The following is a 115,343-nucleotide window of genomic DNA, read 5'->3' as shown; positions in this document are numbered from 1 at the left end:
CCCTCGCGCGGCGGGATGCAGTTGGCGTTGCCGACCACCGGCTCGATGATCAGGCCGGCAATGTCGTCACCCTGCTGCGCGAACAGCGCAGTGGCCGCTTCGAAATCGTTGTAGGGCAGGGTCAGGGTCAGTTCGCTCAGCCCGGCCGGGACGCCCGGCGAGGTCGGCACGCCCAGGGTCAGCATGCCGCTGCCGGCCTTGACCAGGAACGAGTCGCCATGGCCGTGATAGCAGCCTTCGAACTTCACGATGCGGTTGCGGCCGGTCGCACCACGCGCCAGGCGGATCGCCGACAGCGTGGCCTCGGTGCCGGAGTTGACCATGCGCACCATCTCGCACGACGGCACCAGGCGGGTGATGGTCTCGGCCATGGTCACTTCGGCTGCGCACGGCGCGCCGAAGGACAGGCCGTTGTCGATCGCCTTCTTCACCGCCTGGCGCACGGCCGGGTGGTTGTGGCCGACGATCATCGGGCCCCAGGAACCGACGTAGTCGATGTAGCGGTTGCCGTCGACGTCGTACAGGTAGGCGCCGTCGGCGCGCTCGACGAAGAACGGTTCGCCACCGACCGATTTGAACGCGCGTACCGGCGAATTGACGCCGCCCGGCAGCAGTTGCTGGGCGCGGGAGAACAGGGCGTGGGACTGGTCGTGGTTCATGAGGCTTTCCTGGGCGTTACGCGAACTGGGCGAGGTAGGCGCGCTGGGTCGCGACCGGGTCTTCGGCGGCGAACACGCTGCTGACCACGGCGACCAGATCGGCGCCGGCGTCGATGATGGGACCGACATTGTCCGGCGTCAGGCCGCCGATCGCCACCCGCGGCACGCCCAGTGCGGCGCTTTGCCGCAGCAGGTCGGTATGCGCGCGGCTGCTGGTGACCTTGGTCGTGGTCGGGAAGAACGCGCCGAAGGCCACGTAGCTGGCGCCGGCGGCCACGGCCTTCTCTGCATTGGCAAGCTGGTCGTAGCAGGAGGCGCCGATGATGGCCTCGGCACCGAGCAGGGCGCGTGCGCTGGGGATGTCACCGTCGGTGCCGCCGAGGTGCACCCCCGCCGCGCCAACGGCTTTGGCCAGCGCCGGGTCGTCGTTGACGATCAGCGGCACGCCGTGTTCCGCGCACAGCGCCTGCAGGGCGGTGGCCTGCTCCCGCCGCAGCGCGTCACTGGCGGTCTTGTTGCGGTACTGCAGCCAGGTGGCGCCAGCGGCCAGCAGCGGCGCGGTACGGGCCAGCAGGCGTGCGGTATCGGGCTCGTCCGGGGTGATCAGGTAGACGCCGCGGGGCGCCGGGGAAGCAGAAGTCATCGATGGCTACCGGTGAGTGGACCGCGATGGGACAATGGCGGCCCGTGAATCCAGCCCTGATTATCCGATGAGCGATGCCACCCCCACCACCTTGCGCACCTGGATGTGCGTGGTCTGCGGCTTCCTGTACAACGAAGCGGAGGGCCTGCCGGAGGAGGGCATCGCGCCGGGGACGCGCTGGGAGGACATTCCGGAGACCTGGACCTGCCCGGACTGCGGGGTCACCAAGGCCGATTTCGAGATGGTCGAGGTCGATTGATGAGGGTAGGTGTGGACCGTTGGTCCACACACCGACACCCTCAATGCAGCCGCGGCATCGGTCCGCCGAGGTCGATCAGCTTCTCGCGCAGCCATTGCGCATCACTGGCTTCCGGGTTGCGCTTCAGGTACTGCCCCAGATCGTGGCGGGCACCGGCCAGGTACTCCAGTTGCAGGTAGGCCAGGCCGCGGTCACGCAGCGCATCGTCCTGCTCCGGGGCGAGCTTCAGCAGGCGGTCGGCACTGCGCGCGGCGCGGTCCCATTCGCCGGCCTCGGCATACACGCCGTGCAGGTTGCGCAGCATGCGCATCAGGATCGCGCGCGCCGGCGCCGGGTCCAGAATCTGCGCCAGCACCTGGTCGTCGGGCATCTGCCCGCCCAGGTGTGACTTGGCGCGTTCGCGCAGTTCGTCCACGTCCAGCGGGCGACCACCATTGAACGGGTCCATCACCAGCACGCCGTCGTCCACCGGCAGGCGCACCAGGAAGTGGCCGGGGAAGGACACGCCGTCGAGCGGAATGCCCAGCCGCCGCGCGACTTCCATCTGCACCAGCGCCAGCGAGATCGGGTTGCCCAGCCGGCGCTCGAATACCTGGTTGAGGTAGCTGTTGCGCGGGTCGTAATACTCGTCGTGGTCGCCGCTGTAGCCCAGCTCGTCGAACAGGTGGCGGTTGATCGCCGCCATCTTCAATGGACTGTTGTCGATGCTCTCCACTTCCGAGCGGAGGTGGTCGACATGGCTCTGGATCAGCGCATCGTAGGTCGACGGCTGCAGATCGGGGTATTCATCGCGCGCGATCAGCAGCGCGGTCGGCAACAGTGGCAGCGCCTCGTCTTCGAGGTCGGCCAGTGCATCCCAGTCGGGGAGTGTGATCCGGTCCTGCATGGCCACAGACTGGCGTCATTCGCAGGCCGTTTCAAGCGGTGCCGCGTGAAAAATGCAGGGGTCAGATCCCTTTCGCACGCGAAAGGGATCTGACCCCTGCAGGGTTGCCGGCCAGCGGCCGGCACTACTGCGGGTGCCGGGCGCGGCCCGGCCGTACCTTACTTTTCGATGCCCGGGCCGAATTTCAGCTCCGTGCCGTCCTTCAACTGCAGCTTCTCGGCCTGGCCGGCGTTGAGTTCCAGCACGTAGCGCGCCGGGCCACCGCTGGGGTAGGGCGGGCACATGTCGCCAGCCGAGCACGGCGGTACGTCGCGCTGCTGGCTGACCAGCCTGCGCTGGCTGTCGAAGTACAGGATGTCCAGCGCGATCCTGGTGTTCTTCATCCAGTACGCCTGCATTTCTTCGCGGTCGTGGATGAACAGCATGCCGTGGTCGGCCGCCATCTGGTCGCGGAACATCAGCCCGCGCGCGCGGGTTTCGTCATTGGTGGCCAGCTCCACCTGGTAGCGGGCGCCATCCAGTTCGACCCAATGGCGGGCCGCGTCGGTGGCACAGCCGGCCAGGGCCAGCAGCGGAAGCATCAGCAGCGAACGCAACAGCGACATCGTCAGGATCCTTCGGAAGGGTCAGAGCACGACCGGCGGCTCGCCGCCGACGATCACCACGTCGGCGCGACGGCGCGCGAACAGGCCCACGCAGACCACGCCCGGCAGTTGGTTGAGCTCGCGCTCCAGCTTTTCCGGATCGGTGATCTGCAGGTTGTGGATGTCCAGGATCTGGTTGCCATTGTCGGTGACCACGCCTTCGCGCCAGGTCGGCTGGCCGCCGGTCATGTCGCGGATCTGGCGGGCGACCAGGCTGCGCGCCATCGGGATCACTTCCACCGGCAGCGGGAACCTGCCCAGCACCGGCACCTGCTTGCTCGGGTCGACGATGCAGATGAAGCGCTCGCTGGCCTCGGCGATGATCTTCTCGCGGGTCAGTGCGGCGCCGCCGCCCTTGATCAGGCACTTGTTCGGATCGCACTCATCGGCGCCGTCCACGTACAGCGACAGGTTGCCGCTGTGGTTCAGCTCGATCACTTCGATGCCGTGCTGCTTCAGGCGCGCGGTGCTCTGCTCGGAGCTGGACACGGCGCCCTTGATGCGGTGCTGGATGCGGGCCAGGGCATCGATGAAATAGGCCACGGTGGAACCGGTGCCGACACCGACGATCATGCCGTCTTCGACGTATTCGATGGCTTTCTCGGCGGCCAGGCGCTTGGCTTCGGACATGGGAGAACTCTCAGGCAGGGAATCAGGATTTCTTTTCCAGCGACAGCAGCAGCTTCCACTGCGCGGCGGTCACCGGGAACACCGACAGGCGGTTGCCCTTGGCAACCAGCGGGAAGCCTTCGCCCAGTTCCTCGGCGTGCAGCTTGATCTCGTCCAGCGCGATCACCTGCTTCAGCTTGCGGTCGAAGGCCACGTCCACCAGCATCCAGCGCGGGTTCTCGCGCGTGCTCCTGGGGTCGTAGTAGTCGGATTTTGGATCGAACTGGGTGTCGTCCGGATAGGCGGTGCTGGCCACCGTGGCCAGGCCGACGATGCCCGGCACCTTGGTATTGGAGTGGTAGAACAGGATGCCGTCGCCCACCTGCATGCCATCGCGCATGAAGTTGCGCGCCTGGTAGTTGCGCACCCCGTTCCAGGGTTCGACCTTGACCTTGGCCAGGTCATCGATGGAGAAGGCGTCCGGTTCGGACTTCATCAGCCAGTAGCGCTTGCGGGCGGTCATGCGTTCACGGGGGCAGCGGAGGGGAACAGGGTGCCGTCTTCGGTGCAGATCGCATCCACCGGCACGTCCCACGACGCCACCGGCAAGGACTCGACCTGCTGCACCGCGAACGCAGCACCGACCAGCCAGGGCGGCGCCGGCCGGTCATGGCGGAAGGCGAAGCTGCGATCATACCAGCCGCCCCCCATGCCCAGCCGCCGGCACTGTGCGTCGAAGCCCACCAGCGGGGCCACCACCAGCGCCATCTGCGCCGGTTCCAGCGTATCGTCCAGCGCTACGTCCGGTTCGGGAATGCCGTAGCGGTTGCTGGTCAGCGCCTGTCCCGGCCGCCACGGCGCGAAGCGCAGCACGTCGCCGGCCAGCACCGGCAGGCAGTAGGTGAGGCCTTCGGGCAGTTGCAGCTGCCAGCGGTGCAGGGCGATTTCGCCATCCAGCGCCCAGTAGCCGGCCACGGCGCCTTCGCGTGGGGTGAACGGCAGGGCGAGCAGGGCATCGGCAAGGGATTCGGCGGCAGCGATGCGCTCACCGGCGGAAAGGTCGCGGCGGCGTTGCCGCAGGTCGTGGCGCAGGGCCTGGCGCGGGTCGGTCATGGCAGCGTGCGGCAAGGATCAGCCGCCATTGTGCCGGAAAGAACAAGGGCGACGCCCGAAGACGCCGCCCTTGCTGGAATATTGCATTCTCCGCAATGTCGATGCATGCGAAACGACCTTGAACCCGGGGGCTCAAGTGGGAACGCTGGAGAACCATCGGGCTTCCCGCTACAAGGCGGACCTGCACTCCCGGCGCTGTCGCGCTCCCGGTGTCGTTCTTAAGGGACAAGGCGAATGTTTGCACATGCCGTCGAGTACCGCAGAGAACGCGTGGCCATTATAGCCAGCGTGCAGGATCTGGATAGGCCGTTCGTCGGCAACAGTCCGTGCCAATTCAGATATGCGAAAAAGGGGACGGAGGGGATTAAGACGTTTCCGGCACGGATGGGGCGAATGCGCCTTAATCCCCTCCGTCCCCTTTTTCTAGGGGGTGCCGTCGATCGCGCGGTCGAGGCGCCTGTTCAGGTCGGCCAGCGTCTGCTGCAGGGCCACGGCCTGGCGGGCGTTCTCGTCGCGCAGCAGCTGCAGTTCGTGGGCCAGGTTCAGTGCGGCCAGCACGGCGACGCGGTCGACGGCGGCCATGCGGTTGCTGCCGCGGATTTCGCGCATGCGCGCATCGAGCAGGCGCGCGGCGGCCATCAGGCTGTCGCGTTCATCGCCGCCGACACCCACCGTGTATTCACGATCGAGGATGCGGACACTGACCGGTTCGGCGCTCATGTGTGCTGCTCCAGGGATTTGAGCCGGCTGATCATTGCTTCCACCCGCGAGCGTGCCTGCTCGTTCTTGGCCAGCAGCGTGGAACGCTCGGCCACCAGCTGTTCCTGCTGGTGGCGCAGGCTGCGGTTCTCCTCGGCCAGGCGCTGGTTGCGTTCGAGCAACGCTTCCACGCGGGCGGCGAAGTCCTGCAGCTGGGCAAGGGGATCGGCGGGTTCCATGCGGGCACGATAGGCAAGCCGGGCAAGGGCGGTCAAGCGTTGTCGCAGCAAGGCCTGGCGGCCGCAGAGAGGACGCCGCCGGGTTGCTACACTACGGGGTCTCACGGGCGCGCGCGTGCGCGCCCCGGGTTTCCTTCTCCGAACGAGCCGCACGATGACCGAACTTCCCTCCGTCGACGACGTTACCCGCGCCAGCCAGGAACTGGGCCTGGGCGCTACCGCTGCCGAGCTGCACGGTGCGCTGTGTGGCTGGCTGGCCGCCGGTGGCGCCCCCGGCAACGACTGGCCGGCACGGGTGCTGGCCGACGACAACCTGCCGCCGGTGGCCGCCGACAGCGTGCTGGGGCAGCTGCTGCAGGCGACCATCAAGCAGCTGGAAGACCGCGACTTCGCCTTCGAACTGCTGCTGACAGACGGCGACGACGTGTCCGCGCAGGCCGATGCCATGTTCAGCTGGACCCGCTCGTTCCTGGGTGGTTTCGGCCTGGGCAGCGGCGGCCGCCGCCCGACCTTGTCCGAAGAGGGTGAAGAAGCGCTGACCGACATGGCCAGCCTGGCACGCGCCTCCAGCGAGGATTTCGAAGCGGGTGGCGATGATGACGACGAAGCCCTGTCGGAGATCGAGGAGTTCATCCGCGTGGCGGTACTGCTGCTGCACGGTGACGTGGTGCTGGCCTCGCGCCATCGGCAGCGCCTGAACTGATGGACATCAAGCAGCGCACCGGCATCGCGGCCGGCGAATACAAGCGTCGGCGCCGCCAGCTGATGGACATGGCCGGCGAGGACGCGATCCTGGTGCTGCCGGCCGCGGCCGAGAAGGTGCGCAGCCTCGATACCCATTACCCGTTCCGCCAGGACTCGGACTTCCAGTACCTGAGCGGTTTCCCGGAGCCGGAGGCGGTATTGGTGCTGATCCCGGGCCGGCGCCACGGCGAGGCCATCCTGTTCTGCCGCGAACGTGATGCCGAGCGCGAAGCCTGGGACGGCAGCCGTGCCGGCCAGGAAGGCGCGGTGGCGCAGTACGGCATGGACGATGCGTACCCGATCGATGATCTGGACGACATCCTGCCGGGCCTGTTGGAAGGCCGTTCGCGCGTCTACTACCACTTCGGTCGCGACGCCGATTTCGACCTGAAGCTGATCGGCTGGGTCAACCGCGTGCGTTCGCAGGTGCGCCACGGCGCGCAGCCGCCGCATGAATTCCTTGAACTGGGTCATCTGCTGCACGAGCAGCGCCTGTTCAAGTCCGGCGCGGAAGTGGCGCTGATGCACCACGCTGCGCAGATCAGCGTGCGTGCACATCTGGCGGCGATGAAGGCTGCCAGGGCCGGCATCCACGAATACGAGCTGCAGGCCGAGCTGGAACGCGTGTTCCGCGCCAGCGATGCGGTGCCGGCGTATTGCAGCATCGTCGGTGCGGGCCGCAACGGTTGCATCCTGCATTACCGGGACAACAACGCGCGTTCGCGCGACGGCGAGCTGGTGCTGATCGACGCCGGTGCCGAGTACCGTGGCTACGCCAGCGACATCACCCGCACGTTCCCGGTGAATGGCCGCTTCAGCGCCGAGCAGCGTGCACTGCACGACCTGGTCGGCGATGCGCAGGCCGCCGCGCTGGCCCAGGCCAGGCCGGGCGTGCCGTACGAGGCCGGTCACCTGGCCGCGGTGCAGACCCTGACCGAGGGCCTGCTGCGGCTGGGCCTGCTGAAGGGGACGCTGGAAAAGAACCTGTCCGAAGGCCTGTACCAGCGTTTCTACCGGCACAAGACCGGGCACTGGATCGGGCTGGACGTGCACGATGTGGGCGATTACCGCCTGGCGGGCGATTCGCGGCTGCTGGAGCCGGGCATGGCATTCACCATCGAGCCGGGGCTGTACATCGGCGTGGACGATACGACGGTGGAACCGCGCTGGCGCGGCATCGGCATCCGTACCGAGGATGATGTGCTGATCACCGACGACGGTCATCGCGTGCTGACCGAAGGTCTGGCGCGCAGCGCCGACGAGATTGAAGCGGTGATGGCGGGGTAAGGGGTGTTCTGCAGGGCTTGCAGCCCTGCACCCGCAGAGGCAACAGCAAGAGCAACAGCAACAGCAACAGCAACAGCAACAGCAACAGCAACAGCAACAGCAACAGCGCGCATTCCGTGGGATGGCGGGGCACTGTGGGTGTGCGGGGACGCCGTGAACCCATCCATGGGGGCTTGGTCGCGGCATCCATGCCGCTCACACCCCGCAAACCCACAGTACCCCGCCTTCGACAGGTTCACGCGGCTGTTGGCAACTGCGGTTATTGGCACGCGCGGCTGTTGGTAGGTGTCGACCTTGGTCGACACGGAGCGAGCGCAGCGAGCGACCCGCTTCTGCTTTTCTTTCTTCTTTTTCCGTGGTTGGACGCAGCAGGAAACTGTCAAAGGACGGGCGGGGTGGGTTTGCAGGACCGTTGGCGCCATGGATGGCGCCATCGAGCCCCCATGGATGGGTTTACGGCGTGTCCTGCAAACCCACCCCGCCCGGCCAAGCGCGGCCTTTGATATCAGCGCCCAACCACGAGGGGCTCAGCCGTTCGCCGCCGCAAACGCCGGCCGCGTCAGGTTGTCCGCCTCGCCCTCGGTGCACAGCACTTCGTCTTCAATGCGGATGCCACCATACGGACGGAAGAAATCCACGCGGTCCCAGTTGATCGCATCACCATGGCCGGCGTCCTTCACTTCGTTCAACAGCATGTCGATGAAGTACAGGCCCGGTTCAATGGTCACCACCATGCCCGGTTCCAGTACGCGGGTCAGGCGCAGGTACGGGTGGCCCGCCGGGCGCTCGATGCGGCCGCCCTCGTCGCTGGCCGCGAAACCGGCCACGTCGTGCACCTGCAGGCCGATCAGGTGGCCGATGCCGTGCGGGAAGAACGCGGCGCTGACGCCGGTCTCCAGCGCGGTCTGCGGCGAGACCTTGATCACGCCGAAGTCCTTCAGCACGCCCATCAGCGAAAGATGTGCGTCCACGTGCAGCTGCCTGTAGTCGAAGCCCGGGCGCACCGCTGCGCACATCTGCTGCTGGGCGGCGTCGACGGCAGCAATCATCGCAGCGAATTCGTCGTGGCCCTGCGCGGCGTAGGTACGGGTGATGTCGCTGGCGTAGCCGTGCGCGCTGGCGCCTGCATCGATCAGGAAGCTGCGCAGCGGCTGCGGCGCCTTGCGGCCCAGCTCGGTGTAATGCAGCACGGCGGCATGTTCATTGAGCGCCACGATGTTGCCGTAGGGCAGCTCGTTGGCATCCTGGCCCACTGCCTGGCAGTACGCCATGTGGATGCTGAATTCGTCGGCGCCGTTGCGGAACGCGGCTTCGGCGGCGCGGTGGCCGCGCACGCCCAGCACCTGCGCCTGGCGCATCAGCGCGATCTCATACGGCGTCTTGCTGCCGCGGTGCCATTCCAGGTAGTTCACCACCGGTGCCGGGTTGTTCGGCACGTACCTGCCCAGCGCGCTCTGCGGCTCGCCGAGGATCGCGCAGCGCGACGGGTCGGCCGGCAGCAGGGCCAGCGCCTCTTCGGGCTTGCGGATGATGTGGATGTCGAAGTGCTCCACCCACCAGCCACTCGGTGCGTCCGGTACCACGTGCCAGTAATCGAAGGGCTGGTGGAAGATCACCGCCGGGCGCTTGCCCGGGGTGAACACGATCCAGCTGTTGGGCACCCGGGTCAGCGGCAGCCAGGCCTTGAACTGCGGATTGACCGCGTACGGGTAGTCGCGATCGTCGAACACCTGGTAGTGCAGGGTGCCGCTGGGCACGACCAGATGGTCGAAGCCGCCGCGGGCCAACGCCTGTTCGGCACGTCGGCACAGCACGGCCAGGTGGTCGGGGTACAGGGCGCCGGGGTCTTGCTGGATCATTGCGGTGGCTCGACACGGAAAACGGCCCTAGATTCTGCCGCATACCGGGAAAAACCGCTGTGCTGGAACCGGCACTCAGGCCGTCGAAACCGGTGCCTCGTCGCTGTCTTCGCCTATCCACTGGCGCAGCAGCTGCCGATGTTCGCGTGACAGGGTGAGGAAGCGGAAACCGGTCCAGCTCTGGCCGGGCACATGCGCCGGCTCGCTCCACAGCAGGTGCACGCCCACGTCAATGGCCTCGTGGCGGCCGTCACCGATCGGCAACGGGAAGCGGAACTGGTACAGCGCGTCCTCGCACAGCGGGGTGCTGGCCAGCATCAACATGCCAGTCTCGGAGACATTGCCGAGCCGGCCCACCACGCATTCGCGCATCTGGTCGGTGACCGGTACCAGGTCCGAGACCTGGCGACGCGGCGCGCGGCGGGTGTCCTGCGGCGGTTGCACGTTCAAACGGACGCCTCCCTGTAACGGCCGCCGGCCAGCGCACGCAGCGCACCGAGGCTGGCCTGCCATGCGCGATCGACCAGCCGCCCCTTGTCTTCGGTGACCAGCTGCGCGCGTCCGGCGCTGAGCTGCCGGGCCAGCGTATCAAGGTCGGTATCGGCGATCTTCTGCCCGCGCGGATTGACGAACAGGGCGTGGCCGGTCAGCAGGCTGTACCAGGACAGGCGCTGGCGGCGCAGGGTGCCGTCACCGTTGTCGATGTCGAACCAGCTGCCAAAGGGCAGGGTCACGAGCTGCTGGTAGGCCGCCTCTTCGGCGCTGCTGCGCGGCGTGCGCGGGGCGTCGGCGCTGCCGCTGGCAGCATGTTCGCCCAGTCGTGCACGTGCCTTCAGGCGCGCACTGAGCTCGGTGCGCGAGGTGCTTTCGTCCTCGCCTCCTGGCGTGGCCAGGCGGCGCGCAACGGCGGCGGCTTCCTCGGCGTGATAGCCGACCTGCACGAGCGCCGATTCCACCTCGTTGGCCAGCACTGCATCGGTGCCACCGTTGGCATCGACGGCCTGCGCGGTCACCGCGGCGATGCGCTCGGTCTGTAGCAGGCGTTCCTGCCACTGCGGCGAATCTTCGCCATGGCGCAGGCGGGTGAGGGTGAGTGCATCGGCCCAGGCCTGGCGCAGCAGGGTCTGCACGAAGCGCGGCGGCGCCTGTGTGTCGCAGCACTGGTCGATCTGCGCATTGGCCTGGCGACGCGCCAGTTCCAGCCGTTCCTTGCCACGCGCGGCCTCGACGTGGCGGCGCTCGGCCAGTTCGGCGCGATGGGCCGCCGCGCGCTGATGCTGCTGTACGTCTTCGTTGGCGGCGGCGAAGGCCTCGGGCGAGCGTGCATCCTGGCCGAGCAGACCCTGCACGCTCTGCGCCATGCGCTGCAGCAGCTGGGGGTCCACGTCATCGTCGCCCAGCCAGTTGGCGCCGACTTCGGCAATCTGGTTGAGCAGTTCGCGTGCAGGGTGTTCGTCGCGCACGAAGAAGCCGGGGTCGGCCATCGCCGCACGCGCCAGCGGTACCTGCAGGCGCGCCAGCAGGGCGGCCGGCACCGGGTCGGGGCGCTGCTGTTGCTGCACCTGCTGCATCAGCAGGCGCAGCAGGTCGAGGTTGTCGCGGTCGTGGCTGCCCAGCTGGGCCTGCGCGCCGTGCTCGCTGCGCAGCTGGGCGACCACCGCAGCCTGCAGGTCGGCGACGCCGGTGGCCGCGCTGGACTGGGCCTGCAGCCGCGCGAGGACCGCATCGACGGCCGCACTGGGCACGGCAGCGGTGTCCGCAGGAGGGGCAGTGGCATGGCGGGCCTGCTGCAGCAATTCATGCAGCGCACTGCCGGTGGACGTGGTCACGCCGGCGGTGGCTGCGCCCGGCGTACCCGCGTCGTTGAATGCGTCCTGCACCAGGTTCGACCAGGAACCGGCCGGAGCGGAGCCGTTCCAGCCGGTCAACGGCGCGGCGGAACGCTTGGCAGGCTGGGTCGTGCGGCCGCCGCCCACCGACTGGGTGATGATCCGCCGGGTGCTCGACGAGCGTGCCAGGTACGGGGTGTAGACCAGGCCCGGCAGCACGCCATGCTGGGCCAGCAGCGCATTGGCGCGGTCCAGCACATCGCCCAGGCGTTCCAGCACCTGCCGCTCGAAGCTGCGGTACAGCGCAAGCTGCACCTCCACGCCAAGGGCGTCCTGTTCGGCGATCCGGCGCACCATCGCGCACAGGGCCTGCGGTGCCAGTGGCAGGGTGTCGGCCTCGAACGCCGGCGCCGCCGCGAGCACGCCCAGGCGCTGTCCCAGCAGGTTCAACGTATTGGTTGAACGCAGGGTCTCGCGCCGGATCATTTCGGTCAGCAGCAGGTCGCGATCCACCTCGTGCTCATCGACCAGCGACAGGCCGAGCGCGCCCGGTAGCGGCGGCGGCGAAGCAGGGGCCGCAGCGGCGATGGACGGCTCGCGCAGGCCCGCCAGCGCTTCGGCCACGGCATCGAGCATGCGGTCGGCGAAATGGCCGGCGAAGGCGTGCAGCTGGCCACGCTGGGCCATCAGGTCCGCCTGCTGCATCGGATTGCGTGCACGGTCGGCGTCGTGCAGCAGCGTCTGCTCCAGCGCTTCGACGGTCAGGATCAGGGGCGCGGCCAGCGTTTGCCGGCACAGGCCGATCAACGCACCCAGCAGTTCACGCACCCGCGATGGCAGGTCGCTGGCGGCCAGGCGTGCTTTGTCGGCAGAGGTGATGGAAAAGACAGCTGACATCGGCGAGCGGTACCCGGATTCCCGCGGATCGATCCTGTGAATCTACCGTGTCGGCCGCAGTCGGCGCTACTTTAGGCTGAACGTGTCTCACGTTCATCGGGCAGGGCCGACGGATGAACGGTAGTGCCGGCCGCTGGCCGGCAGCGCTGTCTTTACCAGAGTGGCCAGCGGCCGGCACTACCCGGTATGGCGGAAGGCTTATTCCTCCAGGAACAGGCTCACCACATCGTTGGTGAACCGGCGGCCCAGCTCGGTCGGCTGCACATGACCCTCCGCCACCTCCAGCCAGCCGCGCTGGACGGCCTCGGCCAACGGAGCGTCCAGTACGCCGCGCGGCAGCCCGGTGCGCGACTCGAAATCGCGAAGGCCGAACCCTTCGTGCAGGCGCAGCAGGTTGAGCATGTACTCGAACGGCAGGCGCTCGGCTGCGATCACATCGTCACCCCCGAAAGAGGCCGGCGTGCCAGCGCTGTCCAGGTAGGCCTGCGGATGCTTCAGCTTCCAGCGGCGCAGCACGTGTTCTTCGGCGCCCGAGCTGATCTTGCCGTGCGCACCGGCACCGATGCCCAGGTAATCGCCGAAACGCCAGTAGTTCAGGTTGTGCGCGCTTTGCCGGCCGGGGCGCGCATAGGCGCTGACCTCGTACTGGCCGAAACCAGCCTGTGCCAGCAATGCCTGGCAGTGTTCCTGCATGTCCCAGGCGTTGTCTTCATCGGGAATGCCCTGCGGCGGCCGCGCGAAGAACACCGTGTTCGGTTCCAGGGTCAGCTGGTAGTGCGAGATGTGCGCCGGTTGCAGTGCAAATGCACGCTCCAGGTCGGCCTCGGCGCCGGCCAGGGTCTGTTCCGGCAGCGCATACATCAGGTCGATGTTGAAATTGTCGTAGCCCGCGTCCTGCGCCATCTTCACCGCGCGCTCGGCTTCGCCACCGTCGTGGATGCGGCCCAGGCGCTTGAGCATGGCGTCGTCGAAACTCTGGATGCCGAAGCTCAGGCGGTTCACGCCGGCCGCGCGGTAGCGGTCGAAACGGCCATGCTCGGCGGTGCCCGGGTTGGTTTCCAGGGTGATTTCGGCGTTGGGGGCAAAGCGCAGGCGCGCGCTGGCCTGCTGCAGGAAGCGGTCGATCGCTTCCGGCGGGAACAGGCTGGGCGTGCCGCCACCGAAGAACACGCTGTGCACCACCCGGCCCCAGACCAGCGGCAGGTCCTGGTCCAGGTCGCGCAGCAGTGCATCGATGTAGGCCTCGAACGGCAACTCGCCCTTGGCCTGGTGCGAATTGAAATCGCAGTACGGGCATTTGCGCACGCACCACGGCAGGTGCACGTACAGCGACAGCGGTGGCGGCACCAGCCGCGGTGCGCTGTCGTGGTCAGCGGAGCAGGCTTCGCCGGGCAGGTGGTTGCAGTGGTCGTGGGCGTGCGGCATGGGCTTCATCGGTAGTGCCGGCCGTTGGCCGGCTTCCCTGGTTCGATCAGGTCGGGCGTCAGTACAGCGTCGCCAGCTGTTGCTTGAGCTGCTGCAGGGCAACGGCACGGTGGCTGATGGCGTTCTTCAACGCCGGCTCCATTTCCGCGGCGGTCAGGCCGTGGGTGGTGTCCAGGAACACCGGGTTGTAGCCGAAACCATTCGTGCCACGCAGCTCACGGATGATCTGCCCTTCCCAGCGGCCTTCGCAGATCAGCGGCTGCGGGTCGGTGGCGTGGCGCAGCAGCACGATCACCGCATAGAAGCGGGCACTGCGCTGACCATCGGGAACACCGGCCATCGCGTCCAGCAGCTTGGCGTTGTTGGCAGCGGCGTTGGTCGGGTGGCCGGCATAGCGCGCGCTGTACAGGCCCGGTGCACCACCCAGGGCATCGACGATCAGGCCGGAATCATCGGCCAGCGCCGGCAGGCCGGTCGCTTCGCAGGCGGCGCGTGCCTTCAGCAGCGCGTTCTCGACGAAGGTCAGGCCGGTCTCTTCCACGTCGCCCAGGCCCAGCTCGGCGGCCGAGGTGATCTGCAGCGGCAGGTCGGCGAGGATCTCCTGCATCTCCACCAGCTTGCCGGCATTGTGGCTGGCCAGTACCAGTTTCTTCATTGACGGGGCTCCAACAGGTCCCAGGTGTTGCCATACAGGTCGCGGAATACCGCGACCGTTGCATAGGGTTCTTCGCGCGGTGCTTCCAGGAACTCGACGCCGGCGGCCAGCATCGCCGCGTGGTCGCGGTGGAAGTCGTCGGTGTTGAGGAAGAAGGCAACGCGGCCACCGGTCTGGTTGCCGATGCGGCTGCGCTGTTCCTCGTCGCTGGCACGGGCCAGCAGCAGGGCGGCGGCGCTGCCGTCGGTCGGGCCGACCACCACCCAGCGCTTGTGCCCCTGGTCGATGTCTTCGAGCAATGTGAAGCCGAGCTTGCCGGTGTACCAGGCAATGGCTTCGTCATAGTCGGCAACCACCAGGGTGGTCAGGGCGATGCGCCGGTTCATGCCGACAGCGCCGCCTGCTGCGCGGCCAGCAGCTCGGCCACGCCCTTCTCGGCCAGGCCCAGCAGCGCGTCCAGTTCATCGCGACGGAAGGCGTGGCCTTCGGCGGTGCCCTGCAGCTCGATGAAGCCGCCACCGTCGTTCATCACCACGTTCATGTCAGTGTCGCAGTCGCTGTCTTCGGCGTAGTCCAGGTCCAGCACCGGGGTGCCGCGGTACACGCCCACCGACACTGCTGCAACTGCGCCCAGGACCGGGTTGCGCTTGATGTCGCCACGCTTCATCAGCACGTTCACCGCATCGACCAGGGCCACATAGGCGCCGGTGATGGCGGCGGTGCGGGTGCCACCGTCGGCCTGCAGCACGTCGCAGTCGAGGGTGATGGTGCGTTCGCCCAGCGCATTGCGGTCCACGCAGGCACGCAGGCTGCGGCCGATCAGGCGCTGGATCTCCAGCGTGCGACCGCCCTGCTTGCCACGGGCCGCTTCGCGGTCGCTGCGGGTATGGGTGGCGCGCGGCAGCATGCCGTACTCGGCGGTGACCCAGCCTTCGCCCTTGCCGCGCAGGAAGCCCGGCACGCGGTTCTCGACGCTGGCGGTGCACAGCACGCGGGTTTCACCGAAGCACACCAGCACCGAACCTTCGGCGTGGCGGGTGAAGCCGCGTTGGATGACGACCGGGCGGAGCTGGTCGGGCTGGCGGCCGCTGGGGCGGGAGTCGGACATGGTGCGGGTTCCGTAATGGCGAGGGAGTACGCCGCCATGCCCGCGGCCTTCACGGGGCGGGCAAGGGGGCTCTGGTGAGGGCGCTAGGGTACCATTCCCCCTTTGCACGCACCGGACACATTCCATGATTCGAAGCATGACCGCCTATGCCGGCGGCGAGCGGGTCACCCCGTGGGGCACGCTGGGCTGCGAGCTGCGCTCGGTCAACCACCGCTTCCTGGAGGTCGGCACCCGCCTGCCCGAGGAACTGCGGGCGCTCGAACCGCAGCTGCGCGAGCGTATCGCCGCGCGCCTGAGCCGCGGCAAGCTGGATCTGGTGATGCGCCTGCGCGCGCCGGAGGCGGCTGCCAACCTGCAGGTGGACGAGGCCCTGCTGGGCCAGCTGGGCCGCCTGGCCCACCGCCTGACCTCCGATTTCCCGAACCTGCAGGTCAGCTTCACCGATCTGCTGCAGCTGCCGGGCGTGACCCGCGGCGAGGCCACGGATGCCGCCGCCCTGCAGGTCGAGGCGCTGGCCCTGCTGGACCAGGTGCTGGACGGCTTCGTCGAAGCGCGTGAGCGCGAAGGCGGCAAGCTGGCTGCGGCCATCAGCGAACGCGTGGACGGCATCGAACGCATCGCCACCGAAGTGCGCACCTTGATTCCGGCCATTCGCGACGGCCAGCGCGCCAAGCTGGCCGCCCGTCTGGCTGACCTGCCGCACCCGGTCGACCCGGGCCGTGCGGAGCAGGAGCTGGTCCTGTGGCTGCAGAAGCTGGACGTGGATGAAGAGCTGGACCGGCTCGGCAGCCATATCGTCGAGATCCGCCGCGTGCTCAAGCAGCGCGAGCCGGTCGGCCGCCGCCTGGACTTCCTGCTGCAGGAGTTCAACCGCGAAGCCAATACGCTGGGCTCGAAGTCGGTGGACAGCCGCACGTCCAATGCCGCGGTGGAGCTGAAGGTGCTGATCGACCAGATCCGCGAGCAGGTGCAGAACATCGAGTGATGTTGCGTGCAGCGATACAGCAGGGGCGCCTTCGGGCGCCCTTGTCGTTCCAGCGCATCAGCGCACGCTGACGCCCGGCGCCCCTTCACCCAATCGCCCGACCACGGCCGCCTGGCCGAACCCTGCGTCGTGGAAGCAGGCCAGCACCGCATTCACTGCCTCCGGGGCGCAGGACACCAACAGCCCGCCACTGGTCTGCGGATCGGTCAGCAGTGGCTGCCAGTGGCCGGCCAAGCGTTCGGCGAAGCGCACTTCGGCGCCATACGAGGCCCAGTTGCGGGCGGAGGCGCCGGTCACGCAGCCGCGCTGCAGCAGCTCCAGCGCCTGCGGCAGCAGCGGCACCTGTGCACTGTCCACTTCGGCAGCGACGCCGCTGGCGCGGCACACTTCCAGCAGGTGGCCGAGCAGGCCGAAGCCGGTGACGTCGGTCATCGCGTGCACGCCGTCCAGCGCGGCCAGCGGCACGCCCACGCTGTTCAGGCGGGTAGTCGACGCGATCATCTGCCGGTAGCCCTCTGCATCCAGCACTTCTTGCTTCAGCGCCGACGAGTACACGCCCACGCCCAACGGCTTGCCCAGCACCAGCACATCGCCGGCGCGGGCATCGGCATTGCGCTTGAGCCGCTGAGGATCGAGCACGCCGATCGCGGCCAGGCCGTAGATCGGTTCCACCGAATCGATGCTGTGGCCGCCGGCCACCACGATGCCGGCGTCGGCGCAGGCACGCTCGCCGCCCTGCAGGATGCCGCGGATGGTGTCCTGCGGCAGGGTGTTGATCGGCATGCCGACGATGGCCAGCGCGAACAGCGGCCGCGCGCCCATCGCGTACAGGTCCGACAACGCGTTGGTGGCGGCGATGCGGCCGAAGTCGAACGGGTCGTCGACAATGGGCATGAAGAAATCGGTGGTGGCGACGATTGCCTGGCGATCATCGAGGCGGTACACCGCGGCGTCGTCGCTGGTCTCGCGGCCCACCAGCAGTTCGGCCGGTGCGGGAAGTGCTGGAACGCCGCGCAGCAGTTCGCTCAGCACGCCCGGCGCGATCTTGCAGCCGCAGCCGCCGCCATGCGCGAGAGAGGTCAGTCGTCGCGTGGCATCGGCCGTGGATGGGGCGGGTGACTGCGCGTGCGTGGCCATGCCGACATCTCCTGCGGAAACACGAATGGCGGAAGGCAGCAGGAGTCGAACCTACCAGGGAACGATCGACGCCCCCTACTGGGTTTGAAGCCCAGCCGCATGCCCGGATGCGCATGCCTTCCGAAAGTACGGCGGTACCGGTGGGCTCAGTCGCGGGCTGCGTTCCACTGCAGGTCGCCGCGCGGCCGATGCTGGTCACCGACGCGTCGAGTGTAGCCAACGCGATTGAAGAACTCCAAGATCTGGATGCTGCGTTTGCGGCCCAGGCCGATGGCATCGCGGAAGGCCGCCGCATCCACCGCGCCGCTGGCCTGTGACAGCTGCGCGACCATCGCGGCGAGTTCCGCAATGCGCGCGGGTGCATAGAACAGGTCCGGCACCACCTGGAACAGTTCGCCACGTGCGGCGGCGCGGCGCAGGACGGCGCGGACATCGTCTTCGGTCAGTCCGAAGTCGGCGGCCAGAGTACGCACCCACGGCGGATCGAAGCCACCGGCGTGCAGTTGCGGCAGCACGCGTTCCAGCAGCAGGCGCTCGCGTTCCGGTGGCGCATGGTCATGGCCGGGCAGGCGCCACCAGGCGCCCACGCGTTGCACGCTGCCGTCGTCCAGCAGGTCCTGCAGCAGCGCATTCCAGAGCCCCGTCGCAAGCGCGGGCAGGGTGCTGCGTTGCAGGCGCCCGCTGTCGACACCGGGTTCGTCCGGGCGTCGCTCATGCCAGCTACGCAGCGATGTGATCACCTGCTCGTGCAGCACCTGCCAGTGCGAGGCAAGGATGACCACCGTGTCCTCGCGGGTGATGATGCGCTGTGCGTCTGCAGGAAGATCGATCCGGTCGGCCGCGCGCCGGCAGTAGCGTTGCAGCGCGGCCATGGCAATGCCGAAGGGCGCCTGCTGCAACAGCGGGCCGATTCCCGCACCTGTGGGCAGCTGCTCCAGTGCGCCCAGCCAGGCGAGCCGTGCCGGGCTGCGCCGGCGCCGCTGTGGCGGGTCCGGGTCGAGCACGACGCCACCGCCCAGCGTGTGGGTCGCGGCGGAATCGCGGGCGATGAAGCGATCACCACACATCGCACAGACCGGTGCATCGAACACCAGCTGCACCAACTGCCCATCACCTTGGTCACGGTCCTCCAGCAGCACCACATGGGCCTGCCGGTGCATCGTGCCCCAGTGGATGTGCAGGGGTGCCCAGTCGCGCAGTGGTGCTGCCCGTGCGGACAAGCGCAGGCGCACATCGACGCGGGTGGTGGCCAGCAGCGCGCGCGGGTCGGCAATCCAGTCGCCACGATGAATCTCGTCGCGGGCGATGGCGGCCAGGTTCAACGCGCAGCGCTGCCCGGCCATGGCGTGGTCACTGGCCTGGTTCTGCGCGTGGATGCTGCGCACGCGCACATCGGTGGCGGCGGGCATCAGTTGCAGGTGCTCGCCCACCGTGACGCCGCCGCCATGTACCGCGCCGGTCACCAATGTGCCGTGGCCGGCCAGCGAGAACACGCGGTCCACCGGCATGCGGAACAGCTCGCTGCGCAGCGCGGCCTGGCGCGCGTTGGCCTCGCCGGCGGCCCATGCGTGCAGGTGGGCGCGCAAGGCGTTGATGCCTGCGTCATCGGGGGACGTGCTGTTACAGGCGAACACGGGGGAACCCTGCAGCGGCGTTCCGGCCAGCAAAGCGGCAATCTCGATCTCGACCCGGGCGATGCGCGCGGCGTCCACGCGGTCGATCTTGGTCAGCGCCACCGCGCCGCGATCCACGCCCAGCAGCTGCAGGATCGCCAGATGCTCGCGGGTCTGCGGCATCACGCCGTCGTCGGCGGCGACGACCAGCAGGGTGACATCGATACCGGTGGCGCCGGCCACCATCGTGTGGACGAAGCGCTCATGACCCGGCACATCGACGAAACCCAGCGTTGCGGCGGGGCCCGTGCCGTTCGCGCTTTCCACCGGGACATAGGCATAGCCCAGTTCAATGGAGATGCCGCGCGTGCGTTCTTCCTGCAGGCGATCGGTTTCGATGCCGGTCAGTGCCCGCACCAGGCGCGTCTTGCCATGGTCGATATGCCCGGCGGTGCCGACGATCATGGTTGCAGCGTGCTCCATTGGGCGAGGAAGTCCGCTTCGTCGGCCGGTTCCAGGCAACGCAGGTCCAGCCACAATGCGTCCTCGCCGATGCGGCCCAGCACCGGTCGCGGCAGCTGGCGCAGGCGCTTGGCCAGGCGGTCCAGACCGCCACGTTGCGCAGTGGTGATGCGCAGGCCGGCACTGCCGAGCTGCGCCTGTGGCTGCGCACCACTGCCGATCTGGCTGTGCATCCGTGCCTGTTCAAGCATGTAGCCGGTCGGCAGCGCCGAGCGCAGCGGCGGCAGCAGGCGCTGGGCCTGCGCATCCATGTCCTGCTGCGGGCGCGAGAGCGTACGCAGTGTCGGCAGCCGTTGCGCCAGCAGCTCCGGCTCGCGGTACAGCGCCAGTACCGCCTCCAGCGCGGCCAGGCCCATCTTGTCCATGCGCAGCGCACGCTTGAGCGGGTTGCGGTTGATCCGCGCGATCAGGTCGGCGCGGCCGGCGATGATGCCGGCCTGCGGCCCACCCAGCAGCTTGTCGCCACTGAACGAGACCAGGTCGGCACCGGCCGCCAGTGTTTCCTGCACGGTCGGCTCGTGTGGCAGGCCGAAGGCCGCCAGGTCGCACAGGCTGCCGCTGCCCAGGTCCACCACCAACGGCAGGCCATGGTCGTGCGCGATCGCTGCCATCGCCGCGGTGTCGACCTTGGCGGTGAAGCCGGTGATCGCGTAGTTGCTGGCGTGCACCTCCATCAGCAGTGCGGTGCGCGCGCCGATGGCATGGGCGAAGTCGGCCGGGTGGGTGCGGTTGGTGGTGCCCACTTCCAGCAGCCGCGCGCCGGCACTGCGCATCACATCGGGAATGCGGAAGGCACCGCCGATTTCCACCAGTTCGCCGCGCGACACCACCACCTCGCGGCGGTTGGCCAGGCTGTTGAGCAGCAGCAGGACCGCCGCCGCATTGTTGTTGACCACGGTGGCGGCTTCGGCGCCGGTCAGCTCGCAGACCAGCGCCTGCACCCGTGCATCGCGGTCGCCGCGGCGGCCGCGGGTGATGTCGAATTCCAGGTCAACCGGTGCGGCCATCGCGCGGGTGACGGCCTGCACCGCGGACTCGGGCAGCAGGGCGCGACCCAGGTTGGTATGCAGCACGGTGCCGGTCAGGTTGAACATCGGCTGCAGGTTCAGCCGTGCATCGGCGATGAGTGCGGCATCGAGCGCCGCGACCAGTGCCGGGCCTTCAATGGCCTGATGCAACTGCTCGGCCGAGAGCTGCGTGGCACTGATGCGCTCACGCAGCGCCTGCAGATGTACGCGCAGCAACTGGGTGATGCGGCTGCGGCCGTGGCCCTCGATCAGTGTTGCCAAGGCAGGCAGGCGCAGCAACCGGTCCAGCGAGGGCAGCGCGGAAGCCGATGCCGGGGTGGGGGGCGTGGCTGTCATCGCCTCACTCGCCGTCGGATTGCCACAGCAGCGGATTCTGGCTGGCGCGTGCATAGCCTTCCTCGCCCAGCAGCAGGTCCAGCGCCAGCGTGCCAAGGTCATCAGCCACCGGTTCCAGCGACGGATCTTTTTCCAGATACAGGATCTTGCGGTAGCTGTGGCAGTGGTCGCAGGTTTCTGCACGTACCGCGCTCTCGCGCACCGCCTGGCCGGTATCGCCGTCGGCATCAGCCAGGGCGCGATAGGCGATGTCCTTGCCAGCGGCGCCACACTGGCTGCACTGCACGCGCACGTAGTGCCACTGGCAGGCGCACAACGAGCACGACAGGTAGCGGTAGGAGGCATAGGGCGGGCGGGCCTGCACCATGCTGGTCACCGGCAGGGTGCCGCACAGCGGGCACAGCCCTGGCGCATCGGCCAGCGGCTTCAGGTCGCTGGGGCGGAAGCTGGCCGCCAGTACTGCCCAATACACCTGCAACGCATTCATCACCAGCAGCGCAGCGACCGCGTCGACCGGGGGCGCGTCAGCGCGTTCCAGCACGGCGTGGGCCTGCGCATCCAGCCAGGTGTCGTCGGCGGCGGCGACGCGCAGCAATTCCTGCCGTGTTTCCGCCGGTAGCCCCGCTTCGTCGGCGCAGTGCCGGCACAGCGTGCGCAGCCAGTCGCGCCAGCGCCCGTCCAGATGAAGTGTGTTGGCGGGCCGCAACGGCATGCCGGCACTGGCGGCCGCGCTGGACTGCTGCGCGCGCGCGTGGTCCTGCAGCGCCTCGCGTTGCTGGGGTGTCAATTCCTCCAGCAGCGCCTGCTGTGCATCGGCCAATGCCGCCAGCAGCTGCAGGTAACCGCCGATGGCGCTGTGCGCGGCCAGGCTGCGCAGGCGCGCCGCGCGTGTGGCGAACAGCGACCCGGTATCAGGCAGGATGATGCGCGGCACGTCGCGCGAGGCGAACGTCTCGATCTCACCGGGTTCAAGGATGCGTTGCGCCATGCAGGGCCAGCCAGAAGAACCAGCCTCCATCCTCGCCGTTGTCAGCGCTGGCGTCCAGCGCACTGTAGGCCATTTGAAATGGTCGGGGTCAGATCCGTTTTCCACAGGAAAACGGATCTGACCCCATCGGTTGTTGCCGTGTTCATCGTGTCGACCAAGGTCGACACCTACCAAAAGCACCGGGGAACTGTCGAAGGCGCCTCTGCAGGTGCAGGGCCGCAGGCCCTGCCGTTACCCCTCTTCCCGACGTCCGCGCAGGATGTCCCGGAACCATTGCCGGTGATGCTTGTACGCCCACCCATAGGTCACCTTGCCCTGGGTCATCGCCCGCACCGAGCCCTTGATCCAGAGCGCCGCATAGATGTGCACCACGATCGCGCACACCAGCACCCAACCGAACAACGCATGGGCCAGCACCGAGAAGCGGATCAGCCCGATCGGGAAGAGATGGCTGAAGTATTGCCGCCAGATCACGAAGCCGGTCAGCAGCAGTGCCGACAGGCAACCAATGATCGCCCAGAACAGGAGCTTCTGGCCGGCATTGAAGCGGCCCACCGGCGGCAGCTTCTCATCCTCGTTGCGCAGTACATCGCGCATGCCGCGCATCCATGCGCGATCGTCGGCCGTCGGCAGATTGTCGCGCCACATGCGGAACGCCAGAAACGCAAAGCCGACCACCATGGCCAGCCCGATGAACGGATGCAGGATGCGCGTCCACGGGCCGCCACCGAACAGCTGGGTCAGCGGAAACAGCGCGGGATGGAACAGTGCCAGCCCGGACAGCGCCGTCAGCACGAAGCAGATCGCCACGATCCAGTGATTGATGCGGGTCGGCGCGCGGTAGCGGATGATCTGCCGCGGGTGCGGGGCGTACTTCATGGCCGCTGCTCCTCTTCGATCTTCCTCGCCTCGTGTTCGGCTTCCTCTTCTTCCTCGTCATTGACCGTGTTGCGGCCGATGCCGATGTAATGCAGGAAGCCGGCGAAGGCGGTGGCGGCGATCGCCAGCACGCCCAGCGGCTTGGCCACGCCCTTCCAGACTTCCACCATCGGGCTGATCCGCGGGTCCTTGGGCAGGTCGGCGTACAGCTCCGGCTTGTCCACATGCTGCAGCACGTACATCACGTGGGTGCCACCCACGCCCTGCGGGTCGTACAGGCCGGCGTTCCCGTAGCCGCGCGATTTCAGGTCTTCCACGCGGCCGGCCGCGTGCTCGGTCATCGCCTGCTTGCTGCCGAAGGTGATCGCCCCGGTCGGGCAGGTCTTCACGCAGGCCGGTTCCTGGCCCACCGCCACCCGGTCCGAACACAGCGTGCACTTGTAGGCCTTGTGGTCCTTCTTGGAAATGCGCGGCACGTCGAACGGGCAACCGGTCACGCAGTAGCCGCAGCCGATGCAGTTCTCTTCCTGGAAGTCGACGATGCCGTTGGCGTACTGGATGATCGCGCCCGGCGACGGGCAGGCCTTCAGGCAGCCCGGGTCGCTGCAGTGCATGCAGCCCTCCTTGCGGATCAGCCACTCCAGCTTGCCCTTCTCGTCCTCGTACTCGCGGAACTTCATCACCGTCCACGACTGGTCGCTCAGGTCGGGCGGGTTGTCATAGCTGCCAACGCAGCTGCCGACCTCGTCGCGCAGGTCGTTCCATTCCATGCAGGCGACCTGGCAGGCCTTGCAGCCGATGCATTTGCTCACATCGATCAGCTTGGCGACCTGGCCGGTGTGCGCACCGCGCGCTTCCGGCGAGGGCGTGGTGGTGGCCGAGCGGCGGATGATGTCCAGCGATTGCAGTGACATGGCGTGTCTCCTACACCTTCTCGACCTTGACCAGGATGCACTTCGATTCGGGCGTCTGCGAGTTGCCGTCACCGATGGCGTTGGTCAGCGTATTGGCGATGTATCCGGGCTTGGCCGCACCGAGGAAGCCCCAGTGGATCGGCACGCCCACCTGGTGCACGGTCCGGCCATCGATCTGCAGGGCCTTGATGCGCTTGGTCACCATCGCCACCGCTTCGATGTGGCCACGCTTGGAACTGACCCGCACGCGGCTGCCGTTGCTGATGCCCAGCTCGTCGGCCAAGGCCGCGCCGATCTCGACGAACTGCTCGGGCTGGATGATGGCGTTCAACTTGCCGTGCTTGGTCCAGAAGTGGAAGTGCTCGGTCAGGCGGTAGGTGGTGGCCACATGCGGGAACTCGTCCGGCGAACCGATCTGTGCGCGATCGCTGGCGAATACGCGGGCGGCCGGGTTGTTCAGCGTCAGTGCCTGGCCGGGGCTGAGCGGATTGCTGCGCAGTGGCGTGTCGAATGGCTCGTAGTGCTCCGGGAACGGCCCTTCGGCCATGCCGGCCTTGGCGAAGAAGCGGGCGATGCCTTCCGGGTTCATGATGAACGGGCCCATCCCGCCGGCGGGATCTTCGTCGGCCTTGAAGTCCGGTACGTCCACGCTGCCCCAGTTCTTGCCGTTCCAGGCCAGCAGCGTGCGGCGCGGGTCGAACGGCTGGCCGGCCACGTCGCACGACGCGCGGTTGTACATCACGCGGCGATTGGCCGGCCACGCCCAGGCCCAGCCCAGCGTGTTGCCGATGCCGGTGGGGTCGCTGTTGTCACGCCGCGCCATCATGTTGCCGGTCGGGCCCCAGGCACCGATGTAGATCCAGCAGCCCGACGCGGTGCTGCCATCGTCGCGCAGGTCGCCGAATGCGGCCAACTGCTCGCCGGCCTTGCGCACCAGCCTGGTCGGATCCTTCGGATCGAACACGTCGGCCAGCGCCTTGCCGTTGTATTCCATCGCCAGCTCTTCCGGCGTCGGCAGCTCCGGGTTGGAATACTTCCAGGCCAGGTCGCGCACCGGCTCCCACCACGCACCGCCGTCCTTCTCGTACATCGCCTTGATGCGATGGAACAGCTCGGACATGATCTCGATGTCGCTGCGCGCTTCACCCGGCGGATTGGCGCCCTTCCAGTGCCACTGCAGCCAGCGCGAGGAGTTCACCACCGCGCCGTTCTCCTCGGCGAAGGACGTGGTGGGCAGGCGGAATACTTCGGTCTGGATCGTGCTCGGGTCGACGTCGTTCAACGCGCCGTGGTTCTGCCAGAAGGCGATGGTCTCGGTTTCCAGCGGGTCCATGCTGACCATGAACTTCAGCTTGGAGAACGCGCTGATCAGCTTGCCCTTGTTAGGCGCCGAGGCCAGCGGGTTGAAACCCTGGCAGATGTAGCCGTGGATCTTGCCCTCGTTCATCAGCTCGTACGCCTGCAGCATGTCGTACGGCTTGTCGAGCTTTGGCAGGTAATCGAAGCACCAGTTGTTGTCGGCGGTGGCGGCATCGCCCCACCACGATTTCATCAGGCTGACGTGGAACTTCGGATAGTTCTGCCAGAACGACATCTGGTTGGCGCGCAGCGGCTTCTGCGTGCGCTTGGCGATGTAGGCGTCGTAGTCCTGCTCGTCCTGCCTCGGCAGCGTCAGGTAGCCGGGCAGCAGGTCGGACATCAGGCCGATGTCGGTCAGGCCCTGGATGTTGGAATGCCCGCGCAGCGCGTTCATGCCGCCACCGGCCACGCCGATGTTGCCCAGCAGCAGCTGCACCATGGTGCCGGCACGCACGTTCTGTGCGCCGATCGAGTGCTGCGTCCATCCCAGCGCGTACAGGATGGTCATCGCCTTGTCCTTGCCGGCGGTGGACGCGATCATGTCCCAGATCTGGCGGATGCTGTCGGCCGGCGTGCCGCAGATGCGCTCGACCATCTCCACGGTGTAGCGCGCGTAGTGTTGTTTCAGCAGGTTGTAGACGCAGCGCGGGTCCTTCAGCGTCGGGTCGCTGCGTACGTAGCCGTCGTCACCGTAGGCGTAGTCCCAGCTGGAACGGTCGTAGCTGCGCTTTTCTTCGTTGTAACCCGAATACAGGCCGTCCTTGAAGGCGAATTCGTCCTTCACCAGGAACGGCATGTCGGTGTAGTTCAGCACGTACTCGTGCTGGATGCGGTCCTCGGTCAGCAGGTAGTTGATCAGGCCGCCCAGGAACACGATATCGGTACCGGTGCGGATCGGCGCGTACACGTCGGCCACCGCGGCCGAGCGGTTGAAGCGCGGATCGACCACGATCAGCCGGGCCTTGTTGTGTGCCTTGGCCTCGGTCACCCATTTGAATCCGCACGGGTGTGCCTCGGCGGCATTGCCACCCATGATCAGGATCAGGTCGGCATTCTTGATGTCGACCCAGTGGTTCGTCATCGCACCACGGCCTAGCGTCGGGGCAAGACCTGCCACCGTCGGGCCGTGTCAGACACGTGCCTGGTTGTCGAATGCCAGCATGCCAAGGGAGCGGACGACCTTGTGGGTCAGCACCGCGGTTTCATTGCTGGTGGCCGAGGCCGCCAGCATGCCGGTGGTCAGCCAGCGGTTGACCGTCTGCCCGGCGTCGTTCTTCTGCACGAAGTTGGCATCGCGGTCTTCCTTCATCAGCCGCGCGATGCGGTCCAGCGCATCGTCCCAGCTCAGCCGCTTCCACTCGTTGGAGCCCGGTGCCCGGTACTCGGGGTAGAGCAGGCGCGACTTGCTGTGGATGATGTCGGCCAGGCCGGCGCCCTTCGGGCACAGCGTGCCGCGGTTGACCGGATGGTCCGGGTCACCCTCGATATGGAAGATGCTCGGCTCGGCGTTCTTGGCGCCGTCGCCGAGGCTGTACATCAGGATGCCGCAGGCCACCGAACAGTAGGTACAGGTGTTGCGGGTCTCGGTCGCGCGGGTCAGCTTGTACTGCCTGACCTCCGCGAGCGCGATGCCGGGCGCGAAGCCCATCAATGCCAGGCTGGAGCCGACCAGGGTTGTCCCGGTCACTTTCAGGAACTGGCGGCGGCTCATCGATGGCATGCCGTTCTCCTGGGATGGCGAGGAGGCACGGGCCTCCGGGCTGTCGTTGGGTACGGCCCGGTTATAGCACAGGCCCCCGCACGCCCATGTGGCACAAGGCCCGGCGCCGGCGGGGCGGGCGCGCAACGGGGCCGCTCTGGTAAAGTTGCGTGCCCGCCCCCCCGGGGAAGCGTCTGCCGGGCCTGGTTCCAGGATGTTCCGCGCAGCCCCCGCCGTCCTGGCGCGATCCTCCGCGCCGGATCTGGAACACCGAGGAAAAATTTTGCGAAATCAACCAGTTGGGTTCCGCGCATGAGCGCCCCGTCGAAGCCGTCGGACGCCGTTGCGCGCGGCACGCTGTACATCGTTGCCGCCCCCTCCGGCGCCGGCAAGAGCAGCATCGTCAATGCCACCCTGGCGCGTGACCCGCAGATCGCGCTGTCGATCTCCTTCACCTCGCGCGCGATGCGCCCGGGGGAAGTGAACGGCCAGCACTACCATTTCGTCTCTGCGGAAAGGTTCGAAGAAATGATCGCCGCCGGCGACTTCTTCGAGCATGCGTGGGTGCACGGCGACTGGAAGGGCACGGCCCGGCAGTCGGTGGAGCCGCAGCTGGCCGCCGGCCAGGACGTGCTGCTGGAAATCGACTGGCAGGGCGCGCAGCAGGTGCGCCAGCTGGTGCCGGGCACGGTCACCGTGTTCATCCTGCCGCCGTCCAGGCAGGCCCTGCAGGATCGCATGCGCAAGCGCGGCCAGGACAGCGAGGCGGTCATCGCCCAGCGCCTGGGCGCGGCGCGCGATGAAATGCTGCACTTCAACGAGTTCGACTACGTCATCGTCAACGAGGTGTTCGACACCGCCGTGGACGAGTTGTGCGCCATCTTCACCGCCAGCCGCCTGCGCCGGGAGGCCCAGAAGGTCCGCCACGCCGGCCTGATCCAGGCCCTGCTGACTCCCGATCCGGGCGCAACTGACTGATTCCAAAAGAATCGGGTAGGGGTTGGCTTGATTTTGTCCAGCTCCTGCCAGTACACTCCGTCCCCTTTCCCTCATTCGACTGAGCGGCCGACCGGTCGCCGGGAGCCCGTATGGCCCGCATCACCGTAGAAGATTGCCTGGAAGTCGTTAACAACCGTTTCGAACTGGTCATGATGGCATCCAAGCGTGCCCGCCAGCTCGCCAACGGCGTGCAGGCCACGCTGGACAACAGCGAGACCGAGGACAAGCCGACCGTGCTGGCGCTGCGCGAAATCGCCGCCCGCAAGATCGACAACGCGCTGATCGACGAAGTCGAGAAGGCCGAGCGTGAGCGCGCCGAGCGCGAAGCGCTGGAGTGGGCTGCCGCCGAAGTGGTCGCTGACGAAGACATGTCCAAGAACGACGATTGATCGCATCGATCAACGTAATCGTTGGATACACCGAACAGCCCGCCCCGTGCGGGCTGTTTCGCATTCAGGATTTGCCGTAAACGTCGCGCTGGAATAGGCTGCGGGCATGAACCCAGGCCCCACTGCCAAGGTCGCCGCAGCCCCCACTGCCGCCGTACCCGACTACGTCCTCCAGCTTGAACGCGCCGCCCATTACCTGCCGCCGGAACAGCTGCCGCTGTTGCGCCGTGCCTGGGAAGTCGGAGCCTCCGCCCACGCTGGGCAGACGCGCAAGTCGGGTGAGCCCTATATCACCCACCCGGTGGCGGTGGCCCAGGTGCTGGCCGAGCTCGGCCTGGACGTGGAAGCGCTGATCGCCGCGATCCTGCACGACACCATCGAAGACACGCCGCTGACCCGCGAGGCGCTGGCCGCCGAGTTCGGCGAAGCCGTGGCCGAACTGGTCGACGGCGTCACCAAGCTGGACAAGCTGAAGTTCCGCGACCGCCAGGAGGCGGCCGCCGAGAGCTTCCGCAAGATGCTGCTGGCGATGTCGCGCGACCTGCGCGTGATCATGATCAAGCTGGCCGACCGCCTGCACAACATGCGCACGCTGGGTGCGCAGAGCCGCGAAGCGCGCGGCCGCATCGCCCGCGAGACGCTGGAGATCTACGCGCCGATCGCCCAGCGCCTGGGCATGAGCCTGGTCAAGAGCGAGCTGCAGAACCTCGGTTTCAAGGCGCTGTACCCGTGGCGCCACGCCATCATCGAGAAGCACATCCGCAGCCAGCCGGTGGTGCGTCGCGAGGCGATGGCGCAGGTGGAAGTGCAGCTGTCGCAGCGCCTGGCCAAGGAGGGGATCGAGCATCGGCTGATCAGCCGCATCAAGACCCCGTGGAGCATCTACAACAAGATGCGCGACGAGAACAAATCCTTCGACCAGGTGATGGATGTGTTCGGCTTCCGCCTGGTCGTGCGCAGCGTGCCCAGCTGCTACCACGCGCTGGGTTCGGTGCATGCCACCTTCAAGCCGCTGGATGGCCGTTTCCGCGACTTCATCGCCATTCCCAAGGCCAACGGTTACCAGTCGCTGCACACGGTGCTGTTCGGGCCGTATGGCTCGCCGATCGAAGTGCAGATCCGTACCGAGGAAATGGACCTGATCGCCGAACGCGGCGTGGCCGCGCACTGGACCTACAAGTTCGGCGGCGATTCGCCCAACAGCGCACAGAGCCGTGCCCACGCGTGGATCGTCGAGCTGATCGACTCGCAGCGTGCCGCCGGTTCCTCGCTGGAGTTCCTGGACAACGTCAAGGTCGACCTGTTCCCGGACGAGGTCTACCTGTTCACCCCGAAGGGCAAGATCCTGGCCCTGCCGCGCAATTCCACCGCGCTCGATTTCGCCTACGCCGTGCATACCGACGTCGGCAACATGGCGGTGGCCTCGCGCGTGGACAAGAAACTGGTGCCACTGCGCACCAAGCTGGTGTCGGGCCAGTCGGTGGAGATCATCACCGCACGCTCGGCCACGCCGAAACCGCAGTGGCTGGAATTCGTGGTTACCAGCAAGGCGCGCACCGCCATCCGCCACCAGCTCAAGCAGCTGGAGCACGAGGATGCCGTGCAGCTGGGCCACCGCATGCTCGACCGTGCGCTGGAAGCGATGGATTCGTCGCTGGAGCGGCTGCCGAAGGGGCGCCTGGATGCGTTCCTGGCCGAACACCGCTTCCCGCGCCTGGAAGCCCTGCTGGCCGAGGTCGCACTGGGCAACTGGATGCCGACCCAGGCCGCGCAGGCGCTGATGGCCTACGCCGAACTGCGTGGCGGCCCGCATTCGCGCCACCACTCGCAGGAAAAGATCCTGATCAACGGCAGCGAGCGTGGCGTGGTCACCTTCGCCGGCTGCTGCCAGCCGATTCCCGGCGACGAGATCATGGGCTACCACACCGCCGGCAAGGGCATCGTGGTGCACCGCATGGACTGCCCGAACCTGGCCGAGCTGCGCAAGTCGCCCGAGCGCTGGGTGCCGATCGGCTGGGACACCACCGTCTCCGGTGACTACGACACCTCGCTGGTGGTGGAAGTGGAGAACGGCACCGGCGTGCTGGCACAGCTGGCCGCTGCCATCGCGCAGAGCCACTCCAACATCGAGCGCGTGGACTACCTGGATCGCGATTTCAACGCCGCCGTGCTGGCGTTCAACATCCAGGTGCGCGACCGCAACCACCTGGCCGAAGTGATGCGCCGCCTGCGCCGCCTGTCGGTCGTGCAGTCGGTACGCCGCCAGTAGGTCCACGCCATGCGTGGATGACGTTCCGCGCACACGACATACGGGGTCGGATCCGTTTCCCGCCGGGAAACGGATCCGACCCCCAGCCGATGCCGCGCCCACCCGGTACAATCACCGCTCTGTTTTCCCCCAAAGCACCGGAGCGACCCATGTCCCGCCAGATCATCAACACCGAAAAGGCCCCCGCCGCCATCGGCCCGTACTCGCAGGCCGTGCGCGCCGGCAACACCGTGTACTTCTCCGGCCAGATCCCGCTTGACCCGGCCACCGGCGACATCGTCGGCGCTGGCGACGTCGAAGCGCAGGCCCGTCGCGCCTTCGACAACCTCAAGGCCGTGGCCGAAGCCGCCGGCGGCTCGCTGGACAAGGTCGTGCGTCTGGGCCTGTACCTGACCGACCTGGGCGAGTTCGCCAAGGTCAACGCGGTCATGCAGGACTACTTCCAGGCCCCGTACCCGGCCCGTTCCACCATCGAAGTCTCCGGCCTGCCGAAGGGCGCCAGCTTCGAGGTCGACGCGGTGATGGTCATCGACTGACCACCACGTGGCACGCAAGGCGGCGGTCACCCCGGTCCTGTCACCGTCCGGCGAAGCATCCCTGGCGATGCTCGCCGGCGTCGGTCCGGCCGTGGCCGCCAAACTGCAGGCGCGTGGCCTGGCCACCCTGCAGGATCTCTGGCTTCACCTGCCCCTGCGCTATGAAGACCGGACCCGGCTGACCCGCATCGAAGACCTGCGCAACGGCGTGCCGGCGCAGGTGGAAGGGCGGGTGGTCGCGGTCGAGCGCGGCATGCGCTATCGACCGATGCTGAAGGTCGCGGTGGAGGACGAAGGGCAGGGCACCCTGGTGCTGCGCTTCTTCCATTTCCGCCAGCAGCAGGTCGGCCAGTTCGCGGTCGGCAACCGGCTGCGCTGCTTCGGCACGCCCAAGCCCGGCCACCTCGGCCTGGAAATCGTCCATCCCAGCTACCAGGTGCTGGGCCGCAACGATGATCCCGAACTCGGCGACCGCCTCGACCCGGTGTATCCCACCGTCGAAGGCGTGGGCCCGATGACGATGCGCAAGCTGATCGGCCAGGCCCTGGATCGCCTGCCCGAGGAGAGCACGCTGGAACTGCTGCCCAGCGGTTGGCTCGATGGCCTGGGCCTGCCGTCGCTGCGCAGCGCGCTGCTGACCGTGCACCGGCCACCGCCGGATGCCGACCTCGCCGCGCTGGCCGCCGGCACCCACCCGGCGCAGCGCCGCCTGGCGATGGAAGAACTGCTGGCCCACCACCTCAGCCTGCGTCGCCAGCGCATTGCCTTGCAGGCACACCATGCGCCGCCGCTGGCTGGTCCTGGCAAGCTGGCCAAGGCGCTGCTGAAGCAGCTGCCGTTCGCGCTCACCGGCGCGCAGGCGCGCGTGTTCAAGCAGATCCGTGAAGACCTCGCGCGCCCCAGCCCGATGCTGCGGCTGGTGCAGGGCGACGTCGGCTCCGGCAAGACCGTGGTGGCCGCACTGGCGGCGATGCTGGCGGTGGAGCAGGGCAAGCAGGTCGCATTGGCAGCGCCCACCGAACTGCTGGCCGAACAGCATCTCAACAACCTGCGCGGCTGGCTGGAGCCGCTCGGTGTGCGTATCGCCTGGCTGGCCGGCAAGGTCACCGGCAAGGCGCGCGCCAAGGTGATGGAGCAGGTCGCCAGTGGCGAAGCGCAGGTGGTGGTCGGTACCCACGCGCTGATGCAGGAGGCGGTGGTGTTCCAGGATCTGGCCTTGGCCATCGTCGACGAACAGCACCGCTTCGGCGTGCACCAGCGCTTGGCGCTGCGCGACAAGGGCGCGGGCGGCAACAGCGTGCCGCACCAGCTGGTGATGACCGCCACGCCGATTCCGCGCACGCTGGCGATGTCCGAGTACGCGGACCTGGATGTGTCGGCCATCGATGAACTGCCACCGGGACGCACGCCGGTGCAGACCGTCGCCCTCAACAATGACCGTCGCCCGGAACTGATCGAGCGCATCGCGCTGGCCTGCGAGGAAGGGCGGCAGGTGTACTGGGTGTGCACGCTCATCGAGGAAAGCGAAGAACTGGATGCCACCCCGGCGCAGGCCACCTACGAATCGCTGCAGGCACTGCTGCCCGGCGTTCGCGTGGGGCTGGTGCACGGACGCCTGAAAGCCGCCGAAAAGCTGGCGACGATGGTGGCGTTCAAGACCGGCGAGATCGACCTGCTGGTCGCGACCACGGTCATCGAAGTGGGCGTGGACGTACCCAATGCTTCGTTGATGGTGATCGAGAACGCCGAACGCCTCGGCCTGGCCCAGCTGCACCAGCTGCGCGGCCGCGTGGGGCGTGGTTCGGCGGTATCGCGCTGCGTGCTGCTGTACCAGGCTCCGCTTTCGCAGATGGCGCGCGAGCGTCTGCAGACCATGCGCGAAACCAACGATGGTTTCGTCATCGCCGAGAAGGATCTGGAACTGCGCGGCCCCGGCGAACTGCTGGGCACCCGCCAGACCGGCCTGGCCGGTTTCCGCATTGCAGACCTGGCCCGCGATGCCGGCCTGCTGCCCGGCGTGCATGACCTGGCCGAGCGGCTGCTGGCCCAGCAGCCCGCGTTGGCCGATCGCGTGGTGCAGCGCTGGATCGGCACCGCCGTGCGCTACGCCTCGGCGTAAGTGGCGGGGTCAGGCCCCTTTGCACAGCAAAGGGCTCTGACCCCATCCCCGGGACGCTCATCCCCGCATGGCGTGGATCTACTGTAGAGCCGAACCCATGCTCGGCTGCCGTTCGCGCTGCGCGCGTGAGTCGAGCATGGCTCGACTCTACAGAGAGCTCTTCCCTGCCATCCGCGGGAAACCCGTTTTCGGCGTTGCTGTTGAAGTTGTCGGCCAGCGGCCGGCACTACCGCGGGTGCAGGTCGCAGCCCTGCCGCCCCCCATACTTGCAACGGTCATCATCCCGGTCCACACTTCGTTGCCGATCTGAAGACGGCAACGATGACCCACAAGATCCCCCTGTTGATCGACACCGACCCCGGTGTGGACGACGCCCTGGCCCTGCTGATGGCCTTTGCCGATGAACGGCATGACGTGGTCGCCCTGACCATCGCCGCCGGCAATGTCGGCCTGCAGTACACCGTCCGCAACGCCCTCAAGCTCTGCGACATCGTCGGCCGCACCGACGTGCCGGTGTTTGCCGGCAGCCCGGATCCGCTGCTGCATCCTTCCGTAGACGCTGCCCACGTGCATGGCCGTGATGGCTATGGCGACGTGGACCTGCCGCCGCCGAGCCGCCAGGCCGAAGCCGAGCATGCTGCGCTGGCCATCCTGCGCCTGTCGCACGCGCATGCCGGCGAACTGATGCTGGTGATGCTTGGCCCGCTGACCAACCTCGCGCTGGCACTGAAGCTGGACCCGACCCTGCCCCAGCGCATCAAGCGCATCGTGGTGATGGGCGGCGCGGTCACCTGCCACGGCAACATCACCCCGGCGGCCGAATTCAACATCGCCTTCGATCCGGAAGCGGCGCATGTGGTGTTCACCTCGTTCAAGCACCTGCTGGTGTCGGACTGGGAGGCCACCGTCGCCCACGGCCTGCCGCTGGAAGAAGCCGAGAAATGGCTGCAGGCCGATTCCGATCGCGCCCGCTTCTACGAGCTGATTTCGCGCAAGACCCGGGGCCTGTCCGAAGACAGCAAGGGCGGCCGCTGGTACACCGCCGACGCGGTTGCCATGGCCTGGGCACTGAACCCGGAAGGGCAGCTGCGGGTCGAGTCGCGTCCGCTGAACGTGGAGCTGAATGGCACGTTCAGCCGCGGCGCCACCATCGTCGACTGGAACCGCCAGACCGGCCAGCCGGACAACTGCGATCTGCTGATGGCCTACGACCAGCAGCGTTTCGAGACCCTGGTACGCCAGGCCCTGGGCGCGAACTGAAGCCGATTGACCGGCACCGGTTGCCCCGGGCGGCAACCGGTGCTTATAATGCCGCTCTTGACCACCAGCCCATTTACGGTGTGAGCCCATGAAGGCCGATATCCATCCGAACTACCGCGACGTCGTCTTCCATGACGTCACCTCCGATTTCAAGATCCTGACCCGCTCGACCATGGCGACGAAGGAAACCATCAAGTGGGAAGACGGCAACGACTACCCGCTGGTGAAGGTTGAAATTTCCTCGGCTTCGCACCCGTTCTACACGGGCAAGCACAAGGTCATCGACACCTCGGGCCGTATCGACAAGTTCCAGAAGCGCTACGCGCGCTGATCTGTCGATCCAGCTTCGAACCGACGGCCGCGCTCTGCGCGGCCGTTTGTTTTTCCCCAACGCCTACCCAACGGGCGTTTGGATGGACAGAACACTGCGTTCGTGTGACAACGCTTTTGCCGATCCGGGCCGCTTGCTGGCCGGGTTCTGGCCGCCTGCCGTCTACGACTTCTGTCTAGCGCCTGGCAAATGCTGCTGTGCGATAATGGCATGATCCCCGGCACAGGCCGAGGACGTCATTCACGTGCCTGACCAATGCGCTTGGGCAGGCGCCTTCCCATGAAGGAGCGCACACAGTGTCCGATCTTGATCAGGTCACGCTCAACGCCGGCGATAAGTCCGTCGTTCTGCCCGTCATCAAACCCACCCTCGGCAACGACTGCGTCGACATCGCGAAGCTGACCAAGGAAACGGGGTTTTTCACCTACGATTCCGGCTTCACCGCGACGGCCAGCTGCAAGTCCGCCATCACTTACATCGACGGCGACAAGGGCGTGCTGCTGTATCGCGGCTACCCGATCGAGCAGCTGTCGGAAAAGTCGAGCTACGTCGAAGTGGCCTACCTGCTGATCAACGGCGAGCGCCCGAGCGCCGAGCAGCTGAAGGCCTTCACCGATGAGCTGACTGCCGAAGCCAATGTCGACGACTCGATCAACACCCTGATCGGCAGCTTCGCCAAGGACGCCCACCCGATGGCCATCCTGGCTGCTGCGATCGCGCAGCTGTCGGCCATCTACCACGACGCGCTGGACCTGTCCGACGCCGAACAGCGCCGCCAGGCCGCCGTGCGCCTGATCGCCAAGGTGCCGACCCTGTCGGCGCTGATCTACCGCCATGGCAAGGGCCTGCCGGCCAACAAGCCGGACACGTCGCTGGACTACGTCAGCCGCTTCCTGAAGCAGACCTTCGAGTCGGCTGACGGCCAGTACGATCTGAACCCGGATGTGGTCAAGGCGCTGGACCTGCTGTTCATCCTGCACGCCGACCACGAGCAGAACGCCTCGACCTCGACCGTGCGCCTGGTCGGTTCGACCGGTGCCAACCCGTACGCGTCGGTCGCCGCTGGCGTCACCGCGCTGTGGGGTCCGGCCCACGGCGGTGCCAACGAAGCCGTGCTGAAGATGCTGGAAGAGATCGGCAGCGCCGACAACGTCGAGTCCGCCGTGGTCAAGGCCAAGGACAAGACCTCCGGCTTCCGCCTGATGGGCTTCGGCCACCGCGTCTACAAGAACTTCGACCCGCGCGCCAAGGTCATCGGCGAGATGACCAGCAAGGTGCTCAAGCAGCTGGGCGTGCAGGATCCGCTGCTGGACGTGGCCGTGAAGCTGGAACAGGCCGCGCTGCAGGACGAGTACTTCGTCGCGCGCAAGCTGTACCCGAACGTCGATTTCTACAGCGGCATCATCTACAAGGCGCTGCAGATCCCGACCGAAATGTTCACCGTCATGTTCGCCCTGGGCCGTACCTCCGGCTGGGTCTCGCATTGGCTGGAACAGCAGGTCGATCCGGAAATGAAGATCGGCCGTCCGCGCCAGGTCTACACCGGCAGCGATGTGCGCGACTACCAGGGCTGATCGCCCCGCGTAGGTTGTGCCGAGAACGCCCCGCATGCGCGGGGCGTTTTTTTTTCCGCCGCCCTGGTGGGTGCCAACTTGGGTTGGCACGCTTTCGACATTCGCGGAAAACCATCCACGCATGGCGTGGATCCACTTGTTCCCAACCTTGGTTGGCACGCTCCCCCATCCACGCGTGGCATGGATTTACCGCGTCCCCGCCTTTGGTAGGTGCCAACCTTGGTTGGCACGCTCCCCATCCACGCGTGGCATGGAGTTACCGCGTTCCCGCCTTGGTAGGTGCCAACCTTGGTTGGCACGCTCTTCAACGCGCCAAGACCGCGTGATTCAGGGGTCTCACCAGCTTCACAAGCGCTCGCGCAGCCTCAGGACGCCAGCTGCATCCGCAGCACCTGAAATGGAGCGTCCATCCCGATGAGTACCCGATTCGACCCACCCGAGCGCGGCCCGCTCGGCGCTGACGTCGCCGCTGTCGTCACTGCCCCCATCGTTCCGCCCGCCAGCGAAAGCGCGGTGTCGTGGGGAGCCATCTTCGCTGGCGCCGCCGCCGCCGCTGCGCTCTCTCTCATCCTGCTGATCCTCGGCGTGGGCCTGGGGTTGTCGTCGGTGTCGCCCTGGTCGTTCGAAGGCGTCAGCAAGGAAACCTTCGGCTGGTCCAGCATCGCCTGGCTCACCTTCACCGCGCTGGCCGCTTCCGGCCTGGGGGGCTATCTGGCGGGTCGCCTGCGCACCAAGTGGACGCAGATCCACGGCGACGAAACCTACTTCCGCGACACCGCGCACGGCTTCGTGTCGTGGGCGGTGGCCACGCTGCTGACCGCGGGCCTGCTGACGTCGGCCATCGGTGGCGTGCTGGGTGCGGGCGCAAAGGTGGCCGGCGCCACTGCCGGTGCCGCTGCGTCCACCGTCGGCGTGGCTGCAGCCGGTGCCAGCGGCGCTGTGGCGGCTGCACCGGAAGGCGACCTCGACTATTGGGTGGATGCGCTGTTCCGCAGCACGACCCACGCAGGGCCGGCCGATCCCGCAGCGCCGCCGCCGGGCGCACCGATGGACCCGGATGCCGCGCCACCGCCGGCAGCGGGCGCCGGTCCGCGCGACGCGCGCATGGCCCCGCCGCCGCGACCGGCGCCGGGCAACGGTCCGATCGGCGATCGCCGCGAAGTGCGTGCCGAAGTGAACCGCATCATCGTCAACAGCCTGCAGGGGGAAGGCCTGGATCCGGCCGATACCCAGTATCTGTCACAGCTGATCGCGCGCGATACCGGGATGAGCCCGGCTGAAGCGCAGGCCCGCGTGACCGATGTGCAGACGCGCATGCGTGCAGCGCTGGAGAAGGCCAGGAATACCGCCAAGCAGGCTGCCGACGATGCGCGGAAGGCGACCGCCTACGCCGCATTGTGGCTCTTCATCACCCTGCTGATCGGCGCGTTCTTCGCCAGCCTCAGCGCCACCTGGGGCGGCCGCCGCCGCGACCTGTAATCCACCCTTCCATGCAAGGAGACCTGCCATGAAGATGATTCTGCTTTGGTTGCTGGGCGTGCCGATTCCGCTGCTGATCCTGTACGCGATCTTCTTCTGATCGCGCACCACCGCGCCGTGTCATCAGGCCGCCGAATGGCGGCCTGATGCCATCCCGCAGGCGTGGATGCCCCACTATAGAGTCGAGCAATGCTCGACTCTACAAAGGCAAAGCAATGAGGTTTGTTGCATTGAGCCGATGAGGAAAATTGCATAACCCTCAAACATTGAACACCTTCAAAAATTCTCCTTAACGTTCAACGATTTAGGAATGCTTGAATGGCCTGCATGGCAATGGATTTCTAACATTCTCTCCGTCGCCCGCACCCATCCCCGCGGGCGGCGCTTCCCTCCCTTTTCTCCTTGGGGAGGGGAGCTTTCAAATTCCCCCTTGTCCGAGAGAGACAACCATGCACGCCATTATCAAGAAGGCCGCGCTCGCTGCAGCGCTGGCTACTGCTTCGCTGTCCGCGCACGCGCTGGAAACCAAGATCACCGTCTACGCCGACGTCGACCCGACCCTGGCGCTGCTGCGCGACGATGGCACCCCGCTGCCGGACACCGTGCAGCTGACCCACGATCCGCTGCGTGGCCTGCTGCCGTCGACGCAGCAGGTGCGCATCCATTCCAATGACGAAACCGCGGACATCGAGGTGCGCCTCGGCCATGATCCGGTGCTGCTCAATGGCGCCACGCGCGTGCCGCTGGCCGTCAGCCTGAATACCGACGCGCTGACCACTGCGGTCACCGAGTTCAAGGCGGCTGACCTGTTCAACGGCGCCAGCTCGACGCCGGGTGCCTCCATCTCGATGCCCCTGACCATCGCCCAGGCGGGTGCAGGCGGCCCGCTTACGGTCAACGGCCGCTATGAAGGCATGGTCTACATCGTCATGAACCAGAAGCCCTGATCCACGGCTTCCCGCGCCGGCCCGCACCCCGGGCCGGCCGCTACTCCAGCGGTACCCCCCATGACCCCACACGCCCCCGCCGTTACCCGGCTGGCGGTCGCGCTCGCCCTGGCACTGGCTGCTCCCTCGGTAGCGGCCCACGGCGTCCCCGCCGGCTTCGAGGATCTGGTCGAAGGCCAGACCGAACAACTCGACATCCAGCTGTTCGGCCGCTCGGCCGGGCTGTCGCCGGTACGCGTGACCCTGGAACACGTGCAGCTGGAAGACCCCGCGCGCGTGCTGCAGGCGCTGGCCCTGCCTGCCGAAGCACAGGCTGCGTTGCTACCGGCGCTGTCGCAACCGTTGCCGCGCAACAGCCACCTGGCCTGCCGTTTTGGTGGCGCCACGGCGGGGTGCGGCTATCTGGACCCGCCCGAAGAGCCCACCGCGGCGCGCGCGCTGTACGACGAAGGCGAGGGCGCGGTGCGCCTGTTCGTGGCGCGTCAGTGGATTCCCGGCGAGCCGGCAGCGGAGCGTTACCACACGGTCACGGCCAACGCCGAGAACGCCTTCCTGCACCAGCAGACGCTTAATGTGAGCGGTGGTCGCGATTATCAGGCACTGTCCGCGCGCGGCGTGGGCACGCTGGGCCTGTTTGATCGCGGCCACCTGTCCGCCGACTGGTACTACACCCAGCAGCGCTACCGCAGCCGTGGCAGCAACGACGACTTCCAGTTCGACAACGTCTATTACCGCCATGACCTGGGCCAGGCGCATTACCTGCAGGCCGGGCGCATGGACCGCCGCAACCTGTCCAGCCCGCAGGGCGGCACCTTCAGTTTCAGCATGCTGCCGCTGGACCGTTTCCAGGGCGCGCGCGTGGGCACCACCCAGGCCTACGTGGACACCGACGCCGCCGTGCAGGCGACGCCGCTGACCGTGCTGCTGGCGCGCGATGCCCGCGTCGATGTCTTCGACGGCGAGCGCCTGCTGCAGACCTTCTACCTGCAGGCCGGCATCAACCAGATCGACACCCGCAATTTCCCCTTCGGCAACTACCTGGTGCGCATGCGCATCTACGAGGACGGTGTGCTGGTGCGCACCGAGGAGGCGCCGTTCGACAAAGGCGGCGACTGGACCAACAGCCAGTGGCAGTGGTTCGTGCAGGGTGGCCGTCGCAACGAGCGCCGTAGCGACCGTTTCGATGGAGAAAGCGTGGCAATGGCCGGCGTGCGCGTGCCGCTGGGCCGCGATGCCGCACTTACCGCGGGTGCCGCCAACCTCGGCGGCCACAGCTACGGCGAGCTGCGCCTGGACCTGCGCCGCGTGCTGGCCACCCAGGAAATGCGCGCCTCGCTCAGCGGCATGCGTGGAAGCGATGGCAGCAATGGTCAGCAGCACCAGCTGTCATACCGGCGCAAGGCGTCGTGGAATCTTTACCAGCAGCGCATGCGCGGCAAGGCCTGCCAGTTCGAGGCCGATGCACGCGACCAGCTGGGCTGCACCAACTCACTCAGCGGCTCGGTATCGCTGCCGCTGGCCGGCGGCAACGTCTACGTGGGCTACACCCGGCGCCAGACCTGGCGCACCGGCTGGCATCGGCCTGAATTCGAGCAGGACCCGTTGTTCGGGCTGGATCCCTTGCTGCCGCCCGGTCCGCTGGAGCCGCGCCGCGAGCCCGTGCTCAGCCGGACCTGGCAGGCCAGCTTCAGCCGCAGCCATCGCTGGCAGGACTTCAGCGTGTCCACGCGCGTGGGGCTATGGCAGCAGCGCAGCACCGACAGCGTGCGCGGCAGCAACGAGCGTGACCGTGGCATCTACTTCAACCTCAGCCTGACCCGCCTGCAGCGCAGCCATGACAGCAGTGGTCAGCGCCGCTATGCGGTGGACGTGCGCCAGCCGCAGCATCAGCGCCCGGCCATCGACTACAGCGTGGGCCAGAGCCTGCGCCAGGACCGGGACACGCACTATCGGGAGCTGAACGCCGAACTGCGCGCCAACAACAACGATCGCTACAGCGCATCGCTGAGTGGCCAGCTGCAGAACGGCACCGGCAACACAACCGCCAGCATCGCGCACTATCAGCAGCGGGGGCGTGGCGAGACCGGCTACAGCGGCAGCCACAGCTCGGGCTTCGCACTGGGCCGTCGTGGTTTCTACTGGAGCGGTGCCAACGGCGCCGAGGCCGGCCTGGCCGTGCAGGTGGACGGTTTCGACGATGCCGACCTGCATGGCGTGGCCGCGGAATTGCAGGTGGGCGGGCTGCGCCGACAGCGTCTGCAGATCGGCGAGCGCCGGCTGCTGCCGCTGCAGGCCTATCAGTCGCAGCGCGCCGAAGTGCAGGACGCCAGCACGCTGGACAGCATCGCCGCGATCCGCGTGACCGGCGTGGGCGGTGCACGGCCGATGTTCCTCACCCCCGGCAAGCTGATGCGCATGCCCGTGCCGATCGAAGTGACCTACACCTTCATTGGCAATGCCAAGGACCTTGCGGGGTCGCCGCTGGGCGGCGCCCGCATCCTCAACGCGCCGGTGCCCGGCACCAGCGCCAACGGCAGCTTCGTTGCCGATTTCCCGCGTCGCGAAACAACGCTGTACCTGCTGCAGGACGACCGCCTGCTGCACTGCCCGCTGCAGGTGCGCGAGCGCCGCCAAGTGGTGCTGCTGGTCGGCGCCGTGCACTGCGAGCCGCTGGCCGTGGCCCAGCTGCCCCCCGAGATCCGCCAGCAGGCCCGCGTGACCCGCCTGCTGCAGGAACGCGCGTTGATTGCCGCCACGCCCCAGACCGCTGCTGCAGGAGGTACGCCATGAGCCGGCGTTGGATGTGTGTGTTGATGCTGGTGTGTGCGCCGGTTCTGGTGATGCCACGGGCGTGGGCGCAACGTCCACCTGATACGGATCCGCCGGCCGGTGTGATTATCCGTGACATCAACATGGGATGGGATCGCTCGGCGATGCCCGGTGACATCGAGATTCTGGCGCCCAAGACTTTGATCGCGTACGACATAGATCTGAGTAAGCAGTACGGAAAGCTCTACCTGACGTGCGAGTCAGCCAGTGACCCCACATCTGGAATGTGTCGTACCGAAGATACAGAGGCAGAAAGTGGCGATGTAACCAGTGTGATACCGGTACGGGCGATAGAAGAGCGCACGGGAAGTCCAAGCACGATCAACTTCGCTGCTTCAATCTATAGGGCTGATTCCACCCAGATATGCTCACTCGATTACTTTCGGGATACCAGGTATGCGATCTGGTCATCGCATTCAAGACCTTGCGGCAGTGACTATGCAGTCGGTACCGGGCTGACCATTGCGATCGCTGGGGACAGCATTGCCCGCTTGGTTGCCGGTCGCTGGAGGGGCAGTCTCGAACTCAATCTGAGAATGCCACCGGGAAGGCATCTGGCTAAGTACATCGTCAACTTCGACTTCACCGTCACCGACTACGACGCGATCTCGATCTACTTCCCGGGCTTCGACGGCATCGCACCGCTGGTCAACATGGACCTGCGCTACGACCCCATCCGCAAGATGGTCGGCGGCTACAAGGAAGTGGACATGTGCCTGTACGACGGCGTGGGCTCGCAGAGCGAGTTCCTCGGCGTCACCGTGCGCGACAGCGGTCCACGGCCCCCGCCCGGACGGGACTTCGCAGTCTGGCACGGGGACGGCGGCAGCGATGACACCCAGCGCCTGGACTACCAGGTCGGCCTGAAGTACGGCGGAAACCTGCTGGCCATGAAACACGGCGAGGAACAGCTGCTGCGCGGTATCGACAGCGCGCAGCTGCGCCTGGTGATGCTGCCGGGCATCAATCAACCCGTGTACTGCGTGCCCACGCCGCTGGTGCTGGAAACGCCGCCTACGCCCATCGCCAGCAAGCGGCCCGGTCTCTACGACGGCGAGCTGACGGTAGAGCTGCGCGTGCCGACCGCCAAACCCTGATCCCACGGAGCCTCATCATGAAGAAGCTGTTGTTCTGTCTGCTGCCGTTGAGCGCGCTGCTGGCGCCGCCGGTACATGCCAACCTCTCCATCCATCCAATGCGCGCGGCCGTCGATGGCAAGCGCGGTACGCAGATCCGCGTCTACTCGCACTCCACCCAGCCGCAGTACGTGCAGGCACGCCTGTTGCGCATCTCGAATCCCGCCCAGGCTGGCGAGGAAGAGGTGGACATGGAGGCGGCCGATGCCGCGGTCGCCATCACCCCTGGGAAGTTCGCACTCAGTGGCGGAGGCAATCGCCTGATCCGGGTGATTCCGCTACGCAGCGTGGAGAAGGAAGTGGCCTACCGCGTCTACTTCGAGGGTGTCAGGGGACCAGACGGGACCCTGCTCGAGGGTGACGAGCAGGCGGCACAGGCCAACGTCGGCGTCAGCCTGGTCTGGGGTGCGCTGGTGAACGTGCTGCCCGCCAATGGCAGCGTGGATCTGCAACTGCAGGGCGACACCCTGCGCAACGTGGGGACCTTGCGGGTGGGCATCACAGGGCTGGCCGAGTGCACCGGCAGTGGTGCCTGCACGACCCACGACTTTGCCAAGAGCCTGTACCCGGATGCGGAGCTGAAGCTGCCGTTCCAGCCTCAGCCGGGCAACACCGTGCAGCTGCATTACCGCCTGTCCAAGGACGGCTACCGCGAGCACACAACGACCCTGGCGCCGAGCGCCTGAACGTTCCTGGCCCCGCGCTGTTCGCGGGGCCTCATTTTCGATGTCCTGTTAAGGAAGAGAGCATGAATCATATCTATCGTCGTATCTGGAGCAATGCAAAGCAGTGTTGGGTGGTCGTGGGCGAGCTGGTAGCAGCGCGTGGAAAGCCACGAAGCACCTTGATTCATCGTCGCGGGACCGCACTGGTTGTCTTCACCGCACTGGCCGGTGCGGTGGGCAGCGCGAATGCGGGTCTCGATGTCGGTTGTTCGGGTGACAACGGGAACATCCGGCACTGCATTCCATTCATGGGTGTATGGGATCCGCGCATGTCGACAGGCTATGCCGACATGGGTTTGGATGTGACGAACTCGATGGCGATCGGTGCGGGGTCCAGGATCTACGGAAGCTACTCATTCGCCTTCGGTCAAGGCGCACGGATCGAGAAGCGGAACAGTGTCGCTTTTGGATACCACTCTACTTCCTCCGACGTTGACAGCGTGGCGATCGGTTACACGTCGCGTACCGGCAGCAATGGAGGCCACAATGTCGCCATTGGGGCCAAGGCCTTTGCCGATTACATTGGCGCAACCGCTTTGGGAAACAGCTCAACGGCTCGCGCTGAGAATGCTGTCGCCATTGGAAGCGGGGCCTCGGCAACCTCGTCGAATGCGGTAGCCATTGGTGCCAACTCGGTAGCCAACGGAAGCAACACAGTCTCGGTGGGAAGTAGCAGCATTAAACGAAGGATCGTGAATGTCGCATCAGGTAACATTTCCTACGGCAGTTCGGACGCGGTCACCGGTGGTCAGCTGTATGAAACCAATCAGAATGTAGCCTCGGCGCGAAGCACTGCGGATTCGGCTTACTCGACCGCCAGGACGGCCAGGACTGTTGCCGATACGGCGAAGTCCAATGCGGACAATGCCTTGTCGAAAGCCAATGTGCTTTCCGGCCTCCTGAGCCAGACGTCTGCCTCGGGGAACGTTCGCCTAGGTGCAAGTAACAGCGGAACTGTGCTGGACGTCCGCAACAGCGCCAGCGCCAATCGCAGGATCACGGGCGTGGCGGATGCCACGCTGAGCACGACCAGCACGGAGGCTGTGTCAGGCAAGCAGTTGAATGCCACCAACACCAAGGTGGCAGATGCACAGCGCGTCGCGGACGCGGCAACCGCGCGTCTGAACGCATCCGCCCCGGCCATCGGGCTGGCGGCAGAGGCGGAGGGGAGCGGAAGCACCGCCAGTGTAGCGATGGGGCGCTCGGCGAAGGCCTACAACACCAACAGCATCGCAGTTGGTGCAGATGCTCGCGCCAGCGTCGACGCCAACGGTGACAAGAGCGCTGCCACGGGTGCAGTCGCTCTCGGTGCTGCAACGCGTAGTGGCAACGGCGCGGTGGCGGCAGGTCTGCGTGCTTCGGCAGTGGGCGACCGCGCCGTGGCCGTGGGCAATGATGCAACGGCCGCGGCAACCCATGCCGCCGCGCTGGGTTACAAGGCAGATGCGAGCGGCAATCAGGCCGTCGCCGTTGGCCGGGAGGCCGCCGCATCGGGTTTGTATTCGACGGCGCTTGGAAATCTTGCAAAGGCGGGTGCCGAAAGTGCCATAGCGTTGGGCGACCGCGCCCTGGCATCACATACGGGAAGTGTCGCTCTGGGCAACGGCTCGCAGACCACCGGCATCAATCAGGTCTCGGTCGGCAGCTCCAGTATCAAGCGCAAGATCGTCAACCTTGCGGATGGCGCTGTCAGCGCCAGTAGTACCGAGGCCATTACGGGCAAGCAGTTGAATGAAACCAACGGCCGGGTAACGACTGCACAGAATTCCGCGAATGGCGCGCAGGCCACTGCCAATGCCGCACAAGTTGATGCCACCAAGGCCTTGGCTGAAGCCGCCGTACTGGGTGGGCTGGTCGGGCAGGTTTCGGCCACGGAGGCTGTCCGCCTGGGTGAAAAGAACAGCGGCACCGTACTGGATGTGCGCAACAGCGCGAATGCGAACCGTAAGCTGACCGGCGTGGCCGATGGCGTGGTCAGCGCCAGCAGCTACGAAGCCGTCAACGGCAGGCAGCTCAATGCCACCAATGAGAAGGTGGTGGCTGTGGAAGGCATGGCCACCTCTGCGGCTGCGGACGCGACCCTGGCAAAAGCGGATGCGGCCAAGGCGCTGGCCGAAACAGCGGTTCTGGGCGGGCTGGTGGCGCAGGTCTCCGCCTCTGGCGATGTTCGTTTCGGAGAGAAAAACAGCGGTACGACCCTGAATGTGCGTAACAGCGCCAATGCCAACCGGAAGATCACTGGTGTGGCGGATGGTCTGCTGGACGTTGGTAGTGCCGATGCAGTCAATGGCGGGCAGCTGCATGCGGTTGAGCAGTCTGCGCAAGGAGCGAGGAACACCGCAGATGAAGCTGTTAGACGAATTGAGGAAATTGCTGAGAGTTCGCGCTATTTTTCGAGCGGGAAGGGTGGGCCTGAAGGTGCGGCGCGAGCAGGCTTGATCGCCGTTGCTATTGGTGATTCCGCCGAGGCATCAGTTTCAAGTGAGGGTGCTGTCGCCGTAGGTGGCTTCTCTTCTGCTCGTGGCAAGAATTCTGTTGCTTTGGGCAGGGCTGCTCGCGTGGATGAGCTAGCTGACAATGGGTTCGCTCTTGGCGTTCTCGCTTCGGTGCAGGAGGCTGGTGGTGTCTCGATCGGGGCGAATAGCATTGTTCAGAAGGGTGCCATTAGTGCATTGGCTCTCGGAGCCTCATCTGTAGCCGATGAGGCCCATACCGCCTCGTTTGGCAGTGACGAGGTTAAGCGCCGGCTCACCAACGTTGCTCGGGGCACCGACGACCACAACGTCACCACTGTCTCTCAGCTCAAGGATTCCCTCGCCACTCTCGGTGGTGGTGCAGGCATGGATGCCAACGGCAACATCATCGCCCCGACCTACACGGTACAGGGTGGAACTCAGAGCACCGTTGAGGACGCGCTGATGGCACTCGATGGCGCTGTCGTCACCGCAGGTCGTCGCGCGGACAAGGTGGAAGGCCAGCTCAGCTTGATCTTCCAGGACTCACCTTCGACCCGCGCCGACGGCATGAACCAGATCGCGCTGAACGGCGTGAATGGCACGGTGCTGACCAACCTGACTGACGGCCGAGTGGCGCCAGGAAGCCGCGATGCTGTAACCGGCAGTCAGTTGTACGCCGCAGAGCAGAAGATCTCGCAGAATCGGAACGATCTGGAGGCGATGCGCAAGGAGCGGGAGATGGGCGAGCAGGCCATGCGTGGATTGGATGCGAGCGTCATCGACTACGGCGGTGCGCGTTTGACTGGCGTGGCCGAGGCGAAGCTGTCGACTGATAGCTCGGATGTTGTGCGCGGAAGTCAGCTCTATGAGACCAATGGTCGACTCGATGCACTGGAAGATGCTGGTCAGTTTCTCAGTGTGGGTACAGGTCCCACGACTGGCCGCGCGGAGGCCGGCCGAGCCGGGGTCGCGCTTGGCATCCTTGCAAAGGCGGGCACCGAAGGAGGAACTGCGATTGGGTCACGCTCTCTTGCGTTGGGGGTGAACTCGGTGGCACTTGGGCGGGGATCGACCGTCTTCAATGGTTCCGATTTCAGCATTGCCATTGGGACGGGCGCGGAAGTCGGAACGTATGATGGTGGAACCGCAGTTGGTGGGATCGCTCTCGGCATCGGTGCGAGGGTTCGGAATGGTGCCGACGGTTCGATGGCGCTTGGGTTCGGCTCGTATGCGACCGAGGTAGGAGTTGCATCGTTCGGTAATGGTGAGATGACGCGCCGTCTCGTAAACATCGCCAACGGCACCGCCAACCACAACGCTGCCACCGTCGGCCAGCTGCGCGGCGCACTGTCCGCCCTCGGCGGCGAAGTCGATGCCAACGGCAACATCGTCGGTCCCAGTTTCAATGTGCAGGGTCAGTCCCAATCCACGCTCAATGGTGCATTGGAAGCGCTCGACGGCGCAGTCGTCAGCACCACCTCGCGGGTGAACCAGGTCGAATCCCAGCTCCGCTCGGTGTTCCAGGAAACCCCTTCGGTGCGCGCAGACGGTACCCACCAGCTCACCCTGGCCGGTGCCAACGGCATGGTCATCTCCAACGTAGCCAACGGCCTGATCGCGGCCGGCAGCCGCGATGCGGTCAATGGTGGCCAGCTGCATTCGATGCAGCAGCAGATCAACGGCCGCATGGATGGGCTGGAGCAGCGCATCGACGATCAGCCGCAGGTCCGCGTCATGGCGGCGGCATCCACACCTTCGCCGTCCACCGAAGAGATCGCGCCGACACCGGAAACCAGCGGCTCGCCGCAGATCGCCTCAACCGGTGAAAGTGACAAGCCGACGCCGCAGCCGAAGCAGAAGCAGGACGACACGCCCAAGCCGCAGGTCGATACCGCCGAGCTGGAGAAGATGCTGGCTCGTGCCAACGAGTACACCGATGGTGCGATCAGCACCTTCGAACGCCGCCTGGACAAGATGGACAAGCGCTTCAACCGCATGGCGGCAATGAGCAGCGCACAGAGTGCGATGGCGATGAATACCGCCGGCCTGGCCACCTACAACCGCCTGGGTGCGGGCGTGGGTTACAGCGAGGGTGAGTCGGCGATGGCGGTGGGCTACCAGCGCGTGCTGAACGAGAAGGGTTCGGCCACCTTCAGCCTCAATGGTGCGTTCACCAACAGCGGTGAGCGCAGCATGGGCGTCGGCGTGGGCATCGGCTGGTAAGCCGTGCAGCCCCGGCGTGGTGCGCGTAATGAACCCCGCCGCGCCGGGGTCCTTGCCGAGGAGATGGCAATGTATCGATGGGTAAGCCGATTCATCAGCTACCGCACGTTCTATCTGTGGCGGGCGCGTTTTTACTACTACACCCGCAATCTGGATCGCTGGGTGCAGTTCACCTTGTTGTGCCTGGTGGGCATGGTGCTGGTGCTCTGGTACCACTGGCGGGTGGCGAGCGTGCCGCCACCGCGCGTGCATCCGGAGGCCGCCGCGCTGCGCGTGGAGAACATCACCCAGGAAGCGATCCACCGCATCGTGCTGGTGCGGCATGGTGGCCCGACACCGGGCGAGCCGTTCACCACGCCGGAAGACGTCCGCGCGGGAACGCTGCGCACACTGCGGGTGCGACAACTGCTGGACAGTGAGAGGGTGTGGCAGCTGAAAGCCCACATGCTGGCCGACATGGCGGCGTACATCGAAGCCACGGGCAGCTGCTTCCCCTTCCCATGCTGGCAGGTGAGCCACCGGCTGGAGCTCATGCGTGCGGCGGAGGCGGAGAACGCGGCCATCAACCGGGGGCTGGAGCCGGTGCTGGAGGTGCCGTTGGACAGGATGCCCAACCTCAACGGCGGTGAGCGCGCGCGGATACAGACGGCGTGGTCGGACCCGTTCGGCGATGTCTACAACCAGACTTGGTTGCTGGGCGATCTGCAGAACATGCACGCGCGGATGATGATGGCGTACCCGCAGCGGGTGGGAGCACCGTGGCTGATGCGCCTGCTTGGCGATGAGCCGGAGGAGCAGCACCATGATGTCTGGTAGGTCAGCGCGCCTTCTGTAGGGCCGAGCCATGCTCGGCTGCTCTTGGGCCAGGTGTCCGGATGCCTGATGCATCGTGCGGACCAACGGTCCGCACCCACCAGAAGAAGGAAGCAGGCAGCGCGCCTTCTGTAGAGCCGAGCCATGCTCGGCTGCTCTTGGGCCAGGTGTCCGGATGCCTGAAGCACAGTGCGGACCAACGGTCCGCACCTACCAGAAGAAGGAAGCAGGCAACGCGCCTTCTGTAGAGCCGAGCCATGCTCGGCTGCTCTTGGGGCAGGTGTCCGGATGCCTGATGCATCGTGCGGACCAACGGTCCGCACCTACCAGAAGAAGGAAGCAGGCAACGCGCCTTCTGTAGAGCCGAGCCATGCTCGGCTGCTCTTGGGCCAGGTGTCCGGATGCCTGATGCACAGTGCGGACCAACGGTCCGCACCCACCAGAAGAAGGAAGCAGGCAGCGCGCCTTCTGTAGAGCCGAGCCATGCTCGGCTGCTCTTGGGCCAGGTGTCCGCACGCCTGATGCACGGTGCGGGCCAACGGTCCGCACCCACCAAGGCCGGAACCACCCAAGGTCGGAACCATTCAAGGCCGGCGCAACCGTCACCCCCCGATGTACGCGGTGATCTCCGCCTCGGCCAGCAGCTGCCGCAACTGTGCGACAGACGCGCGTCGCATCGGCTTCTCGTCCACCGGCGACAAGGGCGCCTGGCGCAGGGCGTCATACGGCAGCACGGCCAGGTCGAAGGTCAGCTCTTCGGCGCTGAACACCCACACCGGCACGTCCAGGCTCCGTTCGCGGTCCATCCGCAGTCGGCGCGTCCGCGACTCGGCGGGAATGCCGTGCTCGTCCAGGAAGCGGTGCACGGCTTCCGGGTCGTCACTGTGCAGGTGCAGCTGTACGGGGCTGTTGGCATCGGCGGTGCCCTCCAGCACCGGGCCGGCCAGGCGCGGTGCGAAGCCGTGCAGGAACTCCAGCGCACGCAACGCGGCTTCGCGGCGGCGCTGCAGTTCGTTGCCGTGCTGGGGGCCGGAGAACAGCCGCTGGTACTCGCGCAGGGCGTCTTCGATCTCGGTGTTGCGGGGCAGGGAGGCATCGTCGTGGATGCCGAGCCGGCTGGCGGCCTTCAACTTGGCCTGGTGGTAGTCGCGGATGCCGCCTTCGGCCATCAGGCGGGCGGCTTCGTGGGCGAGGCGATGGCGCCGCTCGCGGGTCTGGCTGGCAGCATGCTGACGGGCGCGATGCATGCGATGACTCCTGTTGCGACCTGGCTACAGACTAGCGCAAGGATGTGACATCCGCGTGGGTATTTCATGGAGGCGAGCAAGCGGGTGTCGTTGATCCTGTAGAGCCGAGCCCATGCTCGGCTGCTCTACCGCAGGCGCCCGGAGCCGAGCATGGGCTCGGCTCTACAGCCGCATCGGTGCCAACCCATGGTTGGCACCCACCAGAACCTTCCTCAGAAGATATCGAACGCGGCGGCGTCGGCCTGCGGCGTATTGAGGTTCAGGTCGTAGTCGGTCAGGCGGTCCATGTCTTCCACCTTCACCCACTCGGTCGCGCCGTTGAGGGTGGCCTGGACCATGCCGCTGGGCGGGTCGTTCTGCGCGATCGGGGTGTCCTTCAGCGCGGTGCGCATGTAGTCGATCCAGATCGGCAGGGCGGCCTTGCCACCGTATTCGCGGTAACCCAGCGAACGGAAGTCGTCGCGGCCCACCCACACGGTGGTCACGTACGGGCCACCGAAGCCGGAGAACCAGGCGTCGCGGTGGTCGTTGGTGGAGCCGGTCTTGCCGCCCACGTCCTCGCGGCCGAGCACCTTGGCCTGGACGCCGGTACCGCGCTGGACCACGTCGCGCATCATCGATACCAGCTGGTAGGCGGTGCGGGCGTCGATCGCGCGCGGGGCTGTGCGGGCATCCGGGTTGGCCGGTGCCGCCGGGGTTTCGACCTTGGCTTCGGCCTTGGCTGCGGCGGCCGGGTCCACCTTCGGGGCCGGAGCGCCGAAGTTGAAGCCGTCCACCACCTGGTTGACCGGCTGGTCACTGCTGCCGGCGCAGTCGCGGCAGGCCAGCGCCGGGTTTTCCTTGAACACCAGGTTGCCGTCGCGGTCATTGACCTGGTCGATCAGCCAGGTGTCCACGCGCGAGCCGCCGTTGGCGAACACGGCGTAGCCGCGCGCCACCGACAGCGGGGTCAGCGAGGCGGTGCCCAGCGACATCGACAGGTTCGGCGGCAGCTCCGATTCGGCAAAGCCAAACTCGCTGATGTACTTGCGTGCGTAGTCCACGCCCATGCCATCGAGCAGGCGCACCGACACCAGGTTGCGTGACTGCACCAGCGCTTCGCGCAGACGCATCGGGCCGCGGAAGCCGCCGCCGTCGTTCTGCGGGGCCCAGGTCTTGCCGCGGCGGTCGCGGAACACGACCGGGGCGTCGAGCACGATCGAGGCCGGGTTGTAGCCCTTGTCGAAGGCGGCTGCGTAGACGAATGGCTTGAAGCTCGAACCCGGCTGGCGGCGGGCCTGGGTGGCGCGGTTGAACTTGTTGCCGGAGAAGCTGAAGCCACCCACCAGCGCCTTCAGCGCGCCGCTGTGGGCATCCAGCGAGACCAGCGCGGACTGGCCGCGCGGGATCTGGTCCAGCAGCCACTCGCCCTCCTTGGCCCCGGCGCGCACGCGCACGATGTCACCGCGCTGCACCAGCTTGCCCGGGGTCTTGTTGGTCCACTTGGCGGCGCCGGCCGGCAGCACGATCTCGCTGCGGTTGGCCAGAACCACGGTGGCGCTGCCGTCGGCGCCGGTGCTGGCGACGATCGCCGGCAGCAGGCCGGCCTGGCCGTACATGCCGCGCAGGTGCTCGGCCAGGGCGGCGGCGTCTTCGCCGGCACCCACCTGCACCTGCTTCTCCACGCCGTGCCAGCCGTGGCGGTGGTCGTACAGCAGCAGGCCGTCGCGCACCGACTGGTTCGCGGCGGTCTGCAGGGTGGAGTCGATGGTAGTGGTGACGTGATAGCCCTTGTTGACCACGTCACCGCCGAAGCGGGCGATCATCTCCTGGCGCACCAGCTCGGCCACGTACGGGGCATCGACCTGCACCGGCGGCTCATGCGCGGTGGCGTGCATCGGCACGGCCTTGGCCGCGTCGGCCTCGGCCTGGCTGACGAACTTCAGGTCGGCCATGCGCTGCAGCACGTAGTTGTCGCGGCGCTGGCGGGCACGTTCCGGGTTGGAGATCGGGTTGCCCGACGAGGGGAACTTGGGGATGCCGGCCAGCGAGGCCATCTCGTCCAGGTCCAGCTCGTTCAGCTTCTTGCCGTAATAGAACTCGGCGGCAGCGGCCACGCCGTAGGCGCGGTTGCCGAAGAAACTCTTGTTCAGGTACAGCTCGAAGATCTCGTCCTTGCTCAGCTCGGACTCGATCTTGCGCGCCAGCAGGATCTCGGCCAGCTTGCGGGTGTAGCTGTACTCGGAGCTGAGGAAGAACTGGCGGGCCACCTGCTGGGTGATGGTGGAGCCACCCGGCACGCGCTTGTCGCTGGTGGTGGCCAGCAGCCAGACCGCCCGGCCGATGCCCATGTAGTCCACGCCGCCGTGCTCGTAGAAGCGGGCGTCCTCGGTCGCCAGGAAGGCCTGCTTCAGCTTCTCCGGCACGTCCTTCATGGTGATCGGGGTCCGCCGGGTCTCGCCGAACACCGCCATCAGCTTGCCATCGGCAGCATAGACGTACATCGGCTCCTGCATTTCCACGTCGCGCAGGGTCTGCACGTCGGGAAGCTTGGAGGAAACGGCGTAGTACAGACCGCCCACGGCGGCCGCGCCGATCAGCGCCAGGACCAGGACAATCAGGAAGATCCAGCGCAGCCAGCGGCGGAGTCGAGTCATCGGGTTCAGATTCCGATTGCGAATTTCGTGGTCGCAGAGTATAGATTACGCAAGGTGCCGGCTGGGGTCGGCACCGGGGAGCGCAAGGGGAACAGTCAGGGGCTGCATGGTGAATCCGTGAAGGAATTCACAGCAGGGCCGTTGCCATTTGCTAAGAATACGTTATTAATGCTTGGGCGCAGGTCTTGCGTCCAAGTGCCCGTCGGCAGGGGAGAAACCGTGGGGCTCATCCCAAAAAGTCAGTCGCCGCTCGTAGGCGTCGACATCAGTTCGACTGCGGTAAAGCTTTTGCAGCTGTCCCGCAGCGGCAATCGTTTCCGCGTGGAACATTACGCTGTGGAACCTCTGCCGCCCAATGCGGTGGTGGAGAAGAACATCGTTGAAGTGGAGGCCGTGGGTGAGGCCATCCGTCGGGCGATGAACCGTTCAGGCAGCAAGGCCAAAGTGGCCGCTGCCGCCGTCGCGGGGTCGGCAGTGATCACCAAGGTGATCCCGATGCCGGCCGATCTCGACGAAAACGACATGGAAGCCCAGATCGAGCTGGAAGCGGTCAACTACATTCCGTATCCGATCGAGGAAGTGAACCTGGACTTCGAGGTGATCGGGTCGATCCCGAACAACCCGGAGATGGTCCAGGTGCTGCTGGCCGCGTCGCGTTCGGAGAATGTCGAGCTGCGCCAGTCCGCGCTGGAACTCGGTGGCCTGCAGGCCAAGGTGATGGACGTGGAGGCCTTCGCGGTCGAGAACGCCTACGCCCTGGTCGCCAGCGAGCTGCCGGTATCCATCGACGGCGTGGTCGCGCTGGTCGATATCGGCGCCACCATGACCACCCTCAATGTCCTGCGCGGCGGCCGCAGCCTCTACAGCCGCGAGCAGGTGTTCGGTGGCAAGCAGCTGACCGACGAGATCATGCGCCGCTACGGGCTGAGCTACGAGGAAGCCGGGCTGGCCAAGCGCCAGGGCGGCCTGCCGGAAAGCTACGAGATGGAAGTGCTGGAGCCGTTCAAGGAAGCCACGGTCCAGCAGATCAGCCGCCTGCTGCAGTTCTTCTACGCAGGCAGCGAATTCAACCGCGTCGATCACATCGTGCTGGCCGGCGGCTGCGCCGTGCTCGGTGGCCTGCCGGAGATGGTCGAGGAACAGCTGGGCGTGCCGACCGTGGTCGCCAACCCGCTGGCGCAGATGACCCTGGGGCCGAAGGTGAACGCGCATGCGTTGGCCCAGGATGCCCCCGCGCTGATGATCGCGACCGGTCTGGCGCTGAGGAGCTTTGACTGATGGCACGCATCAATCTATTGCCCTGGCGCGCCGAGCGGCGCAAGCAACGCCAGCGCGAGTTCTACGCAATGCTGGGCATGGCCGCCGTCGGTGGCCTGCTGCTGTCGCTGATGATCTGGTTCTACTACGACCGTCAGGTGAGCGGCCAGATGGACCGCAATGCTTATCTGGAAGCCGAGATCGAGAAGGTCAAGGAACAGAACAAGGAGATCGACCGCCTCGACGCGCAGAAGGAACGCCTGTTGGCGCGCAAGAAGGTGATCGAGGAGCTGCAGGCCAAGCGCTCGCAGATGGTCCACCTGTTCGACGCGCTGGTGCGCACCATCCCCGACGGCGTGGTGCTGACCGCGCTGAAGCAGGAAGGGGATGTACTGACGCTGGAAGGCCGCACCCAGTCCAACGCCCGCGTTTCGGCCTACATGCGCAACCTGGAGACCTCCGGCTGGATGACCAACCCGGAGCTGTCGATCATCGAAGCGCGTGACCCGGAGAAGGACAAGGACGGCAAGGCCGGCCCGCTGGCCGACATCAAGGCGCTGCCCTACGTGTTCGTGGTCAAGGTGAAACTGCCGGCACAGAGCGAAGAGGTGTCGGCGACGCCGGGCCTGAACGCCGATGGCTCGGTGGCGACGGCTGCGCCGGCACCGGTGGCTCCGTTGGCCGCAGGTCCGGATGCCGCAACGCCTGCGGCGCCGGCGGCGGGCCAGCCGGCAGCAGCTCCCGCCGCACCGGCCACTGCACCGGCCACGCCGGCCAAGCCGAACCAACCGGCCGCTCCGGCCGCCGCGCCGGCCCCGGCACCTGCCCCGAAGCCTGAGGGCAGCCGCCTGGCGCAGCCGCCGCAGGCCTTCAATGCGCTGCTGCAGGGGGACCGCGCATGAGCCAGAAGATCGACATCAAGAACCTGGATTTCAACGACATCGGCAACTGGCCGCAGAAGGCCAAGATCGTCTTCTGCTCGTTGCTGGCGCTGGTCATCATGTTCGTGGCGTGGATGCTGCTGATCAGCGGCAAGCGCGAAGAACTGGCCGGCCTGGAATCGAAGGAAGTCGAGCTGCGCACCGAGTTCACCAAGCAGCAGGAACGCGCGGTGAACCTGGGGCCGCTGAAGCAGCAGCTGGCGCAGATGGAGCAGGTGCTGCAGCAGATGCTGCGGCAGCTGCCGAGCAAGACCGAAATGCCCGACCTGATCATCGACATCTCGCAGACCGCGCTGTCCAGCGGCCTGACCAACGAGCTGTTCGAGCCGGAGCAGGAGCAGATCAAGGAGTTCTACGCCGAGAAGCCGATCAAGCTGCGCATGGTGGGCAGTTACCACCAGTTCGGCGCGTTCGTCAGCGGCGTGGCCTCGCTGCCGCGGGTGGTGATCCTGACCATGCACGACATCAACCTCAAGCCCAAGGAAAAGACCGGCGGCAACGTCCGCAGCGGTGCACTGGAACTGTCCGGTACGGTCAAGACCTACCGCTACCTGGACGAGACCGAGGTGCAGGCGCAGCAGGCGGCCGACGCTGGCAAGGAGGGCAAGAAGTGATGCGCGCGCAGACCGTACGTGGTGCGATGGTGCTGGCTGTGCTGCTGCTGGCTGGTTGCGGCCGTGGCGTGACCAGCACGCCCGGTGACGCACCGAACCTTGAGAAGTGGGTGGAAGGCGAGCGCGCGCGACCGGCGCAACCGCTGGAGCCGCTGCCGGTGATGCAGCAGTTCGAGACCTTTGAATACTCCGCGCAGGGCATGCGCGATCCGTTCACCGATGCCTGGACCAATCCGCAGCAGGGGAATGGCGGATTGCGACCGGACCCGAACCGGCGCAAGGAGCCGTTGGAAGGCTTCCCGCTGGATGCGCTGGACATGGTCGGCACCATCGGTACCGGCGCAGGTACCGTGGCGCTGGTGATGGGGCCGGACAAGGTCACCTACCGGGTTCGCCCGGGCGGTTACCTGGGGCAGAGCGACGGGCGGGTCACGGCGGTCTTCGAAGACCGCGTGGAGCTGATCGAACTGGTGCCGGATGGCGCGGGTGGCTGGCTGGAACGGCCGGCAACGCTCTCGCTTGAAGATCAATGATCGTTTACTGGGGATAGCACGATGACCTTTCACCAAGCCAAGGGGCTGCGTCCCATCCGGCGCTCTACCTTGAACCGTGTCAGCGCGCTGGGAGTCGCGCTGATGCTGGCCTGCGCTCCGGCGCTGGCTGCCGCACCGGCGGAAAAGCCGGTGGGCGCCACCGTGGCACCGGCCGCCGCGCCGGCGGGCCTGTCGGTGGCCAAGATCGATTTCAAGCGTGGCGATGACGGCGCCGGGCGCCTGATCGTGCAGTTCGACGGGCAGGGCGCGATCCCTGACCTGCGCACGCAGGGCAACAGCGTCGTGGTCGACGTCGGCAATGCCCGGCTGCCGGCCAACCTGCAGAAGCCGATGAACGTCACCGACTTCGCCACGCCGGTACAGCGCATCGACGCCAAGCCGTCGGGCGCCGGCACCCAGCTGGTGCTGAGCACCGGTGGGGCGGTGGAGTCGCTGGCCTACCAGAGCGGCAACGAATACGTGGTCGAGATCAGCCCGCGCCAGGCCCAGGCCGCCGTGGGTGCGGTCACCGCCGGCAGCGTCACCCAGGCGGCCAAGGCCGTCGGCCAGCGCGGCTTCACCGGCAAGCCGGTGACCTTCAACTTCCAGGACGTGCCGGTGCGCACCGTGCTGCAGTTGATCGCCGAGGAGTCCAACCTGAACGTGGTGGCGTCCGACTCGGTGCAGGGCAACGTGACCCTGCGCCTGGTCAATGTGCCGTGGGACCAGGCGCTGGACATCGTCCTGCGCGCCAAGGGCCTGGACAAGCGTCGTGACGGCAGCGTGATCTGGGTGGCGCCGCAGGCCGAACTGGCCAAGTTCGAGCAGGAGAAGGAAGACGCGCGCATCGCCATCGAGAACCGCGAAGACCTGCAGACCGACTACATCCAGATCAACTACCACAGCGCCACGCAGATCTTCAAGGCGCTGACCGAGGCCAAGGGCATCGGTGGCAGCGGCGGTGGTGGCAGTGGTGGTGGTTCGGGCAGTTCTTCGCAGGAAGACAGTGGCTTCCTGTCCTCGCGCGGCCGCATCGTGGCCGACGAGCGCACCAACACGCTGATGATCAGCGACATCCCGAAGAAGATCGCGCGCATGCGCGAGCTGATCAACGTGATCGACCGCCCGGTCGACCAGGTGCTGATCGAAAGCCGCATCGTCATCGCTACCGACACCTTCGCCCGCGAGCTGGGCGCGAAGTTCGGTGTCAGCGGCAGCCGCGACAACGTGTACTTCAGCGGTAGCCTGGATGCCAATGCGAAGACCCGTGAGTCGCAGGTTGCGACCGACCTGGCCAATGCCAAGGCCGAGCGTGACTGGGTAGCCGGTGGCCGGGTCGGCCCGCCGCCGGTGAAGTCCGGCTCGGCGATCACCCGTGGCCTGAACTGGAACCTGCCGGTGGCCGCCGCCAGCAACCCGGGTTCGCTGGCACTGTCCATCCTCAATGCGGGTTACCTGCTGGACGTGGAGCTGTCGGCCATGCAGGAGGAGTCGCGAGGCGAGGTGATCTCCAACCCGCGCGTGGTCACCACCAACCAGCGCGAAGCGATGATCAAGCAAGGCAAGGAAATCGGCTACGTCACCATCAGCGGTGGTACCGCTGGCGGCGTGGCGACCCCGAACGTCCAGTTCAAGGAAGTGGTGCTGGAGCTGAAGGTCACCCCGACCATCACCAACGACAACCGCGTGTTCCTCAACATGCAGGTGAAGAAGGACGAAGTCGACCAGCTGATCCAGCTGGAGGGCTACGGCACCGTGCCGTCGATCAACCGACGCGAAGTCAACACCGCGGTGCTGGTCGAGGATGGGCAGACCGTGGTGATCGGTGGCGTCTACGAGTTCACCGATCGCAACAGCATCAGCAAGGTGCCGTTCCTGGGCGACGTGCCGTTCCTGGGCAACCTGTTCAAGAAGCGCGGTCGCAACAAGGACAAGGCCGAGCTGCTGGTGTTCGTCACCCCGAAGGTGCTGCGCGTGGCCAAGCAGAACTGAGCCGTCGCACCGGAGTCTTCGAAGAAGGGCCGCCCCGTGCGGCCCTTCTTCGTTTGGGCTGGCGGCATGCACGAAGCAGATCCATGCCCAGCGTGGACGGCTGTTCAGCGGTTCTTGATGCCAATCGCAGGGCACCCTGCGATGATGTCGGGAACCCGTGCCGTCCTGCGCCGGTCAAAGGCCCCCATGAACCTGCCACCGCCGATGCCCGAAACCGTCTCGCCGCCGCCCGCGCCGGCCACCTCCCGCCTGCATGCGGCGTTCACCCAGCTGCGCGACGCGCTGTCGGCCGAGATCGTCGGCCAGGCGGCACTGGTCGAACGCCTGCTGATTGCATTGTTGGCCGACGGCCATCTGCTGGTGGAGGGCGCGCCGGGCCTGGCCAAGACCACGGCGATCCGTGCACTGGCCTCGCGCCTGGAAGCAGACTTTGCCCGCGTGCAGTTCACCCCCGACCTGCTGCCGGCCGACCTCACCGGCACCGAGATCTGGCGCCCGCAGGAGGGCCGCTTCGAGTTCGTGCCCGGCCCGATCTTCCACCCGATCCTGCTGGCCGACGAGATCAACCGGGCACCGGCCAAGGTGCAGTCGGCGCTGCTGGAGGCCATGGGCGAGCGCCAGGTCACGGTTGGCCGCCATACCTATGCGCTGCCGCCGCTGTTCCTGGTGATGGCCACGCAGAACCCGATCGAGCAGGAGGGCACCTTCCCGCTGCCGGAAGCGCAGCTGGACCGTTTCCTGATGCATGTGCGCATCGGTTACCCGGACCAGGCCGCCGAATCGGAAATCCTGCGGCTGGCCCGTGAGCGTGCCCGTGGTGCATTGGGCGAGGCTGCGCCGGCGCCGGACAAGATGCCGATGCAGGACGTGTTCGACGCCCGCCGCGAAGTGCTGGACCTGCACATGGCACCGGCACTGGAGCGCTACCTGATCGAACTGGTGCTGGCCTCGCGCGATCCCGCGCGCTACGACGCCGGCCTCGGCCGCCGCATCGCCTGGGGGGCAAGCCCGCGCGGTTCCATCGCACTGGAGCGCTGTGCCCGTGCGCGGGCGTGGCTGGCCGGCCGTGACTTCGTCACGCCCGACGACGTGCGTGCAGTCGCCGCCGACGTGCTGCGCCATCGCGTGCTGCCCAGCTATGAAGCCACCGCCGAGGGCTGGGACGGCGAGCGCCTGGTGCAGGAGCTGCTGGCCCGGGTGCCGGCACCCTGAGCCTGCGCATGACCGATCCATCCCTGGAACAGGCACCGTCCGCGCTCGAAGGTGACGGGCTGCGCCCGCAGCTGGCCGAACTGGTCGCGCTACGGCGGCTGGCACAGCGTCCTCCGCCGCCGCGCCGTGGCCGCACCGGCAACGCGGGCCAGGCACCGTCCCAACTGCGCGGCCGCGGCATGGAATACGCCGAGTCGCGCGAATATGTGGCTGGCGACGACGCGCGCCACATCGATTGGCGCGTGACTGCGCGCACCGGCCGCGCCCATACCAAATTGTTCCAGGCCGAGCGCGAGCGGGTCAGCCTGATCGTGGCCGATACGTCGCCGGCGCTGTACTTCGGCACGCGCGTGCGCTTCAAATCGGTACAGGCCGCCCGTGCCGGTGCGGTTGCCGCGTGGTCGGCGCAGCGCCGCGGCGACCGCGTGGGTGCGCTGCGCGGCAGTGACCGCGAAGCGCCGATTACCCCTGCGGGCGGGCCACGCGGCGTGCTGCGCGTGCTCGACGCGCTGACCCGCTGGTATGCACAGCCGCCGGTCGACGATCTGGGCCTGGCGCGTGCACTGGATCATGCCGGTCGCGTGCTGCGCCCGGGGGCACGCATGCTGGTGCTGGCCGATCCGCAGCAGGCCATCCGCATTCCGCCCGCGCGCTGGAGCGCGCTGGCCCAGCATCACGATCTCAGCCTGGTGCTGCTGGTTGATCCGCTGGAACTGCATCCCCCCTCGGCGGCGCTGCAGTTCCAGACCGCACAGCAGCGCATCGGCCTCGACCTGCGCCGCAGTGAAGTGCAGGCGCATTGGCAGGCACACTTCGTCGAACCGCTGCAGGAACTGCGGCGCCAGCTCGGCGCACGCCGTGTCGATGTGCAGGTGCTGTCCACGGATGCGCCCAGCGACGCGTGGCTGGCGCCATCACCGACCGAGGTGCCGGCGTGAGCGCCGCGCTGCCGCTGCGCGATGTGCAGTTGCCACCGGCACCTTCATGGTGGCCGCCTGCCCCCGGTTACCTGATGGTCGGCGCGGCGGTTGTGCTGGTGCTGTTGGTGATCGCCGTGCTGATGTGGCGGCGTCGCCGTCGCCGCCAGCGTTGGTTGCAGCTGTTCGATAGCGAACTGGCAGCCACCACCGACGCTGCGGCCGAACTGGCGGCCATTGCCGGATTGCTGCGCCGTGCCGCACGCCGTGCAAAGCCGGGCAGTGAATCGCTGCGCGATGATGCCTGGTGGCAGCGTGTAGACCCGCAGGGCACGTTGCCCGATGCGCGTCGCAGCCTGCTGGCCGAAGGCGCGTATCGCCCACGCGTCGACAGCAGCGACGTGGCGGCCGTGCGCAGTTGGGCCCGCGAGCGCTATCTGGCGATGCTGCTGGAGCGCAGCCGATGAACCTCTGGACGACCTATTGGCCATGGCCGGACCTGCAGCTGGCATGGCCACTGGCATTGCTCGCGCTGCCGTTGCCGTTGCTGATGCGCTGGTGGAAGCGCCGTGCAGAACCGGGCGCCGCGCTGCGTGTGCCCTACGCCGCCGCCGAGCTCGAAGCGCTGTCCGGTGGGGGCCACGTCGACGTGTCGTGGCTGCGCACGCTGCTGCTATGGCTGGGCTGGTGCGCGCTGTGCATCGCGCTGGCACGGCCGCAGCAGCTGGGCGAAGCCATCACGCCGCCGCAGCAGGGCCGGCAGATGATGCTGGCGATGGACGTGTCCGGCAGCATGGGGGAGGGTGACATGGTGCTGGGAGCCCAGGCGGTTGATCGCCTCACCGCGGCCAAGGCCGTGCTGGCCGACTTCCTGGATCGTCGTGCCGGCGACCGCGTCGGCCTGCTGATTTTCGGTGATCGCGCCTACACGCTTACGCCGCTTACCGCAGACCTGGCCAGCGTGCGCGATCAGCTGCGCGACAGCGTGGTCGGCCTGGCCGGGCGCGAGACCGCCATCGGTGATGCCATCGGCCTGGCGGTGAAGCGCCTGCGCAGCCAGCCGGAGGGACAGCGCGTGCTGATCCTGTTGACCGATGGTGTCAGCAACGCCGGTGTGCTGGAGCCGCTGCGCGCCGCGGAAGTCGCGCGCGCCGAAGGCGTGCGCATCCACACGGTTGCATTCGGCGGCGATGGCAGCATGCGCCTGTTTGGTATCCCGATTTCCACCGACCAGGATCCGGTCGATGAGGCCACCCTGAAGAAGATCGCCAGCATGACCGGTGGCCAGTTCTTCCGCGCGCGTGACACCGCGCAGCTGGCCGGGATCTACGCGGAGCTCGATCGCCTGGAGCCGGTCGCCGCGAAGGGGCCGAGCCTGCGTCCGCGCGAAGAACGCTATGCCTGGCCGTTGGGGCTGGCGTTGCTGCTGGGCGTGCTGGCCTGGCTGTGGCCGGAGCGTCGCCGATGATCGCGTTTGCTTCGAATCTCCCCGATTGGAGCGCATTGCACTTCCTGCGACCGGAGTGGTTGTGGGCGCTGCTGGCGTTGCCCCTGATCCTCGCGCTCGCGGTGTACCGGCAGCGACGCAGTGATGCGTGGCGGCAGGCGGTGGACGCACACCTGTTGCCACATCTGCTGGCCGCGGGCGCGAAGCGGCGAGTGCGCCTGCCATGGGCGCTGCTGCTGGGCTGGACACTGGCATCGCTGGCCATGGCCGGGCCGAGCTGGCGCCAGCAGGCACAACCGATGTTCCAGGCCAGCGCACCGCTGCTGGTGGTGCTGGACCTGTCCAGCCGGATCACGGCAACCGATCTTCCGCCGTCGCGCCTGCTGCAGGCGCGGGCGAAAGTGGGCGAGCTGCTGCGCGCGCGCCAGGGCGGGCAGGTGGGGCTGGTGGTGTATGCCGATGATGCCTACACCGTGGCGCCGCTGACCGACGACGGCAGCAATGTTGCGTTGTATCTGGATGCGCTGTCGCCGGACGTGATGCCGCGTGATGGCCAGCGTGCCGACCGCGGCATCGACTGGGCGACACGCTTGATGCGGCAGATCGGCGCGTTGCAGGGGCAGATCCTGCTGGTCAGCGATCAGGCGGACAGCGAAGCTGCACTGGCGGCGGCGCAGGCACGCAGCCTGGGCCTGCAGGTGTCGGTGCTGGGCCTGGGCACGCCTGCCGGTGCGGCGTACCGCGATGGCAATGGGCAGATCCGCCAGGCCGCGCTGGATGAGGGCAGCCTGCGTGCAGTCGCCACTGCCGGTGGCGGCCGCTATGCGCGCATCTCTGCCGATGACAGCGATCTGCGTGCGCTCGGTGTACTCGACGCGCGCGACGGCACGGCGGCGCAGCGGCCGGGCGAAGGCAAGCAGTGGCGTGACGAAGGCTTCTGGTTGCTGCCGCCGGTGATGCTGCTGGCATTGCTGGCCTTCCGCCGTCGCGCGGTGCTGGCCGCGGTGCTCGCGGTGGGTCTGCTGCCATGGATGAATGACGCGCAGGCGCAGGCCCCTGCGACGCCTGTCTCGCAGCCGGCGCAGGGCACGCTGTGGAAGCGCAGCGACCAGCTGCAGCATCAACGCCTGGCCGAGGGGGTTCAGGCCTACCGCAAGGGCGACTTCGCCACTGCACGCAGACAGTTCGAAGGCATCGACAGCGATGCCGGTTGGTACAACCTGGCCAACACGCTTGCACGCGAAGGCAACTACGACGAAGCGATCGCCGCCTACGACCGCGCACTGGCGCTGCATCCGGGCATGGCCGATGCAGTGGCCAACCGCGCCGTGGTCGATGCCGCACGCAAGCGCAGGCCATCCGGGGGCGGCCAAGGCCAGGATCAACAGAAGCCACCGCAGAACGGGCAGCAGAAACAACCGCAGGGCCCGCAGGGCCAACAGAACCCACAGGGACAGCCGAAGCAGGGCCAGCAGCAACCCGGCCAGGGCCAGCCGCCGTCGGGCCAGCAGGGCCAGCCCAAGGCGGGTGACAACAACGCGCAGTCGGAGCCTCAGCCTGGCGAACGTGGCCGCGATGGCCAGCAGGCACCACCGCAGGTGGAAGATGCCAAGGCGCAGGCGCAGGCCGATGAACAGCAGCGCCAGCGCATGCAGCAGGCGATGCAGCAGGCACGCGAGGGTGAGGCCGGCAAGGGGGACAAGCCAGTGCCGGGTGGTGAGGGCCGCACGCCGCGCCAGCGCGAGGAGCAACAGGCGGTGGAGGCATGGATGCGGCGTGTGCCGGATGATCCGGGCGCATTGCTGCGGGCCAAGTTCCAGCTGGAAAACGAACGCAGGAAGAGGGAAGGGCGATGACGCGGTCGATCAACATGCACGGGCACTGGCCTCGACAGGTACTGGCGGCGCTGCTGTTGTGGCTGCCGCTGCTGGCCTGGGCGCAGCCGCGCGCGTGGCTGGACCGCGACCGCATCGCGATGGGCGACACGGTCACGCTCAATGTCGAGAGCGACCAGGGCGCCCCTGACTTCACGCCATTGCGCACCGACTTCGACCTGAGCGGGCAGACCAGCAGCCGCCAGGTGGAATGGAGCAATGGCAGCATGCAGCAGCGCAACCTGTATGGCGTGGCGCTGACACCACGACGTAGTGGTGCGCTGGTGGTACCGGGCCTGCAGGTGGGCAGTGTGCGCACCGCACCGCTGACGCTGCAGGTCGATGCGGCCGCCGTGGCGGGGCCCGACAGCAATGCGATGGCCTTCATCGAAACCGTTGTCGATGACGATACGCCGTATGTGCAGCAGAGCGTGGGCGTGGTGGTGCGGCTGTACTTCGCCTCGCAGCTGGCCTCCGGCGAGCTGGTGCTGGATACCCCGGCGGGCGCGTCGTTGCAGCGTGTGGGCGACGACCGCACCGATGTACGCCAGGTCAACGGGCGCCGCTACAACGTGGTCGAACGGCGTTTCCTGCTGATCCCCGAGCGCAGCGGCGCGTTGCGCCTGGCCGGTGCCCGTTTCAGTGGGCGCAGTGCGGGTGGCTTCTTCGACGACTTCTTCGGCGGTGGCGATGGCCGCATGAATGCCACCGGCGCAGACCGCACGCTGCAGGTGCAGGCACAGCCGGCGCAGGCCCCGCAGCCGTGGCTGCCACTGCAGAGCCTGCAGCTGCGCTACACCAGTGCGCCGACCAGTGCCCGCACCGGTGAGGCCGCCAACGTGGTGGTCGAAGCGGTTGCCGAAGGCGCGACGCGCGCGCAGTTCACCGACCTGCCGGTGCCGGATGTCGGCACCAATGCGCAGGTGTTCGCCGAACCGGCACAGTACGAAGAGACCTTCAACGGCAGCACGCCGCGCCTGAAGATCACCCGCCGCTATTCGATCGTGCCGCGCCAGCCGGGTTCGCTGGTGGTGCCGGGGCCGCGCCTGCCCTGGTGGGATGTGCGTAACGGCAAGGCGCAGGAGGCGAAGCTGCCGGACCTGACGCTGGCCGTCGCGGCCGGCACCGGCACCGGCACTGCCTCACCGGCGCCATTGCCGCCGATCGACACCGATGCCGCGCTGCCGGGCGCCGATGACCAGGACAGCCGCATCGCCGCGACCGATCCGCGTGCCAGCGGCCTGTCCGGGCGTCCGTGGCCGTGGATGGCAGCGGCCATCGGCCTGGCGTTGCTGTGGCTGCTGACTCTCCTGTGGGGCTGGCAGCGAGGTCGGCGCCCGCGCGCAGTGGCGCCAGTAGCGGGCAAGGCCTCTGTGCCGACTGCGGCGGGCGGGCGTGCCGGCCTGGCAGAACTGCGCCGCGCGCTGGATGGCGAGGGCTTCGACCAGGTGGAAGCACAGCTGTGTGCGATGGCTGGTGTGGAACGCATCGAGCAGGTCATCGCGCGGCTTGGGGATGCAGCCCAGCGTCAAGTGCTACAGGACCTGCAGCAGGCGCGGTGGGGCGGGCAGGGGGATCTGGCGCGGCTGCGCACGCGCCTGCGCGAGGTCTTCCGTGACGGACCGCACTGGTCGGCGCCTGCGGGCACCGCCGACACTGACCTGGCGCCGCTGTATCCGCCGCGGCGAACCTGAACCGGCGCCGCTTGCGCGCTTTGTTAGAGTGCATTCATTTTTCGAGGAAACCCGCGTATGACAGCAGCTGCTGCCGACAAGAAGAAGTTGCCCCTGCATTGGAAGATGGGCATCGGCTTTGCGATCGGCCTGGTCCTGGGACTGATCGTGCACGCCCTGGGCGGCAGCGTCGATGGTCTGCAGGCTGGTGCCAAGTGGGTAATGGACTACGTCACCACCCCGGCGTCGGGCCTGTTCCTCAACCTGATCTTCATGCTGATCGTGCCGCTGATCTTCTCGGCGCTGATCATGGGCGTGTCGGAGATGGGCGACATCCGCGCCCTCGGCCGCATCGGCTGGAAGACCTTGGCCTACACCGTGCTGCTGTCCGGCATCGCGGTGGGCATCGGCCTGGTGCTGGTCAACCTGCTCAAGCCGGGCGCGGGCGTCGATCCGCAGACTGCGGCACTGATGCTCTCGGAGAACGCCGAGCGCAGCAAGGAAATCGTCGCTGGCATCCACGGCACGCCGAAGGGCATGGACATGCTGCTGTCGATCGTGCCGAGCAACGTGCTGCAGGCCGCGTCGGACAACGGCGCGATCCTGTCGCTGATGTTCTTCGCGCTGATGTTCGGCATCGGCATGGTGCTGACCGACAATGAAAAGGTTGCCCCGCTGCGCCGCGCCATCGAAGGCGTGTTCGAAATCTCGATGACCCTGATCAACCTGGTCATCCGCCTGGCCCCTTATGCGGTGGCCTGCTTTATGTTCAACCTGGCCGCGCTGTTCGGCTTCGAGCTGATCATCCGCCTGGGTGCCTATGTGGGCGTGGTGGTGCTGGCGCTGGGCCTGCACATGATCGTGACCTACGGTACCGCGGTGTGGCTGTCCGGCCGCTCGCCGCTGTCGTTCTTCCGCGATACCCAGGAAGCAACGGTGATGGCGTTCTCCACCGCCTCCAGCAATGCCACCCTGCCGACCGCGTTGCGCGTGGCCGACCAGATGGGCTTGCCGCAGCGCGTGTCGCGCTTCGTGCTGACCGTGGGTGCCACCGCCAACCAGAACGGCACCGCGCTGTTCGAGGGTGTGACGGTGATCTTCCTGGCCCAGTTCTTCGGCGTGGACCTGAGCATCGGCCAGCAGATCATGGTGATGGCGGTCTGCATCCTCGGTGGCATCGGTACCGCCGGCGTGCCGTCGGGATCGCTGCCGGTGGTGGCGATGATCTGCGCGATGGTCGGTGTGAATCCGCTGGGCATCGGCCTGATCCTGGGCGTGAATCACTTCCTGGACATGTGCCGTACCGCGCTGAACGTGACCGGCGACCTGGCCCTGACCACGCTGGTGGCCAAGGGCGAGTCGCACGATGGCCCGGCGCTGGGTCCGCAGCAGGACTGAGTCCAACGCCACTGCTGGCGACCTGATCGGGGTCGGATTCCTTTCCGCAGGGAAAGGGCTCCGGCCCCTTTCACATGCGGAATCCGGCGGAGATCACGTCCTTGCGGGCCAGCGGCCGGCACGACCGGGCAAGGTGAACTGACCCCCCGCCCGGCGACTATGGGACAATAGGCCGCCCGCACGTCCGCGGCCGCCTCCCGATTCCGACAGAACCATGACGCAGCCTACCCGTCGCCAGTTGGCCAACGCCATCCGCTTCCTTGCCGCCGATGCGGTTGAAACCGCAAAGTCCGGCCACCCCGGCATGCCCATGGGCATGGCCGACATCGCCGAAGTCCTCTGGAACGACTACCTCCGCCATAACCCGAGCAACCCGCACTGGTTCAACCGCGACCGTTTCGTGCTGTCCAACGGCCACGGTTCGATGCTGCAGTACGCGCTGCTGCACCTGAGCGGCTACGACCTGCCGATCGAGCAGCTGAAACTGTTCCGCCAGCTGGGCAGCCACACCGCCGGTCACCCGGAACGCCACGAGACCCCGGGCGTGGAGACCACCACCGGCCCGCTGGGCCAGGGTTTCGCCAATGCCGTGGGCTTCGCCCTGGCCGAGAAGCTGCTGGCACAGCGCTTCAACCGTCCGGAGCTGGAAGTGGTCGACCACCGCACCTGGGTGTTCATGGGCGATGGCTGCCTGATGGAAGGCGTGTCGCATGAAGCCGCTTCGCTGGCCGGCACCTGGGGCCTGCACAAGCTGGTCTGCTTCTGGGACAACAACCACATCTCCATCGACGGCAACGTCGAGGGCTGGTTCACCGACAACACCCCGGAGCGTTTCGAGGCCTATGGCTGGAACGTGGTGCGCGACGTCGATGGCCATGACCCGGACAGCATCAAGGCCGGCATCGAGGCCGCGCTGTCGCAGAGCGACAAGCCGACCCTGATCTGCTGCCGCACCACCATCGGGTTTGGTTCGCCGAACAAGGCGGGCAAGGAATCCAGCCACGGCGCACCGCTGGGCAAGGACGAGCTGGAAGCCACCCGCAAGCAGCTGGGCTGGGAATACGGTCCGTTCGAGATCCCGCAGGCGATCTACGACGGCTGGCGCGCCAATGGCGCCGGCACCCTGCGCCAGGCCGAGTGGGAACAGCTGTTCGACAAGTACGCCAGCCAGTACCCGGCTGAAGCAGCCGAACTGACCCGCCGCTCGCATGGCGAACTGCCGGCCGACTTCGTTGCCAAGGCCGATGCGTACATCGCCCAGGTGGCCGCGGAAGGCCCGACGATCGCCTCGCGCAAGGCCTCGCAGCTGGCCATCGAAGCCTATGCCCCGCTGCTGCCGGAAATCGTCGGCGGCTCGGCCGACCTGGCGCACTCCAACCTGACCCTCTGGAAGGGCAGCAAATCGGTTGCCAGCGACGACGCCAACGCCAACTACGTGTACTACGGCGTGCGCGAGTTCGGCATGACCGCCATTGCCAACGGCCTGGCCCTGCACGGTGGCTTCATTCCGTTCGACGCCACCTTCCTGGTGTTCAGCGATTACGCCCGCAATGGCGTGCGCATGAGCGCGCTGATCCCGGCGCACGCCATCCACGTCTACACCCACGACTCGATCGGCCTGGGCGAAGACGGCCCGACCCACCAGCCGGTGGAGCACCTGGCCTCGCTTCGCTACATCCCGAACAACGACGTGTGGCGTCCGTGCGATGCGGTCGAGTCGGCGGTGAGCTGGAAGGCCGCGATCACCCGCCAGGACGGCCCGAGCTGCCTGGTGTTCAGCCGCCAGAACCTGCCGCACCAGCCGCGCAGCGCCGAGCAGATCGCGCAGATCGAGCGCGGCGGTTACGTGCTGGCCGATGCCGCCGGTACCCCGGATGTGATCCTGATCGCCACCGGTTCGGAAGTCTCGCTGGCCACCGAAGCCAAGGCCCAGCTGGATGCGGCTGGTCTCAAGACCCGCGTGGTCTCGATGCCGTCCACCGACGTGTTCCTGCGCCAGGACGCGGCCTACCGTGAATCGGTGCTGCCGAACGCGGTGCGCAAGCGCGTGGCTGTGGAAGCCGGTGTCACCGGCTTCTGGCGCCAGTTCGTCGGCCTGGACGGTGCCGTGATCGGTATCGACACCTTCGGTGCCTCCGCCCCGGCCGACCAGCTGTACAAGCACTTCGGCATCACCACCGCGCACGTGGTGGAAGCCGCCAAGGCGCTGTAAGCAGCATTGCGACGTAATGAGGAAAGGCCGGCGCACGCCGGCCTTTTCTTTGCCGCAGGAAAAAGGGGACGGAGGGGATTAAGTCGTTTGTGCACAAACGACTTAATCCCCTCCGTCCCCTTTTCTCAGGCGGTGCGCGCCAGTGCCAGCCGCAGCAGGCGCGCGTCCAGGCGTTCGACGAAATCCTTCGGTGCCTGCAGGCCCATGCGCTGCAGGTACACCGCATCGCCGTCGCCGGCCGGTTGCCGTAGTGCTGCCCAGACGGTACGCAGCTTGTCGCCGCGGGTCTGCGTATTGGCCTTCAGCCACGCCAGCGCTTTCACCAGCACCTGCTCGATCTCGTTGAAGTCACTGCCCAGCGGATAGTCCGGCAGACTGCCATCGGCGCGGAACGGGGCCAGCGCCGCTGTCAGCGCCTGCGGCGTATTGCGCTGCTGCCGCTGCGGATCCGGTTGCGCGACCGCCAGCAGTTTGCGCGAGGCGTGCGCCTGCTGCAGCAGGCCGCCCTGGAACGGGGCCTCGGTGATTGCGGTCATCGCATGCACGCAGTCCTCGTCGGTCAGTCCGCGCAGGTCGGCAATGCCGTATTCGTTGAGGTAGATGTCGCGCAGGTGGCGCGGAATGGTGGTGTGCCCGTAGTTCCAGCGCACGTTGGATTCGCGTCGGCCCTTGTCATCGCGCGCGGCGCGGAACATCAGCACGCTGCGGGCTTCCGGCAGGGCATGTGCCATCGCCACGAAGTTGTACTGGCCGCCCACACCGGATACCACGCGTCCATCGTCCAGCGCGTCGGACACCGCCGCGCCCAGCGCGGTGGCCATCATGCAGGAGTTGAAGAAGCGCGCATGGCGGCGCTGCAGGCGTTCCAGCGTTTCGTTGCCGCCGTACAGCTGGTTGATCTCGCTGATGCGGCGCATGCCGATCGCACGGCACTCGTCCTCCGGCAGCGTGCGCAGCCACTCGTAGAATTCCGGCGAGCCCAGGTAGAACGCGCCGTGCAGGTACTCACCTTCGGCCGCCAGGGTGGCGTGGTCGATCGACAGCGTGCTGCCGTTCTCGATGCGCTGCATCAGCGCCAGGTCATCGTGTACCTTGCGCTTGATCACCCCGGTCTGCACCAGCCTGCGGAAGCCCTCGTTGAGCATCTCGCTGCAGCCGTACAGGCCCACTTCGAACGGGTCCACACCGCCGATCTCCTGCACCAGCGGGTGGCTGGCCAGCTGCGGATCCAGCGCGTGCAGCACGCGGCGGTAGCGCGCGTTGTCGGTATGGCGCAGCACCAGCGCATGGCTGAGCGCGTCGGCCAGCGTACCGATGCCGATCTGCAGCGTGCCGCCATCGCGCACCAGCGTGCTGGCGTACAGGCCGATGGCGTAGTCGACATCGCCGACCGGCTGCCGCGGCAGCCCGAACAGCGCCGGGTACGGCGGCGGTGGGGTGATCACCAGATCGAAGAACGAGACATCGACCGTGGCCGAGCCGCCCAGGTAGGGCAACTGGGGATCGATCTCGGCAATCAGCAGCGGACGCGGCAGGCCACGCGCGGTCATCGCGTCCAGCGTGTCCTGGGTGATGTCGTTGTTGCACGACAGGGAAAGCCGGCGGTCGTTCGGGCGCATCGCCACTTTCTGCACGATCACCTGTGGCGCGCGCTGCGCCACCGCATCGGCGGCGTGGGTGTAGTTCAGGCTGGTATAGCTGGATTGCGCCTGGCGCGACCCGAGCAGGGCGCCGGATTGCATGTAGAACTCTTCCACCTGCACATGTGCCGGCAACGCGTCGCGTGCGATCGCATCGGCATAGGCCAGGCGCGGGAAGTCGTCGCCGAAATGGCGCTGCGCGAACGGTGCCAGGAAGCGGGCTTCCAGGCCGTTGCCCCGCGCCTTCGGCGGATTCAGCGACAGCGCGGTATACAGCTGCAGCGGCCGCGACGGATCGTGCTCGACGCGCGAGTAGAGGGCGTTGAGCAGCCGATGCGGCTTGCCCAGTGCCAGCGGTGCCCCGATCCGCAGCGGCCCGTCCACGCGCGCAAACAACCAGTCGACGGCGGCGTCCAGGTCGGTGAGGTGTTCGGTCATGCGCGGCGGTCCTGCGTCGGGGAAGTGCGGGCATTACAGCATGTCGGGCTTGAACCGCCGTCGACGCGAGACTTCCGCGCCGGCCACCATGAACTGCCCATCGCCGCGGTAATGCACCGTGCGCGGCAGTTTCGGCCGGGGCGCAACATGGGCGTGCACGATTTCCCAGATGAACAGATTGCTCGCTGCCACCTGGCTGTCGTCGTACAGGCGGCATTCGAAGCACGAATGGCATTGGCCGACCAGTGGCGCGCCGACCTCACGCGCGGGCAGTGCGTCGAGCCCGAAACGGGCGAACTTGTCGACCTCGCGGCCGCTGCAGTTGCCGATGTCCACCACGGTATCGAGCAGCTCCACCCCGGGCACGTTGATCACGCACTCGCCGCTGCCGCGCGCCAACGCGTGGCTGTGGTTTGCGTCCCACAGGTAGGTGGCGACCAGTGAAGGCGAGAAGCCCATGACCATGTGCCAGCCCATCGTCATCAGGTTGCGCTGGCCGCGCCATGCCGTGCTGACCAGCACGATCGGGCCGGGTTCGAGGAAGCGGCGGGCCTGCTCGACCGGGAAATCCTTCTTCGGCAGTGCTTTCATCCGGGGCCAGGGGCGGGAGGAACCGATGCTGGCGCAGCCGGGATGAACCCGGAGTCGAGGGGCTTGACAGGCAGTTCGATTACGCGCGTAATCAATATGTCGATTACGGATGTAAACCATGACCCCGATCAGCGAAGCCGAAGCCGTCGTGATGGAGGTGCTGTGGCAGCAGGCACCGCGTAGTGCCGATGACGTGGTGGCCGCGCTGGCCCATCGCGACTGGGCCGAGCCGACCATCAAGACCCTGCTCAACCGCCTGCTGACCAAGGGCGCGATCACTGCCGAGCGCGATGGACGGCGTTACCTGTACCGGCCGCTGCTGCAGCGACAGGCGTGGGTGGAGGCGCAGAGCCAGGACTTCATCGGCCGTGTCTTCGAAGGGCGCGTGGCGCCGCTGGTCGCGCACTTCAGCGAACGCGGCCAGCTGAGCGCGCAGGACATCGCCGAACTGAAGAAGCTGATCCAGGAGCTGGACCATGGCTGAGCTGCTCGACGGACTGTGGCGGGCCAGCTTGTGGCTGGCCGTGGGTGTGGTCCTGCTGGCGGTGCTGCGACCGCTGCTGGTGCGGTTGGGGGGCGCTGGGCTGGCCTACCGCAGCTGGTGGCTGCTGCCGCTGCTGCTGGTGGCCCTGACGCTGCCATTGCCACAGGTTGCGGTGTTGCAGCAGGTACCCACGCTGCCGCTGAAAGTGATGCCCGGTGCCCTCGATGCCCTGAGCGGGCCCTCGCTGCCATGGGCCGGGCTGTTGTTCGCGCTGTGGGCATTGGGCGCGGGCATCCGCCTGTTGCGCGACCTGCGCGCACAACATCGTTTCGAACGGAGCATGGGCCCACTGACGCCGCGCACCGATGGCAGCTGGCAGGCCAGCGGCGATCCCGGCTTGCCCGCGCTGGTTGGCCTGTGGCGCCCACGCATCGTGGTTGGTCCCGACTTCGACCTGCAGTTCACCGCACAGGAACAGAGCTTGATCCTGCAGCACGAGCGCAGCCATCACCGTCATGGCGATCACTGGGCCAACGGTGCGCTGCTGCTGGTGCGCGCGGTGTTCTGGTTCCACCCGCTTCTGCCGTGGGCTGCGGGCCGCTTCCTGCGCGACCAGGAACTGGCCTGCGATGCCCGCACCATGGCCCCGCAGCCGGCGCTGCGCGGCCTCTACGCCAGCACGCTGCTGAAGGCGCAGCTGGTCCACCCGGTTGCGCCCGCGGTCTGCCATTGGCGCAGCCAACCCGTGTTGAAGGAGCGTATCGCCATGTTGAAGCAGTCCAAGCGGAAGGCATTGCCGTGGGTGTCCGGGCAGGTGCTGGTGGTCGGGTTGTGTGTGGGCATGGGGGCGGTGGCATGGGCCAGCCAGGGCGGCGCGGCCGGGAGCCCGGGGATCGGTGTCGAGCCGTACGCAACCGCGGAAGAGGGTGCGGCCAAGGCTGGGCTGGACCGTCCGATCCAGATCGACAGGATGCCACCGCCGTCCTATCCAAAATCCGCGTTCGAGCAGCGCCAGGTAGGTGTGGTGAACCTGCGCGTGGAGGTGGATGCGCAGGGGCGTCCCAGCGATGTCCGCGTGCTCAGTGCCACCAATCCGGGCGTGTTCGATGCGGTGTCGATCGCTGCGGCACGCAGCTGGACCTATCGGCCGGCGATGAAGAACGGTAAGCCGGTTGCAGCGGCGGTGAAGATTCCCATCACGTTCGCCATGGACAACACCGAGGACACCCAATGAAGTCCGCTGCGCTGATCATGGCGGCAGCGCTGCTGGTGGGGTGTGCGAGCCAGGACCGCCTGACCACGGTGGATACCCGCAGCGAAAATGTCGGCCACCAGCGCCTGCAGCCGCAGGCGGGCAGCGGCGGTGGACAGCTGCAGGTGTATTCGCTGGGTGCGACCGAAGGCTACCGGATGCCCCAGCTGTACGCGGCACCAGACCCGGAGGTTGGCGATCGTGACCCGCGCGCGGAACTGGCGCCGACCACGATCTGCCTGCAGGTGGTGGTTGATGCCAATGGCGCCGTGGAGCGAAGCCTGCCATTGACCGATCGTCCGGAGTGCGCGGCAGGTGCTGCGGGCGAGAATGCGCCCCTGCTGCAGGCTGCCCAGGAAGCCGTGGCGATGTGGAAGTACTCGTCCGCAGCGGTCTGCCACTTCGCGGCGGGCAAGGTGCCTGCCGACCGCGGTGACTGCCGGGGCGCCGAGCGCGTCGAGCCGGTAGCGGTCACCCTGCAGTACGCCTTCACGTTCGAGATCGTGAAGGGCCAGCACGTGGTGCGGATGCAGGGAAAATGAACGCTCGCGGTCCGTGATGGAAACCGATGGCGCCGGGCTCTGCCCGGCGTACGTCAGGCCCCGCCCTGGATATTGGCCTTTACCGCAGGCTGCATCAGCTTCGGTTCTTCCAACGTCGCATCGCGGGCCTGGCGCACGCTGACGAACTCCGCCTCGGCCACGCCGTCGTGCACGTGGATGTTGTGCGCGCGCTGTTCACCGATGGTGGTTTCGTTGGCGAAGTCGCGGCCGCCCGGGCCGTAGTCGTGGCAGACGAACACGCGGGTGGCATCCGGCAGGGCCAGCAGGCGCTGGATCGAGCGGTACAGCTGTGCGGCATCACCGCCGGGGAAGTCGCAGCGGGCAGTGCCGCCGTCGGGCATGAACAGCGAGTCGCCAGTGAACAGCGCATCGTCGATCAGGTAGGCGATGCTGTCGCTGGTGTGGCCGGGCACGGCGATCACCTGGCAGCGCAGTTCGCCCAAAGTGAAGGTCTCGCCGTCACTGAACAGGTGGTCGAAGATTTCATCGGCGCCCGGAAGCTGCAGGCCATAGCGTGGCGCAAACGTCGCCTGCACCGCGCGGATGCCTTCACCGATGGCCAGCGTGGCCTGCGGAAAGCGCTGCTTGAGCCGGCGCCCGGCCGACACATGGTCGGCGTGGGCATGCGTCTCCAGCAGCCAGCGCAGCTGCAGGCCCTGTTGTTCGATGGCCTGCAATGCCGCGCGCAGCGGTGATTCGCTGCTGGCGTCGGTGTCCGGGTCATAGTCCAGGACCGGATCGATCAGCGCCGCCTCGCCGCTGGCCGGGTCGCTGACCAGGTAGCTGAAGGTGTTGCTGTCACGGTGGAAGAACGACTGCACCTGGACCGGCATTGGAGCTCTCTTCAGCGCGTGCCGAGCACGCGGTTCAGCAACTGCGCCAGGTTTTCACCGGCCAGCCGCAGCTGCGCTTCGGCCAGCGGCCGGTAGCGCTCGGTGTACTCGTCACCGATTTTACGCGAGGCCGGATAAACGCCAGCTTGCATGGAGATGCGGCAGCTGGCCTCGGCCCAGGCCTGCGGGTCGCGCTGCGGGTTGGACTGGCGCGCCAGCTTCGGTGCGCGCTGGCTCTGCAGCACCGGCAGGTAGCCGGCATCGTCCAGCTTGCGGGTGTTGAGCATGCCGCTGTCCCACAGCGAGTGCAGGTTGGTACCGCGGTTGCCGAACTGCAGCTGGAAATCATTGCCGCCCTTGTCGTGGGCGTAGCCGGCGTGCATCGGCTGGTGGATGTCGCCGACCAGGTGCACGACGAACTTCAGCGCCTGCAGGCGCTCGCCGTCAGTCAGGCTGCGGTCGCCCAGAATGGCGCTCTGCGCCTTGAGGGCTTCGACGATGCAGTTGCCGTTCCTGCAGTGCTTCGGTGCTTCGTAGTGGCAGTCGTCTTCGGCGATGTTGACGTAGTGCCAGCCGGCCGAGCGACGGCCCAGGCCCGGGTCCTTGGCGCGCAGCTGGTCGGCCCAGGGCGCGATGCTGGCCAGGGTGGCGTCCGGTTCGGTGGCCAGCAGGCGGTCCACTTCGGCGCGGGCGGCGGGGGTGAGGCGGGCGTCGGCGACTTCGGCGACAAGGCGGTGGCCTTGCGCGCCCCAGGCATGGGCAGGGGCGGAGACGGACAGCAGGGCCGGCGCCAGGGCGGCGGCGAGGAACAGGGAGTGCAGGGCTTTCATGCGCCCATTCTAGCGGGGTAGGTGGATTGAAGGGCGGCGCGTTCCTGTTCCGAAGTGGAAGCGTAGAGGGAGGGGCGTGTCCCGGCTCCGCTCCCTGCCTTGTCCCAGCTCCGGAACCGCTTCAGTCCCAGGCACAAAAAAGCCCCGGCAATTACCGGGGCAACATGCTGCGAGGGCTTTGCGTGCAGCGGGGGAGCGGGGGCGAAGCCCCCCGCGCCCAATACACCGCTTTAGAACTTGAAGACGTACGAAGCGCCGTAGACCAGCGGATCGATGTTGACCGTGCCGATCTTCTCGCCGTTCAACTTCACCTTGCTGTCGATGTCGATCCAGCGCATGTCCACGCGCAGGGCGCCCTTCTCGCCGATCGCGAAGTCCACGCCGGCGTGTGCGGCCAGGCCCCACGAATCCTGCAGCTTCAGCTTGCTGCCGGCCAGCGCACCCGTAGTGTCTTCGCTGAAGAAGGTGGTGTAGTTCAGGCCGGCGCCGACGAACGGCGACACCTTGCCCTTGCTGTTGAAGTGGTACTGCAGGGTGACCACCGGCGGCAGCTGCTTGGTGCTGCCGACGCGGCCCAGGCCGTTGATGTTGATGTCGTGCTTGAACGGCAGCGCGGCCAGCACTTCGATGCCCAGGTTGTCGGCGATGAAGTACTCGCCGGTGATGGTCGGCTTGACGTCATTGTCGACGTCGACCTTCAGGGTGCCGCCGGCCAGCCAGCCGTTGTTCGACTTCGGCGCCACCTGGTGCACGCCGGCCGAGACGGTCCAGTCGCCCTTGGACTGGGCCATGGCCGGGGCGGCGGCGAGCGACAGGGCGGCGGCCAGGCTGGCCACGATCAGGGGGGAGGTCTTGCGCATGGGGGTGTTCTCGTTGCTGGGTGGATGGCGACAGTCTCGGCCTCACGCCGCGCTAACGCTTTGATCCGGATCAAATCCTGTCCGTGGGCCGGCCGGCGGTCCCGGCTGGCCCACGGTGGCCAGCGGCGGTTTGCTAGACTTGTGGGCCCTATCCATCCCGCCGCACCTGTCGCGGCCGCAGGAGCTTGAGAAATGGCAATCAAGGTTGGTATCAACGGTTTCGGTCGCATCGGGCGTAACGTCCTGCGCTCGGCGGTGCTGAACTTCGGCGACGACATCGAAATCGTGGCCATCAACGATCTGCTGGAGCCGGACTACCTGGCGTACATGCTCAAGTACGACTCCGTGCACGGCCGCTTCAAGGCCGACGTGGCGGTGCAGGGCAACGACCTGCTGGTCAACGGCAAGAAGATCCGCCTGACCCAGGAACGCGACCCGGCCAACCTGAAGTGGGATGAAGTCGGCGCTGATGTGGTGCTGGAAGCCACCGGCCTGTTCCTGACCAAGGAAACCGCGCAGAAGCACATCGATGCCGGCGCCAAGAAGGTCATCATGTCGGCCCCGTCGAAGGACGACACGCCGATGTTCGTGTACGGCGTGAACGACAAGACCTACGCCGGCCAGGCGATCATCTCCAACGCCTCGTGCACCACCAACTGCCTGGCCCCGCTGGCCAAGGTCATCAATGACAAGTGGGGCATCAAGCGCGGCCTGATGACCACCGTGCATGCGGCCACCGCCACCCAGAAGACCGTCGATGGCCCGTCCAACAAGGACTGGCGCGGCGGCCGTGGCATCCTGGAAAACATCATTCCCTCGTCCACCGGTGCGGCCAAGGCCGTCGGCGTGGTCATTCCGGAACTGAACAAGAAGCTGACCGGCATGAGCTTCCGCGTGCCGACCTCGGACGTGTCGGTGGTCGATCTGACCGTCGAGCTGGAAAAGGAAGCCACCTACGCCGAGATCTGCGCCGAAGTGAAGGCACAGAGCGAAGGCCCGCTGAAGGGCATCCTGGGCTACACCGAAGACAAGGTGGTGGCCACCGATTTCCGCGGCGAAACCTGCACCTCGGTGTTCGACGCCGATGCCGGCATCGCCCTGGACGGCACCTTCGTCAAGCTGGTGACCTGGTACGACAACGAGTGGGGCTACTCGAACAAGTGCCTGGAAATGGCCAAGGTCATCGCCGCCAAGTAAGGCCGGCGTAGATCGCAGACGAACCCCGGCCTGGCCGGGGTTCGTCGTTTAAGGGGCCCACCCTGTCGTAGCATGGGGCGGTCGACCGCTGCCGCTGTGGCGCGGGAACGCAATGGAAGCACGCAATGGAAGCACTGATCGCACTGGTCGTATTGGTCCTGTTGGCCATCCCCCTGCTGCTGGTGGTGGCGCTGGTGATGATCTCCGGCCTGCGCCGCCGCGTCGCGGCGCTGGAAAGCGCGATGGCCGCCGCGCCTGCCACCGCCAGGCCGGCCGCCAGCGCGCCCACGCCCGAACGGGCTGCGGCCACGCCCACGGCCAGTGCCGATCCACCGTTCCTGCGGCCGGTCGCCGCTGCTGCGCCGCACCCCCCGCAGCCACCGGTGCGCGAAGCAGCGCCGACCGAGGCGCCTGTTCCCCGACCTGCTGCGCCACCGCCGGTGCCACCGGTGCCGGTGCAGCCGCCGCTGCCTTCCGAGCCGGCACTGCCCAACGTCATCGAGCGCGGCATCAGTGCGGTCAAGCGCTGGTTCACCGAAGGCAACGTGCCGGTCAAGATCGGCATGCTGGTGCTGCTGGCCGGTGTCGCGGCGCTGCTGAAGTACGTCAGCGACCAGGGCTGGCTGGTGTTGCCGATCGAGCTGCGCTTGGCCGGCATCACCGTGGGCGCGCTGGGCCTGCTGGCCTTCGGCTGGCACCAGCGCGAGCGCCGGCGCCTGTTTGCGCTGGCCTTGCAGGGCGGTGCCATCGGCGTGCTGCTGCTGACCATCTTCGCGGCCTTCAAGCGCTTCGACCTGATTCCGCCGGGCTTCGCCTTCGCCAGCTCCATTGCCCTGGTGGCCGGGCTGTGCGTGCTGGCGGTGGTGCAGAACTCGCGCACGCTGGCCGTGCTGGGGATCCTGGCCGGCTTCATGGCACCGCTGTGGCTGTCCACCGGCAGCGGCAATCACGTGGGGCTGTTCAGCTATTACGCGGTGCTCAACGCGGGCATTTTCGCCATCGCCTGGTTCCGCCCTTGGCGCGCGCTGAACCTGCTGGGCTTCGCCTTCACTTTCGGCATCGGCACCTTCTGGGGCGTGCTGCAGTACGTACCGGACAAGTTCAGCAGCACTGAGCCGTTCCTGCTGTTGTTCTTCGTGTTCTACCTGCTGATCCCGCTGCTGTACGCGCGCCGCCAGCCGGCCGGCCGGCGCGATCTGATCGATGGCAGCCTGGTGTTCGGCGCGCCGCTGGTCGCATTCTCGTTGCAGGCAGGCATGCTGCACGAACAACCGATGACGCTGGCACTATGCGCGCTGGGCCTGGCCGCGATCTACGCGGTACTGGCACGGGCGCTGATCGCACGTGCGTCGTACACCATGCTGGCGCAGTCGCATGCCGTGCTTGCGGTGGGCTTCGCCACGCTGGCGGTGCCGCTGGCCTTGTCGGCGCGTGCCACCGGTGCCGTGTTTGCGCTGGAAGGTGCAGGCCTGGCCTGGTTGGGGCTGCGCCAGAAGCGCTGGCTGCCGCAGGTATCCGGCGCGTTGCTGCAGATCGGCGCCGCATTCGCCTTCGTTGCCGGTGGCGACCACTGGCACGAAGACCTGCGTTTCCTGATCAACCCGACCGCCATCGGCGCGCTGTTGCTGGCCCTGGCCGGCTTCGCGTCGGCGTGGAGCTACCAGCGCAGGCCACGTCATGAGGTCGCACTGGTGTACTACCTGTGGGGCCTGCTGTGGTGGCTGGGCGGCCTGGTCCATGAGATCACGCGCTTCTTCCCGTACCGCACCGAAGTGGACGCGTTGCTGGTGCTGGCCGCGGTCACTGCCTGGCTGGTGGCCGAAGTGCAGCGTCGCCAGCCGGCACGTGCACTGGGCGTGACCGCACTGGCCATGCTCGCGCTGGGCTTCCCGCTGGCCCTGGTGCAGAGCGATGCACACCACCAGCCGTTCGCCGGTTATGGCGCGCTGGCCTGGGCGGTGTTCGCGGTGCTGGGCGTGCGGACCCTGCTGTGCCTGCGCCAGGGCGGCGATACCGTGGCCCGCATCGCGCAGTTCCTGTGGTGGCTGTTGTGGCCGTCGCTGCTTTCGCTGCTGGCCCTGTGGGGCGGTGGCGAAGCCGATCTGGCGCAGGGCTGGACGACCCTGCTGGTGACCTTGCCATGGCTGCTGATGGCGGCACTGTCGCTGTGGCGCTGGAATGCGCTGCGCTGGCCATTGGGACAGGCCTTCGACAGCGTGCGCGTCCCGCTGCAGTGCGTGCTGTTCGGCCTGCTGTCGATCGGCTGGCTGTTGGGCCAGCTGCTGCCGGGCGACGCTGCACCGCTGTTGTGGCTGCCGGTGCTGAATCCGGCCGAGATCGGCCAATGGTTGAGCCTGTTGCTGCTGGCGCGCTGGCTGTACGGCGATCAGCAACCGCAGGCCCCGCAGGCATTGCTGAACATCCGCATGCCGCTGCTGGCACTGGCGGCCTTCGTCGCGCTGACCAGCCTGGTGCTGCATGGCGTGCACCAGTGGGGTGGGCTGGCGTGGAACGTGTCGATGATGCGCTTCAGCCTGGCCCAGACCAGCCTGACCGTGTTGTGGAGCGTGCTGGGCGTGATTGCCTGGGTGTGGGGTTCGCGTCGTGGCCAGCGTGTGCTGTGGATGGTCGGTGCCGTGCTGATGGGCGTGGTACTGGCCAAGCTGGTTATTGTCGATCGCCAGCACCTGGGCAACCTGCTGGGCATCGCATCGTTCATCGCCTACGGCCTGCTGTGCACGGTCGTGGGTTATCTGGCACCGGCTCCGCCGAGCGTGGCGCCGACCGTGGAGGAAAAGCAATGAGGAAGTGGAGCAGGGCGCTGCTGCCGGCGATGTTCGGCATGCTGGCCGCCGTCGTGGTGCAGGCGGCTGATTACCGCACGCAGTATGCCGAGCAATGGCCGCTCACATTGTCCAGCGCGCAGTCCGGTGCCTACCGCATCGTGCTGGAGCCGGCGATCTACCGCCGTGCCGTGAGTCCCGACCTCAGCGACCTGCAGGTGTTCAATGCAGCCAGCCAGCTGCTGCCGTCGGCACTGCTGGCGCCGGACCAGCCGCTGGCGCAACCGCCGGTGCAGCGTGAACTGCCGTGGTTCGTGCTGCCACCGCTGGCCGATGCCCAGCGCAACGATCTGCAGCTGCTGACCGAGCGTGATACCGATGGGCGCGTGCGCCGGGTCGAAGCACGGGTGAGTGGCGGGGCGACGGCGAACGGGCAGGGCGGCTGGCTGATCGACGCCAGCATGCTCGACCAGCAGCCGCTGGCGGCGCTGGTGCTGGACTGGGCCGACAGCGGCCAGCCGCTGCAGGCGCAGGTTCAGCTGGATGCCAGTGATGACCTGCAGCACTGGCGATCGTTGGGTCGCGACGTGCCGCTGGTGGATCTGCAGCGCGCCGGCAAGCGCCTGCTGCAGCGCCGCCTGCAGGTGGACGGCACTGCACGCTACCTGCGCATCCTGGCGCAGGGCGACTCGCGGCTGCCGACCCTGCGCGGCGTGTTGGCGGAACTGCCGCCAGCGCCGGCCACGCTGCCGTGGGAATGGCTGTCGCTGGAGCCGACGTCGAAGGGCAAGGGCGAATACACCTTCGAGATGGATGGCCGGTTCCCGGTGGCGCGCGCCGATGTGGCCAGCACCGACAACAGCCTGGTGCAATGGACGCTGTTCAGTCGTGATGATGAGAGTGCCGATTGGCAGCGCCGCAGCGCGCCGTGGATCGCCTACCAGGTGCAACAGGGCACGCAGGGCCAGCGCCAGCAGTCGGCGGCGCAGCCGCTGGGCGGCGTGCACCGCGACCGCTACTGGAAGCTGGTGGCGAATCCGGCGGAATCTGCCACTGCGCCGACGCTGCGCCTGGGCTACCAACCGGAAGTGCTGGTGTTCCTGAGCCAGGGTGCGGCGCCCTACGCACTGGCGGTGGGCAGCGCGACCGCGCGCCGCACGGACGCGCCGATCGGGGTGTTGATCGAGGAACTTCGGCAGCGCAACGATCCGTCGTGGCAGCCGACGCTGGCGCGACTGGAAGGCAGCCCGGAACCGCTGGCGGGTGACGCGGCGCTGAAACCGCAGCATGACTGGAAGTCGTGGCTGTTGTGGGCGCTGCTGGGTCTGGGCGTGCTGGTGGTGGGTGGCTTGGCGCTCAGCCTGCTTCGGCAGAAGCCGACGCCTTCGGCGTAGGTTCCGGCGAACGGCTGGGTGGCTGCAAAGCGCGATCCCGGGGATGGGCCGAGCGGGTGGGCTGGGCAGGGGACGCCGTGAATCCGTCCCTGGAGGCTTAGCCGCGCCATCCATGGCGCGGATACCCCTGCCCAGCCCACCCGCCCGGCCTCTGACAGTTTCCGTGTGCGTCCACCCACGGAAAGAAAAAAAGAAGAGCAAAAGCTGCTTGGCTGGGCGCTCTTTGTAGAGCCGAGCCCACGCTCGGCTGCTGCTCGCGGTAGACCCAGCCGAGCATGGGCTCGGCTCTACATTGGTTTCTCCGACATCAGAAACCGCTCTTGCTCCTGCCTTTGCCATCCGCTCCGCCTCATGAACCTGTCAAGGCCGGGATGGTGTGGGGTGGCAGGGGTGTGAGCCGCATGGATGCGGCGACCAAGCCCCCATGGACGGGTTTACGGCGTCCCCTGCCACCCCACAGCACCCCGGCTCACCCTCAGCACCAAGAAGCGCCAGCGCTTTGGCTGTTGCAGTTCGCTGTTGCCGTACGCCTCTGCCTGCCGCAGGCATCGCCACCCGATACAATGGCCGCCTGCCGTAGCCCGGCATCCCGTCCCTGAGCCAAAGAGTTGCCCATGTCCATCGTCCGCATGACCGACCTCGACCTCTCCGGCAAGCGCGTGCTGATCCGCCAGGATCTGAACGTGCCGATCGAGAATGGCCGCATCACTTCCGAACAGCGCATCACCGCTTCGCTGCCGACGCTCAAGCGCGCGCTGGAGCAGGGCGCGGCAGTGATGGTCACCTCGCACCTGGGGCGCCCGAAGGAAGGCGTGTGGAGCGAGGCCGACTCGCTGGCGCCGGTCGCCCAGCGCCTGTCCGAGCTGCTCGGCCGCGAGGTTCCGCTGGTGCGTGACTGGGTCGACGGCGTCGACGTGCAGCCGGGCCAGCTGGTGCTGCTGGAAAACTGCCGCATGAACGTCGGCGAGGGCAAGGACGACGAGGCCCTGTCGAAGAAGTACGCCGCCCTGTGCGACGTGTTCGTGATGGATGCCTTTGGTACCGCACACCGCGCGCAGGCCTCGACCCATGGCGTCATCCGCTTCGCCCCGGTCGCGGCCGGTGGCCCGCTGCTGATGGCCGAGCTGGACGCGCTGGCGCAGGCGCTGGACGCACCGGCCAAGCCGCTGCTGGCCATCGTTGCCGGCAGCAAGGTCAGCACCAAGCTGGAACTGCTGGCCAACCTGGTCGGCAAGGTCGACCAGCTGATCGTTGGTGGTGGCATCGCCAACACCTTCATCGCTGCCGCCGGCTACAAGGTCGGCAAGTCGCTGTATGAGCCGGACCTGCTGGACACCGCGAAGAAGATCGTGGCCGATGCCAAGGCGCGTGGCGCCGACATCCCGCTGCCGGTCGACGTGGTCACCGCCAAGCAGTTCATGCCGGACGCTGTTGCCGAAGTGAAGGCGGTCGACGCCGTCGCCGAGGACGACCTGATCCTGGATATTGGCCCGCAGACCGCTGTGCAGTACGCGCAGCTGATCGGAAAGGCCGGCACCGTGGTCTGGAACGGCCCGGTCGGCGTGTTCGAGTTCGAAGCCTTCAGCAAGGGCACCGAAGCGCTGGCCCGCGCCATCGCCAGCTCGCCGGCATTCTCCATCGCGGGCGGTGGCGACACCCTGGCGGCGGTCGACAAGTTCGATATCGCCGGGCAGGTCAGCTATATCTCCACTGGCGGTGGTGCGTTCCTGGAGTTCCTGGAAGGCAAGACCCTGCCGGCCGTCGCCGCACTCGACGCGCGCGGCGCATGAGTGCCGACCGCAGCAAGGATGTCCTGTTCTTCGACCTCGACGGCACGCTGATCGATTCGCAGGTGGGCATCACCGCCTGCATCGCCTATGCGCTGCAGAAGATGGACCATCCGGTGCCGCCGCAGGAGACGCTGCTGGGCTGGATCGGTCCGTCGCTGCGCACCACCTTCGCGCCGCTGTTCGTCGAACCGGCACGGGTGGAACAGGCGGTGGGCTACTACCGTGAGCGCTTCGACGTCGAAGGCTGGCGTGAACACACGGTGTACCCGCAGGTGGAAGACACGCTGCGCACGCTGCATGGCCGTGGCCACCGCCTGGCGGTGGTCACCGCCAAGAATGAGCCGCATGCGCGCCGCATCCTTGCGCACCTGCCGTTTGGCGGGCTGTTCGAGGAGATCGTCGGTTCGACCCTGGATGGCTCGCGCAGCCACAAGCCGGAGCTGGTCGGGGAAGCTCTGCGCCGGCTGCAGGTGCAGCCCGCACAGTGCTGGATGATCGGCGACCGCCGCATGGACATCGAAGGCGCGCGTCACCACGGCCTGCGCAGCGTGGGTGTGCTGTGGGGCTTTGGCGGTGAGGCGGAACTCACCGCGGCCGGCGCTGGCCAGCTGGCACGCGAACCGGCGCAGCTGGAAACGCTGCTGGCCTAGCTTCCTGTAGCGCCGAGCCGATGCCCGGCTGCTCCGGCGAGTGGCCAGCCGGGCACGGGCTCGGCTCTACGGAATGCCCTGCGCCAGCGTATGTCCGGACAATGTCCGTTGCATGACCTGCGGAGTCAGGCAGCACAAGGCTGTAACCGTATACATGCGGCGTGAAGGATGTGCTAATTTCCGTTCTTTAACGGGAGAGGCCCATCCACCATGTTCGAGCGTCAGCGTCGCACCAAGATCCTTGCCACCCTCGGTCCGGCCACTGATCCGCCGGGCGTGCTGGAGGATCTTTTCCGCGCCGGCGTCAATGTGGTGCGCCTTAACTTCAGCCATGGCGATCCGTCCGGCCAGGCCAAGCGTGCTGCCGAAGTGCGCGCCGCGTCGGCCCGCGTGGGCGTGGAAGTGGGCATCCTGGCCGACCTGCCGGGCCCGAAGATCCGCATCGAGCGCTTCGCCGAAGGCAAGGTGCAGCTGAAGGCGGGTGACCGCTTCGACCTGATCGCCAGCGAGAACGCCGGCCCGGGCAACGCCAGCCAGGTGGGCGTGAGCTACCTCGGCCTGCCGCAGGACGTGGGCCCGGGTGATGTGCTGCTGCTCGACGACGGCCTGATGCAGCTGCAGGTGGTGGAAGTGCAGGGCGAGCGCATCGTCAACACCGTGCTCAACGATGGTGTGTTGTCCGACCGCAAGGGCCTGAACAAGCAGGGCGGCGGCCTGTCGCTGGGTGCCCTGACCGAGCGCGACAAGGAACTGATCGGCATCGTTGCCAAGATCGGCGTGGACTTCATCGCCGTGTCGTTCTGCCGCAACGCGCAGGACATGAACGACGCGCGCGACATCGCCCGCTCGCACGGCTGTGATGCCGCCCTGGTGTCGAAGATCGAGCGCACCGAGGCGATCGAGAACCTGGAAGAAATCGTCGAGGCCAGCGACGTGGTGATGGTTGCCCGTGGCGACCTTGGCGTGGAAATCGGCGATGCCGAGCTGCCGGGCCTGCAGAAGAAGATCATCAAGGCCTCGCTGGCGCAGAACAAGGTGGTGATCACCGCCACGCAGATGCTGCAGTCGATGGTGGAAAGCCCGATCCCGACCCGCGCCGAAGTGCTGGACGTGGCCAACTCGGTCATCGACGGTACCGACGCGGTGATGCTGTCGGCGGAAACCGCCGCCGGTGCCTACCCGGTCAAGGCGGTGGAAGCGATGGCACGCATCTGCCTGGGTGCCGAGCGCCAGTTCCAGACCGAGACCGATTTCAACGCCTCGCCGCGCAACCTGGAACGTGCCGACCAGGCAATTGCCATGGCCACCATGTTCCTGTCGCAGCATGTGGGCGTGCGCGCGATCGTGGCCATGACCGAATCCGGCGGCACCGCGCGTTACCTGTCGCGTTTCCGCGCCAAGGCGCCGGTGTTCGCGGTCACCCGCCACGACGGCGCGCGTCGCCAGATGGCGCTGATGCGCGATGTGTTCCCGATCAACTTCGACAGCCGCGGCCTGACCCCGCGCGAAGCGGCGCGCGGCAGCATCCGCCTGCTGGTCGAATCGGAACTGCTGCAGGCCGGTGACCGCGTTGTGTTCACCAGCGGCGAGCACATGGAAACCCATGGTGCCACCAACACCCTGCGCCTGCTGGAAGTGGGCGAGGATGGCCGCGCCATCGGCCTGGGCGATCTGTAAGCCCTGACGGTCGGGTCGGCGCTGCCGATCCGGGGTCAGAGCCCTGAAGGGATCTGACCCCGTACTGACCAGGGGTCAGATCCCTGAAGGGGCTCTGACCCCATGCCGCAGGACATCCTTTGTCCTGCGTAGACGTGGAAGCGTTTCCATCCTGTCCTCCACGGCGAGGCAACGGGCAGCAGGGCTATACTTACGTTTTTCCCGCACCCGCCACAGGAAATACATGAGCATCGAACAGCTGGCTGAAACCGCCCAGGCCATGGTCGCCCCGGGCAAGGGCATCATCGCGATCGACGAATCCACCGCTACCATCGCCAAGCGTTTCGCCGGCGTCGGTATCGAGAACACCGAGGAGAACCGTCGCGCCTACCGCGAGCTGCTGCTGACCACGCCGAAGCTCAACGAGCACATTTCCGGCGCCATCCTGTACGACGAGACCATCCGCCAGTCGACCAAGGACGGCGTGCCGTTCGCCAAGTACATGGCCGACCACGGCATGATTCCGGGCATCAAGGTGGACAAGGGTGCGCACCCGCTGGCCGGCTGCCCGGGCGAGCTGGTGACCGAAGGCCTCGACGGCCTGCGCGAGCGCCTGCAGGAGTATTACAAGCTGGGCGCGCGCTTCGCCAAGTGGCGTGCGGTCATCAACATCGGCGAGAGCATCCCGTCGGGCACCTGCATCGAGTCCAATGCCCATGCGCTGGCCCGCTATGCAGCGCTGTGCCAGGAATGCGGCCTGGTGCCGATGGTCGAGCCGGAAGTGATCATGGACGGCGACCACGACATCGAAACCTGCTACGAAGTCACCGAAGCCACCCTGCGCTCGCTGTTCGACGCGCTGTACCAGCAGAACGTGCTGCTGGAAGGCACCATCCTGAAGGCCTCGATGGTCATCTCCGGCAAGGACTGTGAAGAGCAGGCCGATGTCGAGGAAGTGGCCGAGTCGACCGTGATGTGCCTGAAGAGCACCGTGCCGGCGATCCTGCCGGGCGTGGTGTTCCTGTCCGGTGGCCAGAGCGACGAGCAGTCCACCGAGCACCTGAACGCGATGAACCAGCTGGGCAACCTGCCGTGGCCGCTGAGCTTCTCCTACGGCCGCGCCATGCAGCAGGCCGCGCTGAAGCTGTGGGCCAAGGACATGAAGGGCAACTACGCTGCTGCCCAGAAGACGGTGTACGAGCGCGCCAAGGACAACGGCCTGGCCGCGCTGGGCAAGTGGAACGGTTGATCCGTCCCATCGCCGGATGAACAAGGCAGCGCCGGCATCACGCCGGCGTTTGCTTTTGCGGGTATCTTTTCCGCCCCCGCGTGCCCGGCCGGTATGCGGGAACCACATGGAAGGCCAAGGAGAAACAACATGCGTTTGGCAGCAATCACACTGGCCGTTGCCACGGTCCTGGTCGCCAGCGGTTGCAACCGCATCGGCGGCGGCGCGGACGCGGGCAAGGCCGCGTCACTCGATTTCGACAAGCCGGTATCCGGCGAGATCACCTCGCGCAGCGGCATCAACTACAACGACGGCAGCCACCACCAGCTCTACCAGATCAAGCTGGAAGACAAGCAGCTGGTCGGGCTGAAGCTGACCGGTTCGCTGAGCGGCTCGATCGCCGTGTTCAACAACGGCAGCCTGGTGGCCAGCAGCAACACCGGCTACGAGCGCGAAGGCGACGTCTCGGTGGCCTTCCGTGCCAACGGTGGCGGCACCTACCAGGTGGCGGTCAACGCCAACGGCTCGACCGACTACGGTCCTTACCGCCTGCGCGCCGAGAAGCTGGTGCCGTACGACGGCAAGCCGCTGGCGGACAGCGGCGAGATCGTCGACATGCTGGCCGGTGGTTCCCAGGACTACACCCTGCAGGTGGACAAGGCCGGCCTGTACGAGATCCGCCTGGTGTCGGATGTCTTCGATCCGGTGCTGAAGCTGTCGGGCCAGGGCGTGGATGCAGAGAATGACGATGGCGGCGACAGCACCAACTCGCGCCTGACCCTGTCACTGAAGCCGGGCAAGTACACCCTGACCGCGCGCGGCCTCGGCGACGGCGTCAGCGGCATGTTCACCCTGTCGGCCAACCGCATCGAGCTGCCCGGCAATCTGGTCGAGCGCGATGGCACGGCGCTGCCGAAGGCGGGCAGCGTGTACACGATGCTCGACAACGATGGCCGTCGCCGCTTCCTGCTGTCGCTGGACCGCCCGGCCGATGTGCGCCTGGATGCGATTTCCAGCCAGGTTGATACCGTGCTGCGCGTGGTCGGTGGCGACGTCGAGCTGACCGACGACGATGGTGGCAACGGCACCAATTCGCGCCTGGAAGAGACCCTGCCGGCCGGTCATTACACGGTCGACGTGTCCAGCCTGAACAATGGCGCGGGCATGGTGGAAGTGCGCGTGCAGGTGGATGGCGCCAGCGCCGATGGGGCTGCGGCCTCGGCGGCACGCGCCGCAGCCGACGCAGCCGCCGTGGCCGATGACGCCGCCGCGGTGGAAGCTGCCAGCCGTTGAGCGTGACCCACGCCATGCGTGGCTGAGCACAACGGTGCAACGGAAAAGGCCGGGCACTGCCCGGCCTTTTTCTTTACGTCGCGCACCGGGATTCAGTGCGCGGCGGCAAAACCCGCATCGCCCAGGGGCGGCAGCATCGACCCGCGCGGTTCGCTGTCCGCGCTTTGCCCGGCGGCGCTCAACGCCTGCTGGTAGGCCTTGGCCGTAGCGGTATTGAACGCCACCAGCACGATGCGCATGGGTTGCGCATGGCTGCGCTGCCACGCCAGTGTTTCGGTCACTGCGATCTGCGCCGCCTGGTACAGCGGATAGCCATAGACGCCGCAGCTGATCGCCGGGAACGCGATCGACTGCACGCCCAGCGACTCGGCCAGCTGCAGCGACTTCCAGTAGCAGTTGGCAAGCAGCGCCGGTTCGTCGCGCTGGCCGTCATGCCAGACCGGGCCCACCGTGTGCAGTACATGGCGCGCCGGCAGCGCATGGGCGCTGGTGGCGCGCACTTCGCCCGTCGGGCAACGCACGCCCGGGCGCAGCTCCGGCAACTGCGCGCACTCGGCCAGCAATGCGGGGCCGGCCGCGCGATGGATCGCGCCGTCGACACCGCCGCCACCGAGCAGTGTTTCGTTGGCCGCGTTGACGATCGCATCCACCGCCAGGGTCGTGATGTCACCCTGCCAAACCTCGATCTTCATGCGTCCGTCTCCTGCCTGTGAGGTGATCCGCGCAGCATCTGTGCCGGCTGTTCCCACGGTAGGGGACAGGGCATCGATACTGCGTCATGACCGTCTCACGCGCTGCGATCCGACGGCCTTCACGCACGATGGCGGGCGACGCCTTCACGCAGGCTGAAGCAGAACGGGGTCAGATCCTTTCCCGCATGGGAAAGGCTCTGACCCCTGTCGCTGATCCACGCGGGTGGGGTCAGAGCCCTTTCCCTGCGGCAAAGGGATCCGACCCCGGGCGGTTTACGGCAGGCCGGCCAGCCAGTCGTCGTCGGAGCCTTCGTTGACATCGGCGAACAGCGGTGTGGAGAAATAGCGTTCACCAGTGTCCGGCAGCATCGCCAGGATCACCGCGCCGGGTTCGGCGCGGGCAGCCACGTCCAGCGCGCTGGCCACGGTGGCACCGGCAGAGATGCCGACGAAGATGCCTTCCTCGGCGGCCAGGCGGCGCGCGGTGGCGATCGCGCGGTCATCTTCGACCGAGACCAGTTCGTCCACCACATCGCGGTTGAGCACGTCCGGCACGAAGTCCGGGGTCCAACCCTGGATCTTGTGCGGCTTCCAGTCATCGCCCTTGAGCAGGGCGGCGCCGGCCGGCTCGGTGGCGATGATGCGGGTCTGCGGGCGCGCGACCTTCAGCACTTCGCCCACACCAGTGAGCGTGCCGCCGGTGCCCCAGCCGCTGACGAAATAGTCCAGCCGCTTGCCGGCGAAGTCGCGCAGGATTTCCGCGGCGGTGGTGTTGCGGTGATAGGCCGGGTTGGCCGGGTTGGCGAACTGGCTGGCCAGGAACCAGCCGTGCTGTTCGGCCAGTTCGGCTGCCTTGCGCACCATGCCGCTGCCGCGTTCGGCGGCCGGGGTCAGGATCACCTTGGCACCATAGGCACGCATCAGCTTGCGGCGCTCGACCGAGAAGGTCTCGACCATGGTCGCCACGAACTTGTAGCCGCGCGCTGCGGCGACCATCGCCAGTGCCACGCCGGTATTGCCCGAGGTGGCCTCCACGATGGTGTCGCCCGGCTTGAGCAGGCCACGCGCTTCAGCGTCGAGGATGATCGCCAAAGCCAGGCGGTCCTTGACCGAGCCGCCCGGATTGAACGACTCGACCTTGGCGTAAACGCTGACCTGCGGCGGTGCCAGACGCTGCAGCTTGACGATGGGGGTGTTGCCGACGGTGTCGAGGATGGAGTCGTACAGGGCCATGGAAGCGCTCCGGAAACGGGGCCGCGCCGGGCTTCGGCGGGCGAAGGGGGAGGGCTGGCTGTTCAGGCCAGCGGCTGCCGGCTGACCGTAGCGCCGGCATATGACGCCCGGAAATGACCAGATACCTTTCTTAAACAACCTTTGGTTATAAGCTGGTGACGGCAATTGACCCTAGAGTGGACCTCCGCCCCACGCCGCCTGCCTGCCCATGACGCTGACCCAGCTGCGCTACCTGGTTGCCATCGCCGACGCCGAGCTGAACATCACGCTGGCCGCCTCGCGCGTGCATGCCACCCAGCCCGGCTTGTCCAAGCAGCTCAAGCAGCTGGAGGACGAGCTGGGTTTCCTGTTGTTCGTGCGCAAGGGCCGCAGCCTGGAGTCGGTCACCCCGGCCGGGACCGAGGTGATCGCCCGCGCCCGCGCCGTGCTGGCCGAGGCCAACAACATCCGCACCTACGCGGCCAACCAGCGGCGCGAGAGCCAGGGCCAGCTGATCCTGACCACCACCCACACCCAGGCGCGCTTCGTGCTGCCGCCGGCGGTGGCGGCGATCAAGCAGGCTTACCCGCAGGTCAGCGTGCACCTGCAGCAGGCCGGTGAAGCCGACGCGCTGGATCGCTTGAACCAGGGTGACGCGGATATCGCCATCATCAGCACCGCTGGGGGGGAGCCCACCGATGGCATCGCGGTGCCACTGTTCCGCTGGCGACGCCTGGTGGTGGTGCCCAAGGGCCACCCGCTGGACCGCGCCGGGCGTGCACCGGACCTGGCCGCGCTGGCCCGGCAACCATTGATCAGCTACGAATCCTCGACCCGCCCGAATTCGTCGCTGCAGCGTGCGTTTGCCGCCAACGGGCTGGTGCCGGATCTGGCGCTGACCGCGCTGGATGCCGATCTGATCAAGACCTATGTGCGTACCGGCCTGGGCGTGGGCCTGCTGGCCGAAATGGCGGTCAGTTCCAACGACGAAGACCTGAGGTCGTGGCCGGCGCCGGACCCGATCAGCGAGTGCATCGCCTGGGCGGTGCTGCCGCGCGACCGCGTGCTGCGTGATTACGCGCTGGAGCTGGTGCATGTGCTGGCACCGCAGATCGATCCGCGCGACCTGCGGCGGGTGCTGGATGGCAACCAGGCGGCCGCGTGGCCGGTGCCACCGACCTGGGAATCACTGACCCAGACCATCACGGTGTGAGGGGGGCGAGCAGGGCTTGCAGCCCTGCACCTGCCGAATCAATGGCAACAGCCGAAGCAACAGCTGGCTTCCGTGGGAGGCGGGGCGGTGTGGGCAGGCAGGACACGCCGTAAACCCATCCCTGGGGGCTCGATGGCGCCATCCATGGCGCCAACGGTCCTGTCTGCCCACACCGCCCCACCTCTGACAGATCTTCGCGGCTGTTGGTAGGTGTCGACCTTGGTCGACACGGTAGATCCACGCCATGCGTGGATGAAAGCTGTCAGATATCGAAATACATCTGGGGTCAGATCCGTTTTCCTTCGGAAAACGGATCTGACCCCAAAGCCGTTCCAACAGACCGCAGGAAACTGTCGAAGGCGGGGTGGGTCCGGTTGCGGGAGTGTCCGCGGCATGGATGCCGCGGCCAAGCCCCCATGGATGGGTTTACGGCGTCTCCCGCAACCGGACCCGCCCCGCCATTCAACAGGAAGCCAGCTTTTGCTTTTGCTGTTGCTTCGGCTCTTGCCGTGGACGTGGCCTCTGCGGGTGCAGGGCGCAGCCCTGCCGATAAACCCCCTCCTGCGACGGTTCGTCGCACGGGCAACCCTGGACCCGGCTCTACACTAGCGGGATGACCCGGCTGTCCCGCCCGCAGCGCCTTCTGCTCCAGCTTGCCGTCCTGGCGACGCTGCTGATGGTGCTTGCGCCGCTGGTCAGCCGCGCGCTGCAGGCGCAGCCGATGGACCACGCTGCGATGGCCGGCATGGACCACGCGCACATGCAGCATGATGGTGCCGTAGCGGGCCAGAGCCCCTTGCCCGGGCACACGGATCCGACCCCACCGGCCGATCCCCACGCCATGCACGGCGAAGCCTGCGAATACTGCGTGCTGGCGATGCGCCTGCTGCCGTGGCTGGCCGTGCTGGTGCTGCTGTTGCCGCTGTTGTGGCGGCCGCGGCTGGTGTTCCCCTGGTCGCGGCAGGTGCTGCCCGCGCTGTGCTGGCCGGCGCATGCCGCGCGTGGGCCGCCGCCTTTCTCCATCGTTCGCTGATGTCCCTGTCGAATCTGCCGCACGACGCCTGACCGGGCGCCGTGCGCGCGTGCGTACCTTGGAGCTGTTCCGATGAAAATGACTTCCCGCCCCGCGGGCGCCTGTGCGCGCCTGCCGGTTGCCCTTGGCCTGGCCGCAGCTGCAACGCTCGCCCATGCCGCGCCCGCCGAAGAGGCGCGTACCCTCGACACCCTGGTGGTCACCGCTGCCGCACCGTCCTCGCCACTGCACTGGGTGACCGACCCACGCCTGCCGCGGCAGCCGGTACCCGCCAGTGATGGCGCCGATTACCTGAAGACCGTTCCCGGTTTCTCCGCCATCCGCAACGGCGGCACCAACGGTGACCCGGTGCTGCGCGGCATGTTCGGTTCGCGCCTGAACATCCTCAGCAATGACGGCAACCTGATCGGTGCCTGCCCGTCGCGCATGGACAATCCGCTGTCCTACATCGCGCCGGAAAGCTTCGACCGGCTGACCATCATCAAGGGCCCGCAGAGCGTGCGCTGGGGCGCAGGTGCCTCGGCTGGCACCGTACGCTTCGAGCGCGATACACCGCGCTTCGAAGAGCCGGGCCTGCGTGCCGATGCCAGTGCGCTGGTCGGTTCGCGCAACCGCAACGACCAGGTGCTCGACCTGACCCTGGGCAACCCGACCGGCTATGTGCGCGCCAGTGGCAACCGTTCCGAAGCCGATGACTACAAGGACGGCCACGGCGATGTGGTGCCATCGAAGTGGCGCAAGTGGAACGGTGACGTAGCGATCGGCTGGACGCCGGATGCCGACACGCTGCTGGAAATTTCTGCCGGTGCCGGAGATGCGATCGCACGCTATGCGGGACGCGGCATGGACGGGGCCGCGTTCGAACGCACCAGCTATGCCGCGCGCTTCGAGAAGCGCAACCTGCCGGGTGCGTGGGACACGGTGCAGGCCAACGTGTACTACAACGAGGCCGATCACGTGATGGACAACTATACGCTGCGTGCGCCGAACCCGAATAGCATGATGCCGATGCCGATGGCCTCGAACGTGGATCGCCGTACCCTGGGCGGCCGGGTCAGTTCCGAGTGGCGCTGGCAGGACGTGCAGCTGGTGGCGGGCGTGGACGGCGAAGACAGCCGCCATCGTGGGCGCATGGGCATGGGCCGCGGCACCTATCGCCAGGTGGCGTGGGAGACCGATGCCCACTTCCGCCGCTATGGCGTGTTCACCGAGTTGACCCTCGGCGCCGGCACCGATCAGCGTTGGATCAGCGGCCTGCGCATCGATCGCGCCAGCGTGCGCGACGAGCGGCAGTCGCTCCGCGGAATGATGGGCAACATGCCCAATCCGACTGCGGGCCAGCGTCGCAAGGAATGGCTCGGCAGTGGCTTCCTGCGCTACGAGCAGGACCTGGCCGACGGCCTGACCTGGTACGCCGGCCTCGGCCACAGTGAACGCATGCCCGACTACTGGGAGCTGTTCTCGCCCGACCACGGCCCGGCCGATGCGGTGAACGCGTTTGCCGGCATCCAGCCCGAGCGCACCACCCAGCTCGACGCTGGCCTGCAGTACAAGGGACCGCGCGTGCAGGCCTGGGTCTCGGCGTACACCGGGCAGATCCAGGACTACATCCTGTTCACCTACCACCGCAGCGGCGCGATGGGGATGAGCCAGGCCAGCAACGTCGATGCGCGCATCGCCGGTGCCGAGGCGGGGCTGGAAGTGAGCGTGGCCGAACAGTGGAAGCTGGGTGGCACGCTGGCCTATGCCTGGGGCGAGAACCGCGACCAGCAGCGTCCGCTGCCGCAGATGCCGCCGCTGGAAGCGCGCCTGAGTGCGAACTGGGAAGGCCAGCGCTGGAGCGCCGGTGCGCTGCTGCGCGCGGTGACCCACCAGCACCGTGTCGCAGATGGCCAGGGCAACGTGGTCGCGCAGGATCTCGGGCCGAGCGCGGGCTTTGCCACCTTCGCGCTCAACGCGGCGTACCGTTTCGGTTCGCAACTGCAGCTCAGCGCAGGCGTCGACAACCTGTTCGACCGCGCCTACAGCGAGCACCTGAACCTGGCCGGCAGCGCCGACTTCGGCTTCCCGGCCGACCCGGTGCGCATCAACGAGCCGGGGCGCAGCGTGTGGATGAAGCTGAACTACCGGTATTGATCCGCCGGGTGTAAAAAAAAAACGGGGCCGGATCCCCGCCAGGATCCGTCCCCGCCCGACGCCCTCCGTCGGGCAGCTTCGACTCTACGATGACTGACCCGGTGGTGCACGACGGGATACACCCCGATACACGCCGACACTGCCCATGGCAGCCTTGCACGGAATGGGTTCAAGGCGCTATCGCAGCCCTGGTTCCACGCTGGTAAACGCTTGGCACATACCGCTTTCAGGGGCACTTGCCTACACTCGGCGGCCGTGGATCAATTTGGACCGTTCATGTTGGCTCGTATCGCTTCGACCCTGGCCCTTGGCCTCAGCCTGGCCGTGCTGGCCGGGTGCGCAGGCAAACAGGAGGCCGCCGCGCGTCGGCAGGGAGAAGCGGTGCCGGTCACTGCGCAGGTCGTGCAGTCCCGTCAGTGGAGCGACACCCTGCAGGCGCTTGGCACGGCCAAGGCGCGCGAATCGATCAGCGTGACCGCCAAGGTCAGCGAGATCGTCGAGAAAGTGCATTTCGAAAGCGGCCAGCACATTGCTGCCGGTGCGCCGATCGTGACCCTGCGTGGGCAGGCCCAGGAGGCCGCACTGGTGCAGGCGCAGGCGACCTTCCATGAAGCCGATCAGCTGTACAAGCGCCAGCGCGAGCTGGCCGCCCAGCGGCTGGTGTCCAGCGCCACGCTGGATACGCAGAAGTCGATCCGCGATGCCGCCGAAGCGCGCGTGATGCAGATGCAGGCAGACATCGGTGATCGCCGTGTGCGCGCGCCGTTCGCCGGCGTGCTCGGCATCCGCCAGGTCAGCCCTGGCTCGCTGGTGACTCCGACCACGGTCATCGCCACGCTCGATGACATCGAGCACATGCACATCGATTTCCAGGTGCCTGAAGTGGAACTGGCTGCGCTGGGCGTCGGTGACAAGGTCAGCGCCACCAGCGTGGCCTGGCCGGGCCGCACCTTCGAGGGCGTGGTCAGCACCATCGATGCGCGCATCGACCCGGCCACCCGTGCCGTGACCGTGCGCGCCGACTTTGCCAACGGCGACCATGCGCTGCGTCCTGGCATGCTGCTGGACGTGCGCCTGTTCCGCCCCGAGCGCCCGGCGCTGGTGATTCCGGAAATCGCCGTGGTGCAGGTCGGTCGCGATACCTTCGTGTACCGCATCAAGGCTGACGACAGCGTCGAGCGTGTGGACGTGGTGACCGGCGCGCGCCGTGCCGGCGTGGTCGAGATCAGGCAGGGTCTGGAAGCGGGCCAGCGCATCGTGGTCGATGGCACCGGCAAGCTGCGTCCGGGCCTGAAGGTTGCCGCCAAGGACGCAGCGCCCGCCAGTGGTGCAAAGCCCGCTGAAGACGCTGCGCCGGCCGCGGCCGAGGGCCACGGCGGATGAAGCTGTCCGACATCTCCATCCAGCGGCCGGTGTTCGCCGTGGTGATGAGCCTGTTGCTGCTGGTGCTGGGCGTGATGTCCTTCACCCGCCTGACCCTGCGCGAACTGCCGGCCATCGACCCGCCGATCGTCTCGGTCTCGGTGGACTACACCGGCGCCTCGGCGGCGGTCATTGAAAGCCGCATCACCCAGGTGCTGGAAGATGCGCTGGCCGGCATCGAAGGCATCGATACGATCAACGCGCGCAGCACCAACGGCCGCTCGCAGGTCAGCATCGAGTTCACCTCCAACCGCGATATCGAAGCGGCGGCCAACGACGTGCGCGATGCGGTCAGCCGCGTGGCCGACCGCATGCCGGAAGAGGCGCGGCCACCGGAGATCGCCAAGGTCGAAAGCGATGCCGACCCCATCATCTGGTTCAACATGGTCTCCTCGACCATGGACACGCTGGAGCTGAGCGACTACGCCGACCGTTACGTGGTCGATCGCTTTTCCAGCCTCGATGGCGTGGCCCAGGTCCGCATCGGCGGCCGCCAGCGCTATGCGATGCGGATCTGGCTGGACCGGGACCAGCTGGCCGCACGCGGGCTGACCACCGGCGACGTGGAAACCGCGCTGCGCAACGAGAACGTGGAGCTGCCGGCCGGCCGCATCGAGTCGACCGACCGTGATTTCACCCTGCGCGTGGAGCGCAACTACATCAAGCCCGAAGATTTCGCGACCATCCCGCTGGGCAAGGGCCGCGACGGTTACGTGGTGCGCATGGGCGACGTGGCGAAGATCGAGCTGGCCTCGGCCGAACGCCGCGCGTACTACCGCAGCAATGGCGAGCCCGGCATCGGGCTGGGCATCGTCAAGACCTCCACCGCCAACTCGCTGGACGTGGCGCGTACCGCGCGCGCTGAAGCCGAGCGGGTGGCGCTGACCCTGCCCAAGGGCACGCAGATCTTCGTCGCCTTCGACAACACCACCTTCATCGAAGCGGCGGTGGACCGCGTCTACGCCACGCTGGTGGAAGCGATGATCCTGGTGCTGGCGGTGATCTGGCTGTTCCTCGGCAGTTTCCGCGCCGCGTTGATCCCGGCGGTGACGGTGCCGGTCTGCCTGGTCGCGGCGTTCATCGCGCTGTACGCGTTCGATTTCTCGATCAACCTGCTGACCCTGCTGGCGCTGGTGCTGTGCATCGGCCTGGTGGTGGACGATGCGATCGTGGTGGTGGAGAACGTGCAGCGCCGCATCGACCTGGGTGAGCCACCGCTGGTGGCCTCCAAGCGCGGCACCGCGCAGGTCGCCTTCGCGGTGATCGCCACCACCGCCGTGCTGGTGGCAGTGTTCCTGCCGGTCGGCTTCCTGGAAGGCAACACCGGGCGCCTGTTCCGCGAGCTGGCAGTGGCGCTGGCCGCCGCCGTGGCGTTGTCCGCGTTCGTGGCGCTCACACTGACGCCGATGATGGCCTCCAAGCTGCTCAAGCCGCACACCGGGCAGGCGCCACGTGGCCTGCACGGCTTCATCAACCGCAACCTGGAACGCCTCGCGGGTGCCTATGGGCGGGTGCTCGATCACCATGTCGACCGCACCTGGATCTACCTGCTGGTGATGGTGGCCGCGCTGGTCGCCAGCTGGGGCCTGCTCAAGCTGCTGCCCTCGGAACTGGCGCCGGCCGAAGACCGCGGTTCGTTCCAGATCATGATCGACGGCCCGGAAGGTGCCGGCTACGACTACACCGTGCAGCAGGTGCAGCAGGTGGAGGCGCTGCTGGCCCCGCATGTCGGCCCGGACAAGCCGATCGTGCGTGCCAACCCGCGCGTGCCCGGTGGCTTCGGTGCCAGCGAGGAAATGCACACCGGCCGCGTCAGCATCTTCCTGCAGCCGTGGCGCCAGCGCAGCGAGGCCACGCCGGACGTGGCCAACGAACTGCAGAAGGAACTGGACACCATCCGTGGCGTGCGTGTGCGTACCCAGGTCGGTGGCGGCCTGGTGCGCAGCGGCGGGCAGCCGTTCCAGATCGTGCTGGGTGGGCCGGAATACGCGGAGATCGCGCAGTGGCGCGACCGCATCCTGCTGCGCATGGCCGACAACCCCGGCCTGGTCGGCCCCGACTCGGACTACAAGGAAACCCGGCCGCAGATGCGGGTCAACATCGACCGCCAGCGTGCGGCCGATCTCGGCGTACCGGTCACCGCGATCGGTTCGGCGCTGGAAACCATGATGGGCTCGCGCCGCGTCACCACCTTCGTCGACAACGGCGAGGAGTACGACGTGCTGGTGCAGGCCGGACGTGACGGTCGCGCCAGCCCGGCCGACCTGGCCGCGATCCGCGTGCGCGCCACCTCTGGCGAACTGGTGCCGCTGTCCAACCTGGTCACGTTGAGCGAAGTGGCCGAGGCCGGCACCCTGAACCGCTTCAACCGCCTGCGCTCGATCACCATCAGTGCCGGCCTGGCGCCGGGCTATCCGCTGGGCGAGGCCATTGCCTGGGCGCAGAACGTGGCCCAGGAAGAGCTGCCGCAGTACGCGCAGGTGAACTGGAAGGGTGAATCGCGCGAGTACCAGAGCGCCGGTGGCGCCGTGCTGCTCACTTTCGCCATGGCCCTGCTGGTGGTCTACCTGGTGCTGGCCGCGCAGTTCGAGAGCTTCATCCACCCGCTCACCATCATGCTGACCGTGCCGCTGGGCGTGCTCGGCGCGCTGGTCGGGTTGTGGGTGAGTGGCGGTACGGTGAACCTGTTCAGCCAGATCGGCATCGTGATGCTGGTTGGCCTGGCCGCGAAGAACGGCATCCTCATCGTCGAATTCGCCAACCAGCTGCGCGACGATGGGCGCAGCGTGCGCGAGGCGATCATTGAATCGGCGATGGTGCGCCTGCGCCCGATCCTGATGACCTCGATCGCCACCGTGGTCGGCGCCATTCCGCTGGTGGTGGCCGGTGGTCCCGGTTCGGCCAGCCGTGGCACGATCGGCATCGTGATCATCTTCGGCGTAACCCTCTCGACCTTCCTGTCGCTGTTCGTGGTGCCGGCGTTCTACGCGCGGCTTGCCCCGTACACCCGTTCGCCGGAAGCGGTGAAGCGCGAGCTGGAGAAGCAGGAAGCGGAATCGCCGTCGGTGGGCGGCCATGCCTGACCGGCACACCGACGGGGTCGGGTCCCTCGCTGACGGGGTCGGACCCCTTTCCCAAAGGGAAAGGGCTCTGACGCCACTTCGAGGCGACGGCTTCCAGCTGCGCCCCTGGCGCCCGGATGATCTGGAATCGCTGCTGCGCCACGCCAACGATCCCGAGGTGTCGCGCGGCCTGCGCGACCGTTTCCCGTACCCGTACACGCGCACCGATGGCGAGGCCTTCCTCGCCGGCCGCGTGCTGGCCCCCGGAACCCTGAATCTGGCCATCGAGATCGACGGCCAGGCCTGCGGCAGCGTCGCTGCCCAGCAGGGCATGGCCGAGCGTGGGCACACCGCCGAACTGGGCTACTGGCTGGGCCAGGCCTATTGGGGGCAGGGCGTGATGACCCGTGTGGTCGGGCTGTTCGCACCGTGGGTGATGGACGAGCTGCGCCTGTTCAGGCTGCAGGCCACGGTCGTCGACTTCAACCTCGGCTCGGCGCGGGTGCTGGAGAAGAACGGCTTCCAGGAGGAGGGCGTGGAGCGCTGCGCGGTCTACAAGCGCGGCGTGCTGCACGACCTTCGCCGTTTCGCCCGGGTACGCACCCAGCTGCCGTGAACACGCGGGCTGGCCGTTGTAGAGCCGAGCCCATGCTCGGCTGCCCTCGGGGGGCCAAGCCGAGCATGGGCTCGGCTCTACAAGACAGCGCTACCGCAGCGGCCTGCGATCAGGGAGAATCGACCGGTCCCTTCCAGCCGACGGGACGTCCTTACAACCCGCCGACTGGAGAGAGCGCGCGTGGAAGCAACCGTACACTTCATCAACAGCATCATCTGGAGCAAGGCACTGATCTTCGTGTGCCTGGGCGCCGGCCTGTTCTTCAGCCTGCGCACGCGCTTCATGCAGATCCGCGGCTTCTTCGAGATGTGCCGCCTCACCGTCAAGGGTGAGAAATCCGACGCCGGCGTGTCCTCGTTCCAGGCCCTGGCCATGTCGATGGCCGGCCGCATGGGCATCGGCAACATCGCCGGCGTGGCTACGGCCATCGCCTTCGGCGGCCCCGGTGCGATCTTCTGGATGTGGGTGATGGGCTTCCTCGGCGCGTCCACGTCGTATGTGGAATGCACCCTGGCGCAGATCTACAAGACCAAGGACGCCGAAGGCCGCTACCGCGGTGGCCCGGCGTACTACATCGAAAAGGCCATGGGCCTGAAGTGGTACGCGCTGGCCTTCGCCATCGCCACGATCATCGCCGCCGGCTTCCTGATGCCGGGCGTACAGGCCAACGCCATTGCCGACAGCATCATCAACGCCTGCCGTGGCACCGCGCTGTGCGGTCCGCTCGATGGCCAGGCCTTCGGCATGGAATCGGTGCAGGCGCTGAAGCTGGGCATCGGCATCGTGGTGGCGCTGCTGCTGGGCGTGGTGATCTTCGGTGGCGTCAAGCGCATCGCCAACTTCGCCGAAGTGGTGGTGCCGTTCATGGCCGCCGGTTTCATCCTGATGGCCATCATCATCATGATCATCAACTACGACCGCGTGCCGGAAATGTTCGGCATCATCTTCAAGAGTGCCTTCGGCACGCATGCCGCATTCGGCGCGATGATGGGCCTGGCGGTGGAGTGGGGCATCAAGCGCGGCATCTATGCCAACGAAGCCGGCCAGGGCTCGGGCCCGCATGCAGCGGCCGCCTCGGAAGTCTCGCACCCGGCCAAGCAGGGCTACGTGCAGGCCTTCGCGATCTACTTCGACACCATGATGGTGTGCACCGCCACCGCGTTCCTGATCCTGGCCAGTGGTACCTACAACGTGTACTCGCCGGTGGAGGGCGCCGCGCCGATCTTCCAGGGCCTGGCCGGCATTCCCGAAGGTGCGGGCTACGCCCAGGCCGGCGTGGAAGCGGTGCTGCCGGGCTGGGGTTCGGCGTTCGTGTCGGTGGCCATCTTCTTCTTCGCCTTCACCACCATCATGGCGTACTACTACATGGCCGAGACCAACCTCAGCTATGTGAACCACAACAGGAAGCGCCCGCTGACCGTGCTGGTGCTGCGCCTGGGCATCATCGGCATGGTGGTGTTCGGCGCGTTCCATAATGCGACCCTGGCCTGGGCGCTGGGTGACATCGGCGTCGGCCTGATGGCCTGGCTGAACATCATTGCCATCCTCATCATCCAGAAGCCGGCGATGCTGGCCCTGCGTGACTACGAACGACAGAAGAAGCTGGGCCTGGATCCGGTGTTCGACCCTGATGCCCTGGGCATCAAGAACGCCGATTTCTGGCGCCAGCGCAAGCAGGAGAGTGTGTAAGTGAACAACCCCTGGAACAACCGCCGCCCGTCCGCCCGTCCGCCGCGCGCAACGCCGTTGCCGCGCCCGGAGGTGCCGGCCACGGGCGGTGGTGGGCGCGGTGGCAGCGACGAGCTGCGCCTGTACGGCCTGAATGCCGTGCTGGCCGCGTTCGAAGCGCGGCCACAGGCGCTGCGCAAGCTGTACCTGCTGGAGGCGCGCATTCCGCGCCTCCAGCCGCTGCTGAAGTGGTGCGTGGCCAACCGCGTGGGGTATCGCGTGGTTGAAGACGGCGATCTGAACAAGCTTGCCGGCACCACCCACCACGAAGGCGTGGTGGCCGATGTGCTGCGCGCACCGGCGCTGCCGCTGGCGCAGTGGCTGGAGCAGGTCGGCGACGGCCCGGCGCTGGCGCTGTGGCTTGATGGCGTGGGCAACCCGCACAACCTCGGTGCGATCCTGCGCTCGGCCGCACACTTCGGCGCCAAGGCGCTGCTGCTGCCGGCCGGCAGCACGCTGGCGCTGTCCGGTGCCGCCGCGCGCGTGGCCGAGGGCGGTGCAGAAGCGGTGCCGCTGGTGCAGCTGCCGGAGACCGCCCAGGCGATGACGCAGCTGCGTGCGGCCGGCTTCGGCCTGGCGGCGACCCTGGTGGAGGGCGGTGACGACGTGTTCCGCACCTCGCTGCCGGCCCGCCTGGTGTATGTGATGGGCGCCGAAGGCGAGGGCATGGACCGCAGCCTGGCGGGAGCGTGCGACCAGCAGGTCTCGATTCCCGGCAGCGGCGCGGTGGAGAGCCTGAACGTGGCCTCGGCCACGGCGGTACTGCTGGCGCAGTGGGCGAGCCGCCGCGGCTGATCCGGTATCCCGGGTCGGATCCCTCGCCGCAGGCGAGGGCTCTGACCCCTTCCAGGGTCCGTAATTGCGTCAAGCGCGCATGATGTTTTGAAAGTTTCCTTATTGGTCAGCCGCTTCCGGCAACGCAGGGTGGAACTCCATCCCACGTTGTCCAGAAGAGGCTGCCATGCATCACCCACGCTGTATCCTCATCGCATTGCTGGTCCTGACCAGCGTCCTTGCCAACGGCCGTGCCGCAGCCAGCGAACGCAGCCTGGACGGCGTCAACTTCACCGGGCCGCTGATCACCCCCAACCCGGCTGGCCTGCCGCAGGGCAACTGGTACATCGAACCCTATCTGGTGCGGCTCGACAGCCGCGATCATTACGACGATGGCGGCCATCGCCGCCGCAGTGGGCAACGCAGCGGCGCATGGGCAACCGTGGTGCCGATCATCTACGGCTTCAGCGACCGGGTGATGGGGCAGGTCAATCTCAGTGCATCGCGTGCTGAACAGGGCGGCGCGCGCAGCAGTGGTTTCCGTGCCGGTGACACCACCGCGCGCCTGCAGTACCTGTTGCAGGCGCCCAATGCCGATGGCACGCGTCCGGCCATCTCGGTCGCGCTGGTGCAGCGCTTCAGCACCGGCAGCCATGACCGCATCACCGGCAATCCGCTCGATGCGCAGGGCGACGGTGTGCAGCGCACCACTGCCGCATTGGGCGTGCAGCAGGTGGTCTGGCTGGGTAACGACCGCCCGCTGCGCTGGCGTGCCCAGCTCAGCGCCGGGCCTGCGCCGTCGCGGACGGCGATCTCCGGGGCCAGCGTCTACGGCACCGACGACAGCTTCCAGGGGCACATCTCCCGGGGGTCGGTGCTGGGCCTGTCGGTCGGCGCCGAGTACAGCTTCAATCCGCGCTGGGTGGGCGTGATGGAAGTGGCCGCCAGCCGCGAGACCGGCCAGCGCCTGAGGGGTTTCGCGCGCAACGCCAGCGGTGGTTTCGAACGCATCGACGAGCATCGCCCGGCCAGCCGCAGCGTCACCCTGGCGCCGGCCGTGGAGTACCACTTCAGCCCGTCACTGGGCCTGATCGCCGGCGTCGAGTTCAGCGTGGCTGGCCGCAACACCGGCCGCATCATCAGCCCCCAGGTCGCCCTGGGCATGTTCTTCTGAGGGACCGCCGATGAACATCGAATCCATCGTCAACGCGATCCTTGGCGTCGTCTGGAGCCCCTACCTGGTGGTGCTGTGCCTGCTCACCGGCCTGTACTTCAGCGTCCGCACGCGCTTCATCCAGCTGCGTGCATTGCCGGACATGCTGCGCCTGATGTTCAGCCATGAGCGCTCCGATGCCGGCGTGTCGCCGTTCCAGGCGTTGTCCCTTTCGCTGTCCAGCCGCGTGGGCGTGGGCAACATCGCCGGCGTCGCCATGGCCATCGCCTTCGGCGGGCCCGGCGCGATCTTCTGGATGTGGATCGTCGCCTTCCTCGGCGCCTCGAGCGCCTTCATCGAGTCCACGCTCGCGCAGATCTACAAGGAGCGCGACGGCAAGGGACAATACCGGGGTGGCCCGGCGTACTACATCGAAAAAGGCCTCGGCCAACGTTGGTATGCAGTGCTGTTCGCATTGGTGACAGTGCTGGCGGGCGCGATGCTGGCCGGCACGCAGTCCAATGCGATCACTAGTGCGGTGAACGAAGCCTGGGACGTGCCGGTGATGACCACCACGGCGGTTCTGCTGGTGGTGCTGGGTGCCATCCTCATCGGCGGTGTGCGGCGCATTGCGCGCGTGGCCGAATGGGTGGTGCCGCTGATGGCCATGGCCTACCTGCTGGTCGCGGCGCTGGTGATGGTGCTCAACGCGGACAGGGTGCCGGAGGTGATCATGCTGGTGCTGCGCAGTGCATTCGGCGTGGATGCGGCGTTCGGCGCGATGATCGGCACCGCCATCCAGTGGGGCGTGCGCCGTGGCGTGCTGTCCAACGAGGCCGGCATGGGCAGTGGTGCGCATCCGGCCGCCGCCGCGGAAGTCTCGCATCCGGTCAAGCAGGGCCTGGTGCAGTCGTTCTCGGTCTACATCGACACAATGGTGGTGTGCAGTGCGACCGCCTTCCTGATCCTGTCCACCGGCCTGTACAACGTCTACGATCCGGCGGTGAACGGTATTCCGGATGAGGCGCGCCTGCTGCTGGGCAATCTGCCGGGTGTCGAAGCCGGCCCACGCTTCGTGCAGCACGCGGTGGAATCGACGCTGCCGGGCTTCGGCCGTTCGTTCGTGGCGCTGGCGATCCTGCCGTTTGCGTTCACCACCATCCTGGCGCTGTATTACATGGCCGAGACCAACGTCAGCTATCTGTGCCGTGATCGGCCGACGCCCTGGGTGATGGGCGGCTTCCAGCTGCTGTTCCTGGCGGCAACCGGCTACTCGGCGGTGAACAGTGCAACGGTGGCCTGGTCGCTGGGCGACATCGGCGTCGGCCTGATGAGCTGGCTGAACATCATCGCCATCCTGCTGTTGCAAAGGCCTGCCCTGGCCGCACTGCGCGATTACGAGGCGCAGAAGCGCAAGCAGCGTGATCCGCTGTTCAAGCCGCAGACGATCGGGGTAAGCAACACCCGGGTCTGGGAGAGCTAATACGATCAGGGGTCAGATCCCTCGCCAAGGGCGAGGGCTCTGACCCCCTGTGTCACCGCATCACTCGTTCGGCGGCGTGGTCGCCTTGGCCTCGCTGCCAAAGCTGCCGTCGGCTTCCGCCGCCAGGTACGCGAACACGGTATACGCGGCCACGTTCTGCGCCAGTGCCTTCGGGTCGATCTTGTCCAGCGTGTCGTCGGCGGTGTGGTGCAGGTGGAAGTAGTCCGAGCCGTCCTGCGCCAGCCACGCCCACGCACCGCCCTTGGCGGCCAGCGGGCCGACGTCCGGGCCCGGGCCACCCTTGTCGGCCTGGTACTCGATGCCCAGCGGCTTCATTACTTCGGCAATCTGCTTCGTCGCTTCACGCGAGCCTTCCGGATTCGGTGAACCAGTATTGAAGGCGTAGATGCGGCCTGCGCCGAAGTCACTCTCGGCGGCCAGCTGGTGCAGGGCCACGTCCTTCGCGTGCGCTTCGGCATAGGCCTTGCCGCCGTAGAGGCCCTGTTCCTCGTTGGCGAAGGCGATCACGCGGATGGTGCGCTTCGGTGCCTGCTTGAGCTGGCCGATCAGGTGGCCGGCGGCCATCGTGATGCCCACGCCCGCGCCGTCATCCACGGCGCCGGTGCCCAGGTCCCACGAATCCAGGTGACCACCGATCACCACCACTTCCTTCGGCAGGCTGCGGCCGGTGATCTCGCCGATCACGTTGTACGAGGTGGCGGTGCCGTCCCAGCCGCAATCCAGTGCCACCTTCACCGTGGTGCTGCCACGCGCCAGCAGGCGGGCCAGCTGGTCGGCATCGGGCACCGACAGCGCGGCCGATGGCACCGGGGTCAGGCCGTCATCGAAACGGGTGATGCCGGTGTGCGGCACGCGGTGCGAGTCGGTACCGGCCGAGCGCATCAGGAAGCCGACCGCGCCCTTGCGGATGGCTTCGGATGGACCCTTGCTGCGGATCGCACCGCCGCGGCCGTAATCGCGGCCATCGCGGAAGGGCAGCATCTGGTAATCGACGAAGGCAATCTTGCCCTTCAGCGAACCTGCCGGTGCGGCCTGCAGCGCGGCCAGATCGGCGAAGCGCACCACCTCGGCTTCCACGGTGCCACCCGGGCTGCCGCCCAGTGCGGTGATCTGCAGCGGCTGCGGGTTCCTGCCGGTCACTGCGGCGTGTTCGCTGCGGCGCTCCCATTTCGGGAACGTCACCGGCTCCTTCCAGACCTTGTCGAAGCCCAGGGCCTTGAACTTGGCTTCGGCCCAGGCAACGGCGCGGGCATCGGCTTCGCTGCCGGCGATGCGCGGACCAATCTCGGTGGTGAGCGACTCGACCACCTTCCAGCCGGTGTCATCGGCCAGCGCCTGGTCGCGCAGCTGCGCGGCGGTCGCCAGCGAGGCGGGGGGCAGGGTGGTGGTGCGCGGTGCCGCGAAGGCCGGGGCGGCCAACAGGGCGAGGGAGGATGCGATGGCAAGGACGCGGCGACGCATGGACAACTCCGGGAAGGGACCTAAGCCTTGGAGCTTAACAGTCGTTCAGCCCGGCGCATGGGCGGGAGGTCATGGCTGGCGCGGATGCTGTTTTCCGCCAGATGCAGCAAAGCGAAAGCCCCGCCGGAGCGGGGCTTTCGCCTGCTTCTGTAGAGCCGAGCCCATGCTCGGCTGCCTTTTGCAGATCAGCCGAGCGTGGGCTCGGCTCTACAGGTGGGAGGGGCGCCCATAGGCGCCCGGTACCCTTACTTCTTCAGGCTGTCGCGGATCTCGCGCAGCAGCACCACTTCTTCGGCCGGCGCCGCCGGTGCCGCTTCCTTCTTGCGCGACAGGCGGTTGATCGCCTTGACCACGATGAAGATCGCGAAAGCCACGATCACGAACTGGATGACGGTGTTGATGAAGTCGCCGTAGCCAACCACCACCGCCGGGATCTCCTTGCCATCCGGTCCGAGCCGGGCTGGCGACAGCGTCCAGGCCAGGCTGGAGAAGTCCACGCGGCCGATCAGGTAGCCCAGCGGTGGCATGATGATCTTCTCGACCAGTGCGGTCACGATCTTGCCGAAGGCCGCGCCGATCACCACGCCGACGGCGAGGTCGATGACGTTGCCGCGCATCGCGAATTCCTTGAACTCGGTGAGCATTCCCATTGTTGTTTTTCTCCGGTGGGGAAGTGGACAGCGCGCAGGGTAGCGCAGGTGATGTCAGCCGGCGATCACGCCGTGGCGCTCGGCCACGTTTTCCAGGCGCGCGCTGAAGCGGTCGCCGGGCTTGAGCGCGGCCACCCCGGACGGCGTGCCCATGAACACCAGGTCGCCGGCACGCAGCTGCCACAGCTTGGACAGCTCATGCAGGATCTCCGGCACGTTCCAGATCATCTGGTCGAGCAGAGCCTGCTGACGCACCTCGCCGTTGACCTCCAGCGACAGGTTCAGCGCGGCCAGGTCGCCGACTTCCTCGGCGTGGACGATTTCGCTGATCGGCGCGGAGGCGTCGAAGCCCTTGGCCGCGTCCCACGGGTGGCCCTTGTCCTTGGCCGCGGCCTGCAGGTCGCGGCGGGTCAGGTCCAGGCCGACGGCATAGCCGTAGACCAGTGCGTCGGCGTCGGCCACGGCCAGCTCGCCGGCGGGCGCATCGCGGCCGATCGCCACCACCAGCTCCACTTCGTGGTGCAGGTTGGCGGTCGCTGGCGGGTAGGGGATTGCATCGTCGTGGCCGACCACGATCGCATCGGCCGGCTTGCTGAAGAACATCGGGCGGCCACGGTCATCGGCCGCCGGCACTGCCGCACCCATTTCGCGGGCGTGGTCGGCAAAGTTGCGGCCGACGCAGTAGATGCGGTGCACGGGGAAACTGCCACCACCGGCTACCGGCACACGCGGCAGGGCTACGGCAGGGATCACATCGGAGACATCGGACATGCGGGCATCCAGGAAGGGCGTGCCCGCAGTCTAGAACGCATGGCGCCCGCCGTCAGCGGGCGCGGAGGAGGTGGATCAGCGCGAGGCCGGCAACACCGGCTTGCGTACCACGCGGTACTCGCCTTCGACGACGGTCGGGTCGACCGGGCGGGCAACACCCGGCTTGCGCGAGGCCAGCAGCTTCCACGCCAGGCCGACCAGGATCATCGCCGCACCGACGAACACACCGATGAACACCATCGCGGCCAGGATCGCCAGGCCAAGCAGGCCCACGGCAACGCGCACCAGCGGGTGGCGCGGCTTGCGCGGCGCGAACAGGGTGCGGAACTGGTTGAAGGCGGATGCGCGATTGAACATGGCGGCTCGATAGGCTGGGATCAGCGAAACCAGAGTATCGGGACGCGCCACTGTCATTGAGTGAAAAACTCGTTAAATATAGCCTGTGCTTATTACGGATCAATGACTTGTGTTCATGTCGCAGCCAGTCAGCTGAGTGGGCATGCGACAATGCGGGTTTACCGTACGAGCCTTCGCCATGACTGCCGCTGCTGCCCTGATCGCCCTGGATGCCATTGCCGATGGCGCGTTTGCCGAGGTCGAAGCGGTGGTCGATGGAGACGCCGAATCGCTGGTGCTGTACCGCGACGGCGCGCAGGTGCGCGCATTCCTGAACATCTGCCCGCATGCCGGCCGCCGCCTGGACTGGGCGCCGGGGCAGTTCCTGAAGAGCCGCGAGGGCCACCTGGTGTGCGCCGCGCATGGCGCGTCGTTCGCGCTGGACAGTGGCGACTGCATCGCCGGCCCGTGCAAGGGCGACCGCCTGCGCGCGGTGCCGGTGGGCGTGCGCGACGGGCAGGTCTACCTGGCTTGAGGCCGGCTAGAGGGCGGATCCGTTTTCCGGAGGAAAACGGCTCTGACCCCATCACGCCAGGAGCAGTCGAGCATGGCTCGACGCTACAAAAGCCGTGTCGACCAAGGTCGACACCTACCAAAGCGATGCACGACGCCGTTCTGACAGATCGCGGCAACCTGCCATGCCACCGAATGCCAGCCTTTGACGTTGACGTTGATTCGGCGGGTGCAGGGCGCAGCCCTGCCAACAAACCCCAACTCTCAGAACATCAGGTTGATCATCAGCACCACCACGCAGGTGTAGATCAGCGACAACGGGCCGCCGACCCGCCACATCTCGCGCGGGGTGTAGTTGGCCGGGCCGGTGATCATCGAGATCACCGGGTTGGAGGCCGTCATCAGGTTGTTGGACGCCGACAGCGCCACGATCAGCGCGAACGCGGTCGGGTTGCCACCCGCCGCCAGTGCCAGGTTCACCGCAATGGGGACCATCACGATGGTCGCGCCCACATGGCTGATCACCAGCGAGAACGCCGTGGTCAGCAGCGCCAGCGCCACCTCCAGCACCCACACCGGAATGCCGGTCGGCAGCTTGTCGATGGTATGGCCGGCCACCCACGCGGCCGCACCGCTGGAGTCCATCGCCCAGCCGAGCGGAATCAGCCCGGCCATCATGAACACCGTCTTCCAGTTGATCGAGGCATAGGCCTCGTCCATGCGCAGCACGCCGGTCAGCAGCATGCCGGCCACGCCGGTCATCAGCGTCAGCGCCACCGGCAGCTTGCTGGTCAGCGCGATCAGGATGGTCAACGCGAAGATCGCCATCGCGATCTTGAACTTGTGCGGGCGCTGCTCGCCGGTCGGGTAGTCGGTCACCACCACGAAGTCGCGGCTCTTGGCAGCCTGCGCCAGGTCGGTCCAGATGCTGTGGAACACCAGCATGTCACCGGCGCGCAGCTGCACGTCACGCACGTCCTCGCGGATCACCTGCTTGTCGCGGTTGATCGCCAGCAGGCTGATGCCGCGCTCCTTGCGCAGGCGCAGGTCGGCCGCACTCTTGCCGATCACGTTCGAGGTCGGCGGCACCACCGCCTCGGAAATGCCGGCGCGGCTGGGGTTGAACAGGTCGCCCAGGTGCTTCAGGCGCGAGGACATGCGCAGGAACTGGTTCTGCGCGAAGTCGCTGATCTGCTGGCGCGGGCCCATCGCACCGAGCACGCTGCCGACCCAGATGCGCATCTCCGCCGGCGGCGCCAGGCGGGTGTCATTGCCGGTCTTCAGGGCCAGCAGCAGTGGCGCATCGTGCAGGGTCTCGGCCTCGCCCAGGGTCATGCCGACCAGCGGGCTTTCGGTGCTGACCACCAGCTCGAACACATCGCCTTCGATGCCGTAGGTCTTGGCAAAGTAGCTCTCGGTTCGCGCCGGGGTGACCCCGTCGTTGACCAGGTTTTCTTCCTCGATCAGCTTGCGGTCGCCGTAGTAGCGGAAGTACAGCAGCGAGGCGACCAGCAGTGCCACGCCGATCGGCAGCGGCGCGAACATGCGCAGCGGCTCGATGGTGGCCAGGCCGGAGGGCAGGTTGTTGTTGGCCGAGGCCAGCAGATCGTTCAGCAGGATCAGCGGCGAATTGCCGACCATGGTCAGCGCGCCGCCCATCACGATCGCCGCCGAGATCGGCAGCAGCAGGCGCTGCATCGTCAGCCCGGTGCGCGCTGCCAGTCGCGAGGCGACCGGCAGGTACAACGCCATCACCGACGGGTTCTGCATGAAGGATGAGTTCAGGCCGGCGATGGCCGTGGTCATCATCAGCAGCCGCTGCTCGACACCGTGGCCGCGCCGCAGCAGCCAGGCGGCCAGCCGGTTCAGCGCCCCGGTGCGGTCCAGACCCGCACCGAGGATGGTGGTGGCGATGATGCTCATCACCGCGTTACCGGAGAAACCGCCGAAGATTTCCTCCGGCGCGATCAGTCCGGTGACACCGAGCACCACCAGCACCACCAGCGCGACCACGTCGGCGCGGATGCGCTCGAACAGGAACATCGCCATCGTGAAGCCGACCAGCCCGAGCACGAGCTTCATGTCGTTGGTCAGCGTCAGCGCGGTATCCATGTGGGGCGCGGCGTCCTCAGGCGATCGTCAGGTGCGGTCGTACAGCAGGTCCCAGACGCCATGGCCGAGCTTCTGGCCGCGGGTCTCGAAGTGGGTCTGCGGGCGCCAGTCCGGGCGCGGCACGCTGCCACGCGGGCCGGCACGGTTGACCAGGCCGGCGGTGGCATCGAGCACATCCCACATCTGCTCGGCGTAGTCTTCCCAGTCGGTCGCGCAGTGCAGGCGGCCACCCGGGCGCAGCTTGCGCACCAGCAGTTCGGCGAACGCCGGCTGCAGCAGGCGGCGCTTGTTGTGGCGCTTCTTGTGCCACGGGTCCGGGAAGTAGATGCGCACTTCATCGAGCGCGCCGTCGGCGATCTCGTTCTGCAGCACTTCCACCGCATCGTGGTGGTACAGGCGCACGTGGTCGGCATTGTCCTCGGCCAGCGCGTTCAGCAGACGGCCCACGCCCGGGGCGTGCACCTCGATGCCGATGTAGTCGCGCGACGGGTCGTGCTGGGCGGCGAAGCGCAGCGCGGCACCGTTGCCGAAGCCGATTTCCAGCACCTTGTGTGCCGGGCGGCCGAAGGTGGCGTCCAGGTCACGCGGTTGGCCGGTGTAGTCGAGGCCGAAGCGCGGCCAGCGTTCGTCGAACGCGCGCTGCTGGGCAGGGGTGAAGCGGCCCTGGCGCAACACGAAGCTGCGCACCTCGCGGCGGCCCTCGCTCACGGTGAAGGGCTTGGGCGGGGCCTTGGAACCGGCGCTGTCAAAAGGATTGGTCATCAGCCGATCAGCCCATCCACCGGCGAGGAGGCGCTGGCGTAGCGCTTGCGCGGGATGCGCCCGGCAAGGAAGGCCTCGCGGCCGGCCTCGACCGCCTTGCGCATCGCACTGGCCATCAGCACCGGGCTGCGCGCACCGGCAATGGCGGTGTTCATCAGCACGCCGTCGCAGCCCAGCTCCATCGCGATCGCCGCATCCGAAGCGGTACCGACGCCGGCGTCGACGATGATCGGCACCTTGGCGTCTTCGATGATCTGCAGCAGGTTGTACTTGTTCTGGATGCCCAGGCCCGAACCGATCGGCGCGGCCAGCGGCATCACCGCAGCGCAGCCGATCTCTTCCAGGCGCTTGGCCAGGATCGGGTCGTCGGAGGTATAGACCATCACCTCGAAACCGTCCTTGACCAGCTGCTCGGCGGCCTTGAGGGTCTGCATCACGTCCGGGTAAAGGGTCTTCTGGTCGCCCAGCACTTCCAGCTTGGTCAGGTTGTGGCCGTCCAGCAGCTCACGGGCCAGCCGGCAGGTACGCACGGCGTCCTCGGCGGTGTAGCAGCCGGCGGTGTTGGGCAGGATGGTGAAGCGCTCCGGCGGCAGGACGTCCAGCAGGTTCGGCTCGCCCGGGTTCTGCCCGATGTTGGTGCGGCGGATGGCCACGGTGACGATCTGGGCGCCAGCGGCCTCGGTGGCCAGGCGGGTTTCTTCCAGGTCCTTGAACTTGCCGGTGCCGGTCAGCAGCCGCGAGCCATAGGTCTTGCCGGCGATCACCAGCGAATCGGGGGAGACATGAACGTTCATGGCGCGATTATCGCTTATCCGCCTGAAGATGGGGTCACGCAGAGGGCGGGGTCGAGCGTGGGGTCAGATCCCTTTGCCATCGGCAAAGGGATCTGACCCCTGAACACCCGCGCAGGCCTCAGCCCCCGCCCAGCGCGTGCACGATCTCCACCACGTCGCCTTCGGCCAGGACGTGCTCGCCATGGCGGCTGCGGCTGACGATCTCGCCGTTGACCTCCACCGCCACCCGGCGCTGCAGCAGCTGCTCGGCCTGCAGCAGGTCGTGGAGGGTCGCCGAAGCGGGCAGGGTACGGGGTTCGCCGTTGAGCTGGATGTTCATCGCCGCATTGTCGCCGATGGCCTGCGCGGATCGGAACCCTTGCAAATTTCGTTGATCGCCAGCCCCGGCACAGCATGGTCCAGCGCCCTCAGGCGACAATCCATGCGGCGGCGCAGCGTGAGCAAAACGCGGCGCAGTGGAACCATTCACCGTGCGCCGGCGTACGTCCGCCGGGTCCTCAACGATATCCCCACAGGAGTTTTTTACATGCTGCTCAGCAAACGCCCGATCCGCTCCCTGATGGCGGCCGCGATCGCGCTGGCCGCGCTTCCGGCCATGGCAGGCGAATCCCCCTATTCCAAGGCCGTGTTCTTCGGTGACAGCCTGACCGACGCTGGCTATTTCCGCCCGCTGCTGCCGGCCGATGTGCGTCCGGTGACCGGCCAGTTCACCACCAACCCGGGTTGGGTGTGGGCGCAGCAGGTCGCCAACTACTACGGCCTCAACGGCACGCCCAACGGCAATGGCCAGAACGGTGACAACTACGCCGTCGGCGGCGCCCGTGTATCGGCCGACGAAGCGGGTGGCCTCGGAGCCATTCCGTCGCTGAAGTCGCAGGCGACCCGTTACCTTGCTGCGAATGGTGGCAAGACTGACGCCAATGCCCTGTACACCGTATGGGGCGGTGCCAATGATCTGTTCGCGGCCACGCGCGCAGCGGCCGGTGGTGCCTCGCAGGCCCAGGTGCAGGGCATCATCGGCGCCGCGGTCACCGACCAGATCGCGCTGGTGGGCGCCCTGAAGCAGGCCGGTGCCCAGTACGTGCTCGTGCCGAATCTGCCGGACGTGGGCATCACTCCGCGGTTCCGTGGCCCCAACGCCGCCGCCGCCACTGCACTGTCGGCCGGTTACAACAAGGCCCTGTACGGTGGTCTGAAGCAGGCGGGCATCGAGTTCATTCCGCTCGACACCTTCAGCATCCTGCGTGAAGTGACCGCCAACCCGGGCATGTACGGCTTCACCAACGTCACCAGCACCGCCTGCAAGATCGATCCGGCCAACTCGACGCAGAGCATCCTGACCTGCAACCCGACCAGCTACGTCAGCCCGGATGCGGCCAACACCTACCTGTTTGCCGATGGCGTGCACCCGACCACTGCCGGTCATCAGCTGCTGGGCCAGTACGCGGTCTCGGTGCTGGAAGGCCCGCGCCTGCAGCAGGTGCTGAGCCACTCGGCACAGACCATCGGCCGCTCGCGTGCCGACCAGGTCAGCATGCACCTCGGTGGTCGGCCGGCTGACGGCCTGTCCTGGTGGGGGGGCGTGCGTGGCGACCTGCAGCGCTACGACCACGCCGACCTGTACGACGGCCTGGCCCCGGCCGGCCTGTTCGGTATCGACTGGGCCCGCGACGGCATGGTGTTCGGCGGTTTCGCCGGCTTCGGCCGCCTCAGCGCCGACTTCGGCAACAGCCGTGGCGACTTCACCCAGAAGGACACCACCGCAGGTCTGTTCGCCGGCTGGTACGGCGATCGCATCTGGGTGAACGGCCAGGTCAGCTACACCTGGCTGTCCTATGACGTGAACCGCAAGGTCCAGCTGGGCCCGGCCACCCGTGAGCATGGTGGTTCGCCGGACGGCAGCAACCTGACCGCGGCCCTGAACGCCGGTTACGAGTTCGGCACCGAAGGCGGCTTCCGCCACGGCCCGATCGCCTCGGTGATCTGGCAGAAGGTGAAGATCGACGGCTACACCGAAAGCGCCGCGGCCGGCACCCTGGCCACCGCACTGGGCTATGACCGCCAGAACGTCGATTCGACCGTCGGCCGCCTCGGCTGGCAGGCCCGCTTCGATGGCGGCGCCGTCAAGCCGTACGCGCAGGTGACCTACGATCACGAGTTCGAGGACACCAAGCAGGCCAGCGCCTGGCTGCAGACCCTGCCGGAACTGGGCAACTACCGCGTGCCCGGCCTGAAGTTCGACAAGAACTACGCCACCGTCGTGCTGGGCGCCCGCACCGAGCTGTTTGGACTGCAGAGCAACTTCGGCCTGAGCGCGTCGACCGGCCAGAAGCGCGCGCAGGACGCCACCCTGTTCGCCAACTTCAGCGGCACGTTCTAAGCAGCAACCGCCGGGGTCGGGGGTCGGATCCGTTTCCGCCAGGAAACGGCTCTGACCCCATTGCGGCATGCTGCCATTGCGCAACACTGGCCCAACCGCATAGACTTTCACCGCGCACTGCGGGCGTAGCTCAATGGTAGAGCTGTAGCTTCCCAAGCTACTGACGTGGGTTCGATTCCCATCGCCCGCTCCAATCGCGCCACGCGCGTAGACAGAAGGCCGCTCATCAGCGGCCTTCTTCATTTCTGATTAGTTTCATATTCACGGCCATACGCGCCCGGTTAGCGTTGCCGTATTTCCTACACGGAAGCAGCGCATGGAAACGAAGGACGACGTCGTCGGCAGCCTTCATGAGATCTACAGGAACTCCGGTGCCGGCACCTCCCGCCAGCTGGCGGCAGTGCGCGCACTGGGTCGCGCCGGTGGGCCGAAGGCCGCGCAGCTTCTGTGGCAGATCTATGAGGGGACCTCGGCCGGATCGGTC

The 115,343-nt window shown here is 67.2% G+C and carries 96 protein-coding genes, 2 tRNA genes and 1 other RNA gene (2 of these 99 cut by a window edge); 57 read left to right on the top strand and 42 right to left on the bottom strand.

The window, feature by feature from the left end:
- Both hemL and thiE read right to left on the bottom strand, forming a co-directional pair.
- A protein-coding gene (gene hemL / locus QP609_RS17015; protein WP_049407023.1) for a glutamate-1-semialdehyde 2,1-aminomutase crosses the window boundary here: on the bottom strand, positions 1-659 show its 5' portion. The gene continues 631 nt to the left of window position 1, outside the view; the window shows 659 of its 1,290 coding nt (coding positions 1-659); the start codon lies at positions 657-659; its stop codon lies beyond the left edge, outside the window.
- Positions 660-675: 16 nt separating this feature from the next.
- Complete coding sequence (gene thiE, locus QP609_RS17010; RefSeq protein ID WP_046432341.1) at positions 676-1,302, bottom strand: thiamine phosphate synthase; 627 nt, start codon at positions 1,300-1,302, stop codon at positions 676-678.
- 34 nt (positions 1,303-1,336) lie between these two features.
- Between thiE and QP609_RS17005 the strand changes: the two genes are divergently transcribed.
- Positions 1,337-1,561 carry a rubredoxin gene (locus QP609_RS17005; RefSeq protein WP_075076014.1) on the top strand — a complete coding sequence of 75 codons (225 nt, stop codon included), beginning with the start codon at positions 1,337-1,339 and terminating at the stop codon, positions 1,559-1,561.
- Positions 1,562-1,601: 40 nt separating this feature from the next.
- Here QP609_RS17005 and QP609_RS17000 read toward each other — a convergent pair whose 3' ends face one another.
- The 8 genes from QP609_RS17000 to QP609_RS16965 form a co-directional block, all read right to left on the bottom strand.
- Complete coding sequence (locus tag QP609_RS17000; protein WP_024957828.1) at positions 1,602-2,447, bottom strand: SirB1 family protein; 846 nt, start codon at positions 2,445-2,447, stop codon at positions 1,602-1,604.
- 158 nt (positions 2,448-2,605) lie between these two features.
- On the bottom strand, positions 2,606-3,052 hold the full coding sequence (locus QP609_RS16995; protein ID WP_014648292.1) for a DUF192 domain-containing protein: 447 nt from the start codon (positions 3,050-3,052) through the stop codon (positions 2,606-2,608).
- Positions 3,053-3,073: 21 nt separating this feature from the next.
- Entirely contained in the window at positions 3,074-3,721 is a 648-nt protein-coding gene (gene rpiA / locus QP609_RS16990) for a ribose-5-phosphate isomerase RpiA (RefSeq protein WP_014648291.1), read from the bottom strand.
- 22 nt (positions 3,722-3,743) lie between these two features.
- Complete coding sequence (locus tag QP609_RS16985; protein ID WP_046432339.1) at positions 3,744-4,223, bottom strand: EVE domain-containing protein; 480 nt, start codon at positions 4,221-4,223, stop codon at positions 3,744-3,746.
- On the bottom strand, positions 4,220-4,813 hold the full coding sequence (locus QP609_RS16980; RefSeq protein ID WP_075076013.1) for a 5-formyltetrahydrofolate cyclo-ligase: 594 nt from the start codon (positions 4,811-4,813) through the stop codon (positions 4,220-4,222). Before QP609_RS16980 ends, QP609_RS16985 begins: the two co-directional genes overlap by 4 nt.
- Before the next feature lie 83 nt (positions 4,814-4,896).
- Positions 4,897-5,082, bottom strand: a non-coding RNA gene (gene ssrS, locus QP609_RS16975) — 6S RNA.
- A 154-nt stretch (positions 5,083-5,236) separates the two neighbouring features.
- Positions 5,237-5,533, bottom strand: coding sequence for a cell division protein ZapA (locus QP609_RS16970; RefSeq protein WP_005410899.1), 297 nt, complete (start codon positions 5,531-5,533; stop codon positions 5,237-5,239).
- On the bottom strand, positions 5,530-5,751 hold the full coding sequence (locus QP609_RS16965; RefSeq protein ID WP_005410898.1) for a TIGR02449 family protein: 222 nt from the start codon (positions 5,749-5,751) through the stop codon (positions 5,530-5,532). Before QP609_RS16965 ends, QP609_RS16970 begins: the two co-directional genes overlap by 4 nt.
- Before the next feature lie 154 nt (positions 5,752-5,905).
- Here QP609_RS16965 and QP609_RS16960 point away from each other — a divergent pair, with 154 nt between their 5' ends.
- Positions 5,906-6,454: a YecA family protein gene (locus QP609_RS16960; protein ID WP_014648288.1), complete on the top strand. Its 549-nt coding sequence runs from the start codon at positions 5,906-5,908 to the stop codon at positions 6,452-6,454.
- A gap of 5 nt (positions 6,455-6,459) precedes the next feature.
- Positions 6,460-7,782, top strand: a complete 1,323-nt coding sequence (locus QP609_RS16955) for an aminopeptidase P N-terminal domain-containing protein (RefSeq protein ID WP_087786593.1) — start codon at positions 6,460-6,462, stop codon at positions 7,780-7,782.
- Between the two features lie 527 nt (positions 7,783-8,309).
- Here the strand turns inward: QP609_RS16955 and pepQ are convergent.
- The 7 genes from pepQ to rph all read right to left on the bottom strand — a co-directional run bounded on the left by pepQ (position 8,310) and on the right by rph (position 15,555).
- On the bottom strand, positions 8,310-9,641 hold the full coding sequence (gene pepQ, locus QP609_RS16950) for a Xaa-Pro dipeptidase (protein WP_046432334.1): 1,332 nt from the start codon (positions 9,639-9,641) through the stop codon (positions 8,310-8,312).
- A gap of 75 nt (positions 9,642-9,716) precedes the next feature.
- Positions 9,717-10,091 (bottom strand): PilZ domain-containing protein, encoded by a 375-nt coding sequence (locus QP609_RS16945; RefSeq protein ID WP_197621651.1) that lies wholly within the window; start codon positions 10,089-10,091, stop codon positions 9,717-9,719.
- Positions 10,088-12,367 carry a DUF1631 family protein gene (locus tag QP609_RS16940; RefSeq protein WP_046432332.1) on the bottom strand — a complete coding sequence of 760 codons (2,280 nt, stop codon included), beginning with the start codon at positions 12,365-12,367 and terminating at the stop codon, positions 10,088-10,090. The genes QP609_RS16945 and QP609_RS16940 overlap by 4 nt, the downstream gene beginning before the upstream one ends.
- Before the next feature lie 198 nt (positions 12,368-12,565).
- A complete protein-coding gene (hemW, locus tag QP609_RS16935; RefSeq protein ID WP_142235216.1) occupies positions 12,566-13,792 on the bottom strand; it encodes a radical SAM family heme chaperone HemW in 1,227 nt (408 codons plus the stop codon).
- A 58-nt stretch (positions 13,793-13,850) separates the two neighbouring features.
- Positions 13,851-14,447, bottom strand: coding sequence for an RdgB/HAM1 family non-canonical purine NTP pyrophosphatase (gene rdgB / locus QP609_RS16930; protein ID WP_032956061.1), 597 nt, complete (start codon positions 14,445-14,447; stop codon positions 13,851-13,853).
- Positions 14,444-14,833 (bottom strand): VOC family protein, encoded by a 390-nt coding sequence (locus QP609_RS16925; RefSeq protein WP_197621650.1) that lies wholly within the window; start codon positions 14,831-14,833, stop codon positions 14,444-14,446. Before QP609_RS16925 ends, rdgB begins: the two co-directional genes overlap by 4 nt.
- Entirely contained in the window at positions 14,830-15,555 is a 726-nt protein-coding gene (gene rph / locus QP609_RS16920; RefSeq protein ID WP_014648280.1) for a ribonuclease PH, read from the bottom strand. Before rph ends, QP609_RS16925 begins: the two co-directional genes overlap by 4 nt.
- 124 nt (positions 15,556-15,679) lie before the next feature.
- Between rph and QP609_RS16915 the strand changes: the two genes are divergently transcribed.
- Positions 15,680-16,540 (top strand): YicC/YloC family endoribonuclease, encoded by an 861-nt coding sequence (locus QP609_RS16915; RefSeq protein WP_005410888.1) that lies wholly within the window; start codon positions 15,680-15,682, stop codon positions 16,538-16,540.
- Positions 16,541-16,597: 57 nt separating this feature from the next.
- On the opposite strand, the gene selD is transcribed toward QP609_RS16915, so the two are convergent.
- The 8 genes from selD to fdnG form a co-directional block, all read right to left on the bottom strand.
- Complete coding sequence (gene selD / locus QP609_RS16910) at positions 16,598-17,677, bottom strand: selenide, water dikinase SelD (RefSeq protein WP_197621649.1); 1,080 nt, start codon at positions 17,675-17,677, stop codon at positions 16,598-16,600.
- A 26-nt stretch (positions 17,678-17,703) separates the two neighbouring features.
- Positions 17,704-17,799, bottom strand: a tRNA-Sec gene (locus tag QP609_RS16905).
- 24 nt (positions 17,800-17,823) lie between these two features.
- Positions 17,824-19,755, bottom strand: coding sequence for a selenocysteine-specific translation elongation factor (gene selB / locus QP609_RS16900; RefSeq protein ID WP_197621648.1), 1,932 nt, complete (start codon positions 19,753-19,755; stop codon positions 17,824-17,826).
- Positions 19,752-21,176: an L-seryl-tRNA(Sec) selenium transferase gene (gene selA, locus QP609_RS16895; RefSeq protein WP_046432326.1), complete on the bottom strand. Its 1,425-nt coding sequence runs from the start codon at positions 21,174-21,176 to the stop codon at positions 19,752-19,754. The genes selB and selA overlap by 4 nt, the downstream gene beginning before the upstream one ends.
- A gap of 4 nt (positions 21,177-21,180) precedes the next feature.
- Positions 21,181-22,164 carry a formate dehydrogenase accessory protein FdhE gene (gene fdhE, locus QP609_RS16890; RefSeq protein WP_197621647.1) on the bottom strand — a complete coding sequence of 328 codons (984 nt, stop codon included), beginning with the start codon at positions 22,162-22,164 and terminating at the stop codon, positions 21,181-21,183.
- A 231-nt stretch (positions 22,165-22,395) separates the two neighbouring features.
- Positions 22,396-23,043, bottom strand: a complete 648-nt coding sequence (locus QP609_RS16885) for a formate dehydrogenase subunit gamma (RefSeq protein WP_049440476.1) — start codon at positions 23,041-23,043, stop codon at positions 22,396-22,398.
- Positions 23,040-23,957 carry a formate dehydrogenase subunit beta gene (gene fdxH / locus QP609_RS16880; RefSeq protein WP_197621646.1) on the bottom strand — a complete coding sequence of 306 codons (918 nt, stop codon included), beginning with the start codon at positions 23,955-23,957 and terminating at the stop codon, positions 23,040-23,042. Before fdxH ends, QP609_RS16885 begins: the two co-directional genes overlap by 4 nt.
- Positions 23,958-23,967: 10 nt before the next feature.
- The gene (gene fdnG, locus QP609_RS16875) at positions 23,968-27,036 is read right to left on the bottom strand and encodes a formate dehydrogenase-N subunit alpha (RefSeq protein ID WP_142235222.1); all 3,069 of its coding nucleotides are present in this window, start codon (positions 27,034-27,036) and stop codon (positions 23,968-23,970) included.
- A 291-nt stretch (positions 27,037-27,327) separates the two neighbouring features.
- On the opposite strand from fdnG, the gene gmk reads away from it, so the two are divergent.
- The 15 genes from gmk to QP609_RS16800 all read left to right on the top strand — a co-directional run bounded on the left by gmk (position 27,328) and on the right by QP609_RS16800 (position 49,103).
- Positions 27,328-27,993 (top strand): guanylate kinase, encoded by a 666-nt coding sequence (gene gmk, locus QP609_RS16870; RefSeq protein ID WP_014648271.1) that lies wholly within the window; start codon positions 27,328-27,330, stop codon positions 27,991-27,993.
- A gap of 110 nt (positions 27,994-28,103) precedes the next feature.
- Positions 28,104-28,403 (top strand): DNA-directed RNA polymerase subunit omega, encoded by a 300-nt coding sequence (rpoZ, locus tag QP609_RS16865; RefSeq protein ID WP_005410877.1) that lies wholly within the window; start codon positions 28,104-28,106, stop codon positions 28,401-28,403.
- A 106-nt stretch (positions 28,404-28,509) separates the two neighbouring features.
- Complete coding sequence (locus QP609_RS16860; protein ID WP_005418955.1) at positions 28,510-30,672, top strand: bifunctional (p)ppGpp synthetase/guanosine-3',5'-bis(diphosphate) 3'-pyrophosphohydrolase; 2,163 nt, start codon at positions 28,510-28,512, stop codon at positions 30,670-30,672.
- 149 nt (positions 30,673-30,821) lie between these two features.
- Positions 30,822-31,208, top strand: coding sequence for a RidA family protein (locus tag QP609_RS16855; protein WP_005418954.1), 387 nt, complete (start codon positions 30,822-30,824; stop codon positions 31,206-31,208).
- Between the two features lie 7 nt (positions 31,209-31,215).
- A complete protein-coding gene (gene recG, locus QP609_RS16850; RefSeq protein WP_046432316.1) occupies positions 31,216-33,327 on the top strand; it encodes an ATP-dependent DNA helicase RecG in 2,112 nt (703 codons plus the stop codon).
- A 321-nt stretch (positions 33,328-33,648) separates the two neighbouring features.
- A complete protein-coding gene (locus QP609_RS16845) occupies positions 33,649-34,587 on the top strand; it encodes a nucleoside hydrolase (RefSeq protein WP_134809236.1) in 939 nt (312 codons plus the stop codon).
- 88 nt (positions 34,588-34,675) lie between these two features.
- Positions 34,676-34,918: a type B 50S ribosomal protein L31 gene (locus QP609_RS16840; RefSeq protein WP_010484049.1), complete on the top strand. Its 243-nt coding sequence runs from the start codon at positions 34,676-34,678 to the stop codon at positions 34,916-34,918.
- A gap of 296 nt (positions 34,919-35,214) precedes the next feature.
- On the top strand, positions 35,215-36,492 hold the full coding sequence (locus QP609_RS16835) for a citrate synthase (RefSeq protein WP_014648268.1): 1,278 nt from the start codon (positions 35,215-35,217) through the stop codon (positions 36,490-36,492).
- Positions 36,493-36,906: 414 nt separating this feature from the next.
- The gene (locus QP609_RS16830; RefSeq protein WP_046432315.1) at positions 36,907-37,971 is read left to right on the top strand and encodes a membrane protein; all 1,065 of its coding nucleotides are present in this window, start codon (positions 36,907-36,909) and stop codon (positions 37,969-37,971) included.
- A gap of 449 nt (positions 37,972-38,420) precedes the next feature.
- Positions 38,421-38,918 (top strand): CS1 type fimbrial major subunit, encoded by a 498-nt coding sequence (locus tag QP609_RS16825; protein WP_046432313.1) that lies wholly within the window; start codon positions 38,421-38,423, stop codon positions 38,916-38,918.
- A gap of 60 nt (positions 38,919-38,978) precedes the next feature.
- Positions 38,979-41,708: a TcfC E-set like domain-containing protein gene (locus tag QP609_RS16820; RefSeq protein WP_197621447.1), complete on the top strand. Its 2,730-nt coding sequence runs from the start codon at positions 38,979-38,981 to the stop codon at positions 41,706-41,708.
- A complete protein-coding gene (locus tag QP609_RS20915) occupies positions 41,705-42,844 on the top strand; it encodes a CfaE/CblD family pilus tip adhesin (protein WP_197621446.1) in 1,140 nt (379 codons plus the stop codon). The genes QP609_RS16820 and QP609_RS20915 overlap by 4 nt, the downstream gene beginning before the upstream one ends.
- A 17-nt stretch (positions 42,845-42,861) precedes the next feature.
- On the top strand, positions 42,862-43,569 hold the full coding sequence (locus QP609_RS16810) for a pilus assembly protein (RefSeq protein ID WP_197621445.1): 708 nt from the start codon (positions 42,862-42,864) through the stop codon (positions 43,567-43,569).
- 62 nt (positions 43,570-43,631) lie between these two features.
- Entirely contained in the window at positions 43,632-48,287 is a 4,656-nt protein-coding gene (locus tag QP609_RS16805; RefSeq protein WP_197621444.1) for an ESPR-type extended signal peptide-containing protein, read from the top strand.
- Between the two features lie 69 nt (positions 48,288-48,356).
- The gene (locus QP609_RS16800) at positions 48,357-49,103 is read left to right on the top strand and encodes a membrane protein (RefSeq protein ID WP_014648263.1); all 747 of its coding nucleotides are present in this window, start codon (positions 48,357-48,359) and stop codon (positions 49,101-49,103) included.
- Positions 49,104-49,702: 599 nt separating this feature from the next.
- Here the strand turns inward: QP609_RS16800 and QP609_RS16795 are convergent.
- Together QP609_RS16795 and QP609_RS16790 are read right to left on the bottom strand one after the other, a co-directional pair.
- A complete protein-coding gene (locus tag QP609_RS16795; RefSeq protein WP_014648262.1) occupies positions 49,703-50,347 on the bottom strand; it encodes a hypothetical protein in 645 nt (214 codons plus the stop codon).
- Positions 50,348-50,559: 212 nt separating this feature from the next.
- Positions 50,560-52,983 carry a penicillin-binding protein 1A gene (locus QP609_RS16790; protein ID WP_014648261.1) on the bottom strand — a complete coding sequence of 808 codons (2,424 nt, stop codon included), beginning with the start codon at positions 52,981-52,983 and terminating at the stop codon, positions 50,560-50,562.
- Positions 52,984-53,202: 219 nt separating this feature from the next.
- Here QP609_RS16790 and QP609_RS16785 point away from each other — a divergent pair, with 219 nt between their 5' ends.
- The 13 genes from QP609_RS16785 (at position 53,203) to tkt (ending at position 69,053) form a co-directional block, all read left to right on the top strand.
- Positions 53,203-54,261, top strand: coding sequence for a pilus assembly protein PilM (locus QP609_RS16785; RefSeq protein ID WP_046432299.1), 1,059 nt, complete (start codon positions 53,203-53,205; stop codon positions 54,259-54,261).
- Positions 54,261-55,142 (top strand): PilN domain-containing protein, encoded by an 882-nt coding sequence (locus QP609_RS16780; protein ID WP_014648259.1) that lies wholly within the window; start codon positions 54,261-54,263, stop codon positions 55,140-55,142. Before QP609_RS16785 ends, QP609_RS16780 begins: the two co-directional genes overlap by 1 nt.
- The gene (gene pilO, locus QP609_RS16775) at positions 55,139-55,795 is read left to right on the top strand and encodes a type 4a pilus biogenesis protein PilO (RefSeq protein ID WP_005418916.1); all 657 of its coding nucleotides are present in this window, start codon (positions 55,139-55,141) and stop codon (positions 55,793-55,795) included. The genes QP609_RS16780 and pilO overlap by 4 nt, the downstream gene beginning before the upstream one ends.
- The gene (locus tag QP609_RS16770; RefSeq protein WP_005418914.1) at positions 55,795-56,328 is read left to right on the top strand and encodes a pilus assembly protein PilP; all 534 of its coding nucleotides are present in this window, start codon (positions 55,795-55,797) and stop codon (positions 56,326-56,328) included. The genes pilO and QP609_RS16770 overlap by 1 nt, the downstream gene beginning before the upstream one ends.
- A 21-nt stretch (positions 56,329-56,349) precedes the next feature.
- Positions 56,350-58,320 (top strand): type IV pilus secretin PilQ family protein, encoded by a 1,971-nt coding sequence (locus tag QP609_RS16765; RefSeq protein ID WP_142235229.1) that lies wholly within the window; start codon positions 56,350-56,352, stop codon positions 58,318-58,320.
- Between the two features lie 186 nt (positions 58,321-58,506).
- Positions 58,507-59,532, top strand: coding sequence for a MoxR family ATPase (locus QP609_RS16760; protein ID WP_014648255.1), 1,026 nt, complete (start codon positions 58,507-58,509; stop codon positions 59,530-59,532).
- An 8-nt stretch (positions 59,533-59,540) separates the two neighbouring features.
- Entirely contained in the window at positions 59,541-60,470 is a 930-nt protein-coding gene (locus tag QP609_RS16755; protein ID WP_197621443.1) for a DUF58 domain-containing protein, read from the top strand.
- The gene (locus QP609_RS16750; protein ID WP_197621442.1) at positions 60,467-60,916 is read left to right on the top strand and encodes a DUF4381 family protein; all 450 of its coding nucleotides are present in this window, start codon (positions 60,467-60,469) and stop codon (positions 60,914-60,916) included. Before QP609_RS16755 ends, QP609_RS16750 begins: the two co-directional genes overlap by 4 nt.
- Complete coding sequence (locus QP609_RS16745) at positions 60,913-61,917, top strand: VWA domain-containing protein (RefSeq protein WP_197621441.1); 1,005 nt, start codon at positions 60,913-60,915, stop codon at positions 61,915-61,917. Before QP609_RS16750 ends, QP609_RS16745 begins: the two co-directional genes overlap by 4 nt.
- Complete coding sequence (locus QP609_RS16740; protein ID WP_197621440.1) at positions 61,914-63,752, top strand: VWA domain-containing protein; 1,839 nt, start codon at positions 61,914-61,916, stop codon at positions 63,750-63,752. The genes QP609_RS16745 and QP609_RS16740 overlap by 4 nt, the downstream gene beginning before the upstream one ends.
- Positions 63,749-65,464: a BatD family protein gene (locus QP609_RS16735; RefSeq protein WP_197621439.1), complete on the top strand. Its 1,716-nt coding sequence runs from the start codon at positions 63,749-63,751 to the stop codon at positions 65,462-65,464. Before QP609_RS16740 ends, QP609_RS16735 begins: the two co-directional genes overlap by 4 nt.
- 57 nt (positions 65,465-65,521) lie before the next feature.
- Positions 65,522-66,841 carry a dicarboxylate/amino acid:cation symporter gene (locus QP609_RS16730; protein WP_014648249.1) on the top strand — a complete coding sequence of 440 codons (1,320 nt, stop codon included), beginning with the start codon at positions 65,522-65,524 and terminating at the stop codon, positions 66,839-66,841.
- Between the two features lie 214 nt (positions 66,842-67,055).
- A complete protein-coding gene (gene tkt / locus QP609_RS16725; RefSeq protein WP_014648248.1) occupies positions 67,056-69,053 on the top strand; it encodes a transketolase in 1,998 nt (665 codons plus the stop codon).
- 125 nt (positions 69,054-69,178) lie between these two features.
- Here tkt and QP609_RS16720 read toward each other — a convergent pair whose 3' ends face one another.
- Positions 69,179-71,131: an acetyl-CoA hydrolase/transferase C-terminal domain-containing protein gene (locus QP609_RS16720; protein ID WP_197621635.1), complete on the bottom strand. Its 1,953-nt coding sequence runs from the start codon at positions 71,129-71,131 to the stop codon at positions 69,179-69,181.
- A 33-nt stretch (positions 71,132-71,164) separates the two neighbouring features.
- Positions 71,165-71,722: a flavin reductase family protein gene (locus QP609_RS16715; RefSeq protein WP_014648245.1), complete on the bottom strand. Its 558-nt coding sequence runs from the start codon at positions 71,720-71,722 to the stop codon at positions 71,165-71,167.
- Between the two features lie 118 nt (positions 71,723-71,840).
- On the opposite strand from QP609_RS16715, the gene QP609_RS16710 reads away from it, so the two are divergent.
- From QP609_RS16710 to QP609_RS16700, 3 genes are read left to right on the top strand one after another with little or no spacing between them, the layout of a single operon-like run.
- Positions 71,841-72,206, top strand: coding sequence for a BlaI/MecI/CopY family transcriptional regulator (locus QP609_RS16710; RefSeq protein WP_197621636.1), 366 nt, complete (start codon positions 71,841-71,843; stop codon positions 72,204-72,206).
- Positions 72,199-73,440, top strand: a complete 1,242-nt coding sequence (locus tag QP609_RS16705) for a TonB family protein (RefSeq protein ID WP_289213814.1) — start codon at positions 72,199-72,201, stop codon at positions 73,438-73,440. The genes QP609_RS16710 and QP609_RS16705 overlap by 8 nt, the downstream gene beginning before the upstream one ends.
- The gene (locus tag QP609_RS16700) at positions 73,437-74,000 is read left to right on the top strand and encodes a hypothetical protein (RefSeq protein ID WP_032962142.1); all 564 of its coding nucleotides are present in this window, start codon (positions 73,437-73,439) and stop codon (positions 73,998-74,000) included. The genes QP609_RS16705 and QP609_RS16700 overlap by 4 nt, the downstream gene beginning before the upstream one ends.
- Before the next feature lie 53 nt (positions 74,001-74,053).
- Here QP609_RS16700 and QP609_RS16695 read toward each other — a convergent pair whose 3' ends face one another.
- The 3 genes from QP609_RS16695 to QP609_RS16685 all read right to left on the bottom strand — a co-directional run bounded on the left by QP609_RS16695 (position 74,054) and on the right by QP609_RS16685 (position 76,544).
- Positions 74,054-74,854, bottom strand: coding sequence for an MBL fold metallo-hydrolase (locus tag QP609_RS16695; RefSeq protein ID WP_014648241.1), 801 nt, complete (start codon positions 74,852-74,854; stop codon positions 74,054-74,056).
- Between the two features lie 11 nt (positions 74,855-74,865).
- Complete coding sequence (locus QP609_RS16690; protein WP_053496161.1) at positions 74,866-75,684, bottom strand: S1/P1 nuclease; 819 nt, start codon at positions 75,682-75,684, stop codon at positions 74,866-74,868.
- Between the two features lie 230 nt (positions 75,685-75,914).
- The gene (locus QP609_RS16685; RefSeq protein WP_014648239.1) at positions 75,915-76,544 is read right to left on the bottom strand and encodes an OmpW family outer membrane protein; all 630 of its coding nucleotides are present in this window, start codon (positions 76,542-76,544) and stop codon (positions 75,915-75,917) included.
- Between the two features lie 192 nt (positions 76,545-76,736).
- Here QP609_RS16685 and gap point away from each other — a divergent pair, with 192 nt between their 5' ends.
- The 8 genes from gap to QP609_RS16645 all read left to right on the top strand — a co-directional run bounded on the left by gap (position 76,737) and on the right by QP609_RS16645 (position 88,535).
- On the top strand, positions 76,737-77,741 hold the full coding sequence (gene gap, locus QP609_RS16680; RefSeq protein WP_005414333.1) for a type I glyceraldehyde-3-phosphate dehydrogenase: 1,005 nt from the start codon (positions 76,737-76,739) through the stop codon (positions 77,739-77,741).
- Between the two features lie 125 nt (positions 77,742-77,866).
- Positions 77,867-80,545 (top strand): DUF2339 domain-containing protein, encoded by a 2,679-nt coding sequence (locus QP609_RS16675; RefSeq protein ID WP_197621638.1) that lies wholly within the window; start codon positions 77,867-77,869, stop codon positions 80,543-80,545.
- Positions 80,542-81,918, top strand: coding sequence for a DUF3999 domain-containing protein (locus tag QP609_RS16670; RefSeq protein ID WP_197621639.1), 1,377 nt, complete (start codon positions 80,542-80,544; stop codon positions 81,916-81,918). The genes QP609_RS16675 and QP609_RS16670 overlap by 4 nt, the downstream gene beginning before the upstream one ends.
- Before the next feature lie 614 nt (positions 81,919-82,532).
- Complete coding sequence (locus tag QP609_RS16665; RefSeq protein WP_197621640.1) at positions 82,533-83,708, top strand: phosphoglycerate kinase; 1,176 nt, start codon at positions 82,533-82,535, stop codon at positions 83,706-83,708.
- Entirely contained in the window at positions 83,705-84,358 is a 654-nt protein-coding gene (locus QP609_RS16660) for an HAD hydrolase-like protein (RefSeq protein WP_197575251.1), read from the top strand. The genes QP609_RS16665 and QP609_RS16660 overlap by 4 nt, the downstream gene beginning before the upstream one ends.
- A gap of 210 nt (positions 84,359-84,568) precedes the next feature.
- The gene (gene pyk / locus QP609_RS16655; RefSeq protein WP_032959168.1) at positions 84,569-86,035 is read left to right on the top strand and encodes a pyruvate kinase; all 1,467 of its coding nucleotides are present in this window, start codon (positions 84,569-84,571) and stop codon (positions 86,033-86,035) included.
- Positions 86,036-86,258: 223 nt separating this feature from the next.
- On the top strand, positions 86,259-87,263 hold the full coding sequence (locus tag QP609_RS16650) for a class I fructose-bisphosphate aldolase (RefSeq protein WP_014648233.1): 1,005 nt from the start codon (positions 86,259-86,261) through the stop codon (positions 87,261-87,263).
- Between the two features lie 129 nt (positions 87,264-87,392).
- Positions 87,393-88,535 carry an ABC transporter substrate-binding protein gene (locus QP609_RS16645; RefSeq protein ID WP_197621641.1) on the top strand — a complete coding sequence of 381 codons (1,143 nt, stop codon included), beginning with the start codon at positions 87,393-87,395 and terminating at the stop codon, positions 88,533-88,535.
- Positions 88,536-88,627: 92 nt separating this feature from the next.
- On the opposite strand, the gene QP609_RS16640 is transcribed toward QP609_RS16645, so the two are convergent.
- Both QP609_RS16640 and cysK read right to left on the bottom strand, forming a co-directional pair.
- Positions 88,628-89,227 (bottom strand): O-acetyl-ADP-ribose deacetylase, encoded by a 600-nt coding sequence (locus tag QP609_RS16640; RefSeq protein ID WP_014648231.1) that lies wholly within the window; start codon positions 89,225-89,227, stop codon positions 88,628-88,630.
- A 273-nt stretch (positions 89,228-89,500) separates the two neighbouring features.
- Positions 89,501-90,460, bottom strand: coding sequence for a cysteine synthase A (gene cysK / locus QP609_RS16635; RefSeq protein WP_014648230.1), 960 nt, complete (start codon positions 90,458-90,460; stop codon positions 89,501-89,503).
- A 208-nt stretch (positions 90,461-90,668) separates the two neighbouring features.
- Here cysK and QP609_RS16630 point away from each other — a divergent pair, with 208 nt between their 5' ends.
- From QP609_RS16630 to QP609_RS16585, 10 genes are all read left to right on the top strand, one after another.
- Entirely contained in the window at positions 90,669-91,652 is a 984-nt protein-coding gene (locus QP609_RS16630; RefSeq protein ID WP_010481448.1) for a LysR family transcriptional regulator, read from the top strand.
- Positions 91,653-92,265: 613 nt separating this feature from the next.
- A complete protein-coding gene (locus QP609_RS16625; protein WP_197621835.1) occupies positions 92,266-92,685 on the top strand; it encodes a DUF2946 family protein in 420 nt (139 codons plus the stop codon).
- Positions 92,686-92,757: 72 nt separating this feature from the next.
- Positions 92,758-94,821, top strand: coding sequence for a TonB-dependent copper receptor (locus QP609_RS16620; protein ID WP_049440424.1), 2,064 nt, complete (start codon positions 92,758-92,760; stop codon positions 94,819-94,821).
- A 276-nt stretch (positions 94,822-95,097) separates the two neighbouring features.
- The gene (locus QP609_RS16615; RefSeq protein WP_032957171.1) at positions 95,098-96,204 is read left to right on the top strand and encodes an efflux RND transporter periplasmic adaptor subunit; all 1,107 of its coding nucleotides are present in this window, start codon (positions 95,098-95,100) and stop codon (positions 96,202-96,204) included.
- The gene (locus tag QP609_RS16610; RefSeq protein ID WP_014648225.1) at positions 96,201-99,326 is read left to right on the top strand and encodes an efflux RND transporter permease subunit; all 3,126 of its coding nucleotides are present in this window, start codon (positions 96,201-96,203) and stop codon (positions 99,324-99,326) included. The genes QP609_RS16615 and QP609_RS16610 overlap by 4 nt, the downstream gene beginning before the upstream one ends.
- Complete coding sequence (locus QP609_RS16605; RefSeq protein WP_197621834.1) at positions 99,319-99,921, top strand: GNAT family protein; 603 nt, start codon at positions 99,319-99,321, stop codon at positions 99,919-99,921. The genes QP609_RS16610 and QP609_RS16605 overlap by 8 nt, the downstream gene beginning before the upstream one ends.
- A 180-nt stretch (positions 99,922-100,101) precedes the next feature.
- Positions 100,102-101,610 carry an alanine/glycine:cation symporter family protein gene (locus tag QP609_RS16600; RefSeq protein ID WP_049440417.1) on the top strand — a complete coding sequence of 503 codons (1,509 nt, stop codon included), beginning with the start codon at positions 100,102-100,104 and terminating at the stop codon, positions 101,608-101,610.
- On the top strand, positions 101,611-102,444 hold the full coding sequence (locus QP609_RS16595) for a TrmH family RNA methyltransferase (RefSeq protein ID WP_046432259.1): 834 nt from the start codon (positions 101,611-101,613) through the stop codon (positions 102,442-102,444).
- 166 nt (positions 102,445-102,610) lie between these two features.
- Entirely contained in the window at positions 102,611-103,597 is a 987-nt protein-coding gene (locus QP609_RS16590) for a hypothetical protein (RefSeq protein WP_197621849.1), read from the top strand.
- A gap of 10 nt (positions 103,598-103,607) precedes the next feature.
- The gene (locus QP609_RS16585; RefSeq protein WP_197621850.1) at positions 103,608-105,059 is read left to right on the top strand and encodes an alanine/glycine:cation symporter family protein; all 1,452 of its coding nucleotides are present in this window, start codon (positions 103,608-103,610) and stop codon (positions 105,057-105,059) included.
- A gap of 60 nt (positions 105,060-105,119) precedes the next feature.
- Here QP609_RS16585 and QP609_RS16580 read toward each other — a convergent pair whose 3' ends face one another.
- The 4 genes from QP609_RS16580 to QP609_RS16565 form a co-directional block, all read right to left on the bottom strand.
- Positions 105,120-106,541, bottom strand: coding sequence for a M28 family peptidase (locus QP609_RS16580; protein WP_032957185.1), 1,422 nt, complete (start codon positions 106,539-106,541; stop codon positions 105,120-105,122).
- A 245-nt stretch (positions 106,542-106,786) separates the two neighbouring features.
- Positions 106,787-107,191, bottom strand: coding sequence for a large-conductance mechanosensitive channel protein MscL (mscL, locus tag QP609_RS16575; protein ID WP_005418809.1), 405 nt, complete (start codon positions 107,189-107,191; stop codon positions 106,787-106,789).
- Between the two features lie 54 nt (positions 107,192-107,245).
- Positions 107,246-107,962, bottom strand: coding sequence for a fumarylacetoacetate hydrolase family protein (locus tag QP609_RS16570; protein WP_019660190.1), 717 nt, complete (start codon positions 107,960-107,962; stop codon positions 107,246-107,248).
- A gap of 75 nt (positions 107,963-108,037) precedes the next feature.
- Complete coding sequence (locus QP609_RS16565; protein WP_005410817.1) at positions 108,038-108,319, bottom strand: hypothetical protein; 282 nt, start codon at positions 108,317-108,319, stop codon at positions 108,038-108,040.
- 178 nt (positions 108,320-108,497) lie between these two features.
- Here QP609_RS16565 and QP609_RS16560 point away from each other — a divergent pair, with 178 nt between their 5' ends.
- Positions 108,498-108,833: a Rieske (2Fe-2S) protein gene (locus QP609_RS16560; RefSeq protein ID WP_049404929.1), complete on the top strand. Its 336-nt coding sequence runs from the start codon at positions 108,498-108,500 to the stop codon at positions 108,831-108,833.
- A gap of 242 nt (positions 108,834-109,075) precedes the next feature.
- On the opposite strand, the gene QP609_RS16555 is transcribed toward QP609_RS16560, so the two are convergent.
- From QP609_RS16555 to thiS, 4 genes are all read right to left on the bottom strand, one after another.
- Entirely contained in the window at positions 109,076-110,923 is a 1,848-nt protein-coding gene (locus QP609_RS16555) for an SLC13 family permease (protein WP_197621386.1), read from the bottom strand.
- A gap of 27 nt (positions 110,924-110,950) precedes the next feature.
- Entirely contained in the window at positions 110,951-111,685 is a 735-nt protein-coding gene (trmB, locus tag QP609_RS16550; protein ID WP_019660186.1) for a tRNA (guanosine(46)-N7)-methyltransferase TrmB, read from the bottom strand.
- Positions 111,685-112,479, bottom strand: a complete 795-nt coding sequence (locus QP609_RS16545) for a thiazole synthase (RefSeq protein ID WP_005418798.1) — start codon at positions 112,477-112,479, stop codon at positions 111,685-111,687. The genes trmB and QP609_RS16545 overlap by 1 nt, the downstream gene beginning before the upstream one ends.
- 118 nt (positions 112,480-112,597) lie before the next feature.
- Positions 112,598-112,798, bottom strand: a complete 201-nt coding sequence (thiS, locus tag QP609_RS16540; RefSeq protein ID WP_005418796.1) for a sulfur carrier protein ThiS — start codon at positions 112,796-112,798, stop codon at positions 112,598-112,600.
- Between the two features lie 207 nt (positions 112,799-113,005).
- Between thiS and QP609_RS16535 the strand changes: the two genes are divergently transcribed.
- From QP609_RS16535 to QP609_RS16525, 3 genes are all read left to right on the top strand, one after another.
- A complete protein-coding gene (locus QP609_RS16535; RefSeq protein WP_197621385.1) occupies positions 113,006-114,859 on the top strand; it encodes an autotransporter domain-containing protein in 1,854 nt (617 codons plus the stop codon).
- A 119-nt stretch (positions 114,860-114,978) separates the two neighbouring features.
- Positions 114,979-115,052 (top strand) — tRNA-Gly (locus QP609_RS16530).
- Positions 115,053-115,175: 123 nt separating this feature from the next.
- Positions 115,176-115,343, top strand: the 5' portion of a protein-coding gene (locus QP609_RS16525) for a hypothetical protein (protein ID WP_032957205.1). It continues 51 nt past the right edge of the window; 168 of the gene's 219 nt are visible here — the first part of the coding sequence; its start codon is at positions 115,176-115,178; its stop codon lies off the right edge, out of view.

It is taken from the genome of Stenotrophomonas sp. 8(2023) (genome assembly GCF_030345295.1).
Lineage (GTDB): Bacteria > Pseudomonadota > Gammaproteobacteria > Xanthomonadales > Xanthomonadaceae > Stenotrophomonas > Stenotrophomonas muris.
This window is presented reverse-complemented; position numbering and strand designations above follow the sequence as displayed.

Excerpts from the sequence above, each read along its gene's own strand:
- thiE (WP_046432341.1), bottom strand. The coding sequence starts at position 1,302 with ATGACTTCTGCTTCCCCGGCGCCCCGCGGCGTCTACCTGATCACCCCG.
- QP609_RS17005 (WP_075076014.1), top strand. The coding sequence starts at position 1,337 with ATGGCGGCCCGTGAATCCAGCCCTGATTATCCGATGAGCGATGCCACC.
- QP609_RS17000 (WP_024957828.1), bottom strand. The coding sequence starts at position 2,447 with ATGCAGGACCGGATCACACTCCCCGACTGGGATGCACTGGCCGACCTC.
- QP609_RS16995 (WP_014648292.1), bottom strand. The coding sequence starts at position 3,052 with ATGTCGCTGTTGCGTTCGCTGCTGATGCTTCCGCTGCTGGCCCTGGCC.
- rpiA (WP_014648291.1), bottom strand. The coding sequence starts at position 3,721 with ATGTCCGAAGCCAAGCGCCTGGCCGCCGAGAAAGCCATCGAATACGTC.
- QP609_RS16985 (WP_046432339.1), bottom strand. The coding sequence starts at position 4,223 with ATGACCGCCCGCAAGCGCTACTGGCTGATGAAGTCCGAACCGGACGCC.
- QP609_RS16980 (WP_075076013.1), bottom strand. The coding sequence starts at position 4,813 with ATGACCGACCCGCGCCAGGCCCTGCGCCACGACCTGCGGCAACGCCGC.
- QP609_RS16970 (WP_005410899.1), bottom strand. The coding sequence starts at position 5,533 with ATGAGCGCCGAACCGGTCAGTGTCCGCATCCTCGATCGTGAATACACG.
- QP609_RS16965 (WP_005410898.1), bottom strand. The coding sequence starts at position 5,751 with ATGGAACCCGCCGATCCCCTTGCCCAGCTGCAGGACTTCGCCGCCCGC.
- QP609_RS16960 (WP_014648288.1), top strand. The coding sequence starts at position 5,906 with ATGACCGAACTTCCCTCCGTCGACGACGTTACCCGCGCCAGCCAGGAA.
- pepQ (WP_046432334.1), bottom strand. The coding sequence starts at position 9,641 with ATGATCCAGCAAGACCCCGGCGCCCTGTACCCCGACCACCTGGCCGTG.
- QP609_RS16940 (WP_046432332.1), bottom strand. The coding sequence starts at position 12,367 with ATGTCAGCTGTCTTTTCCATCACCTCTGCCGACAAAGCACGCCTGGCC.
- hemW (WP_142235216.1), bottom strand. The coding sequence starts at position 13,792 with ATGCCGCACGCCCACGACCACTGCAACCACCTGCCCGGCGAAGCCTGC.
- rdgB (WP_032956061.1), bottom strand. The coding sequence starts at position 14,447 with ATGAAGAAACTGGTACTGGCCAGCCACAATGCCGGCAAGCTGGTGGAG.
- QP609_RS16925 (WP_197621650.1), bottom strand. The coding sequence starts at position 14,833 with ATGAACCGGCGCATCGCCCTGACCACCCTGGTGGTTGCCGACTATGAC.
- rph (WP_014648280.1), bottom strand. The coding sequence starts at position 15,555 with ATGTCCGACTCCCGCCCCAGCGGCCGCCAGCCCGACCAGCTCCGCCCG.
- QP609_RS16915 (WP_005410888.1), top strand. The coding sequence starts at position 15,680 with ATGATTCGAAGCATGACCGCCTATGCCGGCGGCGAGCGGGTCACCCCG.
- selD (WP_197621649.1), bottom strand. The coding sequence starts at position 17,677 with ATGGCCACGCACGCGCAGTCACCCGCCCCATCCACGGCCGATGCCACG.
- selB (WP_197621648.1), bottom strand. The coding sequence starts at position 19,755 with ATGATCGTCGGCACCGCCGGGCATATCGACCATGGCAAGACGCGCCTG.
- selA (WP_046432326.1), bottom strand. The coding sequence starts at position 21,176 with ATGACAGCCACGCCCCCCACCCCGGCATCGGCTTCCGCGCTGCCCTCG.
- fdhE (WP_197621647.1), bottom strand. The coding sequence starts at position 22,164 with ATGGCGCAACGCATCCTTGAACCCGGTGAGATCGAGACGTTCGCCTCG.
- QP609_RS16885 (WP_049440476.1), bottom strand. The coding sequence starts at position 23,043 with ATGAAGTACGCCCCGCACCCGCGGCAGATCATCCGCTACCGCGCGCCG.
- fdxH (WP_197621646.1), bottom strand. The coding sequence starts at position 23,957 with ATGTCACTGCAATCGCTGGACATCATCCGCCGCTCGGCCACCACCACG.
- gmk (WP_014648271.1), top strand. The coding sequence starts at position 27,328 with ATGAGCGCCCCGTCGAAGCCGTCGGACGCCGTTGCGCGCGGCACGCTG.
- rpoZ (WP_005410877.1), top strand. The coding sequence starts at position 28,104 with ATGGCCCGCATCACCGTAGAAGATTGCCTGGAAGTCGTTAACAACCGT.
- QP609_RS16860 (WP_005418955.1), top strand. The coding sequence starts at position 28,510 with ATGAACCCAGGCCCCACTGCCAAGGTCGCCGCAGCCCCCACTGCCGCC.
- QP609_RS16855 (WP_005418954.1), top strand. The coding sequence starts at position 30,822 with ATGTCCCGCCAGATCATCAACACCGAAAAGGCCCCCGCCGCCATCGGC.
- QP609_RS16845 (WP_134809236.1), top strand. The coding sequence starts at position 33,649 with ATGACCCACAAGATCCCCCTGTTGATCGACACCGACCCCGGTGTGGAC.
- QP609_RS16840 (WP_010484049.1), top strand. The coding sequence starts at position 34,676 with ATGAAGGCCGATATCCATCCGAACTACCGCGACGTCGTCTTCCATGAC.
- QP609_RS16830 (WP_046432315.1), top strand. The coding sequence starts at position 36,907 with ATGAGTACCCGATTCGACCCACCCGAGCGCGGCCCGCTCGGCGCTGAC.
- QP609_RS16825 (WP_046432313.1), top strand. The coding sequence starts at position 38,421 with ATGCACGCCATTATCAAGAAGGCCGCGCTCGCTGCAGCGCTGGCTACT.
- QP609_RS16820 (WP_197621447.1), top strand. The coding sequence starts at position 38,979 with ATGACCCCACACGCCCCCGCCGTTACCCGGCTGGCGGTCGCGCTCGCC.
- QP609_RS20915 (WP_197621446.1), top strand. The coding sequence starts at position 41,705 with ATGAGCCGGCGTTGGATGTGTGTGTTGATGCTGGTGTGTGCGCCGGTT.
- QP609_RS16810 (WP_197621445.1), top strand. The coding sequence starts at position 42,862 with ATGAAGAAGCTGTTGTTCTGTCTGCTGCCGTTGAGCGCGCTGCTGGCG.
- QP609_RS16805 (WP_197621444.1), top strand. The coding sequence starts at position 43,632 with ATGAATCATATCTATCGTCGTATCTGGAGCAATGCAAAGCAGTGTTGG.
- QP609_RS16800 (WP_014648263.1), top strand. The coding sequence starts at position 48,357 with ATGTATCGATGGGTAAGCCGATTCATCAGCTACCGCACGTTCTATCTG.
- QP609_RS16795 (WP_014648262.1), bottom strand. The coding sequence starts at position 50,347 with ATGCATCGCGCCCGTCAGCATGCTGCCAGCCAGACCCGCGAGCGGCGC.
- QP609_RS16790 (WP_014648261.1), bottom strand. The coding sequence starts at position 52,983 with ATGACTCGACTCCGCCGCTGGCTGCGCTGGATCTTCCTGATTGTCCTG.
- QP609_RS16780 (WP_014648259.1), top strand. The coding sequence starts at position 54,261 with ATGGCACGCATCAATCTATTGCCCTGGCGCGCCGAGCGGCGCAAGCAA.
- pilO (WP_005418916.1), top strand. The coding sequence starts at position 55,139 with ATGAGCCAGAAGATCGACATCAAGAACCTGGATTTCAACGACATCGGC.
- QP609_RS16770 (WP_005418914.1), top strand. The coding sequence starts at position 55,795 with ATGCGCGCGCAGACCGTACGTGGTGCGATGGTGCTGGCTGTGCTGCTG.
- QP609_RS16765 (WP_142235229.1), top strand. The coding sequence starts at position 56,350 with ATGACCTTTCACCAAGCCAAGGGGCTGCGTCCCATCCGGCGCTCTACC.
- QP609_RS16760 (WP_014648255.1), top strand. The coding sequence starts at position 58,507 with ATGAACCTGCCACCGCCGATGCCCGAAACCGTCTCGCCGCCGCCCGCG.
- QP609_RS16755 (WP_197621443.1), top strand. The coding sequence starts at position 59,541 with ATGACCGATCCATCCCTGGAACAGGCACCGTCCGCGCTCGAAGGTGAC.
- QP609_RS16745 (WP_197621441.1), top strand. The coding sequence starts at position 60,913 with ATGAACCTCTGGACGACCTATTGGCCATGGCCGGACCTGCAGCTGGCA.
- QP609_RS16740 (WP_197621440.1), top strand. The coding sequence starts at position 61,914 with ATGATCGCGTTTGCTTCGAATCTCCCCGATTGGAGCGCATTGCACTTC.
- QP609_RS16735 (WP_197621439.1), top strand. The coding sequence starts at position 63,749 with ATGACGCGGTCGATCAACATGCACGGGCACTGGCCTCGACAGGTACTG.
- QP609_RS16730 (WP_014648249.1), top strand. The coding sequence starts at position 65,522 with ATGACAGCAGCTGCTGCCGACAAGAAGAAGTTGCCCCTGCATTGGAAG.
- tkt (WP_014648248.1), top strand. The coding sequence starts at position 67,056 with ATGACGCAGCCTACCCGTCGCCAGTTGGCCAACGCCATCCGCTTCCTT.
- QP609_RS16720 (WP_197621635.1), bottom strand. The coding sequence starts at position 71,131 with ATGACCGAACACCTCACCGACCTGGACGCCGCCGTCGACTGGTTGTTT.
- QP609_RS16715 (WP_014648245.1), bottom strand. The coding sequence starts at position 71,722 with ATGAAAGCACTGCCGAAGAAGGATTTCCCGGTCGAGCAGGCCCGCCGC.
- QP609_RS16710 (WP_197621636.1), top strand. The coding sequence starts at position 71,841 with ATGACCCCGATCAGCGAAGCCGAAGCCGTCGTGATGGAGGTGCTGTGG.
- QP609_RS16705 (WP_289213814.1), top strand. The coding sequence starts at position 72,199 with ATGGCTGAGCTGCTCGACGGACTGTGGCGGGCCAGCTTGTGGCTGGCC.
- QP609_RS16700 (WP_032962142.1), top strand. The coding sequence starts at position 73,437 with ATGAAGTCCGCTGCGCTGATCATGGCGGCAGCGCTGCTGGTGGGGTGT.
- QP609_RS16695 (WP_014648241.1), bottom strand. The coding sequence starts at position 74,854 with ATGCCGGTCCAGGTGCAGTCGTTCTTCCACCGTGACAGCAACACCTTC.
- QP609_RS16690 (WP_053496161.1), bottom strand. The coding sequence starts at position 75,684 with ATGAAAGCCCTGCACTCCCTGTTCCTCGCCGCCGCCCTGGCGCCGGCC.
- QP609_RS16685 (WP_014648239.1), bottom strand. The coding sequence starts at position 76,544 with ATGCGCAAGACCTCCCCCCTGATCGTGGCCAGCCTGGCCGCCGCCCTG.
- gap (WP_005414333.1), top strand. The coding sequence starts at position 76,737 with ATGGCAATCAAGGTTGGTATCAACGGTTTCGGTCGCATCGGGCGTAAC.
- QP609_RS16675 (WP_197621638.1), top strand. The coding sequence starts at position 77,867 with ATGGAAGCACTGATCGCACTGGTCGTATTGGTCCTGTTGGCCATCCCC.
- QP609_RS16670 (WP_197621639.1), top strand. The coding sequence starts at position 80,542 with ATGAGGAAGTGGAGCAGGGCGCTGCTGCCGGCGATGTTCGGCATGCTG.
- QP609_RS16665 (WP_197621640.1), top strand. The coding sequence starts at position 82,533 with ATGTCCATCGTCCGCATGACCGACCTCGACCTCTCCGGCAAGCGCGTG.
- QP609_RS16660 (WP_197575251.1), top strand. The coding sequence starts at position 83,705 with ATGAGTGCCGACCGCAGCAAGGATGTCCTGTTCTTCGACCTCGACGGC.
- pyk (WP_032959168.1), top strand. The coding sequence starts at position 84,569 with ATGTTCGAGCGTCAGCGTCGCACCAAGATCCTTGCCACCCTCGGTCCG.
- QP609_RS16650 (WP_014648233.1), top strand. The coding sequence starts at position 86,259 with ATGAGCATCGAACAGCTGGCTGAAACCGCCCAGGCCATGGTCGCCCCG.
- QP609_RS16645 (WP_197621641.1), top strand. The coding sequence starts at position 87,393 with ATGCGTTTGGCAGCAATCACACTGGCCGTTGCCACGGTCCTGGTCGCC.
- QP609_RS16640 (WP_014648231.1), bottom strand. The coding sequence starts at position 89,227 with ATGAAGATCGAGGTTTGGCAGGGTGACATCACGACCCTGGCGGTGGAT.
- cysK (WP_014648230.1), bottom strand. The coding sequence starts at position 90,460 with ATGGCCCTGTACGACTCCATCCTCGACACCGTCGGCAACACCCCCATC.
- QP609_RS16630 (WP_010481448.1), top strand. The coding sequence starts at position 90,669 with ATGACGCTGACCCAGCTGCGCTACCTGGTTGCCATCGCCGACGCCGAG.
- QP609_RS16625 (WP_197621835.1), top strand. The coding sequence starts at position 92,266 with ATGACCCGGCTGTCCCGCCCGCAGCGCCTTCTGCTCCAGCTTGCCGTC.
- QP609_RS16620 (WP_049440424.1), top strand. The coding sequence starts at position 92,758 with ATGAAAATGACTTCCCGCCCCGCGGGCGCCTGTGCGCGCCTGCCGGTT.
- QP609_RS16615 (WP_032957171.1), top strand. The coding sequence starts at position 95,098 with ATGTTGGCTCGTATCGCTTCGACCCTGGCCCTTGGCCTCAGCCTGGCC.
- QP609_RS16610 (WP_014648225.1), top strand. The coding sequence starts at position 96,201 with ATGAAGCTGTCCGACATCTCCATCCAGCGGCCGGTGTTCGCCGTGGTG.
- QP609_RS16605 (WP_197621834.1), top strand. The coding sequence starts at position 99,319 with ATGCCTGACCGGCACACCGACGGGGTCGGGTCCCTCGCTGACGGGGTC.
- QP609_RS16590 (WP_197621849.1), top strand. The coding sequence starts at position 102,611 with ATGCATCACCCACGCTGTATCCTCATCGCATTGCTGGTCCTGACCAGC.
- QP609_RS16585 (WP_197621850.1), top strand. The coding sequence starts at position 103,608 with ATGAACATCGAATCCATCGTCAACGCGATCCTTGGCGTCGTCTGGAGC.
- QP609_RS16580 (WP_032957185.1), bottom strand. The coding sequence starts at position 106,541 with ATGCGTCGCCGCGTCCTTGCCATCGCATCCTCCCTCGCCCTGTTGGCC.
- mscL (WP_005418809.1), bottom strand. The coding sequence starts at position 107,191 with ATGGGAATGCTCACCGAGTTCAAGGAATTCGCGATGCGCGGCAACGTC.
- QP609_RS16570 (WP_019660190.1), bottom strand. The coding sequence starts at position 107,962 with ATGTCCGATGTCTCCGATGTGATCCCTGCCGTAGCCCTGCCGCGTGTG.
- QP609_RS16565 (WP_005410817.1), bottom strand. The coding sequence starts at position 108,319 with ATGTTCAATCGCGCATCCGCCTTCAACCAGTTCCGCACCCTGTTCGCG.
- QP609_RS16560 (WP_049404929.1), top strand. The coding sequence starts at position 108,498 with ATGACTGCCGCTGCTGCCCTGATCGCCCTGGATGCCATTGCCGATGGC.
- QP609_RS16555 (WP_197621386.1), bottom strand. The coding sequence starts at position 110,923 with ATGGATACCGCGCTGACGCTGACCAACGACATGAAGCTCGTGCTCGGG.
- trmB (WP_019660186.1), bottom strand. The coding sequence starts at position 111,685 with ATGACCAATCCTTTTGACAGCGCCGGTTCCAAGGCCCCGCCCAAGCCC.
- QP609_RS16545 (WP_005418798.1), bottom strand. The coding sequence starts at position 112,479 with ATGAACGTTCATGTCTCCCCCGATTCGCTGGTGATCGCCGGCAAGACC.
- thiS (WP_005418796.1), bottom strand. The coding sequence starts at position 112,798 with ATGAACATCCAGCTCAACGGCGAACCCCGTACCCTGCCCGCTTCGGCG.
- QP609_RS16535 (WP_197621385.1), top strand. The coding sequence starts at position 113,006 with ATGCTGCTCAGCAAACGCCCGATCCGCTCCCTGATGGCGGCCGCGATC.